The organism is Alkaliphilus metalliredigens QYMF (assembly GCF_000016985.1).
GTDB classification, from domain to species: domain Bacteria; phylum Bacillota; class Clostridia; order Peptostreptococcales; family Natronincolaceae; genus Alkaliphilus_A; species Alkaliphilus_A metalliredigens.
In genome coordinates, this window is the sequence record NC_009633.1 from 3916825 (window position 1) to 4032167 (window position 115343).

At 35.5% G+C, this 115343-nt stretch carries 124 protein-coding genes, 8 pseudogenes and 1 riboswitch (1 of these 133 running past the window's edge); of the genes and pseudogenes, 22 read left to right on the forward strand and 110 right to left on the reverse strand.

The features are described from left to right. Together AMET_RS18690 and AMET_RS18695 are read right to left on the reverse strand one after the other, a co-directional pair. A protein-coding gene (locus AMET_RS18690; RefSeq protein ID WP_012064879.1) for an aldose epimerase family protein crosses the window boundary here: on the reverse strand, nucleotides 1-472 show its 5' end (the start). 578 nt of this gene lie to the left of the window's left edge; 472 of the gene's 1050 nt are visible here — the first part of the coding sequence; the start codon lies at nucleotides 470-472; its stop codon lies off the left edge, out of view. Between the two features lie 146 nt (nucleotides 473-618). Beyond that, nucleotides 619-1176, reverse strand: coding sequence for a hypothetical protein (locus tag AMET_RS18695; RefSeq protein WP_049765303.1), 558 nt, complete (start codon nucleotides 1174-1176; stop codon nucleotides 619-621). Between AMET_RS18695 and AMET_RS27410 the strand changes: the two are divergent. After that, a pseudogene (locus tag AMET_RS27410) lies at nucleotides 1171-1338 on the forward strand (IS5/IS1182 family transposase); the annotation flags it as partial. The gene AMET_RS18695 and the pseudogene AMET_RS27410 overlap by 6 nt on opposite strands. A 193-nt stretch (nucleotides 1339-1531) precedes the next feature. Here the strand turns inward: AMET_RS27410 and AMET_RS26970 are convergent. From AMET_RS26970 to AMET_RS18775, 15 genes are all read right to left on the reverse strand, one after another. After that, nucleotides 1532-4471, reverse strand: a complete 2940-nt coding sequence (locus AMET_RS26970) for a stalk domain-containing protein (protein WP_012064881.1) — start codon at nucleotides 4469-4471, stop codon at nucleotides 1532-1534. A gap of 415 nt (nucleotides 4472-4886) precedes the next feature. Continuing rightward, nucleotides 4887-5993, reverse strand: a complete 1107-nt coding sequence (locus AMET_RS18705; RefSeq protein WP_012064882.1) for a response regulator — start codon at nucleotides 5991-5993, stop codon at nucleotides 4887-4889. Between the two features lie 35 nt (nucleotides 5994-6028). After that, a complete protein-coding gene (locus AMET_RS18710) occupies nucleotides 6029-7747 on the reverse strand; it encodes a sensor histidine kinase (RefSeq protein ID WP_012064883.1) in 1719 nt (572 codons plus the stop codon). Nucleotides 7748-7975: 228 nt separating this feature from the next. Next, entirely contained in the window at nucleotides 7976-9349 is a 1374-nt protein-coding gene (locus AMET_RS18715) for an MATE family efflux transporter (RefSeq protein WP_012064884.1), read from the reverse strand. A gap of 66 nt (nucleotides 9350-9415) precedes the next feature. Beyond that, nucleotides 9416-11167: an ABC transporter ATP-binding protein gene (locus AMET_RS18720; protein WP_012064885.1), complete on the reverse strand. Its 1752-nt coding sequence runs from the start codon at nucleotides 11165-11167 to the stop codon at nucleotides 9416-9418. Next, complete coding sequence (locus tag AMET_RS18725; RefSeq protein WP_012064886.1) at nucleotides 11160-12989, reverse strand: ABC transporter ATP-binding protein; 1830 nt, start codon at nucleotides 12987-12989, stop codon at nucleotides 11160-11162. Before AMET_RS18725 ends, AMET_RS18720 begins: the two co-directional genes overlap by 8 nt. A gap of 252 nt (nucleotides 12990-13241) precedes the next feature. Continuing rightward, a complete protein-coding gene (locus AMET_RS18730; RefSeq protein ID WP_012064887.1) occupies nucleotides 13242-14237 on the reverse strand; it encodes a helix-turn-helix transcriptional regulator in 996 nt (331 codons plus the stop codon). 610 nt (nucleotides 14238-14847) lie between these two features. Continuing rightward, a complete protein-coding gene (locus AMET_RS18740) occupies nucleotides 14848-15240 on the reverse strand; it encodes a zf-HC2 domain-containing protein (protein WP_012064889.1) in 393 nt (130 codons plus the stop codon). Continuing rightward, nucleotides 15237-15719 (reverse strand): RNA polymerase sigma factor, encoded by a 483-nt coding sequence (locus AMET_RS18745; protein ID WP_012064890.1) that lies wholly within the window; start codon nucleotides 15717-15719, stop codon nucleotides 15237-15239. The genes AMET_RS18740 and AMET_RS18745 overlap by 4 nt, the downstream gene beginning before the upstream one ends. A gap of 342 nt (nucleotides 15720-16061) precedes the next feature. Beyond that, nucleotides 16062-16304, reverse strand: coding sequence for a radical SAM family protein (locus AMET_RS18750; protein ID WP_012064891.1), 243 nt, complete (start codon nucleotides 16302-16304; stop codon nucleotides 16062-16064). Between the two features lie 4 nt (nucleotides 16305-16308). Next, nucleotides 16309-17055, reverse strand: coding sequence for a GNAT family N-acetyltransferase (locus tag AMET_RS18755; RefSeq protein WP_012064892.1), 747 nt, complete (start codon nucleotides 17053-17055; stop codon nucleotides 16309-16311). 61 nt (nucleotides 17056-17116) lie between these two features. Further along, complete coding sequence (locus tag AMET_RS18760; RefSeq protein ID WP_012064893.1) at nucleotides 17117-17383, reverse strand: zinc ribbon domain-containing protein; 267 nt, start codon at nucleotides 17381-17383, stop codon at nucleotides 17117-17119. A gap of 185 nt (nucleotides 17384-17568) precedes the next feature. Next, nucleotides 17569-18690, reverse strand: coding sequence for an RNA-guided endonuclease TnpB family protein (locus AMET_RS18765; protein ID WP_012064894.1), 1122 nt, complete (start codon nucleotides 18688-18690; stop codon nucleotides 17569-17571). Further along, entirely contained in the window at nucleotides 18687-19088 is a 402-nt protein-coding gene (gene tnpA / locus AMET_RS18770; protein WP_041720962.1) for an IS200/IS605 family transposase, read from the reverse strand. The genes AMET_RS18765 and tnpA overlap by 4 nt, the downstream gene beginning before the upstream one ends. 91 nt (nucleotides 19089-19179) lie before the next feature. After that, nucleotides 19180-19527, reverse strand: coding sequence for a helix-turn-helix transcriptional regulator (locus AMET_RS18775; RefSeq protein WP_012064895.1), 348 nt, complete (start codon nucleotides 19525-19527; stop codon nucleotides 19180-19182). 294 nt (nucleotides 19528-19821) lie between these two features. Here AMET_RS18775 and AMET_RS18780 point away from each other — a divergent pair, with 294 nt between their 5' ends. After that, nucleotides 19822-21681 carry an IS1634 family transposase gene (locus AMET_RS18780; RefSeq protein ID WP_041720256.1) on the forward strand — a complete coding sequence of 620 codons (1860 nt, stop codon included), beginning with the start codon at nucleotides 19822-19824 and terminating at the stop codon, nucleotides 21679-21681. Between the two features lie 408 nt (nucleotides 21682-22089). Here AMET_RS18780 and AMET_RS18785 read toward each other — a convergent pair whose 3' ends face one another. From AMET_RS18785 to AMET_RS18890, 22 genes and pseudogenes are all read right to left on the reverse strand, one after another. Next, on the reverse strand, nucleotides 22090-22299 hold the full coding sequence (locus tag AMET_RS18785) for an effector binding domain-containing protein (protein WP_157047296.1): 210 nt from the start codon (nucleotides 22297-22299) through the stop codon (nucleotides 22090-22092). Between the two features lies 1 nt (nucleotide 22300). Further along, on the reverse strand, nucleotides 22301-23050 hold the full coding sequence (locus AMET_RS18790; protein WP_242661499.1) for a transposase: 750 nt from the start codon (nucleotides 23048-23050) through the stop codon (nucleotides 22301-22303). 203 nt (nucleotides 23051-23253) lie between these two features. Further along, nucleotides 23254-23553 (reverse strand): ethanolamine utilization microcompartment protein EutM, encoded by a 300-nt coding sequence (gene eutM, locus AMET_RS18795; RefSeq protein WP_012064897.1) that lies wholly within the window; start codon nucleotides 23551-23553, stop codon nucleotides 23254-23256. Nucleotides 23554-23576: 23 nt separating this feature from the next. Then, nucleotides 23577-24233, reverse strand: coding sequence for a phosphate propanoyltransferase (locus AMET_RS18800; RefSeq protein WP_012064898.1), 657 nt, complete (start codon nucleotides 24231-24233; stop codon nucleotides 23577-23579). Then, nucleotides 24234-25760, reverse strand: a complete 1527-nt coding sequence (locus tag AMET_RS18805) for an acetaldehyde dehydrogenase (acetylating) (protein ID WP_012064899.1) — start codon at nucleotides 25758-25760, stop codon at nucleotides 24234-24236. It abuts the gene before it with no gap. Nucleotides 25761-26132: 372 nt separating this feature from the next. Further along, a pseudogene (locus AMET_RS27195) lies at nucleotides 26133-26402 on the reverse strand (BMC domain-containing protein); the annotation flags it as partial. A gap of 10 nt (nucleotides 26403-26412) precedes the next feature. Further along, nucleotides 26413-27093, reverse strand: a complete 681-nt coding sequence (locus tag AMET_RS18815) for a cupin domain-containing protein (protein WP_012064901.1) — start codon at nucleotides 27091-27093, stop codon at nucleotides 26413-26415. Nucleotides 27094-27138: 45 nt separating this feature from the next. Next, a complete protein-coding gene (locus tag AMET_RS18820; RefSeq protein ID WP_012064902.1) occupies nucleotides 27139-27687 on the reverse strand; it encodes a BMC domain-containing protein in 549 nt (182 codons plus the stop codon). Continuing rightward, nucleotides 27680-29017 carry a 4Fe-4S dicluster domain-containing protein gene (locus tag AMET_RS18825; protein WP_012064903.1) on the reverse strand — a complete coding sequence of 446 codons (1338 nt, stop codon included), beginning with the start codon at nucleotides 29015-29017 and terminating at the stop codon, nucleotides 27680-27682. Before AMET_RS18825 ends, AMET_RS18820 begins: the two co-directional genes overlap by 8 nt. 15 nt (nucleotides 29018-29032) lie before the next feature. Continuing rightward, a complete protein-coding gene (locus AMET_RS18830) occupies nucleotides 29033-29296 on the reverse strand; it encodes a EutN/CcmL family microcompartment protein (RefSeq protein WP_012064904.1) in 264 nt (87 codons plus the stop codon). Continuing rightward, the gene (locus AMET_RS18835) at nucleotides 29274-29594 is read right to left on the reverse strand and encodes a BMC domain-containing protein (protein WP_012064905.1); all 321 of its coding nucleotides are present in this window, start codon (nucleotides 29592-29594) and stop codon (nucleotides 29274-29276) included. Before AMET_RS18835 ends, AMET_RS18830 begins: the two co-directional genes overlap by 23 nt. A gap of 13 nt (nucleotides 29595-29607) precedes the next feature. Then, nucleotides 29608-30453 (reverse strand): ethanolamine utilization protein EutJ, encoded by an 846-nt coding sequence (eutJ, locus tag AMET_RS18840; protein WP_012064906.1) that lies wholly within the window; start codon nucleotides 30451-30453, stop codon nucleotides 29608-29610. Beyond that, nucleotides 30435-31073 carry a hypothetical protein gene (locus AMET_RS18845; protein WP_012064907.1) on the reverse strand — a complete coding sequence of 213 codons (639 nt, stop codon included), beginning with the start codon at nucleotides 31071-31073 and terminating at the stop codon, nucleotides 30435-30437. Before AMET_RS18845 ends, eutJ begins: the two co-directional genes overlap by 19 nt. Nucleotides 31074-31083: 10 nt before the next feature. Beyond that, nucleotides 31084-31533: a EutP/PduV family microcompartment system protein gene (locus AMET_RS18850; protein ID WP_012064908.1), complete on the reverse strand. Its 450-nt coding sequence runs from the start codon at nucleotides 31531-31533 to the stop codon at nucleotides 31084-31086. Then, complete coding sequence (locus AMET_RS18855; protein WP_012064909.1) at nucleotides 31530-31883, reverse strand: BMC domain-containing protein; 354 nt, start codon at nucleotides 31881-31883, stop codon at nucleotides 31530-31532. Before AMET_RS18855 ends, AMET_RS18850 begins: the two co-directional genes overlap by 4 nt. 41 nt (nucleotides 31884-31924) lie before the next feature. After that, a complete protein-coding gene (cutD, locus tag AMET_RS18860; RefSeq protein WP_012064910.1) occupies nucleotides 31925-32872 on the reverse strand; it encodes a choline TMA-lyase-activating enzyme in 948 nt (315 codons plus the stop codon). Nucleotides 32873-33002: 130 nt separating this feature from the next. Continuing rightward, entirely contained in the window at nucleotides 33003-35540 is a 2538-nt protein-coding gene (gene cutC, locus AMET_RS18865; protein ID WP_012064911.1) for a choline trimethylamine-lyase, read from the reverse strand. A gap of 34 nt (nucleotides 35541-35574) precedes the next feature. Then, nucleotides 35575-35877 (reverse strand): BMC domain-containing protein, encoded by a 303-nt coding sequence (locus AMET_RS18870; RefSeq protein ID WP_012064912.1) that lies wholly within the window; start codon nucleotides 35875-35877, stop codon nucleotides 35575-35577. A 24-nt stretch (nucleotides 35878-35901) separates the two neighbouring features. Continuing rightward, the gene (locus AMET_RS18875) at nucleotides 35902-36201 is read right to left on the reverse strand and encodes a BMC domain-containing protein (protein WP_012064913.1); all 300 of its coding nucleotides are present in this window, start codon (nucleotides 36199-36201) and stop codon (nucleotides 35902-35904) included. Nucleotides 36202-36234: 33 nt separating this feature from the next. After that, nucleotides 36235-36501, reverse strand: a complete 267-nt coding sequence (locus AMET_RS18880; protein WP_012064914.1) for a hypothetical protein — start codon at nucleotides 36499-36501, stop codon at nucleotides 36235-36237. Then, entirely contained in the window at nucleotides 36488-37621 is a 1134-nt protein-coding gene (locus tag AMET_RS18885; RefSeq protein WP_012064915.1) for a membrane protein, read from the reverse strand. The genes AMET_RS18880 and AMET_RS18885 overlap by 14 nt, the downstream gene beginning before the upstream one ends. A gap of 324 nt (nucleotides 37622-37945) precedes the next feature. After that, nucleotides 37946-38863: a choline kinase family protein gene (locus AMET_RS18890; protein WP_012064916.1), complete on the reverse strand. Its 918-nt coding sequence runs from the start codon at nucleotides 38861-38863 to the stop codon at nucleotides 37946-37948. A 369-nt stretch (nucleotides 38864-39232) separates the two neighbouring features. Between AMET_RS18890 and AMET_RS18895 the strand changes: the two genes are divergently transcribed. The 3 genes from AMET_RS18895 (at nucleotide 39233) to AMET_RS18905 (ending at nucleotide 42588) form a co-directional block, all read left to right on the forward strand. Then, the gene (locus tag AMET_RS18895) at nucleotides 39233-40387 is read left to right on the forward strand and encodes a 1-propanol dehydrogenase PduQ (RefSeq protein ID WP_012064917.1); all 1155 of its coding nucleotides are present in this window, start codon (nucleotides 39233-39235) and stop codon (nucleotides 40385-40387) included. A gap of 285 nt (nucleotides 40388-40672) precedes the next feature. Further along, nucleotides 40673-41845 (forward strand): histidine kinase, encoded by a 1173-nt coding sequence (locus tag AMET_RS18900; protein ID WP_242661328.1) that lies wholly within the window; start codon nucleotides 40673-40675, stop codon nucleotides 41843-41845. A 14-nt stretch (nucleotides 41846-41859) separates the two neighbouring features. Beyond that, entirely contained in the window at nucleotides 41860-42588 is a 729-nt protein-coding gene (locus AMET_RS18905) for a response regulator transcription factor (RefSeq protein ID WP_330368612.1), read from the forward strand. Nucleotides 42589-42920: 332 nt separating this feature from the next. Here AMET_RS18905 and AMET_RS18910 read toward each other — a convergent pair whose 3' ends face one another. The 19 genes and pseudogenes from AMET_RS18910 to AMET_RS24525 all read right to left on the reverse strand — a co-directional run bounded on the left by AMET_RS18910 (nucleotide 42921) and on the right by AMET_RS24525 (nucleotide 61098). After that, the gene (locus AMET_RS18910; protein WP_012064921.1) at nucleotides 42921-43796 is read right to left on the reverse strand and encodes an AraC family transcriptional regulator; all 876 of its coding nucleotides are present in this window, start codon (nucleotides 43794-43796) and stop codon (nucleotides 42921-42923) included. Continuing rightward, nucleotides 43793-46453: an ATP-binding cassette domain-containing protein gene (locus tag AMET_RS18915; RefSeq protein ID WP_049765304.1), complete on the reverse strand. Its 2661-nt coding sequence runs from the start codon at nucleotides 46451-46453 to the stop codon at nucleotides 43793-43795. The genes AMET_RS18910 and AMET_RS18915 overlap by 4 nt, the downstream gene beginning before the upstream one ends. Before the next feature lie 68 nt (nucleotides 46454-46521). Continuing rightward, on the reverse strand, nucleotides 46522-47169 hold the full coding sequence (locus tag AMET_RS18920) for a TrmO family methyltransferase domain-containing protein (protein ID WP_083761048.1): 648 nt from the start codon (nucleotides 47167-47169) through the stop codon (nucleotides 46522-46524). Between the two features lie 137 nt (nucleotides 47170-47306). After that, a pseudogene (locus tag AMET_RS25945) lies at nucleotides 47307-47525 on the reverse strand (ABC transporter ATP-binding protein); the annotation flags it as partial. A 198-nt stretch (nucleotides 47526-47723) separates the two neighbouring features. Beyond that, nucleotides 47724-48368 carry a VOC family protein gene (locus AMET_RS18925; RefSeq protein ID WP_012064923.1) on the reverse strand — a complete coding sequence of 215 codons (645 nt, stop codon included), beginning with the start codon at nucleotides 48366-48368 and terminating at the stop codon, nucleotides 47724-47726. Nucleotides 48369-48447: 79 nt separating this feature from the next. Next, the gene (locus tag AMET_RS18930) at nucleotides 48448-49077 is read right to left on the reverse strand and encodes a TetR/AcrR family transcriptional regulator (protein ID WP_012064924.1); all 630 of its coding nucleotides are present in this window, start codon (nucleotides 49075-49077) and stop codon (nucleotides 48448-48450) included. A 252-nt stretch (nucleotides 49078-49329) separates the two neighbouring features. After that, a complete protein-coding gene (locus AMET_RS26680) occupies nucleotides 49330-50805 on the reverse strand; it encodes an MBL fold metallo-hydrolase (protein WP_012064925.1) in 1476 nt (491 codons plus the stop codon). Nucleotides 50806-50857: 52 nt separating this feature from the next. Beyond that, on the reverse strand, nucleotides 50858-51046 hold the full coding sequence (locus AMET_RS18940; protein WP_041720379.1) for a hypothetical protein: 189 nt from the start codon (nucleotides 51044-51046) through the stop codon (nucleotides 50858-50860). Between the two features lie 24 nt (nucleotides 51047-51070). Continuing rightward, complete coding sequence (gene istB / locus AMET_RS18945) at nucleotides 51071-51814, reverse strand: IS21-like element helper ATPase IstB (protein WP_012062302.1); 744 nt, start codon at nucleotides 51812-51814, stop codon at nucleotides 51071-51073. Next, nucleotides 51802-53370 carry an IS21 family transposase gene (gene istA, locus AMET_RS18950; RefSeq protein WP_049765184.1) on the reverse strand — a complete coding sequence of 523 codons (1569 nt, stop codon included), beginning with the start codon at nucleotides 53368-53370 and terminating at the stop codon, nucleotides 51802-51804. Before istA ends, istB begins: the two co-directional genes overlap by 13 nt. A gap of 115 nt (nucleotides 53371-53485) precedes the next feature. Continuing rightward, nucleotides 53486-53932: a TMEM165/GDT1 family protein gene (locus AMET_RS18955; protein WP_012064926.1), complete on the reverse strand. Its 447-nt coding sequence runs from the start codon at nucleotides 53930-53932 to the stop codon at nucleotides 53486-53488. A gap of 337 nt (nucleotides 53933-54269) precedes the next feature. Further along, nucleotides 54270-54434 carry a hypothetical protein gene (locus tag AMET_RS25410; RefSeq protein WP_198135362.1) on the reverse strand — a complete coding sequence of 55 codons (165 nt, stop codon included), beginning with the start codon at nucleotides 54432-54434 and terminating at the stop codon, nucleotides 54270-54272. Between the two features lie 221 nt (nucleotides 54435-54655). Then, entirely contained in the window at nucleotides 54656-54883 is a 228-nt protein-coding gene (locus AMET_RS27200; RefSeq protein ID WP_334290556.1) for a zinc ribbon domain-containing protein, read from the reverse strand. 3 nt (nucleotides 54884-54886) lie between these two features. Further along, nucleotides 54887-55957: pseudogene (locus AMET_RS25190) on the reverse strand (IS630 family transposase). Between the two features lie 610 nt (nucleotides 55958-56567). After that, the gene (locus tag AMET_RS18970; protein WP_012064927.1) at nucleotides 56568-58832 is read right to left on the reverse strand and encodes an FAD-binding protein; all 2265 of its coding nucleotides are present in this window, start codon (nucleotides 58830-58832) and stop codon (nucleotides 56568-56570) included. Nucleotides 58833-58991: 159 nt separating this feature from the next. Then, a complete protein-coding gene (locus tag AMET_RS24520) occupies nucleotides 58992-59582 on the reverse strand; it encodes a TetR/AcrR family transcriptional regulator (protein ID WP_012064928.1) in 591 nt (196 codons plus the stop codon). Between the two features lie 203 nt (nucleotides 59583-59785). Further along, complete coding sequence (locus AMET_RS25950; protein WP_012064929.1) at nucleotides 59786-59923, reverse strand: hypothetical protein; 138 nt, start codon at nucleotides 59921-59923, stop codon at nucleotides 59786-59788. A 36-nt stretch (nucleotides 59924-59959) separates the two neighbouring features. Continuing rightward, nucleotides 59960-60199, reverse strand: a complete 240-nt coding sequence (locus tag AMET_RS18980) for a hypothetical protein (RefSeq protein WP_198135363.1) — start codon at nucleotides 60197-60199, stop codon at nucleotides 59960-59962. Between the two features lie 296 nt (nucleotides 60200-60495). Next, the gene (locus AMET_RS24525; RefSeq protein WP_012064930.1) at nucleotides 60496-61098 is read right to left on the reverse strand and encodes a TetR/AcrR family transcriptional regulator; all 603 of its coding nucleotides are present in this window, start codon (nucleotides 61096-61098) and stop codon (nucleotides 60496-60498) included. 292 nt (nucleotides 61099-61390) lie between these two features. Between AMET_RS24525 and AMET_RS18990 the strand changes: the two genes are divergently transcribed. Next, nucleotides 61391-62848 (forward strand): FAD-dependent oxidoreductase, encoded by a 1458-nt coding sequence (locus AMET_RS18990; RefSeq protein ID WP_012064931.1) that lies wholly within the window; start codon nucleotides 61391-61393, stop codon nucleotides 62846-62848. A 276-nt stretch (nucleotides 62849-63124) separates the two neighbouring features. On the opposite strand, the gene AMET_RS18995 is transcribed toward AMET_RS18990, so the two are convergent. The 6 genes and pseudogenes from AMET_RS18995 to AMET_RS19015 all read right to left on the reverse strand — a co-directional run. Continuing rightward, nucleotides 63125-63385 carry a hypothetical protein gene (locus AMET_RS18995; RefSeq protein WP_012064932.1) on the reverse strand — a complete coding sequence of 87 codons (261 nt, stop codon included), beginning with the start codon at nucleotides 63383-63385 and terminating at the stop codon, nucleotides 63125-63127. 164 nt (nucleotides 63386-63549) lie between these two features. Then, complete coding sequence (locus tag AMET_RS19000) at nucleotides 63550-64446, reverse strand: hypothetical protein (protein WP_012064933.1); 897 nt, start codon at nucleotides 64444-64446, stop codon at nucleotides 63550-63552. Nucleotides 64447-64884: 438 nt separating this feature from the next. Next, the gene (locus AMET_RS26685) at nucleotides 64885-65097 is read right to left on the reverse strand and encodes a hypothetical protein (RefSeq protein WP_012064934.1); all 213 of its coding nucleotides are present in this window, start codon (nucleotides 65095-65097) and stop codon (nucleotides 64885-64887) included. Between the two features lie 26 nt (nucleotides 65098-65123). Further along, nucleotides 65124-65633 (reverse strand): ABC transporter ATP-binding protein, encoded by a 510-nt coding sequence (locus AMET_RS19005; protein WP_012064935.1) that lies wholly within the window; start codon nucleotides 65631-65633, stop codon nucleotides 65124-65126. Beyond that, nucleotides 65630-66871 (reverse strand): HAMP domain-containing sensor histidine kinase, encoded by a 1242-nt coding sequence (locus AMET_RS27090; RefSeq protein ID WP_012064936.1) that lies wholly within the window; start codon nucleotides 66869-66871, stop codon nucleotides 65630-65632. The genes AMET_RS19005 and AMET_RS27090 overlap by 4 nt, the downstream gene beginning before the upstream one ends. A gap of 275 nt (nucleotides 66872-67146) precedes the next feature. Then, nucleotides 67147-67347, reverse strand: a pseudogene (locus AMET_RS19015) (ATP-binding cassette domain-containing protein); the annotation flags it as partial. A gap of 179 nt (nucleotides 67348-67526) precedes the next feature. On the opposite strand from AMET_RS19015, the gene AMET_RS19020 reads away from it, so the two are divergent. The 3 genes from AMET_RS19020 (at nucleotide 67527) to AMET_RS26695 (ending at nucleotide 68746) form a co-directional block, all read left to right on the forward strand. Beyond that, on the forward strand, nucleotides 67527-67907 hold the full coding sequence (locus tag AMET_RS19020; RefSeq protein WP_157047300.1) for a C45 family peptidase: 381 nt from the start codon (nucleotides 67527-67529) through the stop codon (nucleotides 67905-67907). Nucleotides 67908-67912: 5 nt separating this feature from the next. After that, a complete protein-coding gene (locus tag AMET_RS19025; protein WP_049765305.1) occupies nucleotides 67913-68131 on the forward strand; it encodes a GyrI-like domain-containing protein in 219 nt (72 codons plus the stop codon). 441 nt (nucleotides 68132-68572) lie between these two features. Next, entirely contained in the window at nucleotides 68573-68746 is a 174-nt protein-coding gene (locus AMET_RS26695; RefSeq protein WP_242661330.1) for a VOC family protein, read from the forward strand. 404 nt (nucleotides 68747-69150) lie between these two features. Here the strand turns inward: AMET_RS26695 and AMET_RS26700 are convergent, their stop codons facing one another. Beyond that, complete coding sequence (locus AMET_RS26700; RefSeq protein ID WP_049765306.1) at nucleotides 69151-69873, reverse strand: hypothetical protein; 723 nt, start codon at nucleotides 69871-69873, stop codon at nucleotides 69151-69153. Between the two features lie 5 nt (nucleotides 69874-69878). Beyond that, nucleotides 69879-70406 (reverse strand): hypothetical protein, encoded by a 528-nt coding sequence (locus AMET_RS24540; protein WP_157047301.1) that lies wholly within the window; start codon nucleotides 70404-70406, stop codon nucleotides 69879-69881. Between the two features lie 50 nt (nucleotides 70407-70456). On the opposite strand from AMET_RS24540, the gene AMET_RS19040 reads away from it, so the two are divergent. After that, a complete protein-coding gene (locus AMET_RS19040; protein WP_012064937.1) occupies nucleotides 70457-71386 on the forward strand; it encodes a LysR family transcriptional regulator in 930 nt (309 codons plus the stop codon). Nucleotides 71387-71520: 134 nt separating this feature from the next. After that, nucleotides 71521-72891 carry an MATE family efflux transporter gene (locus AMET_RS19045; protein ID WP_012064938.1) on the forward strand — a complete coding sequence of 457 codons (1371 nt, stop codon included), beginning with the start codon at nucleotides 71521-71523 and terminating at the stop codon, nucleotides 72889-72891. A gap of 21 nt (nucleotides 72892-72912) precedes the next feature. Here AMET_RS19045 and AMET_RS25955 read toward each other — a convergent pair whose 3' ends face one another. Continuing rightward, nucleotides 72913-73083, reverse strand: coding sequence for a hypothetical protein (locus AMET_RS25955; protein WP_157047302.1), 171 nt, complete (start codon nucleotides 73081-73083; stop codon nucleotides 72913-72915). 371 nt (nucleotides 73084-73454) lie between these two features. Between AMET_RS25955 and AMET_RS19050 the strand changes: the two genes are divergently transcribed. Further along, nucleotides 73455-73823: an ATP-binding cassette domain-containing protein gene (locus AMET_RS19050; protein ID WP_083761049.1), complete on the forward strand. Its 369-nt coding sequence runs from the start codon at nucleotides 73455-73457 to the stop codon at nucleotides 73821-73823. Here AMET_RS19050 and AMET_RS19055 read toward each other — a convergent pair. From AMET_RS19055 to AMET_RS19125, 15 genes and pseudogenes are all read right to left on the reverse strand, one after another. Continuing rightward, nucleotides 73789-73974: a hypothetical protein gene (locus tag AMET_RS19055; protein WP_041721088.1), complete on the reverse strand. Its 186-nt coding sequence runs from the start codon at nucleotides 73972-73974 to the stop codon at nucleotides 73789-73791. The two genes, AMET_RS19050 and AMET_RS19055, sit on opposite strands and share 35 nt — an antisense overlap. Before the next feature lie 3 nt (nucleotides 73975-73977). Continuing rightward, a complete protein-coding gene (locus tag AMET_RS19060; protein WP_157047303.1) occupies nucleotides 73978-74484 on the reverse strand; it encodes an FAD-binding protein in 507 nt (168 codons plus the stop codon). 163 nt (nucleotides 74485-74647) lie between these two features. Further along, nucleotides 74648-76645 carry a methyl-accepting chemotaxis protein gene (locus AMET_RS19065; RefSeq protein WP_012064939.1) on the reverse strand — a complete coding sequence of 666 codons (1998 nt, stop codon included), beginning with the start codon at nucleotides 76643-76645 and terminating at the stop codon, nucleotides 74648-74650. Between the two features lie 556 nt (nucleotides 76646-77201). Continuing rightward, nucleotides 77202-77531, reverse strand: a pseudogene (locus AMET_RS19070) (DUF4277 domain-containing protein); the annotation flags it as partial. Nucleotides 77532-78028: 497 nt separating this feature from the next. Then, nucleotides 78029-78946, reverse strand: a complete 918-nt coding sequence (locus AMET_RS19080) for a DUF4846 domain-containing protein (protein WP_012064942.1) — start codon at nucleotides 78944-78946, stop codon at nucleotides 78029-78031. Nucleotides 78947-79043: 97 nt separating this feature from the next. Then, a complete protein-coding gene (locus tag AMET_RS19085; protein ID WP_157047304.1) occupies nucleotides 79044-79232 on the reverse strand; it encodes a hypothetical protein in 189 nt (62 codons plus the stop codon). 264 nt (nucleotides 79233-79496) lie between these two features. Next, the gene (locus AMET_RS19090) at nucleotides 79497-80762 is read right to left on the reverse strand and encodes an L-lactate MFS transporter (RefSeq protein ID WP_012064943.1); all 1266 of its coding nucleotides are present in this window, start codon (nucleotides 80760-80762) and stop codon (nucleotides 79497-79499) included. A gap of 448 nt (nucleotides 80763-81210) precedes the next feature. Further along, nucleotides 81211-81897, reverse strand: a complete 687-nt coding sequence (locus AMET_RS19095; protein ID WP_242661503.1) for a transposase — start codon at nucleotides 81895-81897, stop codon at nucleotides 81211-81213. Nucleotides 81898-82008: 111 nt separating this feature from the next. Further along, a complete protein-coding gene (locus tag AMET_RS19100; RefSeq protein WP_012064944.1) occupies nucleotides 82009-82926 on the reverse strand; it encodes an amidohydrolase family protein in 918 nt (305 codons plus the stop codon). A 42-nt stretch (nucleotides 82927-82968) separates the two neighbouring features. Next, nucleotides 82969-83190 (reverse strand): hypothetical protein, encoded by a 222-nt coding sequence (locus AMET_RS25960; RefSeq protein ID WP_157047305.1) that lies wholly within the window; start codon nucleotides 83188-83190, stop codon nucleotides 82969-82971. Nucleotides 83191-83642: 452 nt separating this feature from the next. After that, nucleotides 83643-84926, reverse strand: coding sequence for an NPN-dependent 2-hydroxyacid racemase, LarAH10 family (gene larAH10, locus AMET_RS19105; protein ID WP_012064945.1), 1284 nt, complete (start codon nucleotides 84924-84926; stop codon nucleotides 83643-83645). A gap of 11 nt (nucleotides 84927-84937) precedes the next feature. Continuing rightward, nucleotides 84938-85744 (reverse strand): MetQ/NlpA family ABC transporter substrate-binding protein, encoded by an 807-nt coding sequence (locus AMET_RS19110; protein WP_012064946.1) that lies wholly within the window; start codon nucleotides 85742-85744, stop codon nucleotides 84938-84940. 51 nt (nucleotides 85745-85795) lie between these two features. Then, entirely contained in the window at nucleotides 85796-86473 is a 678-nt protein-coding gene (locus AMET_RS19115; RefSeq protein WP_012064947.1) for a methionine ABC transporter permease, read from the reverse strand. Further along, a complete protein-coding gene (locus AMET_RS19120) occupies nucleotides 86436-87500 on the reverse strand; it encodes a methionine ABC transporter ATP-binding protein (RefSeq protein WP_012064948.1) in 1065 nt (354 codons plus the stop codon). The genes AMET_RS19115 and AMET_RS19120 overlap by 38 nt, the downstream gene beginning before the upstream one ends. Nucleotides 87501-87623: 123 nt before the next feature. Next, nucleotides 87624-87725: riboswitch (SAM riboswitch) on the reverse strand. A 16-nt stretch (nucleotides 87726-87741) separates the two neighbouring features. Continuing rightward, nucleotides 87742-88293 carry a transposase gene (locus AMET_RS19125; protein WP_198135364.1) on the reverse strand — a complete coding sequence of 184 codons (552 nt, stop codon included), beginning with the start codon at nucleotides 88291-88293 and terminating at the stop codon, nucleotides 87742-87744. A gap of 294 nt (nucleotides 88294-88587) precedes the next feature. Between AMET_RS19125 and AMET_RS27415 the strand changes: the two genes are divergently transcribed. The 3 genes from AMET_RS27415 (at nucleotide 88588) to AMET_RS25200 (ending at nucleotide 90017) form a co-directional block, all read left to right on the forward strand. Then, on the forward strand, nucleotides 88588-89031 hold the full coding sequence (locus AMET_RS27415; protein ID WP_041721101.1) for a helix-turn-helix domain-containing protein: 444 nt from the start codon (nucleotides 88588-88590) through the stop codon (nucleotides 89029-89031). A 62-nt stretch (nucleotides 89032-89093) separates the two neighbouring features. After that, nucleotides 89094-89471: a hypothetical protein gene (locus AMET_RS27420; RefSeq protein WP_157047306.1), complete on the forward strand. Its 378-nt coding sequence runs from the start codon at nucleotides 89094-89096 to the stop codon at nucleotides 89469-89471. 45 nt (nucleotides 89472-89516) lie between these two features. Next, nucleotides 89517-90017, forward strand: coding sequence for a transposase (locus AMET_RS25200; RefSeq protein ID WP_278184258.1), 501 nt, complete (start codon nucleotides 89517-89519; stop codon nucleotides 90015-90017). A gap of 107 nt (nucleotides 90018-90124) precedes the next feature. On the opposite strand, the gene AMET_RS19145 is transcribed toward AMET_RS25200, so the two are convergent. From AMET_RS19145 to AMET_RS19195, 14 genes are all read right to left on the reverse strand, one after another. Then, nucleotides 90125-90979 carry a hypothetical protein gene (locus AMET_RS19145; protein WP_012064951.1) on the reverse strand — a complete coding sequence of 285 codons (855 nt, stop codon included), beginning with the start codon at nucleotides 90977-90979 and terminating at the stop codon, nucleotides 90125-90127. Nucleotides 90980-91086: 107 nt separating this feature from the next. Continuing rightward, nucleotides 91087-91902, reverse strand: a complete 816-nt coding sequence (locus AMET_RS19150) for a hypothetical protein (RefSeq protein WP_012064952.1) — start codon at nucleotides 91900-91902, stop codon at nucleotides 91087-91089. Between the two features lie 310 nt (nucleotides 91903-92212). Further along, a complete protein-coding gene (locus AMET_RS19155) occupies nucleotides 92213-93583 on the reverse strand; it encodes a M56 family metallopeptidase (protein ID WP_012064953.1) in 1371 nt (456 codons plus the stop codon). Between the two features lie 4 nt (nucleotides 93584-93587). Further along, on the reverse strand, nucleotides 93588-93953 hold the full coding sequence (locus AMET_RS19160; RefSeq protein ID WP_012064954.1) for a BlaI/MecI/CopY family transcriptional regulator: 366 nt from the start codon (nucleotides 93951-93953) through the stop codon (nucleotides 93588-93590). 458 nt (nucleotides 93954-94411) lie between these two features. Further along, a complete protein-coding gene (locus AMET_RS26715; protein WP_330368771.1) occupies nucleotides 94412-94732 on the reverse strand; it encodes a transposase in 321 nt (106 codons plus the stop codon). Nucleotides 94733-94778: 46 nt separating this feature from the next. Then, nucleotides 94779-94916 (reverse strand): hypothetical protein, encoded by a 138-nt coding sequence (locus AMET_RS25965; protein ID WP_157047307.1) that lies wholly within the window; start codon nucleotides 94914-94916, stop codon nucleotides 94779-94781. A gap of 141 nt (nucleotides 94917-95057) precedes the next feature. Next, on the reverse strand, nucleotides 95058-95876 hold the full coding sequence (locus AMET_RS19170) for an ABC transporter permease (protein ID WP_012064955.1): 819 nt from the start codon (nucleotides 95874-95876) through the stop codon (nucleotides 95058-95060). Then, entirely contained in the window at nucleotides 95873-96844 is a 972-nt protein-coding gene (locus AMET_RS19175) for a daunorubicin resistance protein DrrA family ABC transporter ATP-binding protein (RefSeq protein WP_012064956.1), read from the reverse strand. The genes AMET_RS19170 and AMET_RS19175 overlap by 4 nt, the downstream gene beginning before the upstream one ends. Then, nucleotides 96831-96953 (reverse strand): hypothetical protein, encoded by a 123-nt coding sequence (locus AMET_RS26980; protein ID WP_278184221.1) that lies wholly within the window; start codon nucleotides 96951-96953, stop codon nucleotides 96831-96833. The genes AMET_RS19175 and AMET_RS26980 overlap by 14 nt, the downstream gene beginning before the upstream one ends. A 112-nt stretch (nucleotides 96954-97065) precedes the next feature. Then, the gene (locus AMET_RS25970; RefSeq protein WP_012064957.1) at nucleotides 97066-97242 is read right to left on the reverse strand and encodes a hypothetical protein; all 177 of its coding nucleotides are present in this window, start codon (nucleotides 97240-97242) and stop codon (nucleotides 97066-97068) included. A gap of 41 nt (nucleotides 97243-97283) precedes the next feature. Next, the gene (locus tag AMET_RS19180) at nucleotides 97284-97556 is read right to left on the reverse strand and encodes a hypothetical protein (RefSeq protein WP_012064958.1); all 273 of its coding nucleotides are present in this window, start codon (nucleotides 97554-97556) and stop codon (nucleotides 97284-97286) included. Nucleotides 97557-97691: 135 nt separating this feature from the next. Then, nucleotides 97692-97964, reverse strand: coding sequence for an ATP-binding cassette domain-containing protein (locus tag AMET_RS19185; RefSeq protein WP_041721105.1), 273 nt, complete (start codon nucleotides 97962-97964; stop codon nucleotides 97692-97694). Between the two features lie 292 nt (nucleotides 97965-98256). Continuing rightward, nucleotides 98257-98745: a MarR family winged helix-turn-helix transcriptional regulator gene (locus AMET_RS19190; RefSeq protein ID WP_012064960.1), complete on the reverse strand. Its 489-nt coding sequence runs from the start codon at nucleotides 98743-98745 to the stop codon at nucleotides 98257-98259. Nucleotides 98746-99008: 263 nt separating this feature from the next. Then, a complete protein-coding gene (locus AMET_RS19195) occupies nucleotides 99009-99188 on the reverse strand; it encodes a hypothetical protein (RefSeq protein ID WP_012064961.1) in 180 nt (59 codons plus the stop codon). Between the two features lie 14 nt (nucleotides 99189-99202). Here AMET_RS19195 and AMET_RS19200 point away from each other — a divergent pair. Next, nucleotides 99203-99634 (forward strand): annotated as a pseudogene (locus AMET_RS19200) (ATP-binding protein); the annotation flags it as partial. 233 nt (nucleotides 99635-99867) lie between these two features. Here the strand turns inward: AMET_RS19200 and AMET_RS19205 are convergent. From AMET_RS19205 to AMET_RS19230, 6 genes are all read right to left on the reverse strand, one after another. Then, nucleotides 99868-100437, reverse strand: a complete 570-nt coding sequence (locus AMET_RS19205; protein ID WP_012064963.1) for a PadR family transcriptional regulator — start codon at nucleotides 100435-100437, stop codon at nucleotides 99868-99870. 60 nt (nucleotides 100438-100497) lie between these two features. Beyond that, nucleotides 100498-101346 (reverse strand): sialate O-acetylesterase, encoded by an 849-nt coding sequence (locus AMET_RS19210; protein ID WP_012064964.1) that lies wholly within the window; start codon nucleotides 101344-101346, stop codon nucleotides 100498-100500. An 870-nt stretch (nucleotides 101347-102216) separates the two neighbouring features. Next, entirely contained in the window at nucleotides 102217-102693 is a 477-nt protein-coding gene (locus AMET_RS19215) for a transposase (protein WP_083761055.1), read from the reverse strand. Further along, nucleotides 102615-103532 (reverse strand): transposase, encoded by a 918-nt coding sequence (locus AMET_RS19220; protein ID WP_049765309.1) that lies wholly within the window; start codon nucleotides 103530-103532, stop codon nucleotides 102615-102617. Before AMET_RS19220 ends, AMET_RS19215 begins: the two co-directional genes overlap by 79 nt. A 125-nt stretch (nucleotides 103533-103657) precedes the next feature. Beyond that, entirely contained in the window at nucleotides 103658-103924 is a 267-nt protein-coding gene (locus tag AMET_RS19225) for a hypothetical protein (RefSeq protein WP_041721111.1), read from the reverse strand. Beyond that, a complete protein-coding gene (locus AMET_RS19230) occupies nucleotides 103921-104646 on the reverse strand; it encodes a GyrI-like domain-containing protein (protein WP_012064966.1) in 726 nt (241 codons plus the stop codon). Before AMET_RS19230 ends, AMET_RS19225 begins: the two co-directional genes overlap by 4 nt. 413 nt (nucleotides 104647-105059) lie before the next feature. Here AMET_RS19230 and AMET_RS24545 point away from each other — a divergent pair, with 413 nt between their 5' ends. The 4 genes from AMET_RS24545 (at nucleotide 105060) to AMET_RS19250 (ending at nucleotide 108389) form a co-directional block, all read left to right on the forward strand. Beyond that, nucleotides 105060-105653, forward strand: a complete 594-nt coding sequence (locus AMET_RS24545; protein ID WP_012064967.1) for a PadR family transcriptional regulator — start codon at nucleotides 105060-105062, stop codon at nucleotides 105651-105653. Then, nucleotides 105643-105948, forward strand: a complete 306-nt coding sequence (locus tag AMET_RS19240; protein WP_012064968.1) for an acyl-CoA thioesterase/BAAT N-terminal domain-containing protein — start codon at nucleotides 105643-105645, stop codon at nucleotides 105946-105948. Before AMET_RS24545 ends, AMET_RS19240 begins: the two co-directional genes overlap by 11 nt. A 134-nt stretch (nucleotides 105949-106082) precedes the next feature. Beyond that, nucleotides 106083-107447 (forward strand): IS4-like element ISAme1 family transposase, encoded by a 1365-nt coding sequence (locus tag AMET_RS19245; RefSeq protein ID WP_012062613.1) that lies wholly within the window; start codon nucleotides 106083-106085, stop codon nucleotides 107445-107447. A gap of 15 nt (nucleotides 107448-107462) precedes the next feature. Then, entirely contained in the window at nucleotides 107463-108389 is a 927-nt protein-coding gene (locus AMET_RS19250) for an acyl-CoA thioester hydrolase/BAAT C-terminal domain-containing protein (RefSeq protein ID WP_012064969.1), read from the forward strand. A gap of 391 nt (nucleotides 108390-108780) precedes the next feature. Here the strand turns inward: AMET_RS19250 and AMET_RS19255 are convergent, their stop codons facing one another. The 3 genes from AMET_RS19255 to AMET_RS19265 form a co-directional block, all read right to left on the reverse strand. Then, nucleotides 108781-109602: a hypothetical protein gene (locus AMET_RS19255; protein WP_012064970.1), complete on the reverse strand. Its 822-nt coding sequence runs from the start codon at nucleotides 109600-109602 to the stop codon at nucleotides 108781-108783. Between the two features lie 193 nt (nucleotides 109603-109795). After that, nucleotides 109796-110491: a transglutaminase-like domain-containing protein gene (locus AMET_RS19260; RefSeq protein ID WP_012064971.1), complete on the reverse strand. Its 696-nt coding sequence runs from the start codon at nucleotides 110489-110491 to the stop codon at nucleotides 109796-109798. A 47-nt stretch (nucleotides 110492-110538) separates the two neighbouring features. Beyond that, a complete protein-coding gene (locus tag AMET_RS19265) occupies nucleotides 110539-111291 on the reverse strand; it encodes a helix-turn-helix domain-containing protein (RefSeq protein ID WP_012064972.1) in 753 nt (250 codons plus the stop codon). 789 nt (nucleotides 111292-112080) lie between these two features. Here AMET_RS19265 and AMET_RS25975 point away from each other — a divergent pair. Both AMET_RS25975 and AMET_RS24555 read left to right on the forward strand, forming a co-directional pair. Next, complete coding sequence (locus AMET_RS25975; protein ID WP_049765310.1) at nucleotides 112081-112518, forward strand: DUF4372 domain-containing protein; 438 nt, start codon at nucleotides 112081-112083, stop codon at nucleotides 112516-112518. A gap of 12 nt (nucleotides 112519-112530) precedes the next feature. Beyond that, nucleotides 112531-112857, forward strand: a pseudogene (locus tag AMET_RS24555) (transposase); the annotation flags it as partial. Here the strand turns inward: AMET_RS24555 and AMET_RS27095 are convergent. The 5 genes from AMET_RS27095 to AMET_RS19285 all read right to left on the reverse strand — a co-directional run bounded on the left by AMET_RS27095 (nucleotide 112800) and on the right by AMET_RS19285 (nucleotide 115074). Next, on the reverse strand, nucleotides 112800-113117 hold the full coding sequence (locus AMET_RS27095; protein WP_330368615.1) for a hypothetical protein: 318 nt from the start codon (nucleotides 113115-113117) through the stop codon (nucleotides 112800-112802). The pseudogene AMET_RS24555 and the gene AMET_RS27095 overlap by 58 nt on opposite strands. A 36-nt stretch (nucleotides 113118-113153) precedes the next feature. After that, nucleotides 113154-113333: an AraC family transcriptional regulator gene (locus tag AMET_RS27100; protein WP_330368616.1), complete on the reverse strand. Its 180-nt coding sequence runs from the start codon at nucleotides 113331-113333 to the stop codon at nucleotides 113154-113156. Between the two features lie 125 nt (nucleotides 113334-113458). Further along, a complete protein-coding gene (locus tag AMET_RS25980) occupies nucleotides 113459-113602 on the reverse strand; it encodes a hypothetical protein (RefSeq protein WP_157047309.1) in 144 nt (47 codons plus the stop codon). 528 nt (nucleotides 113603-114130) lie between these two features. Then, nucleotides 114131-114769, reverse strand: coding sequence for a Vat family streptogramin A O-acetyltransferase (locus AMET_RS19280; protein WP_012064973.1), 639 nt, complete (start codon nucleotides 114767-114769; stop codon nucleotides 114131-114133). A 56-nt stretch (nucleotides 114770-114825) separates the two neighbouring features. Further along, entirely contained in the window at nucleotides 114826-115074 is a 249-nt protein-coding gene (locus AMET_RS19285) for a hypothetical protein (RefSeq protein WP_012064974.1), read from the reverse strand. Nucleotides 115075-115343: the final 269 nt, after the last annotated feature.

Sequence of the window (115343 nt, forward strand, 5' to 3'; positions counted from 1 at the left end):
TATCAGAAGTAAGGCTATATGAAACCTTCACTTCGAGCTTCCCTGGATAATTTTCTTCCATATCCTCACTTGTATAACTTAAAACCAAGGATTTTTCTCCCTTACTTACTGCTTCATCACTCCAAAACACTTTATCAAAGCCCCGATAGCCTCCATGAAGGTGATTATTACCGTCGTTCCGTTCAAGCTTATACTCAATACCCCCAATTTCTATGACTCCCCCCTCAATTCTATTTGCATATCTTCCAATGATAGCTCCTAAGAATTGCGTATTATTATAATAATTCTCGATTTTTTCGAAGCCTAGTACAATATCCTGATATTTTCCTTTCCTATCAGGGGCAAATAGGGATATTATAGTAGCTCCAAGATTACAGATTTTCACCTTCATTCCTGCTTCATTTGTAAGCGTATAAATAACAAGAGTATTACCATCCAATGCTTCATTGCATTTTTCAATTAAAATATCCATGTTCTTTCATCCTCTTTTTTTCATTGTATTATTGAATACCTACGAAAAGTATTCTCTTAATAAATATACAACAGAAAATGCTAATTAAACAAGGGAAACACGCGAAGCACAGGGACGGTGTTGTTGCTTTGGTTCTGTGTAACATATTATAATTTCCAAATAGTATTCGCCGATACCCCAGTAACTCTTGCCAGCTGCCTTGTTGATATTCCTTCTATCTCTAAGGCTTTCTTTAACATCATTTCCTTCTTTTCTTTTGATTCATTTTGTAACGTCCATTCTTCTACCTTAAATTGATTTTTTATTATCCGTCTTAATTCATCATCTGATATATTCTTCTTTTTTTCCTCGATTTTTAAGCACTCATCATTATTATTCTCTTTGTTAAATTTAATAAATAATTCAATAGCTATATCATTGTCTTTAGCAAATATTTTAAGTACATATTCCTTATCTATTATTTTTGGTGTTACTGAATATTCCCTATAACTACTCCATCTATAGTCTTTTATGTTTCTTATAATTCTTATAATTCTTATAATTCTTATAATTCTTATAATTCCTGCTTTTATAGGATTTTGACGAATATATCTTATAACCGTCAAAAAATATGATTCCGTCTCTACTCGTTCACTTTTAAATCGATCCTGAATAAAGTTCCATCCGTTCATATTTTTTGTTATACCAATATACATAGCTTCCACAATAGAGCCTGCCAAGAATGGAAAAATGGCGAAATGAAAAATTTCAATGGATTAAATCGTGCCCGAGGGTACGGTTTAAGAAGTATGGCAACACAAGCAAAATTAACTACATTAGCAGTAAATCTAAAGAGGGTAGCAATCATCCTATCCTCTAGATTAACTATAAAATCACACTTTTGGGTTTCTAGATTTAAATTTAGTAGAAAAGCAATAATATACTAAGGAAACAGGACTTAAAAGAACCATTTTTTCAGTGGTCTCCCCTGTCCCTTTGTCTGCTTGTCTGAAAAAACTTAGGACCTCAGAAAATAGTTCTGAGGTCCTATGGGTCGAAGAATTCTTCTTAAAAGGTTGCTTATTTGATTATTGTAATCTCTCTCGTCACTTCATCATACTCCACTGTAGCACCTAGTATCTCACTGACAAATCGTAGTGGTACAAAGGTCCGTCCTGGAGACATAATCCTTGGTTCAGTTTCTATCAAGATAATCTCTCCATTGACCAGTACTTCCTTAGAACCAATGGTCAACAGGATTTCCGTTTCTCCTTCTATGATTAAGACCTGTTCCGTCTCCGACAGCCAGGTTACCTTTGCTCCTAGGGCTTCGCTGATGAATTTAATGGGGACTAGAGTTCTGTTGGATTCTCCCTCGATAAAGGGTATTGTGTCCAATAGATAGATTTCATCGTCTATCTGTGTTTCCAGCCTACCTAGGGTCAGTCTTATTTGTTTTTTCGGAGGATCTTCCTTCTCTAGTGGTTCTTTTTGGATTTCTTCTTCTACTTCTTCTCCAATAACTTGGGTGAAGCTATGTCTCACTACTCTGCCATTTTGATCTGTCACGGTAATGGTGTATTGGTAGGTTCCCGCCTTGGTGGGGGTACCGCTGATAACTCCATCCTTTGAAAGGGTTAAACCCTCTGGTAATGCTCCACTGGTGATTTTAAAGCTATAGCCTTTGCCTCCTCCAGTGGCTATAAAGCTATAGGAATAGGCGATACCTTCTATTGCCTCGGTGGGATTAGTTTTTACGATGGCTAAGTTTTGTGTACTGGAACCGTCCCTAGAAGAGCTGTTTATACTTCCTCCAGCGTTTGATGAAGCTCTGTTTACGATAATGGTATAGGTCTTGATACTTCCATTTTCAGCCGTTACTACAATAGTGATGGTATTATTTCCTGTATTCAAACTTATTGGTATGACACTTCCGCTAGCTACAGAGTTTCCGTTAATAGCTACTGTTGCATTACTGTCTTCTATGACGGTTGTTACATTCATGCTGGATATCCCACTGCCTACGTTAGCACTATAGGACACTATATCCTCACTAAAAGTAGGGTTCAATGTTCCCTGGCTTAATAGCAGTTCCATTAATTTGGCATTGCCAGAGGGAATATAACCTTCTACAGCGTTGACTGTCAGTGTTACTATATTATTGTCATCAAAAAAAATATTAAATTCTGCCCTATCTCCTTGTCTCAAGTTCAAAGCTTCTAGATAATCAGTATATATGGTGAGTTGATTTACATTAATTGTATAATCTGTATCTAACACTAGATTTTCACTTCCATACATTACATCTGTGACACTGACAGCATTTCCCCATGTGATTATAGTGAATACGTCAGCTGGGGTTGTCAGCTCATAGTTCATTGAAGCCGGATTGATGGTTGGGATAAGTGGGGTCACAATATCCACTGTAAATGTAGTGATTTTGTTTTCATAAGTGACGGTGATAACCTGATTGTCTTTTTCTACACTACTGTTAAATCCACTGATATTAGCTGCGGTGACGCTCAGTGATGCCGTAGAAGTATCGCTGTATTCACCCGTTACTACTAGACCAGTTAAATCCAAGGTCTCATTTACATAGTAGATAACCTTGTCGGGCTGACTGGTCACTCGTATTCTTTCTAGCGTTACCGGTTCGGTGACTATGATGTTACCTATGATAGCTAAAACAGAGCTAAAATACTTGTCACCTTCTTTGGTTACCGTAATCGTTGCTGTTCCTACCTGCACTGCAGTGACAATACTTTCATTCTCCACCGTCAACCCACTTCCAGTAACACTGTAGGTGATGGCACCTGTGGTACTTCCACCCGTCACTGAGCTGCTGAGATCAAAGGTTTCATTTACTGTCATGTTGGTGGGCACGCCAGTAATGATGAGGTGTGCCTGTTCTTTTCCCTCTGGACCATACACACCTGCGATATCTATGCCTTTCTTATCTTTTGCCCCTGCACCTTGTATGGTGCAGTTGGTATAGGGTTTTTCCACCCCTGTGGGTACCAGTGCATTGGTGCCGTATGTTGTAAATACCACAGTAGGATTGTCATTGCCGTCACCTGCTATTTTTAAGGTACCAGTGCCTGAACTGCCGCTTCCTGAGCCAATATCCCATCCATTTTGACGCCCCATTATTGGTCCACCGCCTGTTGCGGTAATCTGGGCATTCCCTGAAATATTGATTGTACCACTGCCACCGCTGGGACCGCCACCGATACCGGCACCACTGCTTCCGCCTACTGCAGTAACAGTTCCTCCTGAAATATTAATTATACCGCCACTGCCCTCAAAACCTCCACCGATGCCTGCTCCATAATCACCGCCTGTTGCAGTGACAATTCCTCCTGAAATATTGATTGCGCCACCATAGCCGCCGCTACTGACTCCACGACCACCACCACCAATGCCTGCTCCACTGTTTCCTCCCATGGCTGTTACCGTACCACCTAAAATGTTGATTGTACCTGCATCTTGACCCCAGCCACCGCCAATACCTGCACTAGAACTACCTATGACAACACTCTTGGCGGTTAATCTACCAGACCCGTTGATAGTTAAAACTGCTCCAGCGGGCACCTTTAACCCTGCTTGCATCAAGCCACTGCTTAAGGAATTGTTTCCTATTAAAGTGAGGTTAATAGTAGCACCGCTCATATCAAAAGCGCACTGATTAATGCTAGTTCTACTAATGTCTACATTGGACAAAGTAATATTTGCCGTTACTCCACTACTCACCAAAACCCTATTGGTTGTAGTGGTACCAGTGATAGTGATTGTATCATCTGCATAAACATGCTGTGTTACACTTCCATGTGTTACTGCAATCTTACCAGTATATTCTCCTGTTCCTGATGCTAAGGTTATATTCCCCCCACTTATGTCAAAGGTATAGTCAGTAGAACTAATGCTTGCAGCATCCGCATACATTGGCAGTCCTGCCGGGGCTATCACTGATAATACCAGTGTCAGAATTATAACCAGGGCTAACCTTTGTTTCTTTTTCATACTTCATCTCCTCCATTTTTATCTTGAAATCTTTAAACCCTTCTGTAGTGCTTTAGGTTAAAGTTTTTTATAGTATATCAAAGCCCTCTGACAGGATTCTTACAAAAGATGTCTATAAAATCACAAAATACTTGATACTTCCTTATAAATTTTATTTGTTAAGCTATCTACTTTATACTGACTTACTATATTTTACGTTAGTATATATCAGCATCCTTCCTTTTTTTCCTTCATAGGTCTATGCTTATTGTATTTTTCAAAAAAAATAGAGACCCCAGAAAATAGTTCTGAGGTCCTATAGGTTAACTAATACTTATTTTTCTATACTAATCTCCCTCGTCTCTTCATCATACTCAACTTTATCGCCCAGTAAGCACTAACCCCGTCCCCTTGCTTCGCTACTCCATTTTTCACCTTAAAATCTTAGACTACAAATCATTTCCTTCACCCTTTGCGAAGGAACTGTATCATACTCCTCCTGCAGGGTTTTTTCCAGCCATTGATAGTGGTTAAAGGCTGCTATATTGTTTTTTGTTTCTTGATATATTTCCATAAGCATGTAATTAAGGTTTTCGTCAAAGGGGACTAGCCTTGTGATGGCTTTTAAAAGTCTTATGGTTTCCTCTTTGTAACCTTTATTTCTATAGATCTTCATGATTTCTTTTAGGATTATCAACAGAGCTTCCCGCAGCTGTTGGTCTTTTTCCATGCTCCATAGATAGCCCTCTTCTGCTAAAAATCCTCCTCCAAACAATATACTGGCCTTCTCTACTGAGGCATAGGTAGAGGGATCATCTTTTTTATAGCTGGATAATGCCTCTGCCACCTGAAAATAATCGCATTCTCCTTCTGTTACTAGAAGACAGTAACCGTTGTTGCTATAATCTAGCTTCACTACATTTTTTAGTGGGGAAAAGAGGTTTCTTATCTTGCATATGGATGTTTGTAAGATCTGCAATGCTTTTTCCCGTTCATACTCTGGCCACAGATTTTCCATGATCTTTTCCTTATGGACATAACTGCCATGATGCATCAGAAGGTAGGCAAAAAGTTCCTTTGCCTTTGTTCTCTGCCATTTTACTGGAGTCTCTCCAAGGGTAACCATCAACTTATCAAAGACTTTGATTTTTACATTTTTTGATGTCTTTTGACTTTTGATACTTATTTCATTTTTTATTTTTTCCACCATACGGTTAAAGCGTTCACCCTTGATAGGCTTTAGAATATAGTCTATGGCGTTTAAATCAAATGCTTGGACTGCATATTGATTGTAGCTGGTGATAAAGACAATTATCATGGCAGAATTCACCTCTAATAGTTTTTCTGCTAGAGTAATCCCATCCATCTCTGGTAGCTCAATGTCAATAAATGCCACCTGAGGATTAGTAAGCTTGGCCTCCTCTAATGCCTTCAAAGGATTTTGATATCTTCCTGCAACATGAAAATACCCAGTTTTATCAATCAGTTCACTTGTTTCTTCTAGGTTATACCATTCATCGTCTATAACTATTGCTCTAATCATATATCCTCAACTCCATTAATAAGTATCATAATTTATTATAGCAAAGCCCTCTGACAGGATTCTGACAAATCAGTTGGTGGATTTTCTGTATGAAAAGGGATAGAAAATTTTACTGAGGTACCTTCTCCCTTTCTACTTTCTATCTTTAAGCCTTTTTTATAGTATTTTATGAGTCTTTTATGAATGTTTGTTATGCCTATTCCTTGATCTTCTTTTGCAGTTAATCTTAGAAGTTTTTCTTCTGCGATCCCCACACCGTCATCCTTTACCTCAAAAAATATCTTGTTGGCTCTACGGGTAATGGTTAGCCAGACATTACCTCCATCAGCTTTTCTTAATATACTATGGCGGATGGCGTTTTCTACTAGCGGCTGCAGAATCAGTCTTGGGATATGAAATTTGGGGAGATGACTACATACAATATGGAAATTCAGTCTATTTCCAAATCTTGTTTTTTCAATAGCTACATAGGTGTTTACTGCTTCAAGCTCTTCTTCTAACAGAACCATGGGGGAGGTATGGTCAAAGTAACAGCTATTTCTAAGGTATTCCCCTAGATTACCAATAAGCTCTCTAGCACCTTCAGGGTCCCTCTTAATCATAGCACCAATCACACTTAGGGTATTGTTTAAAAAATGAGGATTGATTTGAGCCTGTAAAAAGGAGATTTCATTGGTTTCTGCTTTATCCATGGCTGAGGATGCAATGTATTCCAAGGTTTTTTGATTTTCTACAAACAGGGTAATATCATTGATGGTAAGTATTTTGCCAATCTCTAGACTATCCTCCACTACGATTTTCGTGATGATGGCTGAATAAGATCTCTCATCCCCCTTCTGTAGCAATGTAAATTGAGGGATGGGATTATCTTCTGATATTTCCATTAATTCAGGATGAGCTTCTAAAAAAGAGGTAAAGGTATACTTGTGGGGCACCTCCTTTAGATCGGGATAGATCTTTAGAAGAGCATCATTTGCCTCAATGATATGGTCTGTCAAGTCAATCAAAATAATCCCTTCCTTTGATTGCTTAAATACGATTTCTGTTGCCATGGGGATGGTATTGAAAACTCTAAAATAGAAAATGCCGAATATGTAAAGTATGCCAGATAGGACAGATACAACGGGGAAATAATCTATGCCAAGAAAGCTTTTGTTCATAGCATTTAGATAAACTGTTACCCATGGAAACAGGGAGGCTATGATCATAATCAAGTAGCCCTGTCTATGAAAGCCTGAGGTTCTTAGTAAACCCCTTAGATAGAAAAATATGGATATGATACCTAAAAATGTACCAGAAGCAACCATCAAGAAAAACATGGGTCCTTTTGTTGAAAAAATGATAGAAAAATAGCCATTGCTTTCAAAGCTATAGGCAGAAATGTATAGATGATGAAGATGATTTGTAAAAAATATCAGGATATATAGGATGGGGTGATAGAGTCCTGTGTATTTGGCTAGCTGAAAATGTTTTTTAGAGACTCCAGAGTATTCCAAGCTCATCAGCATCCATAGATAATGCTGAATCGGTATGGGAATATGCTGAAGGTTAAACCAAAACATCGCAGTGGAAAAGTCATCGGCATTGATTTCTCCGATATATGCTGCACTATATACAATTGCTGAAATAAGTAGCATAATAAAATATTTTGCTGCTGGCATTTTTCTTCTTTTATAAGCGTAGGTGATCAGCAGCAGTGCACAAAGCATGGTGGCTGATAGTATTAAGGTAAATATTAATCTAATCCCGTTCATAGGATTCATCCTCCATTTTTGTCATTTTATGTGCTAATATTATCATATTTTGTAAAACTAATACAGTATTTTCAAAATGTCAATTCTTTAAAGAGAAAGCATTTTATTTAAAATTTTTTATAAGTTTTTAATTCTAGGAAAAAAATAAAGGATTGCCAATACTCAATAAAGTAGAGGCGCTCCCTTATCTTTTAAATTTATACAGAAGATCATCCTCTACTAAACAGATTAAATTCTTTCTTGATTTGATCTTAAAATATTGAACTCTTTTCTAATCAATATAAAAACCCAAATCGTTATAACAACATCAATTAAGAAAGCTCCATAATACACCCATTGGATACCATATATCTTTGGAAGTATCAACATCACAGGTAAATAAAAAATGAGTTGTCGAGCAATTCCTATGATCGCTGCCGGTTTTCCTTTATTGATGGCTGGATAGAATGTCATCATCATAAATATAACAGGCAAAATAGGTAATAGTGCCATGGCGGTTCTAAAGTAAAATAAGCTGCTACTATCAAATATTCTACTTGCAAATATTAAACCCAATACAGTTTCAGGTATAACCATTATAACTATCCAAAAGGGTAGCATTATCAAAGTACTAGCTATTGCAAATATCTTAAAGCTACTGATTACACGAAGGTTATTTTTGGCACCATAATTAATGCCTATAACAGGTTGTAATGCCCTCATCAATCCAAATATAGGCGTTAACAATAAAGTAAAGATTCTATATATGGCACCATAGAGTGCTAGATCATAGGTGGTTCCATATCTAGATAAAGCATTAAAAACGACCACCGCCTGTACAAGACTCATGACAGTCATAATCAATGATGGCACCCCCATTGAAAAGATATCCTTTATAATTTTTTTATCTCTAAAGAACTTAAATGGAGCTGCTTCAAAAGATGCTTTTCCTTTTCCAAAGTATAGAAGACCTACAATTGTATAGACAAACATACCAAGATTTGTTCCCCATGCTGCTCCCGCAGCCCCCATATCCATTACTACAATCAAAATATAGTTAGCTATAATATTCACTACAAGTCCAAGACCCATAATGACTGCAGCAGATTTCATCTTTCCCTCAGCACGTACGATCATATTTCCTGCTAAACCATAAATCCAGAATAATGAACCAAATACTGTTATTTGAAAATACGTTGTACCTATACTCAATATGTCACCTGTGCCACCCATCACTTTAACCAATGGTGTTGTCAATAGCAATGCAAGGATTACATAGATACTTGTTATGACAATAGTTAGATAATTTACATTTCCTAATATCCTTTTCTGCATCTCTTGATTTTTTGCCCCTATAGCAATACTAAGGGCAGATCCTGCTCCAACACCGATTAGCGAACCTAATCCAAGGGTTATCTGAGATAATGGATAGGCTATGGAAACCCCTGCTAATGCTGTTTCTCCAACAAATCTTCCTACAAAGATTGCATCAAATACTGAATTTAGGCCATATAATACCATGGCGATTACAGCAGGCCATGAAATTCTATACATTACTTTCCACAAATTCTCCGAAAGAATCATTTGTTTTTGTTTGTCTTTTTCATCTATTTTTGTTTCCAATATTATCACACTCCCATTAATTCTAGATTTTTCCCAATAATATCCCTACAATCATAGTATGCATCCTTAAATGCTCCATCCCAAATTTTCATTCTGAATACTGTAAAGTCTCTCATACAATCCTTTCTCCCTTAGCAACTCATCATGAGTTCCTTCCTCTAGAACCCTACCTTTGTCTAGAATAATAATTTTATCAGCGCTTACTACGGTTCTTAAACGATGGGCGATTACAATTACTGTTTTTCCTTCTATGAGCTTTGAAATAGCCTGCTGAATCAATACCTCATTTTCTGGATCCAATGAAGCCGTTGCTTCATCAAGTAAAACAATGGGGGCATTTTTAAGCAATGCACGGGCAATAGAAATCCGCTGCCTCTCACCTCCGGAAATGGTACTCCCATTTTCTCCAAGCTTAGTGTGATATCCGTCTGGCAGATTGTTGACAAATTCATGGCAGCAAGCCGCCTTAGCAGCTTCCATAATCTGTTCCTCAGTGGCATCCATATTACCGATGCGAATATTGTTATAAATGGTATCGTTAAACAATACCACATCCTGAAATACAAAGGACATATAATCCATCAAATACTCTGGATCCAATATTTTGATGTCAATACCCCCTATTTTTACTACGCCCTTATTTACATCCCAAAATCTTGCAATCAACTTTGATAGGGTGCTCTTTCCACTTCCCGATGGTCCCACCAATGCAGTAATACCATTGGCAGGAATGGATATACTTACATCTTTAATTACCGTTTCCTCCGGGGCAAGATTTCCCGTATAACTGAAGGATACATTTTCAAATTCTATATTGTAGTTCTTTATTTCCTTTTCTGTATCTCCCTCCATTATAGGTGTTGAAATAAGCCTTCTCATGCGCCTTGTGGAAGTCTGCATATAGAACAGTTCCGGAAGAAGCGTAAGCTCTGTCAGTATGGGCCCATATATTCTTACGACGATTAGAAAAAACATCAGTAATGGAATTAATTCAATTTTTCCTCCTGTCAATAGATATGTTCCTGCAAAAACCGTAAGCCCCACTCCCGCCTGTACCACGATCTGGGCTCCTGCAACAAAAACCCCGGTCCCAAACTCCAATTTTATGGCCATTTGCTTCATATACCGAAGCGCATTGTCTAAGGCAGAAAATTTAGAACCATCTAATCCACAAGATTTAATGACTTTGATGCCCTCTAAATATTCCTGCACCTGATCAGAGGCCTTTAGCTTGGCTTCCACATGCTTTTCACTTAATCTGTTTTGGATTTTTTTGCTTAAGACGATAATTAATAATGCAATGGGTACTGTACTAAAAACCGTCAGTGCCAATCTCCAATCAAAAGCTGCAAGACCAAGGCAAATCACAGTAATAGAAATAGCATTAGCCAAAAGCTGTGGGATAATATGACTTAGCACATGCTCGCTTGTTGAACAATCTCCCATTATGTTGGTAGTCAGTTCTGATACATCCTTGGCATTAAAAAAACTCATAGGAAGCTTTCTTATATGCTCTGCAATACGGGTTCTATTTGCTTCCGATTCCATATAGGAGGCTATATAGGTTTTTTTGTAATCATTTTTACTGGCCAGAAATACAAGAACTGCTGCTATAATACCAAGTCCGAAAAAAATCCACATCTTTGTCCAGGAGATTGTCTCCCCCATGAAGGGCTTCAACAGTTCAACAAATATTTGAATTGTAATACCAAAGGGTAACATCAAACTCAAGTTGGTAATGGTGCAAGCTATAATCGCTTTCTTCAAATCTGAGTGCCCTTTATGGGTCAACATGAGCCTTTCTCTTAAATTAAGCATTTTTCTCCATCTCCTTTCCGGTGTCCAATTTCCAATCAAGGGCTCTTGTATACATTTTCCACATTATGCTATATTTTCCCTTTTGCTGAATCAGTTGGTCATGTGTACCACATTCAACCGGCTGTCCTTTATCCATAACAATAATTTTATTTGCACTTCGTATGGTAGACAGTCGGTGGGCAATAATGATAACTGTTTTGTTCTGTATCAATTTTTCAAATGCCTTTTGTATTAATTGTTCATTTTGGGGATCTGCAAAGGCAGTAGCCTCATCAAGGACGATAATAGGGGCATCCTTTACAATAGCTCTGGCGATTGCAATGCGCTGGCGTTCACCTCCTGAGAGATGCACTCCCTTCGTGCCCACTACTGTGTGATAACCATTTGGCAGCTTCTCCACAAACTCATGGCACTGTGCAGCTTTTGCAGCAGCAATAACCTGTTCATCTGTAACCCTTTGATCTCCAATTCTAATATTATCCATAACACTCTGCTTGAATAAAAATACATCTTGAAATACAAAACTCACCTGTTCCATCAAGTAATCTAACTGCATATCTCGAATATCCACATCACCGATTTGAATGCTTCCCTCAGTCACATCAAAAAATCTCGGGATTAGATGAGCGATGGTGCTTTTGCCACTACCAGATGGACCTACTATGGCAGTAACCTCTCCTTGCTCTGCCCGAAAGGACACTTCCTTCAAAGCAGATATGTCTTTATCTTCATCATAGGAAAAGGATACGTTATCAAACTCAATATTGCGACCTTCACAGGTTTTAGGATTAACTGTCTCCGGCAGTGTTCTCTTGTGTAAAATATCATCCATACGCTCTATACCGCTTGAAATTTTCATTCCAGCACTAGACACGTACATAATTTTCATCATGATTGAAGAAATGGATGGCACAAACAAAATATAAAAAATAAAGGTCATGGCGTAGGTTTTATAGTCGTTCGTATTCATACCAATCAATATTCCCACTGGAATTAAAAGAAGATAAATATTGTTGATAATCATTGTAAAAGCCGACATGTAATTTTCCCAACTTAATGTAAATGGAATGACAAATCCAGTGTATGCTTTAATTGTCTCATGTAATCTTCTAAAGGAATATACCGTCTGTCTAAAGGCTTTAACAACAGAAATGCCCCGAATATATTCCACCGATGCATTATTCATTTCTTCCAATGTAGACTGATATTTGTCCATCATCGCCTTGGAACCCTCATTTCCATATGCCTTAACCTGCACAATAAAGGCTATGGCAATACCCACCAAGGCTGCCAAACCGAAGCGCCAGTCAACCACTAATAAAATGACAACCATGACTATGGGGGCCACTATTGATGCCACTATATCTGGAAGTTGATGTGCAATAAACCCTTCTATTTTTTCTATATTTTCATCTATAACTTTCCGAAGCTTACCACTTCCAAAGTTTAGATGAAATCCAAGGGGCAATCTAGAAATATGAGCAGCAAATCCTATCTTTAACTCATACAAAGTACTAAAAGCCGCCAAATGAGAACACATTAGGGCTGTGAAATAAAGTAGAACATTTCCAAGTATTCCGCCGAGAGCAATCCATCCAAAGCCCAAAGTTCTTTGCACATCAAGACTTGCAATATGTGGATAAACCCCAATGATTTCACCTATAATATAGTAAATTGCGATATAGGGCACAAAGGAAGCGATGGATGCCAGTGCTGCTAAAATCCCAGAGCATATTACCAAAGTCTTTTTTGTAGCGGCAAGTTCCATTAGCCTTGCCACTCCAGATTCTCGATTTGTGATTTTCAAGTTTTCATTCTCCATTTTTTAGCCTCTTTTCTTTATCAAGTATTGTTTTAATCATTGAGTTCCCCGATCCTAAGTTTTTAATACGCCTCACCGATCTCCCCATTAAACCTAATCAATTTAATTGATATCGATTTTCAAGATCATATGATAACACAATGATACCTTATTTTTATTTCTTTTTTCTACGCCAAAAGGGATAAAATTTATGCCAAAAAGTATTTTAGGAACAGAGAAGGTATTCCTTCACTGTTCCTAAAATAGATATTTTTATGAATTTTTTATGAATTCCGATGGATTAACCCCATATTTTCTTCTAAATTTTTCTGCAAAGTGGCTGGCATCACTGTATCCTATCAATATTGCTGTTTCTGTAACTCTTAGCTTTTTATTCTCCATTAAAAATCTTGCCATCTCCAACCTCTTATCAATAACATAAGCATGAATAGGCATTCCAAAGAACTCCTTAAAGCCTGTTTTAAGCTTGTATTCATTAAGGCATATCAATCTTGCAAGTTTCCCTATGGTAGGTGGTGTTACAATATTTTCATCAAGAATTCTCCTAGCTTTATGGAGAGCATTTATATCCGAGGCAGAAAGACTAATGGAGGAATGTAATCTACCATTTTCAAAAATGATTTCATCCATAAAAACAGCAATCAATTCCAATACTTTTCCTTCAAGATATATTTTTTTTACATAACCTTTGTAGCCACAATGTATCATATCATTTAAAATCACCTTAATAGTTGATGAAAATTTCCTTTTATAGAAATAACTATCTCCATGGGATAGTAAGGTAGCCGCATTCTGTTTTCCTATATGATGCATCATGTTTGTTACTAACGCAACATCTAACCCTATACTAATTCCCCAAAATCGTTGTTCTGGTTTATAGGTACATATAGATTTTTCTTGATTTACATTGAATATACAGCTTTCTCCACAATCTATCTCATATTCTTTTTTGTCCCCCTCCGCTCTCCACTGGAGAGCTTCCCCCAAACAAAAAGCAAAATAATACAGACCCTTGTCATGCCCTCCCCCCATGGTCAAACTTTCATGAAAAGTCATATCAGATATTGATATTTCCATTGAGGGCTTGACAATGATTCTTTGACAAAAGCCCTTTCCCATTTTTTCAGGTAGTTTCATCTCTGCTTCAAAGGAATCCTTCCTATAAATGCTATTATAGGCGGCACATACAGGGCAGTTTTGATCTTCAGGATTAAAAATCTCATTATTTTGAATTTGATTATCTATCATAGCAACAACCTCTCAATACTTATAATCTCTATGATCATATCCGTATCGTACAATTATACATTCGAACCATCAATTAACAAAGGATGCCATAGAACCGTGGGTGTGCGATGCAGCTAGTTGCATCATATGCTCATGATAACCCCCTGTATGAAGAAAAGAGCCTATCTTTTATGATTGACTCTTTTATAGGCCTTGCTATCACAGCTTTTTTTTCAAAAATCATTTCCAACTTTTGCAGTATGATGCCTAAATCTTAAAGTTTTTATTAACCCTCGATGAAGAGAAGCGATTATTAAAATAATGATGGGACAGATGTAATCATATACACTCTTTACTTTCCTCATGATAACCCCAAGTGAAACACCTAACTTTAAATCGATGTTGATAATCATTTTCATTTCCATCATATGTTATTCTTTAATAATTGTCAATGCAAAAAATGTGTCGATACAGAAATTAATCTATTCACATTCGCACTCTCATCGGTGTCGTATCCCAGGAACCGTTTAGTACTCATTGTTAAACTGTCCATTTTCAAACCTTCTTCTTGTCCCCCATGTGGAGTTTTCGCTGATAGATCTACTATCGTCCTCGATTATAATTAGTAAGGCTAAGGTAAAACCTTGAAACCCATAAAGACATAAAGCACAAGAAAAATGATTATGACAGCTAATATTGTGAAGAAAACTCCTTTTAGTAAAGATTTAAACATTCCTTTTTTCCATCTGATTGATAATTCTTGTACCGCTTCAGCTTCTTTCAAGTTCCGTTCTGCATAGTTAATAGGTAATTCATTATCCATAGCTTGTAATTCAGCTTTACAGTTATCACAACAAGTAAGGTGTTCCTCAACCATTGCTTTACTTTCATCGCTACAAACACCGTCATGATACAGTGGCAGCAGATCTTTTATGATTTCACAAGAAATTTTCATTTCATTGCTACAAACACCATCATGATCCAGTGGTAGCAAATCTTTTATGATTTCACTAGAATTTTTCATTTCATTTCCTCCTGTAATTGTTTTTTTGCTCTGTAAAAAATCAACCTTGCCCAACTGTCAGTTTTCTCGTACAACTCCCCAATTTGCGAAAATGACAGCTCTCCAAACACACGTAAAGTAAAAACTTCTTTATATGGCTCATTTAGATTATGGAGTAAAACGTGCAATCTCCGTGCAGCCTCTTTATCGAGATAGTCTGTTTCTAATTCTACATTTGATGTCCTATCTAAAAACTCTGTATCCATGCCCAAAACCGTACGTTTCTGTTTCTTGTAAAGTGTAAAATAAGTGTTTTTTGCAATTTGACAGAGCCATACATATAGTTTGCAGCTTCCGTTGAATTGATTTATGTTTTGCATTGCCTTAAAAAAGGTTTCCTGCGTAACTTCTTCCGCAATGGTTTCATCCCTACTCATGGATAACACATATTTATAAACATCAGAAAAGTATTCCACATATATTTCACCGAAATCTGTCACTTTCTCACCTCCTACTCATAAGACTTGGCTAAAACAAAAACGTTTCAATATTTTTTTATTTTTGTTGTTAAAACTAAATATATTTTCCCTTTGAAAATTTCTATATGAATCTCACAGAAAATATCTCCCTCAAACCCTTAAATAATCTGTGCTTAATAGTTTCTCAAAAGATATTTTCTTCTATACGCTTACGCTAAACACCTATCCTATTTGTTATAAGCTCTGAATTTAAGGTACTTCTTTGATTCAGTGTAAAAGTTAACCCCAAAGCAAAATTCCCCCAAACAATAGTCTGAGGTAATATAAAACATACTTTTCATTTTTCTTAAACTTCTACATCCCTTAATATGATTTACATTTTTTTGTCATACCAGTGGTAATCATACACTTATCACGCTTTTTGGATAATGCCTTTTCCAATAATTCCATGGCATTTGTTTTAACTTCTATATTTTCAAAAGTATAGGTCATCCCATATATCTCACTTCTTGAATCACAATATATGCAACCATGGGTACATCCACGATATATATTCATGTTATTCTTTTTTGACAGAATTGTTTTGTATTCTTTATAATTTATCATGTTCTTACACCAAAATCTTCTTTTTCAAATGCCCTTCATTCAGTAAATGTACAGTTTTAAACCTTCCTTTATTAAATACTGCATAATTATTAAATACACAGGGGACAGATTTAGCTTTTTCTAAAGAATTTACTTCAATCAGGTTTAACGGAATATTATTAGCTTGGCAAAATTTTTCAACCTGCTCTATACAGTTAGGAATATATGGACACTGCTTTGAGTAATAAATTGTAAGTTCTTTCGTATCGATTTCTTGCTTTCGTGCACTATCAGCGAAAGTAGGTTCTGCGCCATCAAATGATAACGCCAATAGTTCATAATCGGCAATTGTATCTACTACTTCAAATCCATGGTTTAGCATATATTTTTTGTCTGTAAGGAATGGTGTTTTTTTCTTTGAACTGATAACACAAATGCCTGATTTTCCATGACTCTTCGCATCTTCAATGCAATATTCTAATAATTTTTTTCCATGTCCCTTGCTTTTGAAACTACCTGAAACCCAAAAACAATATATATAAATATAGTTCTCGCCATTAACAGGAACCCAAGCCGTTTCCAATGGAGCGTATTCTATAAAAACCTTTCCTTTATCGTCAAGTTTTCTAAAAACATGACCTTCTAATATTCTTTCAGCTAACCAGGCTCGCTTCACATCAACCCCATGCTGGTGCTTCTTATCAGAAATGGCACAGCACAAATGCTCTTCAGCAATGTTATTCATTTCCAAGTTAATATAATTATTACACATCTCAATACCCTCCTTTTTCAAACCAAGAAGGCATAGAAATACATCTATGCCCACTCGGTAATTATCCTATCTTCCAGCGTTTTAATGTAGGGAAGAACTCTTTCATCATTTTTCTGGCTTCGTCCTCATTCATGGCAGAATTTGCAGAAACCATGTGTGGAACACAAACTTCAATCATTTTTTCCATAGAAATGTCTGATGTAAATGTCCCCTCCATGTAACAATACTTACAATAGTCTTCATTCTTGGTTCCATCTAAATTTGATCCATACATTTCATCCGTATCTCCCATTGGCATCGCACAAGATTGACAATACTTTTCTTCCATCGGTAATACCTCCTTATCGTTTATATCTAGATTATAGACTATTTAATATGACAACATAGTGTCATAGTGACATACTCCCACCGCCTACGTTAACACTTAAAGGTGGGGGCTTCTTGGGACGTATCAGCTCATGCTGATATAATTACCAAGCTAACCCCGTCTGCCCAACGGTTTCTTCATCTATTCTAGGCTACGCCTATTATTCTACATCCTTCATTCCTTATATTGATTGCAGCGTTTATATCTCTCTCGATTACTTCTCCACAGGAACAAGTCCAAACACGCTCCGAAAGAGTCAATTCTTTATTGACCCGATTGCAGAATCGACAAAGCTTACTAGAGGGATACCATTTGTCAATGACCACAAGTTGTTTTCCCTGTTCCTTGAGCTTGTACTCTAAAAATGTTTTTAGCATACCAAATCCATTATCATTAGTTGACTTAGCAAGCTTCAGTCCCTGTGCCATGCTTCGCATATTTAGATCTTCTATCACCACTACATCATAGGCATTGGCTATCTGCCTTGATTTCTTGTGTAAGAAGTCTTTTCTTTGATTTGCTACTTTTTCATGAAGTTTAGCTACTTTTTGACGTTGCTTTTCTCTATTTTGGCTACCTTTTTTACGTTTAGATAGCTTTCTTTGTTCTTTTTGAAGTTTTTCTTCCGCTTGGCGATAATATCTAGGATAGTTGCCTCTGTCTCCTTCATTATCTACATATAGTTCTTTTGAAGAGTAGTCTAATCCTAGGGTTGTTTCCTTAGTTGCCATGACTAAATCTGTTTGTATATCAAACTCCACAAGTATGGATATGTAATATTTTCCTGTGGCTGTCTGACTAATGGTAGCAGACTTAATCACTGAATTTTCAGGTAATTGTCTGTGCATCTTTATTTTTATGTCCTTTAATTTAGGCACCCGAATATGACTGTTATCCATCAGTCTAATGGTTCCTTTTTGATTATTGGTGGTATAGCTTTTTTTATCTCTATGTTTGCTCTTGAATTTTGGGAATCCAATTGAGTGATCTCTAAAGAAATTACCATAAGCTGTATTTAGATTGAGCTGAGCGTTTGCAAGTGCCAGGCTATCTACTTCCTTTAGCCATGGAAATTCACCCTTATAGTTGGCAGGGGTTAGATATTTTTCTTGTTTCAATGCTAGCTTGTCATGTTTATACTCTTCATATATTTCTTTTCGATTTGAAAGCATTTGATTATAGACAAATCGAACACATCCGAAGGTCTTTTTGATGAGTTCTTCTTGCTCTCTGTTTGGAATGATTCGATATTTATAGGCTTTATTCATGACTTTTCACCTTGGCTTTCGATATATGCTTTTATCACCTCTACCGATACGCCCCCAGTGGTCAGTAGGCAAAAACTCCTGGCCCAAAAATATTCCTTCCATAACTTTTCTCTTATGGCAGGAAACTCTTTTTTCACTAGTCTTGAACTTGCACTTTTATATGCATTGATGAATTTTGATAGTTGTGAATTAGGATGTGCCTTGAACAAAATATGTATATGATCTATGTCTCGGTTCCATTCCTGTAAGGTAATATTATAATTTGACGCAATTTTGACAAATATGGCTTTGAGTTCTTCAGAAATAGGGTGATCAATTACCCTGCGTCTGTACTTTACCACCAAAACAAGATGATAGTACATCAAGAATACCGAGTGATTATTATTATCTAATTCCATGAGTACACCTTCTTTATATGGGATATGACTGATTATGTATATTATACCATATATTAGGTCATTTCTCAAGGGACAACAATTCATCCCCCACCTATAGAGGATAGGGGACTTCTTGTTGTATTAAGTTAAAAGCAGCTGATAATTTTGTTAAAACCTGAGTCGTTTCCTTGGGTTTAACCGCTTCTAGCGCTTGTAGGGCAGAAATAATCTCTTCTTGTTCTTGTTCAGTTAAAAGAGATCTATTCAATGTAAATTCAGGGAGCAGACTAATGCCGCCTCTCCTCCCCTTCTCAGTATATACCGGAATCCCTGCAATGCTAAGCGACTCTAAATCTCTGTAAATAGTACGTTGTGATACTTCGAAACGCTCTGACAGTTCTTTCGCTGTAACCCTACCTTTACTCAATAGAATATATACAATTTCAAAAAGCCGTTTCATCTGCAATCCACTCACCTCCCTGATTTTAGACTCATTTTTTATTCAAAAATATACCCTCGATATGTTCCTATGAACGTATGCCGAGGGTTATAGATAAACTTTTATGACGTCATTCAAGCCATTGAAGGCAGCGGAGCTCTCCTGACTTCAGAACATAAATTCAGAACAAATGATGAGTAAATGTTTAAATTTGAACATTTCTCATTATTTTTTTGTTTATTTACGCCCACGACTTGTCGTGGTGAATAATATGATGTATAATGTAGTTAGAGGGATTTTATGGAGGGATTGTGCATGTATATTAGTAAATCTAAAAGACCAAATGGTAAGTATTTCATATCAATTGCTAAGGGGATTAGAGATCCTGAAACTAAGAAATCAAAAAAAATTCAGATTAAAGGTTTTGGTACTCATGATTTGGATTCTAAATCAGGTAAGAAAGCTCTTGTGCAAGCTGAAGCTGAGCTAAAAGAAATGATTAGACTAGATGAAGCTTCTCGAGGATTTGAAAACTTTGAAGATTTTATTGTATCCATGTCAAAAGATAAGCTTTCTCTTAAGCATAAAAATATTGGCTATCTACCATACTTAGAAATCTTTAACCAATTGAAATTACAAAGTTTCTTTTCTAAGATGGTCAAAGACTCTAAACTTGATTATTCTTTTAGCGATATGATGTTCTATCAAGTACTTGGTAGATTATTCAATCCTTCTAGTAAGCTTGAAGTAGCTACTAGAAAGGATGATTTCCTGTATGATTTTAATTTTGTAAATAACGATAATATTTATTCCTCTTTGGATGTTTTTTCTGGATTTAATAAACATAAATCTAAAGCGTTACAAGATGGCATTCAAGTCATAAACGATATGGAGATTCTCTTAGATACCGTTGATTCAGAGGCTAAAAAAATATTAGAAACTAACATAAACAATACCTCTCACGAATTAGAAGAACTAATAACGTCTTATGATAGTAATTTTGAAATGAATGAAAACAAACTTTTCAAACATCTCAATAAACATATGGAAAAGATTGTTCCAGAAAGAAATATATCTTTAGCCTTTTATGACTGCACAACCTATTACTTTGAGTCTTTTGATGAAGACGGTTTTAGAGAAAGAGGCATGAGTAAGGATAATAAAAGAAATGAAACACAAGTGGTTATGGGTTTATTAATAGACACAAATGGCATCCCTATTTCCTATAGGCTTTTCAAAGGCAACAAACATGAATTACATACCATGGAAGAGGTCATTGACGATATATTAAATAATTACACCATAAAAGAAATTATTATCGTTGCTGACAGAGGCTTAAATTCAAGGGCTAACTTAGAAATGATCCGTGGCAAAGGGCTTAACTACATTGTAGGTTCTAAGGGCAGTGCAGTGCCTAAAGATCTAAAAGAGAAGAAATTCAATTCATCTTGGAACATCACTTCTAAAGCCGAGGCTAAATATAAAAGCGGCTATATCACCAGTAAAAGAAAAGTGAGTCACAATGATGAAACCTATGATGAATTAATCATAAAAAAATATTCAGATGTCTACAAAGAACGGGAGATGTTTAAACAAGATAAAATGCTTGAAAGAGCGAAAAAAAATATAAAAGATTTTACAATTAATTCAACAACTAAATCTAAAAGCAAGTATTACAAAGCTGTTGATAATCCTAAAGAGAAAATAAACATTGAGATCGATGAAGAAAAAATTAAACAAGAACAAGAGAATTTCGGATATTTTTACATCGTTACCAATAAAGTAGAGATGAATCCAGCAGATATAATGGTGGCTTATAAATCCCTGTATAAAATTGAAGAGTCCTTCAGAATATTAAAAACAAATTTAAAAGCAAGACCTGTGTATCACTTTAAAGAACGAAGAATCCGGTCACATTTTTTAATTTGTTATTTGGCCTTAGTCATCCAGAGAGTATTAGAGTATAAATTAGAAGAGAAAAACGTTGAAATATCTACCCATGAAATAATCAATGGTCTAGAAGGGTTTGTTATAGATGAGATTGATTACAAAGTAGACAAATTATATATGATCTCAGACAAATTATTTAAGAGCAAAATAAACCAAGACATATTTAAAATTGAAAAGAATGTTCTACTGAGTAATGAAATCTCCAATATAATTAAAAAGATGTAGTGAGTGCAAAACAAAAATAAAAAGTACTGAAACCTCTGTAAACAGATGGCTTCAGCACTTTTTATTATGAATGATGTTCCGAAGTCAGGTTTTAGACTCATTTTTTATTCAAAAATATACCCTCGATATGTTCCTATGAACGTATGCCGAGGGTTATAGATAAACTTTTATGACGTCATTCAAGCCATTGAAGGCAGCGGAGCTCTTTTCGAATGATTAACCCCTCAATCCCTTGATTATATTGGCTATTTTTGCTCAAGCAGACAGACACACTCCACATGGTTTTTGGTAGAATGGTGATAATATTTCGCAGAAAAATCAGTACCCCCCTGGGGAATATTTTAATTTTTTCCCACTATAACCCAGTGCTCTTTCCACAATATGGGATTAACACTTGTTGAGCCACTCTCAAACAATCGGTATATAAATCTCTACTAGACGTTTGTCTCCCTGTTCTTCCACTTTAGGGTAATGTTCAAGAGAAAATCTGTCATCAGGTTTTTGACCACTTGTGGGAAGCCATTTGCCATACATATAATACAAGGCTTTGTCGTATTCACTTGGTTCTACCATAAAACTTCCAACAGCACAAAGTCTCGGGGACGCTTTGTTCGACACATTAAGCTTTTTGAATAATACTCCTCCCAATACCCAATACCCTCTCAAGTTGTCTAATACTGGCGCCGGTCTCTTGTTTGATTCTTTTTAATATTATGTCTCTTGTTTGATTCTCTATAAGATGCAAATTTTCCATCTCTACAATGCTTTTTATACATTCTTTTAATTCATCATCAGTATATCTTTTCCTCTCTTCGTAATCTAAACAATAATCAGTATTCTGTTGGCTATGAAATTTTATAAATTCATCTGTATCAATAAAATATCCCATGGCAATATCCCTGTCAACTATAGTGCTACGATGAAGATTCAGATAATCAGCATAACTGCTCCATTTATAATCACATATAGTCTTAATTATACCTGCTTTCACTGGATTTTGATGGATATATCGCAATACTACCAATAGATAATTATCATCATTCACTGCTTCACTCTGATATCTGTTTTGAAACAGATGGCCAGTTCTTCCATGTTTTCTATTATGATATTGTGCATACCCCACACTTATCCTTCTGATGGTATTCCCTATTTCTTCCTTACCCTCTTTTATAAGTAAATGAACATGGTTAGTCATAAAGCAATAAGCGACTAAAGAAATATCGCTTTTCCCCTTAGCTCTTTCAATATAATGCAAGAATTTATCATAATCATCCTCTGCTATGAAAATGTTCCTTTTATCTATACCCCGCATCATTACATGATATATTCCTGTTTGGCTTTTTTCTCTAGCATTTCTTGGCATTTTCATCACCCGTGATTATCTTATCATTATCAACTATACGTGTCAATCAAAGCGTCCCTTTGACTTATTTGACTTGACTTTGACTTCTTTGACTTTTACTAAAGCCCAAAGACATATCTTCTACATCTTTGAGCTCATTTTTTAATACTTAAACCTAAAAATACTTTGATTCATTTTTTTGAACGTTGCGCTAATCCCTCATTTTCTAATTATTTCATAACTTCTTTAGATGCCTTTTTCATAGGAAGAATTGTTTCTACTTCTCCATGAGGACGCGGAATTACGTGTACAGAAATCAACTCACCAACTCTTTTAGCCGCTGATGCACCTGCATCTGTTGCTGCCTTCACAGCACCTACATCGCCCCTCACCATAACAGTTACTAAACCTGCACCAATTTGCTCTTTTCCTACTAAACTCACATTTGCCGCCTTTACCATAGCGTCTGCCGCCTCAATTGATCCCACTAACCCTTTTGTTTCAATCATTCCTAATGCATCATACTTCATTTTTCATTCCTCCTAATTTTTTATTATTTTTTTATTTTAACTTTAGAAAAACCATTGATACCCATTGCATTTGCTTCTTCCATATCCACATGAAACTCTATTGCTGAGTTTTCTGTCGCTCTGATTTCAACATGATTGTAAACTCCACCTCGATTGCCACAAACTTCAACTGCAACCACTTGACCATCACTTACTCCAAAGGCTTTCGCCTCCTTGCAATGCATATGAATATGCCTTTTGGCAATAATTAATCCCTTACTCATCATCGAAGCTCCCCTAGGACCCACAAGTGTTATCCCATCAGTTCCCTCGAGGTCTCCAGATAAACGCACTTCAGGATGAACGCCTAACTTATAACTATCACTTGCTAAAACCTCCACTTGGGTACTCCTTCTAACTGGACCTAGAATTCGAACTTTTTCGATAGAGCCTTTAGGTCCACAGAGAATAAGTGTTTCTTTGCAAGCATATTGACCTGGTTGTGATAAATCTTTAGATTTTGTGAGCTGATAGCCTGTACCAAACAATTTATCTACATCGGATTGAGAGAGATGAGCATGTCGATTCGATACCCCTACAGGGATTTCTTCAGGGTCTTTAGGTACTGTAGAATCATTAGAAGAAGTGTTATTTTTTATTACTTCTAATAAAAGCGCTAATACTTCTTCATGAGCACTCATTTAATTAGCCCCTTTCATTGCTTCCACTAGCTCATATACCATTTTCACAAGCTTGTCATTGTCAATGTCTGTAGAATCGTTGTTTTGCATTGATTCTTCACAATTTTTGGGAATATCAAGATTATTCTTCTCAACATCAAAATAGTTAAAAGTTCTATCTCGTGATGCTAGCGTTGCGCAATCCGATAGTCCATAAGCGACGCGTTTAATATTGATTAAATCCATAGGTGAAACATTTTCAGAGGTTGAACTCCCTCCCCAGGTTCCACACCCAAGGGTAAATGATGGAAATAACCCTGTACTTGCACCAGTACCGCCTTGTGCTCCACCTGTATTTACAAGAATACGAGATGCTGGTTTTTTAGCGAACTTCATAACCATTTCTCGATCCTCCGTATGAAGACACATCGTATGTCCTATCCCATTTTGGAGTAAATCAATACTTAAGTTACATGCCTCTTCCCAATCTTTCACCTTATAAAAAGCAATTACTGTAGTTAGCTTTTCGTAAGATAGTGGAAACCCTGTTCCTACCCCTTTTTGTTCTCCTACTAATAACTTTGTCCCTTGAGGGATAACAATTCCTGCTGCATCGCCAATTACTTGAGGGGGTTTTCCAACAAAGTTTGCATTCATGGTATGTCCATCTTTAAATATTATTTTGCAAACTCGCTTTGTTTCCTCCTCCGTCATAAAATATGCACCTTGTTTTTTAAGTTCTTCTATCACTTCATCACTGTTGCTTTCCTCAACAATAATCGATTGTTCAGATGCACAAATGGTCCCATGATCAAAGGTTTTACTTGCAATAATATTGCTTATGGCCTTCGGTATATTTGCTGATTTTTCAATGTATGCAGGTGAATTCCCTGCCCCAACCCCTAAAGCTGGTTTCCCTGCGCTATAAGAGGCTTTTACCATTCCTGGCCCTCCTGTAGCAATAATTAAAGCAATATTCTTATGTTTCATTAACGCATTGGTAGCTTCTACACTAGGTGTCGTAATGCTACTGATAATATTTTCTGGCGCTCCCGCTTGAACGGCTGCATCATTCATTAATTGGATGGCTTTCACGGTACATTTCAATGATGCAGGATGAGGTGAAAACACAATCCCATTTCGGGACTTTATGGAGATAATCGATTTAAAAATTGCTGTTGAAGTTGGGTTAGTAGATGGAATAATCCCCATTAGCAAACCCATAGGTTCTGCTAAATCAATCACTTGTTTTTCTTGATCTTCATCGATTATACCAATGGTTTTCATGTCTTTAATTTCCTCATATAGCATTACAGAAGCCATATGATTTTTATAAGTTTTGTCTTTAACTGTACCAAAACCCGTCTCATCTACTGCCATTTCTGCAAGCATGACGGCATTTTCTTTTGCTACTTTAACCATATTGCAAATAATTTTTTCTATTTGCTCTTTACTATACTCTGAAATTTGATTAGATGCGATTTTCCCTTTTGTTGCCAAGACCCTTGCTTCTTGTATAGAGCGTAAATCTCGATCAAAATCTTCCAAAGCTCCTCCTCCTTTACTCAAATCTCTTAGGTTTTATTATTTCTTCTGATAATATTTCTGTAGCTCACTGAGCAATTTTTTCTTGTTTGCGCTTGAAATACCCCTACCTGTGATGCCAAAGTCTGTATACTGTCTCACTAAATCCCTTAATTCTACGACTTTCTTGCGGCTTAATTTTTCCATTATTTTCTTTAGACCAACTTCTACAACCATTGCATCGATAGATATCTTGTTATCTAAAGACTTTTCTTCTTTAGGAACAGTATCCACTACCACTACTTCTTCTTTCTCTTCTTTCTCTTGATCTATAAGCTGAACATCTTCTTTTTTTTCTTCTAACATGTTTTTTGATTCCTCTTGTTCCTTCGTAGCAATGATGTTCCTTAGTTCATGATCGGGTCTTGGAATTACATGTTTTGATATCAACGAATTTTCATCTACTCTCTGGGCGGCTACAGCACCTGCCTCTACAGAAGCGCTTACAGCTCCAACATCACCACTGACCACAATCGTAACTAAGCCTCCACCTACTTCAGTTTTCTCTAGTAACTTTACATTAGCAGCTTTCAGCATTGCATCTGCACTTTCTATTGCAGCGATAAGTCCTTTTGTTTCAATTAAACCCAAGGCCTCCATGGTCAACGCCTCCTCATTATGCCATCACTTTACTTTTAACATTTTGGCATATGGTATAAAACACTTTTGCTTTGTCCATTGATGCTCTGGTCACGCTAGAACCTGCCGGTATATGGACCACATCACCTTTATTTGCGTGGATTTTATGTCCATCGATGGAAATAGAGACGGATCCTTCTGTAATATAATTCATCTCTTCCCATTCCACTTTTTTATAAAAACTCGTGTGATCAATGATAAAAAATCCTGAATTCATAGTTCCTTCATCTTTACCCACTAATTCTTGGGATTTTAACTGATGATTTTCCACTCCCATATACGAAGGTTTGAACTTCACTGACTGACCACGTACAACTTTAATACCATTAGAAGCCTTCTCATAAGAATAGGGCTGCTCACCTAAAACAGAGTTAATGATGTTTTCTAGCAAACCTTGGTTTTTCAATACTAATAAAGCTTTGTAAATCATTTCACTGTCTAACTCAGTATTTTCCTTGTTTGAAATCTTTGGATCTTCAAATTCATTTTGGAACATCAAATCACTGCAATTTTCTTCTTGATAAACAAACTGAACTTCCATAGCCTTAGCAACATCTTTTGCGGATGGAGTGATGATGGTGTTCTCATCAACAAGGATTGTTTTTACCCCTTTGTCATGGGTTACTTCCACATCCCTTGCACAGATTAAGCTCTTCATTTTTTCACATCCTCTCTTTATATTTTGTGCATTGATTAAGATCGATTAAAGAATCGATGTCAATAAAGATTTCGAAGGTGATGGAATCATTTCCACATTTACAATGGGTCCATGTTCTTTTGCTACCCCTAGACCTGCTTGAATTCCTGTCTCAACAGCTGCTACATCTCCTGTGAAAACAAAAAATGACTTTCCTCCTAGACCATTTCCCAGACGCAATTCTATAGGTTCTAACTCTGCTGCTTTTAATATCGCATCTGCGGAAATTATCATGGTTGCTAAATCAAAAGATTCAAGTATTCCCAAGGCTTGAATCGATTCTGGCATGGTTGCGCCAACAATCGCTGAAAAGATTTGAGAATCAATATTGGGTATGACAATAGAGTCAATTACGTGTTCTGCTCCCTCATGGATTCCAACTGCCACAGCGTCTTCTACTGATGCCACATCACCATGGACAATAGCAATGTATTTTCCTGGACAGGTAGATCCCGCTGTGATAATCTCCACTTCTGAAGTTTTTAACATCTGATCCGCTACATAAATGCCTCGAGAAATGCTTAGAAGCTCCATCATTCCAATGGCCTTAGACATACTTTTCACCCCTTATAACAATGAAATCTTTCTCAACACTTGACACTTTTCCAGATATACTAGCATGAGTACTAGCACTTAAGCTTCCATCAGGAGCTCTCCCGATCATTTGACCTAGCTGTACTTCATCGTTAACTGATACAATCGGATTCGATGGTGCTCCTACATGCTGGCGCATTGATATAATCACTTCATCTACCCTTACTTCCTCTTTTATCAATGGTGCTTTTTCATCGAATTTGCTTAATCCTAAACGGGCTACCAGTCTTTTACTTGGAACCATTCTATATTCACGTATTTCATGGGGTTTATAAGATTTTTCTTGAGGTTGGTATTTCACTTTATGCTCTGCTAACTCCTCTTTAAAAAAAGTATTATTCCTTTGGGGATAAAGCCCAGATTTACATGCGAAAAGCTCACATAAATTGCACTGACAACAAAGTTGAACTCTTTTTAAATGATTCATATTTGGTGTTAAGTAATTGGATGCATTCATAATTTTATGAGGTTGTATGCTATGACCAATCAAAAAACGCGGACATAAGTCAGTACATAAGCGACATTGTTCACAGGCCGATCTGTTTATACGCCTACTTTGTTTCCAGGTTACAGTTTTTTTCTTGATTAAATAGTGATCTTTATGAAGAACAATGTATCCTTTGCTTTTCTTAGTTACTGATCCTTCTAAAGATTCCAGCACTCTTCCCATCATCGGGCCACCATCAATAACTCGATGGTTTTGAAAATCATTGATACCCGTCAATTTTAAAGCATCGATAATTTTCATTCCTACGGGTACTTTTGCCGTTAAGGGGTTGGGCACGTCACCTGAAACAGTGATATAACTGTGTGTAACTGGATCTTGATTGATGGCTCTGTGAATATTTAGTGCTGTTTCAGAATTGATCACGACACAACCTACATGAATGGGTATTCCAGCTTCAGGAACAACCCTCCCTGTAAGCTCATAAACTAAAACCTGTTCATCTCCAGCTGGATAAACGTCAGCCATTTTTTTAATTTCCACCGTTGATTCTACTTGTAATTCTTTAATTTTTCTTTCTAATTTGTCAATTACCTTGGTGTGTTTTTCCTTAATTCCGATCAATGCTTTTTTCCCTTTAACATGCTGTCTCGCTTTTTCTAAACCCTTAATGACTTCTTCTGGAAAATATTCCATCAGCTGTTGATCTACCCTTAGTAGGGGTTCACATTCTGCGCCATTCAAAAGAACGAATTCAGCTTTTGCATCGAGTTTCACATGGGTTGGAAAACCAGCACCACCAGCTCCAATGACACCTGCTTCTTTTATCTGATCCCGAAGATTCATCTTTAGCCTCCTGCATTATTTAAAGTTACAATCTTCATCAACAATCCCTACAACTGCTGCATCTACTGGCAACTCATCATTGCAAAGCATTTTTCTTGCTCCTGATCCTGTACAAACAATTACCACATCACCAATACCTGCACCAACGATATCTACAACGATAAATCTTCTCCCTTTGTTTGAACCTTGGATTTCTTCTGCTAACATGAATTTAAATCCATCGAGGGCATGGGCCTTTTTTGTTGCCCATACATTATTAATGAGTTTTCCAATTAGCATAGGTTTTCTCCTTTCCAAGTTCTCTTTTGATCTCATCGAATGCAGATTCAACCGAGGAAGTGTCTCCCCAGATTGCAATCATAATCATATTTTGAGGACAGCTTCCATTGATGTCGGAGACCATTACGCCTGCAGTTTTTTCAGCAATGTCTGAAGCATGGATCATATCAATCATTTTTCCTTGCATCAATCCCAAAGCATCTGCTTCTAAAATGTCTCCTTTGGCATTTAGTCCTAGTCTTTTATTCAATATATCTAGGGTTCCTTTTGTTGGCGATTTGATGATTTTTAGTTCCATTGCCCCTTCTCTCCTATTCTAATTCTTCTTGGGTGCAACTCAACGCAATACCTAACGGTGTGACAAACATAGGATTGCGAGGTTTATAGGTGGTAATCCCAGTTCTTTTCTCAATGATTTTTTCAATCCCCGTTAAACAAGATGTTCCACCAACCAAATGAATTTCCCTAACATCCCGGTGATCAGTATGTCTGCTAATAATAGATGAGATCTTCTCAATGACTGGCTTTAAAATTGGTAATATTTCCTTGTGATTTTTCTTTTCTCGCTTAAACACTTCTGCTTCTTCAAAGGGCCACCCATATGAACCCGAAAGTACTAAAGAAAAATGCGTGCCACCTGTGGCTTCATCGGCAATATAAACTACTTCCCCATCCTTTAAGATAGATATCCCAGTAGTACCGCCTCCTATATCTACCACTGCACCATTTTGGATATTTAGTACTTTGTTTGCAGCAGTTGGTTCGTCTAAAACATTTGTCAAAACAAACCCAGCTGCCTCCACTACATTTCTTACTACCCCAGAATCTAAAACATCGGTTCCAGGTGGAATTGCGGCTGCTCCATATATTAACTCTGTCTTTAGTTTCTCTTCGATTTCTTGTTTTAGTTCCCGTACAATTTTTATCGCTCCGATATAGTCTACTACCATGCCATCGCGAACCACATCCGCATATTTGTATGCTCCTGCCACGGGTTGATGATATTCATTAAGCACGGAGATCACAACACAGGCTGTTCCTAAATCAATTCCTGTATAATATACCTTTGATTTTTCTGTTTTGGGTTTTTCTATCACTTTTTCAAATTCTTTAACAAATAAATCACTGTTATGATGATTCAATGATTTTTGTGACATTTTTCACCTCCATAACCCATACAAATCATTTGTGATAAACGGTTCATGCATAGATACAATTTTTGTAAAATTTCTTGTGATAACGCTTCATTAGATTCTTTACTGTTACAATGTAGTTCCAACAAGATTCCTGCCTCAACCCCTCTTATTTTAGACCGCAGTCCATGGAGTAAAAGCATTTCTTTACCTTTGGGATTTTTTAGGTGTTCTTCAGAGATTTCAAAGCAATCATCTTGATTTAACCATCGCCCCTCAAACTTCATCCCATGACAATCAATAAATGAATGTTCTTCTATAGAAGAACATGCATTATCTTTTCCACTGAAATGCTTCTTGATTTTTATCAATTCCTCCACAACCTTAGGATCCTTTTCAAAAAGTTCTACGGCTACCAGTAAAATCTCAGATCCTAGCCATTTCAATTGTTTTTCAACCCAATTTTCAAAATAACTAGTCTTTTTTATTGTAGTTTCAGATACTTCCACGATATCGATCTTTTGATCTAGCAAATACTGTCTGGCACTAGGTGTTAATTTTTCTCCACTTTTCATTCTGTAAATCGTAAAAGGCTCTACATGTTTTTTGCTCCTCAGTTCTTCTTCTGTAATGAAATTCATCATTATTTCCCCTTTACCAGTGAACTTCACTTAATTTTAACCGACATTTGAGTAGTGAAATCCCTGTGTGCTCCTTCGTATTAAGATAATAATACGGCTCAGATACACCTGCCATTTTTAGGTATTTTTTGCACAAATCTTCATTTTCTATGTCCTTGTTTACCTTTGTGATCACACCGATGACCGGAGAATTGAATGATTTTGCGAAACCTGGCGGATACAAATTAATAGGACTTATCTGGTCCACTAAGATTAAAATGTGGGATGCATCTTGTGCTAAAGCAATGAGGTGTTTATACATCGATGGATTTTCTATAAAAGAACTGGGAATATCAATCGTGTTTTTATCATAGATGATGTCTTGAGACTTTTTCATCCTTTGATTGCTATGATTCAGTATCCTAGCCAATGAGGTTTTTCCACTTTGTTTCGGACCAATAATCATCACTCTTTTTTTTCTCATGTTCTGGTTACCTTAGGAATCGTGAAGTTTAAAAGTTCCTTTAGGGTTTCATTTACACTGTTTAATGCGGTTTCTACCGATTGTACATCCCCAGTGACAATTAAAGAACCTGTAAATCGATCTAAAAAACCAATCTCCACATCTGCACTTTTCGTTACAATATCAGCTGCAATAATCGAAGCTTCGTAAGGAGTAATCGTGAGTATTCCTATGGCTTCATTTTCTTCAATTCCTAATCTTTCATAAATCCCATTCATGGGCGATGCAATAATATGAGCAATCGTTACTTGTTTTCCTGGTACAGATTCTTGTATTACTCTTTGCATCGATTTTTCTCCAACATCTCCCATCATTCTCCTCATTCCTTCTTTTTTATGCTATCCACCTACGATTAATGAAGAATTACCGTAACGGGTAAATCGTATTTTTCTATCCAACTCTCGATCTTCTTTAAATCCTCTTTATTTAAACTAGGATCTCCCTCAATGGGGTAGGTTTTATCTAATAATCTATATTTGTTTACTCCGAGTTTATGATAAGGTAATAAATCAATTCCTTTAAAGTTTTCATAATTTTTATAGGGCTCAATAAATCTCATCAGCTTATCAATGTCTTCCTTTCGATCATTCACCCCTTTTAAAAGAGGCATTCTAATTTTAACATTATACTTCCTGTTGAGAAGCTCTTTTAAATTATCGAAAATTCTATCATTATACACACCTGTCCACTGATAATGCTTTTCAGAGTTAATATGCTTTAGATCATAAAGAAATAAATCTACATTTTCCGCTAATTTCAATAGATTTTCAGAATTCACATAACCACTTGTCTCAATAGCTGTATGAATCCATTCCTTCTTACATGCTTTTAAGAGCTGCCCTGCAAAATCAGATTGCATCAAGACTTCGCCTCCACCTAGAGTCACCCCTCCCCCTGATAAATCATAAAAGGGTGAATCTTCTTCAATAATCTCAAGAAGTTCCTCTACAGTTTTGTCTTCCCCCATAATGGATATTGCGTTCTTTTGACATTCTTCTTCACATTTCCGGCACCCAATGCAGGTTTTGCTGCGATCAATTAAGTGTTTTCCCCCTTGAGCACTATGAATCCCAACAGGACATACTGCAACACAAGTTTGACACCTACTGCATATCTTTTCATCAAAAAGAACTTCGAAGTCCTTTTCCAACCCCTCTGGATTTGAGCACCATTTACATCTTAATGGGCACCCTTTGAAAAACACTAGAGTTCTAACCCCTGGCCCATCATAGGTATTATACTTTTGGATGTTGAATATCCTTCCTGTATCTTTTATTGTATTTTTTGTACAATAGCTCATATTTAGAGTCTCCTATAATCTAGATTCCTTAGTCTTTCCCCTAAGAGACGCTGAACCTTTTTATGAATTTTATAGGTAAAGCATCCCTTGAAGGTGTGTTTTAAATAAGTTTTTTTCATTAAAAGTTTGTTTAAATTTTTGTTAACATGGTTCGACTTATGATCTCGTCTTGAACGTCTTTGCATAGTTCCACAAAGAAAGCACTATAACCAGCTACTCGTACGATCAAGTCCCGATATTGTTCAGGATTTTTCTGTGCTTTAATTAACGTTTCATTGTCTAGGTAATTAAACTGCATTTCTCCTACCCCTAGCATAGAAGCAGTTCGAAGTAATGTTACAATTCCTTCTTCCCCTTCAGGAGTATCTAGCAAGCCAGACATAAGTTTAAAATTGTGTACCATACCAATATTCATATTGTCACAAGCCATTTTTGAAACGGATTTAATGGTTGCAGTAGGTCCTTTGAAATCAGCTCCTTGAGTTGGACTTATTCCATCGGACAACGGTGCCCAGGCTTTCCTGCCATTAGCAGAGGCTCCAGTTAATTGCCCAAAAGGTGTATTATTTGAAATAGACAGTGTACCATGGCTTAATACTGAGTAAAGCGTTTTATACTTTCGATGCTCATTTTCTGTATAATTGACTAAATCCACAGCAATTAAGTCAGCATAGTCGTCATCGTTTCCGTATTTAGGCGCTTTTAAGCAATCATTTCTTAGCTCTTCGTGGCCCTCAAAATCTTTATTTAACGCTTCATTTAGCTGTTTAAATGTGTATTTCTTTTCATCAAATACTAGCTTTTTAATTGCCGCCATGGAATCTACATAAGTAGCTAGTCCACTCCAAACCACTCCTGGACCAAAGTTGTACATCGCTCCTCCTGAAGAAACATCTTTTCCTTTTTCCATACAACCTTCGTACATAATAGACATCAGAGGTTTTGGAGCTAATTCTCGGTGTACTCTTTGTGTAATTACTGTAGCAATACTACTTAATTTCGTAATGTAATTGATTTGCTCTTTTACGGCCTTTTCAAAATCTTCATAAGAGGCAAACCCATCTACATCCCCTGTGTCTGGACAAACTTTCTTTCCATACCAGAGAGGAATTCCTTTATTTAAAGCAAGCTCTATACAAATTGGCCACTGAGTATACGCCGTTGAAGTCCACTGATATAAACGCCCTGATTTTTGAGGTTCCACACAGCCCATTAAACAGTAATCTCTTGCATCTTCGATGGAAACCCCCTTTGCCAGCATCATTTTGATATGTACATCATCAAAATGACAAGCTGGGAACCCCATTCCAGATCGAACCACATCCACAATTTTCCTTAAGTATTTTTTAGGAGATTTACTGTGGATCCTTGTTGCTAATGAAGGTTGATAAATCTTCACATGTCGAACGGCATCCATCAATAGATAAGTCAGATCATTGGTTGCATCTAATCCTTCTCTTGTCACACCACCTACACACATATTAATGAATGGCTGATAACCCGCAAAGAACTTGGAACTACCTTCACTTGTTAACCACATCATTTCTGACATCTTAATTAACATGGAGCCCGCTAATTCAAAAGCTTCATACTCACTTAAGTTTCCATTTTTAAGATCTTGCTCAAAGAATGGGTGCATGTACTGATCTACTCTTCCAATGGACATCCCTGTTTGATTTTCCTCTACAACAAGTAAGGATTCTACTGTCCATACCGATTGAATTGCTTCCCAAAAGTTGTTTGGTTTATGCGCAGGAACTCTTTTGTTTACTTCCGCAATTTTCATCAGTTCCGCTTTACGGTTAGGATTGCTTTCTTTTTGGGCTAATTCCATAGCATATTCCGACAACCTTCTAGCGTAAACCATAACCCCTTCAGTTGTTTGGATTACAGACTTGTAAAAATATATTTTTTCTATATCCTCTGGATTTTCATAACTTAGCTCATTAAGCTTTTCCTTCGCTTCTTCTTGGATATCAAGCATTCCTTTTTTCATTAAAATCACATCATATCCTGGATTGGAGTCCCCACCACCATTTAGTGCATGATAGGAACAGTCGGATACAAAGGATTCTCCTGAAATTTCCCAAACACCCGCTTCCCTAAATTGATCCTCACTGTGCTCGTCCACAGATTTCCCTTTCCAATAAGGGAAGATCTCCTCTACCAATTCTTTTTTATCTTCTTCAGAGATATAAAAAGGATCTTGAGACCTATTGGCAATGGTATCTAACTCTTCCTCTAGCCATCTCCATGAAATATCCGGTGAAAATGCCCCCGCTCGCGGAGCACCACATGGAGCACCGACGATCAGTTCATGGTCTTGAATTACTAAGGGAGCCGTTTCACAACAATAACGGAAGCTTTTAGCTCTTAACAATATTTTTGGCATTCCAGGGTTTTCTTTTGCAATTTTTGTAATGGCTCGCGCTCGGTGAATGGAAATCGATGGCTTCCATTTTAAGTAGTTGTCTTTTAAGGTTTTTAATCGTTCTGTAATTCCCGTAGGAATTCCCTGATGATTTTCTCTATATAAAGAAATATCTGTGTCTTCTTTTGGAATTTCTTGTGTGATTCCTTGAAAAATTTTCTTCAAAGCATTTCGTTCTTCTTCTGACATATTTTTAGTGGCTTCTACGAATTTAATTGAGAATTCTCGAATATTCAAGCTTCATCCCTCCAATTTCCTTAATTTTCTCATTTTATGGATTAAGTGTTTCTAGGCTGTAACGGGAAATGATTTTTTCAATATCATGATGGGGACTAGGAATTACTAAAGAACTATAAACCTCAGACCCCATTTCTTTAACTGCTCTTATCCCACTTTCTACTGCAGCTTTACAAGCTCCTACATCCCCTCTAACCAGAACAGAAATATAACCCGACGCCACATTTTCAAATCCAATTAGATCCACATCTGCTGCTTTACACATGGCATCCGCTGCTTCTAGTACGAAAACAATCCCAAAGGTTTCGATTAAACCCAAGGCTTTGTAATTATTCATCGTTGTCTTCACCCCTAATCCTTTTTATTTATTATCAATGTCATAAATAGAAACAATGTGACCTATATTTTCTATGGGTCTAGGCATAACATGTTGCGCTGTTAACTTCCCTATAGTAGAAGCAGCAGTCGCCCCAGCTTCTACTGCAGCTTTTACTGCTGCTACATCCCCTTTGATCATCACTGTAACTAATGTTGAACCGATATTTTCATAGGCTACAATTTCTACATTCGAAGCCTTCAACATCTTATCTGCTGCTTCTACTGCAGGAACCATTCCAATTGTTTCTATAAGACCTAGTGCTTCCTCACCGTGATACCTCATTTTTTTCTTCATCCTTTCGAATGTAATCTTTATTTAGCTTTCAATAAAATTATTGATTACTTCTTCTCCTTCTGCATGGGCTCGAAAATAAATTCTTAGCTCCCCTTTGTTGTTTAACTCAAACCTGCTTTCTTCTAATAATCCATTGGCTTCAGCCGTCATTAGCGCGTTAATTACTTCCTCTTTGTTAAGAGCTTTGAATTTTCCATATTCTCCTCGAAGCGCATCAATTACATCTTCAGCTGAAGCTTCTTTCACCTTTGTAAAATGTTTTAAAATAGCGTAATTAAGCGGTTTCATCGATTATTTCCTCCTTGTCTTTATGGAATAAATCCATTGGATTCATAGCAATTACTAAGATTCCAAAAGCCATCATGATCGCTGCAAACCATTCTAATGCAGTTAAACTCCAACCTGGTTCTCCAATAATCACACCCAATAATATCCAGCAACAAAGTGGACCAAAGAATGAGTAAGTTCCATTAGTTGCCATTCCTAAAGCAGCTCCCGTCATACTATTTCCTTTGTACCACCACATAAATGAAATGAAGGCAAAGAACCCGGATACTGCAAACCAAATCATGGCTGAACCACTAGTAAATGCTTGTCCTGCAAGCTCAAAGGGAATAGAAATTCCTCCAGCAATGAACCCTAAAATCGGTAATAAGATGAAAATATTTGCTAATCCAGAAGTAACTTGTCTAACAGTGATACTAATTTCAGAATCCACCATAGCTGATCCATATCCAGCCAGCACTCCTTCAAATCCCCATCCTAAGGCTGCCACCAAAGCCACGATTAAACCTAATCCAACGCTATCAGCAGCATCTCCTCCAATACCAATACTTCCAATGATAATACTAGCCGTTACACAGATTAATACTCCCACGGACATCCTTTTATTTAATTCTTGCTTGTATAATACTCTTCCTAATATTGCTCCAATAGCAGGACAAAGGGCAGTGATGGGAATCGCAATGGAACCCGCTAATTGAATCGCAACAATATACGCTACATTGGCAATCGGTCCACCAAGCAATGCAGCAACCATAATCATTCTTCCTGGTTTTGTATTTATCGTTCTAAAAAAATCTCCTAATTTCCCTTTAATGCCGTTGTTTAATAATGCCCATATCGCACTACAAATGTCGTTCACTGCTGTTCCTAAAGCTCCCAAAATAAATACTACCGTAAAAGCTGAAAGCCCAGTACTGTTTGCCCCATACCAGTCTGCCCAGACCCCCCTAGACATCCCTAGAGTAATAAAAGCTGCGAACATCCCATAGGTTAACCCCGATAACAAGCCTATGGTAATTCCTTTTTTAAAAAATTTTGCTGACAATTCCTTTTTAGCTATCCGTGCTGATACATTTGAGTTTTTTACGTAAGACGGATTTGCCACATTTTCTGCTTGACTCATAACTCAAAACTCCCCCTCTTGTTCATTTTTTTATCCTTCTTTATTTAGTGCCTTTGCGATGATGCCACCCTTCAACAAATATTCTGAAAATAGCTTAAGCCCATTATAGCCCATCTAATTCTTCTGGCATTGCAGAAATCGTTTTTATTTACAGTATTATTTCTACATAGTTTTTAGATTAAATGGATTTTTGTCATCTTTGTATTTTATCGTTACATCTTTCATTTTTTATAGTGGGAATTCTCCCATAAATTCTTAGTCAAAAAAAACTTCCTTATATACAGGAAGTTTTAAAGTGTTATTTATTGTTTTTTTATCCTTGGGCTAATTATAATCAGCCATAGTTGCTATGGGGTATTCTGCTTCATTGTTCATTTCCCTTATGTTCTTTTTAAAGCGTTCATATCTCATATAGCAATATTGGAGAAAGTCATCTCCATTGTAATGTCGAATTAAAGCCCAAACCGTCCACAGTAGATCTTGAGCAAGAATATAACATTTGATATTCCCTAATTCTTTATCATTTGGCACTCTTTGATAATAGCTTTTATAAAGGTTTTCGACGCCTTCTTGGGTTAGTCTTGATTCTAGTATATATGCAGCAATATCCCAGTTTGGATCATTCATGCCAGAATACTCCCAGTCAACAAGATAAGCCACCCCATCTTTGTCCATAATAAAATTTTCAGGAACCGTATCATTATGACATGGTAGAAAGTTCATTTCAGTCAGATGATTTTCCATGTATTCAAATAATTGTTCTTTATGCTCCAAATAATCAAAGAAAAAGCTACCATTTAACTCTTCTACCAGTGATTCGTACTTATCTAACTCAGACTTAAAGTCGAATTCATTGGAAAAAGTGTATTTACTTTGATGAATTTTCCTCATAATTTCAGATACTGCTTCTATATTTTGGGGGGAGTTTGGGTTCAAGTTTGCAATATTTTCACTGTTTGGGATGTACTTACTAAACTTTGTTCCACTTTCTTCATCAAAATATACACATTCTGAATTAATTCCCATTTGAGAAGCAATACGATTATTTTCTTTTTCCACTTTTCGATCAATCATTTTATTCGTCATCCCTCCCGGTTGACGAATCACATACTCCGTTCCTTTAATTTGCATGATATAGTTGTAATTTGTTAATCCTCCAGCAAATCGTGATTTATCAAATTCGATTGAATCATCTTGGAAATAAGTTTGTAATTTTTTTTCTACTACAGCCTCTATGCTCATTTCCTATCCTCCATCCTTACAATCAACCTTTTACATTTACTCGCTCCATTATAGCAAAACGTATATATTATATCAACATGTTGTTTTATAAGCTTTACATAACTTAAAATATGATTATAACTTAATGATAGGCTTTTACGCAACCCTTCAACTAAGTTTATGGAATTTCGCCAACAACTTATAACATTTCTACAATAATCTAGACTTTATCCAACTTTATTTAAAAAACAGAATAAATAGTTATATAACCAGGTGACTATTTTCCAGTTTATCGTCACTTTTCTATGATACCATTATATATATCAATTTATTAATGAAGAAACTTGTCATTAGATTGAAGACTCATATTACATAGGAGGTCATGAAATAATGAATCAATTCAAAATAGATTCTATGATTTACTTTAATGATGACGAATCAGAATCATTAGAATTTCTAAAAGGTATTAAGGGAGAAAAAGCTTTCATTGTTGCAGATTCCATCATGGACAAGCTAGGCTACTTAGAAAAAACAATTTCACATCTTAAGCATGCTAAAATTACTTGCTCAGTTTTCACTGGAGTAAAACCCGATCCAGACACGAGTACAATTAGTAATGGAATTAAAGAGTACAAAAAAACAGATGCCGATATCATTATCGCATTGGGAGGAGGTTCTGCTATTGATACGGCAAAGGCAATTATTTATTATTCTGCTAAATTATCTGATAACCACTTGTCAAAACATAAGCCTCTTTTTATTGCAATTCCTTCTACCAGTGGAACCGGTTCAGAAGTTACTGATTTCTCTGTAATTACCTCCGATGGACAAAAGATTTGTATTATTGATGATCTTATCGTTCCTGATATTGCATTGCTTGATGCAACGTGCATTCAACATGTTCCAAAAAATGTTGTGGCTGATACAGGAATCGATGTTCTAGTTCACGCCATCGAAGCTTACATCTCTACAAAAGCAACAGACTTTACCGACGCCCTAGCTGAGAAATCCATTAAAATTATTTTTGAAGATTTAGAAACGGTATACTTAGATATTCATAATACAGCTGCAAGAAGACGAATTTTAAATGCTTCCTGTATTGCTGGTATGGCATTTTCTAATACAGGTCTTGGAATAAATCACAGTTTAGCCCATGCCTTGGGCTCAGCTTTCAACATCTCCCATGGAAGAGCAAACGCATTAGTTTTACAAGAAGTTATGAGATATAACGGTGATTTAGATGGTAAAGCTAACAATACTGCTGCTCATAAATTTTCTAATTTAGCCAAGCAACTATATCTTCCAGCAAGAACCGTTAGAGAAGGTGCTTATCATTTTATTGCTGCCGTAAAGGAGCTTCAATCTTCTATAAATATAGAAAGAGATCTCAAATCATTTGGTATTGATGAATTAGATTTAAATGCGCAAATCTCTTACTTAGCTGAAAATGCTCTGAATGATCGGTGCACACCAACGAATCCTAGAAAAGTCACAATTGAAGATTTAGTAAGGATTTATCGTAATTGCTATGAGTTATCGTTTTAACACACTCTTTCCTTTTTTTCTTTAATATTTGATTGTTTTCTGCTAACCTACTTATTTTTTAATTGTAACGACTGACAATTTTTGCTATTATGTTCATGATAAGACAATTTACTTTAAAAAAGTTTCATACTACAATTAAACAACAATCTCTGTTTTACAAACGTTATCAGAAACGTTAATTCTTCAACCATATTCATCATTTATTTACTGTTTTCCATAAGAATTGCTTTAAAATTGATTGATATAATGAGGTGCTAAATCACGATGATATCTGAAAATAATGCTATGAAAAAGATGATAGTTTCAAACTTTCATAACCGCTATAGCGGAATTCTCTCGTTATCCGATATTTCTCTTTTCTTGGTGGATCGAAATGGCGAAATTTTGCATGAGTTTATTTCCTCCCCTGATTTCTGCACGAATCTCTGTAAAGAAAGTAGTCAATCAGTTTGCTCTGACTATAGAAAACAAATAAAAAATCGTCATTATAATAATTTTTTTTGTAAATATGGTTTAAATAACATTATTCTTCCTATCGAAGTGGATAATGAAATCATGGGTTTTATCGGGGGCATGCAAGTATATTTAAAGGAGAATGAATACAAAAAATACATGGTTAATGCCCAGTCTTTTACAAAGGAAAACGATGTAAAGTTAGAATTCATTGCTAAAGCCATCGGCTCATTAAAAACCGTAGAAAGCAATAAAATTGTCGTCCATGAGCAACTCTGTCATCATATCGCTAAAAACATCGCATTAGACCTTAAGGATACCATCAATGAAAAAAAGCCTCATGTTTCTACCCTATCGATCGAAAAAGAAATGCTAGAAAAAAAGATCATCGACCTTGAAGTAAAAAATATGTCTTTGGTGGTCAATCCTCATTTTGTATTCAACACGTTAAATAGTATTGCAAGAATCGCCTACTTTGAAAAATCTCATACGATCGAAGAACTTATTTATTGTCTTTCAGATCTATTGCGCTACAATTTAAACCAAGGAGATCAACTTCATACGGTAGCAGCAGAAATTGACAATATTGAAAAATATTTGCATATTCAAAAAGTACGTTTTAGGAGCCGTCTCGATTACGTCATTGATGTGCCTGATCAAGTTCAGTCTATGAGAATACCAAACATGATCATACAACCAATTGTTGATAATGCTATTAATCATGGGATTACGGGCAATCGCGATGGAGGTATAGTAAAAATCTATGCAGAAAGTATGAAAAACACTTTGATAATTTTTGTTGCTGATAATGGGAACGGGTTTCCTCAAGAAGTCTATAACAAAATTCATCGTGGAGATTGTCCTTCTGGTTATGGTTTCTCAAGTACTGATAAACGTTTAAAGCAATATTATGGCAATGCCTATGGCTTGAAAATTGTCAAATCAGATTTTAGTGGTAGTACTGTTTCTATTACCATTCCTAAGAAACATCCTGGAGGTGTTTAATCATGAATGTCGTTATGATCGCTGAAGACGAAACCTTAGAACAAGAATTCCTTAAGTCCATTATCGCTGATGCATTACACCCAGAAGATTTTTTACTTACCTGCGAGAGTGGAGTGGAAGCTATAGAGTTATCTAAAAAGCACCGCCCTAACATCATCATCATGGATTTAATGTTGGCAGAATTAGATGGTTTAAGTGCTATTGAAGAAATAAGAAATTTTTTGCCTGAAAGCTGCATAGCTATCATTTCAGCCTATTCCGATTTTTCTTATGCCCAAAGAGCCATTCGTCTTAATGTCCATGAATATCTATTGAAGCCCATTAAACCCGCTAAAATTAAAAGTATTCTTAACAAAATGCTTGAAACTCCAAGAGATTGTGACTCCTTTGATAAACCCCCAGCAGTAAATAACGATGAATATAAGCATTTTATCAAAGATTCTATTGCCTATATTAATGAGCATTTTAAAGAAAAGCTCACGTTAGAAATGGTTGCATCAAAAATCTATATGAATCCCAAGTATTTTAGTCAAACCTTCAAAAAAGAAGTGAGGATTTCTTTTACTGAGTATGTGGTAAAACTAAGAATGGAATTTGCTTGCAAACTGTTAGCGACCACCAATTATCCAGTTTATCGTATTGCTACCGAATGTGGTTTTTCTGACCCTTCATATTTTAATCGAGTATTTTGTTCTCATATGGATATGACACCTAAGGCTTACCGCAAAAAAATGAATCAATAGTTTCAATTCCCTGCTCTTTGTTTCGATTTTATGACGTTCCCTTGCTTTCACGTAGTTATAATACGCGAAATAGTACAACCCCTCTAAAGGCAAAACTCCCCTAAACGCTCCTTTAGGGGAATATATAATGAATTTATATATTTAATCTTCTAAACCACTGATATCAACCTATTTCTTCTGTATCAACACCACACACTCCATGTTGGTTTTGATAGAAAGATGATGATTTTTCCCAAAATAAATAAAGAATCCTCCTGGGGAATATTCAAATTCTTTCCCACTATAATCCGTACTCTTTCCACAATATGGGATTAACACTTGTTGAGCCACTCTCAAACAATCGGTATATAAATCTCTACTAGACGTTTGTCTCCCTGTTCTTCCACTTTAGGGTAATGTTCAAGAGAAAATCTGTCATCAGGTTTATGACCACTTGTGGGAAGCCATTTGCCATACATATAATACCAGGCTTTGTCGTATTCACTTGGTTCTACCATAAAACTTCCAACAGCATACTGCCCTTCATGAAGATTTAGAATACCAATATCTCCACTTACTGCAAGGTTCCTATCGACAGACATACAGACACTAAGCCGTAACTGATCTTCATCTGTTTCGTTCCCAAAATCATGATAGATAACGAACCATCTTGAGGTTGATGAGATTAACCTCCTTTGATCTGCCCATTGATAAAGCTTCTGAAACAAATTAGAAAAAAGTTCACTGTCTCTCTTGTATGGTCCTGTATATCTGGTATAAATCAGCTTGATTGCCTTCTCTCTTCGTATCTCAATTTTCAGAGGATCTATTGTCATATCCTGATTATCTAAGTACTTATTAACAAAATCAGTCTCGCTTACAGTACCATTTGTTTTTCGGTAACTACTACTGCAGACTCCATACTTAGATTTGAAGGCTTTTGCAAAAGAGGTCTGATTAGAAAATCCTACACTCATGGCAATGTCTATAATAGGTCGGTCTTTATCAAACAAAAGTATATGGGCTGCCTTTTCCAATCGTATCCTCTTAATGAATCCATATAAACTTTCTCCTGTCATAGAACCATATATTCTTTGAAAATGATACTCGCTAAAATTGGCTCTTTGAGATAAACGTTTTACTGTAAGGGATTCATCTAGGTGGTTTTCTATATAATCTTGTACTTTATTGATTTGTTCAACATAAGTATTCTTATTGTTTGCATTCATATGAAGTCTCCTTCACGCTTTTGAAACCCCGCTTGAAGGATATGCCCCCCTTGAACACCACCAGGTCCAAGTTCAACAATGTAATCACATTTCTTTATCATTTTAAGGTTATGTTCTATAATAATGATTGTAGCACCTTTTTCTTTCAGTTCTTTTAAAACATCTATGACTTTTTCAACATCTTCTTCATGGAGACCAGTGGTTGGTTCATCCAAAATGTAAAGGATGTTTTTACACTCATTTTTATTTAACTCTTTAGCCAACTTTATTCTTTGTGCTTCACCGCCTGATAAAGTAGAAGCACTTTGACCAAGCTTAAGGTAACCTAAACCAACTTTATTAAGCATAGAAAGCTGCCTGACAATTTCCTTTTCCTCCTGAAAAACTTCTAGCAAATCATGAATTTCAATATCAAGGATATCTCCTATGGAACAGTCTTTTCTTGTAATTTTCAACACCTCTTTAGAATATCTTTTCCCATGGCATTTGTTACAAGGAACATATAAATTATCCATATAATGCATGTTCACTGCCACTTCTCCAAGACCACTGCATTCCGGGCATTGCCCTTTTTTAGAATTAAAGCTAAAGTATTCTTTTGACAGATTCTTCTTTTTCGCCTGCTGAGTATCTGCATAGCATTGTCTTATTAAATCAAACACACCTGTATAAGTTCCCGGATTCGATCTAGAATTACTACCAATTGCTTTCTGATTCACATAGCACACATCTTCAAAGGATTCTATACCGATTACCTTTTGAAAAGTCCCCTTCTCTTCAACCGTTCTTCCCAATGAACTCATAATGTAAGGATACAGAGTCTTTGAAATAAGAGTACTTTTTCCAGAACCACTAACACCTATAACTGCTGTCATCATCCCGATTGGTATTGCAACATCAATATTTTTCAAGTTATTGGTAGTAACTCCTTTTAGTTGAATATAGGTGTCCTTTATGGCTTTGTTGTTATCCAGGGAGACACTGTCAATAACTTTGATAGTGTCAAAGTCATCGCTACAGTCTTGTGATATAAGCTGATTTTCAATCTCTTTTCGATGATGTACAAAAACGAGTTCTCCACCATATCTCCCTGCTTTTGGCCCCATATGAAGATGCATGTCGGCAATGGTCAAAAAGCTTTTCTTATGTTCTACTAAAATAACGGTGTTACCATACTTCTTTAAATCCACAATGGCATCCATCAAAAATCGGTAATCCTTAGGATGTAATCCTTTTGAAGGCTCATCCATGATATAAAGAATATTAGAAAGCCCTGTACCAAACTGAGTTGCCAATTTTAAACGCTGTGCTTCTCCACCAGATAAGCTAGGTACACTTCTATTTAATGTTATATAGCCTAAACCTACACTTTGTATTTTTTTAAGTCTTTGATTAAGCTTTATAAAAATCATCCTTGTTTTATCCTGCTGTTCCTTGATAAGTTGCTCATAAATCCTATGGCACCATTTACGTAACTTATCGATACTTAAGCTTACAACTTCAGGATATCTATATCCTTGAATATTTACCAATCTACCTTCTTCAAGTAAACGTTCTCCTTGGCAACAACTGCAGGTCTTTTTAGACATAAATTGGTGTACTTGATCAGTACTTCTTGTAGCTTTAGTATCATGAGCTAGCCTCTGAATGAGATTTATAGCTCCTTCTACAGGTCTTCTGATCACCCCGCTTCTTCCCTTTGAATTTTCATAAGCCAAACTAACTTCACGTCCATTTGAACCATAGAAGAATTGTTGCTTAAATTCCTTAGGTAATCGGTAAAAAGGCAATTCCAGATCTACATTCATATCATCAGCTAAGGCTAAAATTTCGCCTCGCATCCAATTTGCATTAGGTTTCTTCCTATGTTTTCTTAAATCACCATATAATGATGAAGCACCGTCCAATAGCGATTTCTCCGGATGCTCAACAATCTTCTCCTCATCAATACGCATCTCCACTCCTAACCCCTTACAAAGGGGACACATATAATCGGGATGATTGTAACTGAATACTTGTGGCGTTCTGTCAAACAAAATAGCACCACAGTCTTTACAAACATTGCTGTCATCAACAACTTGATGGCACCACGGACATACTCGCTTACCTATTGTGGCAAATAAAAGTTTGAAAACATCTGCAATCTTTGTTACTGATCCTACTGTAGATCTGGGATTTACCCCCAAATTTCGTTGTTCAATGGCTATAGATGGCTGTAAACCCGTTATCTTATCGACATATACATCAGAAAACGTATTATTCAACATCTGATTTGAGAGTACCAAATCCATAAACTGCTTTTGACTCTCAGTAAAAATCGTATCAAAGGCTAAACTAGATTTACCACTTCCACTAACCCCGGTGATTAAGATGATGCTGTTTTTCAAAATAGATACGGATACATTTTTTAGATTATGAATACGAGCGTTGTGTACATGTATCTCTTGATTATCATATTCATCTTTTATATCAAGATTTGTCTCAAGCTCAGCACAAAAAACATCATTTTCTTCATTTGAAGTCATTTCCAGTTGACGTTTTTCAGGTGACACTACTACCTCTTTTGCTCTGTCAAAGTTTTTATATTTGGTCCAATGAGATACCCAAGAAGGAAGTATTGCCCCCTCAACTCTATCTATTGATGGCTGGTAGAACATAATCTGAAATACTTTTGTACCCTGAAACCCGTCAAATCCTTCGATATCAATGGTTCCATTATAATAATCTACCTGCTGTACTCGAACAACAGTCGAACCGGTGATCTTGTTGCAAATATCCCCGTTCTAGGAGCATTATTATATGGAGGATTGCACATACGAGTTCTGCGAAAGGAGTCTTTATCAAAACGGTGAAACCACCATAAAAGTCTGATGTAATCCCCTTTTTTTATGAATTCTCTGAGTTCCATGCTTGCTTCCATTTCAACCAAAACATCCTTATGAAGTTGAATCACAGATCTATTTCCATTCATGGTATACTCTCCGATTACATGATCAGTATAATTTAAACAAAACCTTTTCTTAGGTTCCCCTGCCTCCAATACAACCTCTTCAGCTGGAAAATAGGGTTTTATATCTACGAGTTGTCCTGAGACTTTTACCTTTTCCAATATTTCTAAATCCTCTGTCTTTTCTTGTGGGTGCTGTGTATTAGTTCCAGATATTTTAACTATGAGCTGTCCTGTCCTTTCACTTATTTCAAGAATTTTTGCCACATATACTTCAATCCTATCTTCCAGAAGGCAATAAAGCATGCAATGGGAAAACATATCCAGCTTATTCAGTGCTTTTTCATATCCTTCATGCAAATTTACAAGAAGTGCATTCTTCTTATCATCGACAGTTAACGTACCAATTTCCAACCACTTCATCATAATCCTCCTACTCTCCTTAATTATCTAGGTCCATTATATCAAATGGTGGTCAGGGATACTTTTCCATTCCTGCTATCCTTTATTTTAGAAATTTTTTATAATTATTCAAGAGTTTCTGTACCTACTCATTGCCTTCTTCATATTTGTGCTTCCCATAGAATCGAATAAAGTCCATTGTTCTTAATAAGTTCCTCGTGCTTACCCTTTTCAGCAATTGAACCATTCTGTAGTACGACGATTTGATCTGCATTTCTTGTGGTTCGCAGATGATGTGCGATTACTATTACCGTGCGATTTTTTGCCAAATTGCTTATTGCCTGCTGAATTCGGTGCTCATTAATGGGATCCACATTGCTTGGCTGAAGGCCTGATTCAAATGCATGCTTCGCATAATACTTTGAGACATGACAGGTGTAATCAAAACATACAAAACAGATTTAGAGCTGTTTACTAAAATAATACACATAATCAATTAATTCATGATATTGATATTCATTTTCATCCAATGGTCAAAAAAATATTATTTCCATAGCTAATATTTTTAAATTCGATTTTTAAATTTTTCTGTTTATTTCTGAATTACAAAATAACACCTCCTTTACAACACCCTTTTCTCCTGATATTTCAACCGTTACAGAAGAGTCATTGAGAAGTTGATTCAGAATATATGCGGACTCTTTATTTGTTGAAAAAACAACTTCTGAAACTTTGCTTATTCCATTAGGGTGAATAAAATCTTTGGGTTTGGGATCAATGTTGAAATAACTCATTAAAAAAGGTAATCCCAAATCGTTTGGGAAAAAAACTTTGCATCTTAAATCTCTTCCATGAACATCGACCCTTCCTCCATTTTTTAGATAAACGCCTTTTCTTTTATAATTTTTCAGAATTGAGATTTCATATTCTAAATCCTCTGAATCGTTTTCAATACAGAACCCGAGCCATCCTTCGCTTCCTAGATCCCATTCATCCAATCTTTGCACGAATTCCTTTTTTCCAGCAATCTTAAAAACACCTTTGACAAACTTAGGCATACCAGTAGATTCTAGCAGTTCAATATAAGGTCCTTCACTAAAATATATTAATGCATTTATTGGATTTTTCGGCTTTCCATATTCCACTACAAACCCTTTATTTTCCCATTCTTCCACAGCGTTTTTTAAATTGTTGACTTTATAGATTAAATGTCCTGCTCGCAATGTAATTTACTCCTCTCCGTATATAGTAGATTTTTTAATAGTTATAATTATTCTGATTATGATTAGATATTACTTTTAATTATTTTTTTTCATTGAACAACTCATTAAATACACTCTGCCACCCACCGGAATAAAATATTACTAAAAAATCCAAATTTTTAAGCGCTTCTTCATGACTCATATTGTGACGAACAGGCTCTAGTAGTGCATTAATATAACTTTCTGAAATAATATGTAGAGTTGAACAGTCTATTTCAACATATAGATTATTCTTTTTTTTCATCCTATCTAAATAAGCAAGAGTGTGTTTTACCTCATAATCAACAATTGTATGCACAAAATCAGATTTTGAAGAACCATCTGCCTCAACAACTAAGAGCCTAAAAACATCGAAATGTTTATAAATAAAATCATAGATTAAATAGAAATTATCTAGTGATTTTTGTATAGTAATATCACTAATTACCGTCTCCGTATCATAATAAGAAGAACTCAATGCATCAAATATCTCTTTTACTTGAATGCAAACAGGATCCACAATTGCTTCAAAGAGAGCATTTTTATCCTTGAAATAAGTATATATTGCACCCGTTGTCATCCCTGTAGCTGCAGCAATATTACGCAACGATGCATCCTTAAATCCATGATAGAGAAATTCTTGTTTGGCAAAATGCATAATTTTTTCTTTCACACTTAGTTCATTACTCAATCCAACTGCCTCCTCCTCCTAAGATAACAGTGTTATCTTACCTGTTTTTTATTATTTTGTCAAGAGATACCCGATACAGGTTAAATCTTTTGCTGCTTTTTCTTCATTTGTTTTTTGACAGCGACAGATACTATTACATATTTACAAAATACCATTCATAAGATTTATAACGACATCACCATTTTTCTCTTAAAAATGTCACTAATTATTATTTTCAATATAAAAATAACCATTTAGCAATACCATTTCCAACTACTTAAGTGAATGCAGATGTATTTTCTTGAGTTCACATTTATTTTCGACTAACTTTTGTTTTGCAAAAGGCTTCCCATGAGATGGGTAAACAGTTTTGAAATCTAGACTAATCATCTTCATCCATGAAGTTTCATAGTCTTTCAAACTTTCTATCCAAACTATTATATGATTACGGCTTGGTATGCCATTCATGGCTGCATCGCCACAAAAAAGTACGCTATTTTCAAACAATAAACCAATGGAATCTTTTGTATGTCCAGGTAACTCAATAATCTTTGCTGAAAGCATTTTCTCAATTTCTAGCTTGGTATCTTTTGTTACAATCACATATCGATTTGGAGAATCAACTGGTTGAAATCGATGATCTCCTTTACCAAATAGTTTCATCATCTGACAAAAGCTCCATGCTATCACACTGCTACATCCACCATCGAATGAGTTTTGTCCAGTTTTTAGTCTTTTTATCGATTCAGGGTGAAGAATTACTTTCGCTTTCGTCTTTTCAAGAATCTCATTTAGAAATCCAACATGGTCGTCATGTGCATGTGTAATAAAGACATATGCAATATCATCTAGTGATATATTTCTATTTTTCAATGCTTCCTTAAATTTTTTATAGTGCTCTTTGTAGCCTGTATCGATAAGCAAATACCCATCTTCCATTTCAATCATATAAATATTACTAATCCTATTTCCAATGTTTATTATTCGATCCTCAGCAGGTTTTCTCATCTTGTAGGCACTTTCAATTCTTATAGCCAACTCGTTGTTTTCTTTTTCAACTTCGTTAATATATGAAGGAATACCTTCTACGTTTCCGATTGCCCCACCAATGAGAATTGATTCCAATTGATTCCTAACCAAGTTTACATTCTTCACCCTCTTTTCATCCTTCACATTCTCGATTAGCCAAAGTGTATCTATCAAGCTATCTAAAATTTCTTCATTAATAAACGGTTTATCCCGATAGGAAAATTCTATTTTTCTAGATTCTCCTTGCCAATCCGGATTAACGAGAGACTCTCGAATGATATATTTTGCATGACCTATAGCACATTGATGACCTTGACAGGCATTGCAAAATTCTGGTCCCATACAGATGTTTTCAAGATCTTCTTGAAGGTGTTGATAGTAATCATGAATCAATTTCGATTTTGCTTTGAATTTAGATTGTATGCCCACGCTAACGCCTTGAATTAATTTCCTTGCCATTAAAGTTACAATTAATATTAAAACAAAGAAAAATGGAACAACAAATTTAGGATTTAAATATTGTTCGGGGACAGTTTGCCACAGCTTTTGGATACCAAAAATCATAAATATGGACGCCGCAAATAATTTAATTCCTAATTCCGGAACCTTATCACCCAATTTTATACCTACAAAAATGCCTAACGCTCCTGTGTAACTGGCAAGTGTTTTTGGAGAAATTTTGGCAAATAGTTTTCCATAGTAATTTCCAAATCTCTCCATACACTACTGCTTGTAATTTATCTTATAATCACTGAACTTTATTAAACGAATATTAGTTTTTATCTCTTATGACTTTTCTGATTTGCTCATAAATATCTTGCTCCGTATACTCGAAAATATGACCTTCATCATCTTCTACAGGAGATCCATACTCATTTAATAATTCCTGCTTTAAGCCATCAGAGATAGTTATCCTTCTGCTAAACAAATACTTTTTTAAATCTTTCTCTCTTAACAACATAATCACAATCGCCTCCTTCATCTATTAAAACAATGATTCTCGATGTTCTAATCTATAGCTCTTACCTGTCATATTAAATAGCTCACATCTGTAAGTGATTCTATCTAACACTGCCGTGGTTAAAGCGGGGTCCCCTAATAACTCGGTCCAATCTTCAAGCCCTTTGTTGGAGGTAATAATTAACGATGTTTGTTCATGAAGGGCTGATATTAATTGGAAAAACAAGTTCGCTTCTTCTCTTGATATGGGGAGGTAACCTAGCTCATCGATGATCAGAAGACTAGAAGATAAAACATTGTTGATTTTCCCTTTGCTTTTTCTTGATATCTCCTGTGTTTTTAAACAGTGCATCAGATTGTCCATGGTGGTGAAGCTAACCTTGTAGCCCATCTCTACAGCCTTGTACCCTAATGCAATACACAAGTGGCTTTTACCTACCCCTGGAGGGCCTAAAAGTATTAGATTATACATTCTATCTATCCAGTCCATCTCAATAAGACTATTGATTTGTCTTTGGGTAATCGATCTTTGAAAGGTTAGATCGAACTCTTCTATTGTCTTAAGTACCGGAAAGCCTGCAGCCTTAACTCTGCGTTCCTGGGCCTTTTTCTCTCTGAGATCGACTTCGTTTTCTAATATTGACAGTAAAAGATTCTGATATGAAATGTTGTTTATGTCAGCATTTTCAACGATGGAATCTGCATTGGTATTTAAGTAGTTCAATTTGAGTTTTTTAGCGTGATCCTTTATTGATTCTAATTTTTCCATTTTCTTTTATCCTCCTTCAGGGCACTCATGTATTCTCTAATATCTCGTACTTGAGGCTTTAAATCCTGATATTTTGAAGGAGTAGTTATGTCAGCTTTAAAGTACTTCTTATTTAGTTGTCTGTTTTCTTCAAGTTTTAAGTACTGTATGGCATCCTTCAAGAGCCCTGCGCTAAACAATTTCCTTTCAATACAGTAGCTTAATGCCCTTTGAACAATTGATTTGTCTTGGTTTTTTACTGTATTCATTATTAGGGCAAATTGATCTTTAAAGTGTCTTGGCTTCTCTATTTTTAATACATCAACAAATTCATTAGCCTTTTCAGTATGGTCTAAGCTTTTTAACACTTTGTTGTAGATTTCATGACTTGTACAGTGTTTACTCTCATTCCTATCATAGTGCTCTATTTTCACTAATTTTCCTTTATCCTGACTGATTTTATGTTCAATAATTAACTGTTCTGTATCTTGGTTCTTAATTTCCATGGTATCTTTCTTAATAATTAATTTAACCTCTTTCCCTGGAGAATAGGTTCCCGTAGGGACTTGGTATCTATTTTGCTTGTAAAAAACTGTATTGTTTTTTCTAACGAGATAGGTTAAACTATTTGTATTAGTTGTGTTTACAAATAGAGTGGGTATTGGCTTTAAGTGTTCCTTTTCCAGGGCAAACACTTCTGCCGGTACCTTCTTTGTTGTTTCATGGACTTTTTTATTACCTCTTCTTTCTAACCATTTCAGCGAATCATCATTAAATGAGTCAATATCTACAAATGTTCTATTCTTTGCAAAATTATACTTGGCATATTTCACTACGGCTTCAATTTTCCCTTTACTCTGTGGGTCATAACCCCTGCAAAGGTACACTTTAAACTTAAGGGAATTAATATAGTTTTGAAATCCTTCTGTGTATATGATATCTCCATGATTTTCTGATACCACTAGGACTCTGTCCTGGTCATAAACAACCTCCTTAGGCATTCCTCCAAAATATTCAAAGGCTTTATTATGGGCCTCAATGAATGTCTGGGTAGTAAAGGGCTTGTCTATCCAATAGATGTATTTATGTCTGGAATGGGATAAAACCATACCAAAGCAATATACTTTGATTCTTGTTTTGTCAGGTTTATCTAGCCATATTTGGCCCAGGTCAACCTGTGCTTGATATCCCATAGGAAGCTCATCCACCTCCTCAAATTGCCTTGCTGAAACTACTTTAGGGAGCTTATGTTCTTCCCTTAAGTGATTGACATATAGTCGTAAAGTTCTATCCTTAAAGTCCAGCACATGATATTTTTCCTCTAGCCAATCATATATTTGAGCACTTGATAAATCCCTATGTTCTCTAATCCATGCTAAGACTTCGTCCTTATATTTGTCCACCTTCCTTTCTCTAGATTCAGTTCTTTGTCTTAAGCTTGCAAATTCATCTGGTGTCATATCCCAATATTTATGTACTGTTTTATAGTCGATCTCCAGCCTCCTTGCTACCTGTGATTTATTCAGTCCTTTGGACTTGTATCCTTGGATTTCAGCAAACATATTCCACTCCTTCAATTTCATTCCTCCTCTGGTGTCACTAGCTAACTAATTCTACCAGAAGGGATATTATTATTGTAGTAAATTGGAAATTATTCTCCGTTTTTGTTTGCCAAAATCTCTCCCTTTTATTTTACCAGTTACATCCTGTAGCAATCATACCTGTAACGGTTCCCACTAATATCATAAATGGATAGGATGTATCTGCAGCCAACGTGATTGCTGTTAACTGTGTTTTATCACCAAGCTCACCTAAAAAGAAGGCTACAGCGACGGTAGCTATTGGTCCAAATTGAATTTTGGGTTCATCTTGGTCGTCATCAGACTTTAGTGTCCATAGTGCGAATCCTAAAAATGCAATTCCTGCTACCATCTGAATGGTGCTAATAGGAATCATTTGAGAAAGATAGCTTCCTATAAGCACTGCTAGACCGTGATTAAGAAAAGCTCCAATTCCGATTCCAATTAGAACCTTTCCAACGGAAAAACGCGTTGCAAAAGCCATTGCAAGAATTTGAGTCTTATCACCCATTTCTGCTATAAAAATCAACATAAATGCCTTTAGTATCTCTTGAATCATATCCTCACTCCTTTTCTTTATCACAACATACTAACTGAATAAACCGTACTACTTCCTCTGACCAGGATTTATATGCTTCCAACTGCTGTATACATAAAGACCTCCCAGATTAAATAAAAGAAGACTTTTAGATTATCAGACAATTCGCCCAATAATCTAAAAGTCTCGCTTCTTTAATATCATTAAAGCAGATAAGACCAGGATCACTCCGGTATGTTGATCTTATCTTGGTTTCCCATAGCTACTCCCTTTTAGAACTCATATTATTTTATCATTCCCCAATATAATTATCAATAGAGTATCAAATTTATAATGTACTTAACTTAGGATTAACTTGTTATAATATCACCCCACAATTTTTAATTAGACTTACAATCTTCATTATTTTCTTGTAGGCTTCCTTGGCAGTATTGGGGTAATCATTGAAATGAATAGTGGTGCGGATAGATAAAACATACTGCTCCGGTTGCTCTAATAAATTTATTTTAGATATTATTGACATTTCAACGCCTCCAGTTTATTTCTTTCTTTTACCTCTTCGTATATCGACACATAGTTTAACATCCGTTACATAAAATCTACTAAAATCTAACATTTAGAGATTTATTCCTTATTCAACGCAACCTGTTTCGTCATAAGACTACTTCAGTTTGATATGTTGCTCCAAAGGCTTAAATTCCTGCGTAACGAACAGTACATATCAGCATCATCTTGTTAGTGATGCTATGCTGATTTTCCATATCTTGAAAAATTTATTGACGCATTTTTGTCCCTATCAATCTCATTATTACATGATGGACAAATAAAAACTCTATCTTTAAGTTTTAAATCTTTCTTGATTTCGCCACAACATGAGCAAGTTTTACTTGAAGGATAAAACCTATCCGCTTTTACAAATTCAATGCTATTAAATTTACTTTTATATTCTAAAATATATAGTTTGTAATAAATATTTTACATTTGCACACAAAGACGATCTATAATCCTTGGAAGATCTTGATTAATAGAGCGGATAAATTTTCTTACAGCTATTTTTATTTTTCTAGTATCAGTATAGAAAACATTGTTTATTATCTCAGATTTTAACCATCCCCATAAGCCTTCAATAAGGTTAAGATTTGGGCTATAAGGTGGTAAGAATACTAATTCTAATTCTAATCTAGAGCGTTGTTCTTCTAGAAATGGTTGAATCAGCTTAGCATGATGTATTCTAGCATTGTCTAAAATCATTACAATTTTACCAGTAGGATATATCTCTAGAATGTTTTTTAAAAAGCCTAAAAATATTTCTGCATCATATTTTTCTTCTTCTTGACAATAAATATGGCCTGTTTCATAGTTGAGTACACCTAAAAGCTTCACACCCTCACGTTTACCGTATGTAGGGATGATTGCTGCTTACCTTTTAAAAACCATGTCTTTTGAATGGCTTGGTAATCACGAATCATAGATTCATCCTGAAATAGAATATGGTCAATTTTTCCGTCAACTAGGTTTTTTTTAACCTCAAATTCTTGCTTAAAGGCTTCTTGCTTTTGGACATCAGCTTTTTCCAGTGTAATAGGTTCGTCTAGTATAACTGAGATCTAATCGATATAGCACTTCTGCCATCCCTCTTGGACTGTACTTTACATCAAATGTATTAATAACCCATTGACGAATGAGGGCAATAGTCCAGTTTTTTCTAGGTTCAAAGCCAACTTCATCTGGAGTCTTTGTGGTTACCACTTCTACTAGTTCTTCTTCTTGCACACTCGTAAGCATACGAGGAGCGCCAGGGCTATATTTTAAGTTCAAACCCGAAATACCTTCTTTTTTATACTTTCTAATATAGGTACCCACAGTATGCTGACACAGATCAAGAGCATCTGCAATAGATTTATTACTAGAGCCTTTTAGGTGATGAAGAATTACTATATACCGCCGATACATGCGTTTATCTTTTGAATTTCTTATAGCGTGCTTGATCGCTTCAATCTCAGAAATTTTGCTTTCGGTACCAAGAACATCATCATTTTTAAGCATTTTAACCACCATCCTATTTAAAGTATTATAGTTTACATAATACCACGGAACAATTTGAATTAGCGGTGGTTATTTTTACCGTGTAATAAGTTTACTGCAAATTATATATTAGCAAATATAGTTTTCTTAAATTTAGATATGAATTCTGCGTCTATTGTTATTCTTCAAGCAATTTATATGACTAGTGGAGGTCTTTTGATAAATTATATAATCAACCATAGATCCTAAAATACGGACTCTAATTACAATCACCCTAAATTGCAAATTCCTGTTTGGTCAATTATTCTAGCTGTAATTTTAATTAGCGACGTTTATAAATTAAATTATTTTATAGATTTTTGTCGAAGACTCTCGGCAATACTCTCTCCCAATAATCCCGAAGCGGTCTTCAAGGTCTTTCGTTCCGTCGGCTTCTATACTTTGCCCTTTATCTTTATTTCGATAATGGCAGTATCATACACTGCAGCCAAGCTTGTTGCCATTAGGAGTACAGAAACATAAAAGGGGCTGTGGGGAAATAGCCCCAAACACAGAGGTACGGCAGGCTATTATTATGCAGCCTGCCGTACCTTTGTGTTTTCCTCCTTTGTGTTTTGTGTTTTTTTATTTGCTATTTTAATGCTGCTTTTCCAGCTTCTATTCCACCGATTCGACCTGAGTTAAATCCCCATCCTAGTGCTACACCATCTAATTTAGGATAAGCAACTCCATCTAGAACCGAACCTATAGACTCTACCCCGACTGCATATAATCCTGTGATTGGTCTTCCATCAGCTGTTAATGCCTGCATATTTTCGTCTACTCTTACACCACCTAAAGAACTATAGGCTAAAGGAACAGCCTTGATTGCATAATATGGTCCTTCATTACCAAGATGATTCATATATTGAACTGGCTTATTGAAGTAGCTATCTCTACCTTCCTCAGCCATTTTATTATATCTTTCAACATTTCTTACAAAGGTTGCAGGATCCATGCCTGTTACTTCTGCTAGTTCTTCAAGTGTATCCCCTTTATAAGCAATTTCGATCTCCTCTCCTGCTGCTAATACTGCTTCGATATTCTCCATCTTATAGTCAGGCTCAAGTGGTTGTAGAAAGAAGTTAGCTCCAGGAGGAACTGTATCCATACCTATTCCTGCTAAACCTTCTGCTTTTAATACTTCTACTTGTTGTTGAGATACTATTGTGAAGTTATGACTACCATTTGCTAAAACAAAGTTTGTGCTGGAGTTCATGGAGCCTGCCTTTGCATTTTCATCCATAAAGCGCTCTCCCCTTTGATTTACCTTTAAAAGACTAGGAGTGATAGAAAGTGTGTAAGGGATAGAAGTATCATAGATATCAAAACCGCCTACTCTTCTTCTGCCAGCAACATCTGTTAAGTGGGCAGCCACACCACCTACATTCCATTCAACTGCCCCTGCCTCCAATGCCATTTCGAAACCTTCTCCAATATTTTGAGCTAAGCCAAATATTTCATAGGAGTAACCATTATTGTATTGTTCCATCAAATCTTTATTTCCAAGCATTCCACCCGTTGCTATAATAACCGATTTAGCATTTACTGTAACCTTTGTCCCATCATATTTTTCAGCTATTACACCGACAACAGCACCATGGCTATCTACAATTAGTGACTTGCCTGTAGTTTCATAAAGCACCATATCTACATCCGATATAAGCTGTTCAAATGAATCTGCCACTCCCATACTACCTAAGGAATCATCTACATAATCTACTATCCAATGCTGCGACCATGGGCTTAACCCCCAGTTAAATCCGCCTCTTTCTGCTAACCAATCTACTGTACTACCAGTAGTTTGTAAGAATCTTCTAAGCGTTCCTCCATTTACATACCAATGATTTTGTGCCATCCATTCTTCAAAGAGTTCGTCTTCATCCATTATGTCTACATTATTTTCTAATTGAATGCTTGCACCTAAAGTCATTGGTTGACTTGATAGAGATCCAGTACCCCCAACACGACCTGATTTTTCTATTAATATTACACTTGCCCCTTCATCCTTTGCAGATGCAACTGCTGATGTACCTGATGTTCCGCCACCAATTATTACTACATCAGCTTCGTAAACCTCTTCTGCCGTGTTTTTTTCTATAGGACGATTAAGGGCGGCAGGGTTTCCTCCAGCCTGTACAATGGCATCCCTTACTGCCATCATAAAACCACTACTTGATACTGTGGCACCTGAAATAACATCCACAGCTAAAGATTGTGATTCCACAATTCTATCTGGCAATCGATCCGTAACCGTTTTTAATATTTGCGGTGTATCTCTTAACATAGCTACAGGATATTTAGCAGCCCAAAACTCTCTATCAATCATTTCATTTTCTTGCGGAATGTTATCTGTCAGCTCAATAGAAATGATTTCATTTTCAGACACCTCAACTGTTACTTCAAGTGTTCCAGCATAACCCTGTGCTTGTCCCACATATGTCCCAGGTGTCATCATCAGCTCTGGTAATTCTGCAGTCGCTTCACCTCTAGATTGTGCTATGGCAGATTGAGCCGCCTCTTTAATTGCTTTACTTGTCACTGTGGCACCTGAAATTGCTTCTACATCAGCTGAATTAGTTTCTAATATCGCTTCTGGAAGTTTTTCTAGTGCATTCGTACCTATTCCAGTTGTTTCATTATCTCCAATAGCAATAACTGAAATCATTTTATCTTCATCAAAGGTGATAGTTACTTCTACTTCTCCACCATATCCCCTAGCTACACCAGTGAAGGTAGCTTCTCTGGTAGATCCTGTTTCTTTCGACGTTCCTGTCTCTTGACTACATCCAACCAACATAGATACCATCATAATTGTAATCAAGAAGAATACCACTTGTTTTTGCATTTGTTTCATTCGTATTTTCCCCCTTATGTAATTCACCTGTTTTGGTGACTTCGGTTCAGTGACCTTCGGTCGTTAATAAAATATTAAACTGTAGTTAAGGTTTTGTCAATAATCTAAAGAAGTTTTTTACAAATAAAAAAGGACTCTCCTTTTTAGAGACTCCTGCTTTTATATCATTGTCTTTATTATGTGGGATAAAGCATTACATCCTTCCTTGGTGACATCATAATTATTGTCTTCAATAGCCCACATGGCTAGAACACCTAATACGGTGGCTTGCCATAGATTAAAAAACTCCTTATTATCTATATTTTTTGTAAATTCCCCACTATTCCTACCTCGATCTAGTAGATAAAATAGATATTCTTTTTGTATATTCAAACCTACTTTTTCCCCAGACATTGATTCAGATATTAACATCTGTAAATAATTTTTAGAAAAAGCATACCCATCCTCTTTGACAAGCTCCATATAAGAATAAACATATTGCAAGTAAAGTTCTTTTGCAGATTTAGTTTCATCATAGGAAAACATTGTTGATAGCTTCTCATTTAATTGTATAGCTAATCGATAAAGTATATCTGTTTTGCTATCAAAATAGTTATAAAAAGTCCCCTTTGCACATCCACAAGCATCACATATTTGGCTTATTGTCACTTTGTGATAACCATGCCTTTTCACCAACTCTAAGGACATGTCCAGAAGCTTATGATAGGTTTGCTCTGCTTGTATATCACGTTTTGTTTGTTTTTTACTCATTGCACTGACTCCTTTTATATTATTCCTGCTAATTTCCACCGTCTAAAATGCTATCCTGATTTTAACACAAAACCATAATATTTGAAAGATCAGATATCAAGTAGCAAGGGGACGTATATTAGTATTTAAAAATTTTAACAAAAACGATCCCCATGAGGTAAGCCTCTCAACCGTCATAAATTCCCTGTCAGTTACTTGTTTCCTTAGGGGATGGGGATATCCAAGTCATCCTCATAGTCTGAGTAATGCGTTAAGATTTTATCTGCAATCCCTTTGATTTCCGTATCATAGATAAGTTTCTCAATTGGATCCTGACCGTCATACTCATAATTTGGAAACATAATCTGCTGGCGGATGGACAGGGCATTGATATAATCCTATGGATTGGAAGAAGTCTTTGGCGACGACATAATGATAGCTAAATTACTTTCAACATCAAAACTGGTTTGGTCTTGCAGCAGCTTGTTTCCGCCATCTGTGAAGATAGTATCATTGCCGTTCTCATGCTCATTAAATATTATACTCTGATTATAGGAGTAGTTTGTTTCAACCATCGCCGCCATTTCCGAATAATCCTCTTTAGGAATTTTGTAATACCTGTATTCATCTTGATACAAAGTCATTACAAAGGTAGGCTCATATTTAAAACAGTAAGAAATAATTCACTCATTGCTACACCTCCTTGGTCTATGCGGTATAGACTTCACATTGTAAATCTATCCTTAATAGACCCAATTATCAATGAGTATTTATAAAAATTATAATTATTAATCGTAGAGTACAAAAACCGCCAACCAAGAGAATTCACCTCATGATTGACGGTCGGTTAGCACTGTTATTTTTCCACAGACACAGAGGAGACCTCTGAAAAAGTGGTCTGTCCCGTTGTCTGCTTTGTCTGCTTCATTAAACTTTAGTCGCAGTAATACTTTTCAATACCTGATAGTAGAACTCTAATGAGATTTTTAATTTCTCTTTCGCTATAATCCTTCAACATATTAACTTGTATCGCATTAAAAAGGCCAAAATAAACGAGATAAATTAAGTCTACTATCTGTTTTGGGTCAGTTGTCCTTCTGATTTCTCCCTTTTCAATTAAACGTATGACATAGTCCATCTTTTGCTGATAAATATCTTCAATCAGGTTGTTTTGGAGTTTTTTAATAGGAGATAATTCTTCTATTGTATCGATTCCAAAAAAGAAATTAAGGCCGTATTTGGTATGTCTTTTGCCACAGTCATAGATTACAGCTTCAATAAAACTGATGATATGCAAATCTTGTGCAATGATTTTTGCATGGGTTTGCCGTAAATCTATCTCGTAGTAATTAAAGGCTGCTTTATATAAACCAAACTTATCCTTAAAATGATAATAAATAGGACCACGCGAAATACCAAGGGCATTTGTTATGTCTGTAAGATTAGTGGCAGCATATCCCTTGATGGAAAATATCTCAAGGGATTTTTGAATTAAAATATTCTCCATATCTTTTTCTTTTGTATCTATTGGCATCATATATGAACCGTCCTTACATATGTTTTTTTCATTTTAGCATATTTAATTGGTTAACACAATTGATATCTTGTTAATAAAAAACAGAGAATTTATGCATCTATGCATGTTTAAGTATTTTATGATGCTAAAATAAATCTAAATGCTAAAACAATTACAAATACTAAATTACATTATAAATACGTTTGAAAAAAATTAGTTATTGTTAAAAAAATATCTTGTACTATCCTTTTTTAGGAGATATAATAAACTCGTATTATACATGAACGCATAATATTTTCAAGGGGGAATACAAATGTTAAGTAAAAAAAGATTTTTAGTCTTTGTTTCAGTTTTATTGATAGTAGGGCTTTTGGCGGGGTGTACAACTTCCAGTAACCCAACCGCAAAGGATGAGACAGATACAGAAGGCAAAGTAATTGAAAAGGATATATTGGTAATTGGTGGTGGAGCAGCGGGCCTGGCGGCAGCAATTGAAGCGGCAGATGAAGGAGCTTCTGTTATTTTAGTTGAAAAAATGTCTTATCTTGGAGGAAGCACCTTAATTTCAGCAGGAATTATGTACGGGGCTGAAACACCTATTCAAAAACAGCAAGGCATCACAGAAACTTGGGAAGACTTAGCTGCCTATTGGATTGATATGGCAGAAGGGAATGTGGATGTAGATCTAATTAACTATATTGCATCCCATTCAGGTGAAACCTTTGAATGGTTAGAGGAACAAGGGGTAGAATTCGCTGAAGGTTTATCACCTCAAGGAGTTAGTCCTGCCCTGAGAGGTCATACTCCAAAAGAAGGCAGAGGAATGGGATTAATTCAACCTTTAGAAAAAACTGCTAGAGAAAAAGGTGTTGAAATTCTTCCTAATGCACCAGCAACTAAGCTATTGGTAAATGATGAAAATGAAATAGTTGGGGCAGAAGTAGACGAAAAAGGTGAAAAGATCATCATCAATGCTAAAGCAGTAATTTTAGCCACAGGGGGATATGATCGGAACCCAGAGTTAATCGCAGAATATGCACCAGTTGCCAATAATTACACCTCCTATTCTGCAGTTGGTAACGTTGGAGACGGTTTAGTGATGGCAAGGGAAGTTGGAGCAGAAATCGTATCTAAAAATAGTGTCATTGGATTCAAAGGTATGGGGCCTGATTATCCTTATACAACTCCTTTAGGAGGATTAGTTTTCCTACCAGGACTATATGTTAATCCAAATGGAGAAAGATTTGTACAAGAAAATGAACATTATGCTGTTGTAGTTGACATTATGGCGAAAAATGGATATGACGCTTATTATGTTATTATTGATAAAAACACACCAACAGAAATCATTGAGTCAGGGATTGAAGACGGTTACGGATTTAAAGGAGAAACCATTGAAGACTTGGCTGAAGCTATTGGTCTGCCGGTAGAGAATTTAGTTGAAACTGTAGAACGTTATAACCAATTAGCTGGATTAGGAGTAGATGAAGACTTTGGAAAGGCTGGAGAATTAAATGTAATTGAAGAAGGACCTTACTATGCTGTAAAGGTGACACCAGCTATGATTGGATCCATTGGAGGCCCAAAAGTTACTTTAGAAGGTAGAGTTTTAAATCCTGAAGGAAATGCTGTTAAAGGTTTATTTGCAGCAGGTGAAGTAGCCAATGGTCAACTGTATAATGAAGTTTATCCTGCAAGTGGTACTTCAATAACAATGTCCTTTACATTGGGAAGAGTAGCAGGAAGAGAAGCTGCAAAGGAAGTAAAATAGATAATCATGCTCAAATAGGTTGTATAAAGAAATTGAACAGACATAGGAACATAATATGATATATTCCCGCAAACATTTTAAACAAAGCTTTCTCAACATTTATACTTCTAGCAAAATAGCCGAAATAAACACTCAATGTCTCGAAACCCTGTATTTATAACCTTTTTCTGTTTGCTATTCTTAAACCCTTGACATCAATACTACACACTCAACATGGCTTGAGAGGGTAGCATTGATGTCAGAGGTGATTTTTCACTCGAAGTACGCGAGAACATATCAACCGTTTTTTTGCTTTGTTTCTTCACTATCGTTTTCATTATCGCTTTTCTCTTCTGCAACCTCTTCCAGTTCGATATTGCAGCAACCACCTTTTTCTTTATTAGATACAAACAAGCCTCCAAATAAATTATGAAGAAAACCCCTCTTTACTCCATATTGCTTTTCGATTAATTTTATTAGCTCTTCATCAGAAAGTCTATGCCTTTCTTTATAATCTAAATTTCCTTTTCTGTCGCAAATAATTCTAATGTTTGACAACAGACAATTCCCTGTCCCTTTGTCTGACTCTGTCCCTTTGTCTGAGGCTGGATTGTGTATCTGCTATTTAAACCATAACATCGCCCTCAAAACCAATTTGAAATGCACAGCATACAAAAATAAATTTGTATACGAGATTTTCAACAAAACACAATGCTATATTTTCATATAAAAAATTTACTTATAATATTTTGTATGTACTCTTCATCTAAAGGGCTGGATTTATCTATAATACTTTGCACACGTCGCTCGTTTACATCGAAGTCTTTAACAATTTCTTCTCTCCACTTTTCAGCATTTTTATGCATTGCCTTAATAAAATCATCTAATTTGACACGGTCATTGAAAATCTCTTTGAGACTTGTATCTCCATATTTCTCTACAAAGGCACTTACACGAATATAACCATCAGGAGCAGTTGGGAATGTGTAAGACTTGAAAGGTTCCATATCTGAATTATCAAAAACCACATATCCCTTTTCACGCAATATGTCGTTTTCAGCATATTTGTTAACTACAGACAAGAAGTCATTTGCTTCATCAAGGTTATCAAAATAATTTTGTGCAATATACTTGGAAAGCTCTAAAGCAGTTTTCCTATTAACAGCACGATCTTCAATCGTGCCATTTGTATTGTTAACGGTGCCTCTAATTTTTTCGGCAATTTCACTTGCAATTAATGAAGTATTGTTTACTTTACCTTCTAGTTTTTCGTAAAGAAACGCTTCAAAGGTTCCTGCTTTAAATGTATATTCTACCCCAAGAATTTGAAATTCATTTTCCAAAGGATCGATGTTTTGTCGTTCTGAGATGCTCTTAGCAAAGTCTAATTTCCTTTGTTCAGAATAGTCTTTGTTTAGAAACTGTTCATCAAACTTTAAGGGACTGTTAGAATCATGCTCTTTGAGAGCTAGAAACATCTTTCTTGACTCATTACTTATGAAAACTTCATCGTTATGAACATTATTTGAACTGCTTTCCTTAACCTTATTAATCTTACTATTAGTAAGATTAGATACGGGGTAACTAGCTGTAGTAGTATAAAAAGTAACCCTGCTCAATTCAAATTCCCTCCATTTCTCCATATAGTTTATTTTTTTGGCTAATGTTTTGGCATATATGCCGTTTATTGCAATAAAGTATTTAGGATATTGTATTGCTCAACCTTTTTTAACATCCTCATTGTAATTTATATCGGATTTATTTGGAAAAAGTTTATATATCTTCCTTAATTAAATTACAAATAATACCCGTTAGAGCTGCTCAGAAAACACATTCCATCCAGAGGGAACAGCTCTACATATCCCCCTGCATGAAGGTGCGGTTTCTTATCTCAAGTATGCTTTGAAAAGAGCTTGTGGCTGGTAAGCATACCAATCACAGCGACAATGACTGAACCGATAATGATGATTACCCACATCCACAATGTAGCGTATTGACTTTAAAACGCAATATAGCCTTCGCTGAGCCCCAGCTCGGTTGCTCATTTCAAATAGCTGTCAGTAAACATGAACAAACGGAACTGCACGCCAATGGCATTCCAGCAGGAAAAACGATATAAGAGATAAGAGCCGCTTAAAATCCTTTGCCTGAAGTTTTTCTATGTTTATTTTTGTTTTCATATCAGTACATCCTTTCTTATTCCGCCACAGACCATTTTCAGCCTTTCGCTGTTCCTGTACCATACTCGCATACCAACCGCCTTTTTTCATCAGCGTTTCATGGTTGCCGCTTTCCTTTATTTGCCCTTTTCCAGAACAATGATGTTGTCTGCATTTATAATCGTGTTTAGCCGATGGGCGATGACGAACACGGTTTTTCCCTGCATCAAGCGCTTGAAAGCACGCTGGATTTCTCGTTCATTATCTGCATCCAGACTGGAGGTGGTTTCGTCCAGCAACACAATGGGGGCGTTTTTCAAAAGTGCCCTGGCTATGGAAACCCTTTGCCGTTCCCCGCCCGAAAGCGTTGAGCCTCCTTCTCCGATTACCGTATCATAGCCCTGTTCCATAGCGACTATCAAGTCGTGGCAGTGGGCAGCTTTTGCAGCCTCGATAATTTCATCCTCTGTGGCCTCAGGCTTACCGATTTTAATATTGTTACCCACGGTATCATGGAGCAGGTACACATCCTGAAACACCACCGCAATTTGAGAAGCCAGTGCGTCCGGCGAAACGTCCTTGATGTCCTGCTGGTTTATTGTGATACTGCCCTCCGTAACATCCCCAAAACGAGAGATCAGGCTCATGATTGTTGTCTTTCCGGCTCCGGAGCGGTGTTTGCAATATATAAACCTAATCCATGATGTCCAGTTTTTGTTCTACTTTCATTTTCCATAAAAAACTGCTCTTTTCCATACCTTAACATCTTTTTAGAAAAACCGTTGCCCTGATCTATTACTTGGATAGTTAGTTCACAATTATCCGCGGCACCATACATGGCAATAGTTGATCCGTTTGGAGAAAAGTCAAAAGCATTTATAATAATATTCATCATTGCACGTTCTAATTCATTTTCATTTCCTTTTATATATTGATTTTCTTCAATATCTATTTTCCAAACTAAGTTAATATTTTTTATTTTACTTAAAGCCTCGCTTTGACTTTTTAAAGAATTTAGCACTTTTATAACCTTGATATTTTCATTTGGATGTTCTTTATCAATTTCATTTTTTGTAAAAGTCAATAATTCTTGAATATATTCATGCATTTGTTCACTGCTTTCCTTTATATAATTGCAGTAGTTTTTTTGCTCCTTCGTCAATTCTGTTTCCTTAAGTAATTCGGTATTACCTTTAACTATAGTAAGAGGGTTTTTTATATCATGAGCCAAAGCTGAAACCTGTTCCCTCTTTTGCTTCTCTAATAACCATTGTTCCTCCAACGCAATCTTTAAAGAGTTTTTCATCTTTTCAATCCCTTTAAGGACCATACCTATCTCTTCTATATTACTATTGCCTACGTTAAAATCTAAGTTCTGTTCTTGTATTTTTTCCGTTGTTATTAGAAGGGCTTTTAATTCACTATTAACCCTTTTCGCAAATCTATTAGACCACAAGACAATTATTGTAATAAGTTGAAGAAAAAACAAAAATATAATAGCTACTTCTGCATTAGGTAAAACGCTCCTCAATTTTTCACTTCTAAAATGCATAGTTAATGGATAGTTAATAATCAATATATCCTTTTCTCTTGCAATACTAATAATATAATTTGATAAACCTATTGACTTATCCCCTTTACTATAACTATCCCAATTTATTTTTTTATTCTCTGAAGAAAAATTTCCATATAAAAAGTGTCCATCTTCTGAATAAACGCCAAAACTACTCATTGGTGTTAATAAATCCATTGTTACCTTAGGTGTATTCTTTAGTTCCTCATAATTCTTTTGAATCACTTTTTCAGAATAATTTGCTGGATACACCATTGAGGCTGAAGCAAATAGGGAATAATTAACTAACAATAAAATAATAATTAAAACCATATAGAACCTTTGTCTTTAGGATATAAAAATACTCCTTTATAGGATAAGATTTTCTCTCTTGTAATTACTTGAGCAGAAATAATAGCTAGCATTCCTGGAAGAAACATAGTATACCACCAGTTATATGCTCCACTTTGACCTCCACCCCATAAAACACATAATAAAAGTGTAAATAATGGTGCGATCACAACAAAATTATTCGTAGTTGTTCTTTTACTCTTTTGAAACTCTGCTTCATTCCCATAGAAAAATTTTTTACTTTCTTTTTACCTGAAATGATTTTCGAGTAATATTTCTCCGGAGGATGGTTTCATAATGCCTGTAATCATTTTTAATATAGTTGATTTTCCTGCACCATTTGGTCCGAGTAAACCATAGACAGAATTCTTCCTAATAGATAACGAAACATTATTTACAGCTATTTCATTCTTAAACTTTTTGGTTAAGCCCTTTACCTCTAAAATATAATCTGACATCTTAATTACCTCCTAATTTCATCTTGTATTTAATCCATAATTAAATTATAAAAGGTAATTATAAGGATTCTGTAAGGATTTATAATAAATATAGAATATTCAAGCTGTATAGTTTCATACAAATACATGAATGAGCAGAAAATATCAAATATTGTTCTATCCTTTCTTGTAAAATAAATATGAAAGGTAAGGTGATTATTTTGAAAACAACCACTGCTTATTATAAAAATTTTGAAGGAGACAGCTATCAGATTGGAGTATCGCTTGGAAAATGGGCGTTGTCCCAGCCTGAAATGCTCAAAGCCATGTTGCTTCCTGCAAATGCGTACCCTCAAAAAAAATTGCAGGAAATCACAGATCTACTGGATAAATATTGCAGAGGTGCCAATGAGGAAATACAGGGATTTGCTGATACTGTTGGCATTGAGCTCGGTCAAGCATTGTTTTACGCCATGACATATTTAGAGCGCGGATGCAGCTTGATGGCTGCATTACCTGCCAAAACTGAGGAGGGACATACTATCCTTGCGAGAAATTATGAGTTCTCCGATGAAATGTAGGAGAAATGTGTCAAAAACAGTTTACTGGAGGAAAATACGCACGGTTTACCCACACCGGCAAGGTAGATACATTGCTTCAATCCTATCAATATATCTGGGGAACATGGCTATTTGTCAGCAATGTAGAGTTGGAAGTACAGGATGATTTTGAATGCTATAATGAACGGTTTCTAGGCGCAGATAACCTTCAATCTCAGATTGATATTTATTTTCCGATTAAATAGTGGCTATAAAATGAGTCCTGAACGAACAGAGATGTATTGTCTGTTCTTGTATAAAAAACGGCACACAATGATAAAGCCGTTGCATCTTTAATACGATGCAACGGCTATTAACATTATAATGCGAGTATAGTCCAGTCCATACTCGCATAAAGGCAAAGGCAGTGGTCTAATTTGTTTCATATCGTATCTCCTTAGAATTTATATTTGCGTGGTGATATTTGGATTTTTGTATAGTATAATAAAATTAAAAATCAAGTCGCCTTTGGTGATAAGGCCGTCGCTCTTTATCAAAAAGCTTTTGATCCTGACATTCTCAGTAGTTACCCAAATAGTGATGGCACATTTTTTCATGCTGAACTTGATATTCAGGGAGAGATATGAGCAGTCGCAGAACGCAATTCAGCACATGCCATTGAGGGTGAAACCATTACAGGCAATGTCATGCAGTTTTGTTTGGATTATGGCGAAGGCAATGAGGGTATGGTAAGAAAAGCATATGAAGCACTTAAAACAGATGATAAAATCATCATCCCCCTTGCGCTACGTGAATATAGTCCCCTCATGGTAGACTTAATTGACAAATATGGCATCCGTTGGTGTCTTTTTGATTTCTAAAATTCAAGATCGAAAACTTGCCTTTATTGCAAAAGCTGGTTTCCCATTATAGGAGACCAGCTTTTGCAATCATTATCCATCTGTTTTTTTCTACTCATTTAAAAAACTCACGTGATTTACATTTAACTTTTGATAGATAATTACTAGAGGTATACAAACAACACGGTATGCTCATAATCTCCCTGAAATTCGAATTCACTATACACATTTTTCAAACATTGGTTCAATATACTCTCTAATCAGTTTTATTCTATCCTTAGCTCGTGGCATAGAAAGAGAAGCTATCGAAACTAGCATTTGATTTTTCTATTGACATAAATCACATTTCCACCATCTCCTAAAGCTGCATAGATATGTTCTTTATCATCAACAATCCACCACAGATAGCCATACGACAGCCTTCTTCAGCGACTATGTTCCTTTGTACTCTCATCTATCCACCATTCCGGTATAATTTGTTTCTCATTCCACATTCTGCCATTTAAGTACAATTGACCTATTTTTGCCATATCCATAGGGGTCAAAATAAGACCCCAGCCTGCTGTATTTATCCCTTGCGAGTCGACAACCCAACCGCTAACATTATTATCTTGGAAAAACGCAATATGTTCTTCTTTATTGCGTAACACCACATTGTGTTCAATGACAATCACCGAATTGCCACTGGCAACCAGCTGATCTAATAGCTTTAATAGCAATGCCGTATCATACAGGCTAAGTCCCGTCGTTGGTTCATCTAACACATAGAGCATATTGCCCTTTAACTGCCGTCCCAGCTCTTTGGCAAGCTTCACTCTCTGTGCCTCCCCACCACTTAAAGACGAAGATGGCTGACCAAGTGTTAAGTACCCCATTCCCATCTCCTCTAAGATACGCAGAGGTTTCACAATGCTATTTAGATCTACAAAGAAGAACAAAGCTTCGCCAATGCTCATCTCTAATACATGGATAATTGTTTTCCCTTTATAGTCTACCAAAAGACTTTCTTCATTAAATCGTTTGCCATGACACGTTTGGCAGAGCTTATCTACGGAAAAATCAGAGGTCAGAAAGATCCTTTCATAACCACTCCCCCCACAGTCTAGACATGCTCCTTTCGAATTAAAAGAAAAATGTCCGGCACTCATATTTCTTATTTTTCTTCCGGCTGTTCTGCAAAAAGTTCCCGGATTTTATCCCCGATACCAATATAAGAGACGGGTGTAGAACTGGTGCTTCTTCCAATGGGCTCTTGGGATATATTTACAAAACTACTAATCTGATCTATACCGGTTAGCCCAGTTGCATGACCATATTTCCTGGCACTGGCAAGACGTTTCAAAAGCGTCTCCTCAATCAGAGAACTCTTACCACTTTCGGATAATTCAGCAATACCAACCATGGCATGAAGTGGAAATACTACTGTTAAGTCTTTTAAATAATGGGTATTGCCATGTTCCAGGGTAAGACAGTCTTCCTTATCAAACGTATCCCTTCTGACCTTCCTCTCTGACATTGTACATTTTCCAAAAATATACTTGCTAAGCAGAGTATCTACTTTCTCATATCCTCCATAACCACCCTGGTAGACCACCGTTCCACCTTCTATTCCTGCTTTCGGACCAATCTCGATAATATGTTCGGCATAACAAATGAATTTTTTGTTTAAAAGATACACCATGCTATAATAAAAACAGAGCATCACAAATATCGCAAGGGCTGGTGAATATTATGGAATTAAAACAACTGCAGTATTTCCAGGTATGTGCAGAGCAAAATTCATTAACCAGAGCAGCGGAGATATTGTATACGACACAACCTAATGTCAGTATGGCAATCCGTGCATTGGAAAAAGATGTGGGGGCAAAGCTGTTTATTCGAAAATCTAAAGGTGTTGAATTAACAGAGTGTGGCAGAAGAATTTATGATTATGCTATGAACGTGCTCAAAAATGTAAATTTAATTTCGGAGACTGGACGCATGAGCGATCAGATGACCTTTAGCATTGCTACTAATCCCAGTAGCAATATGGCCGTTCTCTTTTCACAGTTTTACCAAAAAAACAACTCATCTGGAATCCATTTTCGCTATACAGAGTGCGGTGCTGAACAGATGATTGAGATGCTCCATGACAGAAAATATGAACTAGGATTTGTTTTTGTGGCCGAGAATAAACGAAGGGCGTTATCTCAAATTCTGGAGAGGAAGCATCTAGAATTCATTCCCTTAGTGATGACAGATATGGTTCTATATGTAGGAAAAGAGAATCCACTATATGGCAGGTCGTCTATCCTCCCCCAAGAACTCTTGAGTCTTCCCTTCGCTCAATTGGAGGAGGATTATTTTACCATAAATGATATGTTGGAAAGTTTGATGCCAAATCAAGTTAATGGGAATATGTTAGAGCGTGTCATGGTGACGAACAGCAATCATGTCATGATTCAAATGCTTAAACATACAAATTTATGTAATCTTGGTAGCTACTGGCTTAGAGACGTATATCGACAGTATGATTTTCAGCGCATTACTATCTCAGGATTTGAGGAAAAGGTTATGTTTGGATATCTGAAAGCCAGAATGGAGCCCCTAACTCCTATGGGAAAAGCTCTCCTTTCTTTTGTGGAGAAAGCTCTCAATGAGGAAAATGTAAATCTGACATAGCATATATAAAACATGATATAAGGATTTTTTATATCATAGGATATAAAAAACCTAATATACCAGATAAAATTTACGAATGATATAATGATTTTGAGATATTATAAAAGTTCCGTTGGATTTTTGGAGGTATATAGATGGGGAGTAAAATTTCTAGACAAACAGAACTATCCATGACGGAAGGCCCCATTGGCAAGATGCTCTTTATTTATACAATGCCCATACTTACTTCTCAGATATTGCAGCAGTTTTATAGTGTGGCAGACGCAGCACTTATAGGTCAATATGTAGGAGTAAATGCATTAGCCGCTGTAGGAATCTCAAGCTTGCTTTTATCCGTAATTATAAATTTTTTCATTGGGATTTCTACTGGAATCAGTGTATTGACTTCACAGCTATTTGGAGCAAAGGAGTATGATAAGCTTAGAGATAATATATCTACTTCTATACTTCTTTGTATAGTAGCAGGTATTGTGATGACCGTAGCAGGACTGGTAGGTACAGATTATTTCTTGGCATGGCTACAGACACCGGGTGAAATCTATCCCTTAGCTCAAATATTTCTACATATCTGTTTTTGGGGAATGGTACCACAGCTTTTATTCAATATCGGAGCAGCTATACTTCGATCATTAGGCAATACTCGTTCTTCTTTGTGGTATCTTGTTCTATCGTCCACGACAAATCTAATACTAAATTTCTGGTTAGTCGCAGGCTGGAATATGGGGATTACAGGTGCGGCACTGGCAACAGTTTTGTCACAGTGGTTATCCGCCCTACTGGTTGTTTCTAAACTATTCAGACTGGATAAAAGATATGCTCTATCCATATCACTGATGAGGTTACAACAAGATGTTTATAAAGAGTTATTATCCAAAGGACTTCCATCCGGTATGCAGGCTATATTTATGAGCATTTCTTCTTTAGTCATTCAGACTTCTATTAATTCCTTTGGCACAGTGGCTGTGGCAGGAATGATCCTATATGCACGTATAGAAGGATTTTTGTATTATCCACTTTTTTCCTTTGGGATGGCTGTCACAGGATTTGTGGGGCAGAACATGGGGGCGCATAAAGAAGATAGAATACATCGAGGAATGTTTCTTGCAATGATAACATCAGTTCTTTTTTCAATTGGTATGAGCATTTTGTTAATCTTCTGTTCGGAACCTGTGCTGAAAGTTTTTACAAGTAATCAAGCAGTAATAGAAAGCGGAAGACAGGCCATCCTATATATTTTTCCTTTTTATTTTTTATACGGAATAAATCAAGTTTACATCGGCGCTATTCGAGGACTTGGTGATACTTCGTACCCTATGATAACCTCGCTATTATTCTATTGCATCTTTCGGGTGACCTTTTGTACGGGAGTGTTGCCATTGTGGCATGATATGAGAGTGATCTATGCCGCATATGACATCAGTTGGATGCTTATAGTAATTCTACTATATTTTCGATTTGAAAAATTGAGTCATAAACTACTAAATGATATTATCATAACTACTTGATCACTAAACTTTAAGGAGCATTTAGTATGTTCCCATAAAGATCCCATCCATTAATTGGTAAATTCTAAAATAAGGTATCATCATAAAAAGACCACTGAAAAATGATAGTAACACCGATAAAATTAGCCAGTATTTGTCTTTACCTGCCCATGTAAGCAGGAGTAATACAGGATTTGTTTTTTTCTCCTTCACTTTGACCATCCTTTCTGCTTAAATTTCCTTTAGTCCAATTACTTTCGTTTTTTTAATATACATCTGATTATCCTCCAAATTTAGTATATATATTGGTATTCACCTTAAAAGATAAGTCACGTCTTTTGCCCGTGCTGCGTATGGCTGCGGCTGTAAATAAGATGGTGGATATCCCTAAATTTTCCCTTCAAAAGAGGAATTTGTCTACCTAATTATGTTATACAAAAGAAACATTGTTAAAGCGTCTTTTGAAAGTCTAATTAAAGATGGAAAAGCCAATAAGGAAACCTTTCGACAGTTTTTGTACAAAGTTTATTTATCCGACAATAACATCTTTGATTATTTGAAGGATGACGAAGTATCCATGCTAAATGCGCGTTGGCCCCCAAAATATTCGGCAGGAAATGCACCCCATGTCCCTATCAGGAGGTCAAAAGCAACGTGTTGCAATAGCCAGTGCCATAGCATCAGAAAGAGAGATAATTATATTTGACGAACCCACAAGTGGATTAGATTTACGACATATGATACAGGTGTCGAATAACCTGAAACAGCTTAAAAATATGGGTAAAACTATTGTAATTATAACCCATGACTTAGAACTCATCTTAAAAATATGTGATTATATTCTACATTTAAGAAATGGAAAGGTACATAAAGAATATTGGCTTGATGAAACAAAGGCCATTAATCTGATGACATTTTTCACGCAACAAGTAATACATAGTGAGATTGTGTAATCATTGAATTCACAATCTCATTTTCCTGCTTTAATCTTTCTTCTTGTTTTTGATACTGAGCAGCAATTTTCATGTGGTTATTTTCATTAATTAAATTTGCAGTTTCTTTAACAGAAAAACCATAGCTCCGATTTAAAACTACCTTTAACAATGACTATTTTGTTTTTGCAGCACTTTCTCCAGCTATTTTTCCAAAAACATTGATATCTAGAAATGCATTACCACCTAACCGATTTGCACCATGAATATGACCGGTTACTTCTCCAGCAGCATAGAAACCAAGAATAGGCTGATCTTCTGCTCCTAATACACGGGCATTCGTATCGATTTTCAGCCCTCCCATTGTATGATGCACCGTTGGGGCACGTTTAGCAGCATAATATGGCGCATTACCCATTTTTTTATCGTATGTTTTTAATCCAAACTCATCTGTCCCACCGTCAACAGTAGCGTTATAGGCATCAAGGGACTTTTGCAAATTACCAGCATCTACATCTATAAGAACCGCTAATTCCTCTAGTGTGTCTGCTTGGTATGTCTTCCCGGTTATCACATTATTTTTTATTGGCTGTTCATCGGGATTGTATCTTGTAGCATCAGCAATAATCCACATAGTACCACCCGGTTGAGCGTAAGTCGCGTCGCATAAGCGGTAAGTCATCACTGCACCAAAACCACCTGTTGCTATAACAATGCCATTTTTAGCAATGATAGCATTAATTATAGTAACCTATAAATGCAATACTTTTAAAACAACCCCGCACATTTGTTTATGGAAACAATGTGCGGGGTTGTATCTATTATAAAGGCTTGTATCATTATGATTAGATTTTGAAGTGGTTAACCTTCGTTAATAGGTCTTCTGCAAGTCGAGCTAATTGATCAGCACTGTGTGTAACTTCTTCCATCGAAGCAAGTAATTGTTCCGAGGAAGCAGCTGTTTGTTCAATACCAGCAGCTGACTCTTCAGAAACAGATGTAATTTCTACAAACGATTGGCTCATTGTTTCGCTATCCTTTGCAATTACAGCTAAATGACTCGATATACTTTGGAACATGGTTACCATAGTACTTACAGATTGATTAATTCCTGTAAACCTTTCACCAGTGATAGTTATTTGTTTAGAGCCTTCTTCCACCACTTCATAACCATTTTGAAGTGAATTCATTACATCATTTGATTCCTTCTGAATACCAGTGACAATTTTTGTAATATCACCAACCGAAGATGTAACCTCTTCAGCTAACTTACGAACTTCATTTGCAACTACTGCAAACCCTTTTCCATGTTCACCTGCTCGTGCAGCCTCAATAGCTGCGTTAAGTGCAAGTAAATTCGTTTGCCCTGCAATCCCTTGAATCACTTCTACTAGCTTTGAAATTTGGTTTGCCTGTTGATCAAGACTTCGTACTTTTTCAACTCCATCTTGTACTATCTGATGGACCATCTCCATTTGAATTATGGATTGTTCCATTGATTCTTGCCCTTTTTCAGTTTGCTCAATGATACCTTGTGACTCATTACGCATGTGTAGGGTACTATTACTAGCCTCAGTTACCTTTTCAACAAAGCCCTCCATTAGCTCAGATATTGTTCCTGAGCTAGTTGCTTGTGATTCTGCTCCTAAAGAAAGCTCCTGCATTGTTGTGGCAATTTGTTTGCTTCCTTCCGTCACCTCGCTTGCTGATTGAATCAAGTATTCACTATTGCTTGACAATTGATCGGTTGCATCAGAAACACTTTTAATTATATCAATTAATGAATCTTGCATTTTCTTTGTGGCATGTACTAGGTCACCGACCTCATCTTTCCTTTTGATAAGGTTTTCAGGCACTGCTTGAGTAAAATCGGCATTAGCAAGTATATTTAGGTGTTTAGATACCTCTGTAATCGGCTTAGCAAGCAGATTGGCTAAGAAAAATGCCGAGACTATGACGAGCAAAACAGCTACTAATATGAGCAACGCTGATGAACGAGCCATGACTTGAATTTCTGAATACACTTCGCTGGTAGGCGCCGTTACTACGATTTTCCATCCAGATTTAGCGACAGTGGAAAATGCTGCAATCTTCTCATCCCCATGGCCATCTGTGTAAGTCACGTAGCCCGTATCGTTGGATAATATTTCCTTCTCAAAAGCTTGCAATGTTTCCTCATTCATACCGACATTGCTATAATTCTCACCTATGATGTCCTGGTCGGGATGATAGATGAAATCGCCATTTGACGATAATAAAAAGCCGAAGCCGGTATCTGCAATTTCAATTTTTCCTACAGTATCAGAAAGTGCATCCAGTCTGACATAGCTGGCAATTAAACCATTAAAATTATTGTCTTGATCAAGTACGGGTACAGCCACAACGATTTGCTTGTTTCCCGTTTCCGCATTTATAATAATATCACTTACTGCGTATTCTTTAGTTTCAGCGACGGCCTTGAAATAATCCCTTTCCTTCAGATTAATACTAGCGACACCGATATTTCCATCCTTGTCCACAACGCTAGCAAGTTCTACATCCGAATCATTTACTTCCAAATGATGCAAAACAGACTGTATGTAATCTAAATCCATTTCTTTAAACTCAGGATAAGCATCGAGATTGTTTGAAAGTTGATCTGCCTTGCTATCAATCCAATCGCTCAGTGAATTCCTATTCAGCTCGGCCAGTGCCGTCTGCTGCTGTTCAATATTATTTTGTAAAAAAGAACTAAACTGACTTGATTGCAAAGCTGCTAAACATAGAAGTGGAATAAGTGCGATGCACAACATACTTAACATAATTTTGAACTTCATGGTCCCAAAAAACTTCATAATATTCATTGTTTCACTCCTCTGTGATGTCTGATTTTTTATATATGGAACATTTACCCCAAAACACCGATAGGTATTAGGGCAATATGTTTACCAAAGTCTTATGTAATGTAATAAACGAAGCACAGCTCTATTTATAATAGTAAAATGATGGAGTAATATGTATTTTTTTGTCGATTTATGTTCATTATATAATCTTACCATATATTTGTAAAGTACTAATAAACAACTTTAAGTCTAATATAATATTGTTCCTGTCACTTAATAATATCTGGAAGAATACAATCACGTAAACCGTCAATAAAAATGGACACGATTACTTATATGATCCATTTTTTGTTTTAGAAAAGTAATTTTCATAATCAGTTTATGAATATTTATGATTTATTTTCCTCCATCGCTCTGCGGATACGATCAGCATTGGATTTTGGCTGTATTTCTGAATAGTATCGATAGCCCTGGATGTTTTTAGCATCATCTTTTTGTGATGGTTTACCAGGTCTATGACGTTCTTGGCTTTTTACTTCAAAGGTGATGTCATAATACTTTACTTTCTTTAAATCCTTTAACTTGATTTTATCGGAGTGATTGCCTTTGCTAGGATTTTAGAGAATATATTCCGACTACCTGCTGCGTGAAAAAGGTCAAGAAAGCCTCCCAAACGATCATCGTTGATTTGCTCTAATGAAATAGGCTGATGGAAAAGTCCTTCAATGTCCTTGTCTTCATAGTATTCTTTAAGTCTATAGATAGGATGATGATCATCGCACATGTTTACAATCATCATCATGGCAAGAACACCATATGGAATTTCCTCGGGTCTACCCGTAGAGCTTGAAAGCGCAGTATTAATCAATGCCGGCACACCAAGTGCTTCACATAGAGTTACAATAAAACCTTCTTTACCAACGTTTTATGTTTCAACGATACTAGGATCAACCATCATGAGAACCTCCTTGAAATATATTCATATGACGGTATTTCGACGCAAAATTGAAAAATCCTTTTTGGAAATTCATTACATTTTAATTCCGTTTTTTCTAATTTAAGTTAAGCGGAATATAAGTTTTATAATTTTTTACGAAACAGAAAAAAACCGGTCAAGGTAAACTTTCACCCCAACTGGCTTGTCAAATTCATTTATTCAATTCTATAATCAATTTTTGTCCCATCAAGCAAATAAGCCTAAATCTTCTTTTTCTTCTTTCATAAGTATATGAATGTGGTTTCCCATCAAACAATAGGCATATATCTTATATTCACTTTTTTTCCTTCCTGTTCTTGGAATTTTTATCACCCTAAGTTATCTTATTATTTTATAAATTCTTCATCAACCGCAAGAACCGTTTCCTTGGTTGTGGTTATAACATGTAGGTTAAGTAAAAGTCATTTTTAAGGAAACCTTTTTAAGTCACTTCTTTTAAATGTCCATTCAGGAGTAGGGATGATCTCTCCCTCAAAGTTTAAAGAGTACCATGGACTCAAGTCCCTATCCATGGGATTTACTAATATCTGTGTTTCTTGAGCTGGCATGTAACTTTGGGCTAATAAAAATAATTTTTCCCCTGTAGGTTCATTGACTGCCATATCCACAACAACTACTGCGTGACCAGGACTACCGCCTTGGATGAATACATCTCCGATCTCCATTTCATTTAAATCAACTGAGATCAATTCATTCTCTAATGAAATGGTGCCGGCATAGATAAAAATAATATCCATGTAACGCCTAAAATCTTGATATGTATTAGAAGGTTCTGTTCTTTTCACCCAAAAACTTCGATTTCCTTCCACAACAATGCGATAGCCTTCCATCCATTTACTATAATCTACCCTAAATCCATTGGTAAAATTAAAGTGTATCTTCTCATAGGCACCCATTCCGTACAAATACTCTCCTCTAAGACGCATAATCGCATCCGCACACTGCTGTAAATCCCGATCACCTATTTCCATATCTACTACTGCCATGTAGATATTACTTTTATTTTTCTCAGCACCATTATAATAAAGTACTGGAGAGCCATGGGGCTTTAAGTGGAGAGTTCTTAAATATTCAGCATAGGAGCCATCTGCCACAGTAACCCGTTTAAAATCTATGGGTGTCAATATCCTTGTCTTAATGGTTGCTCCCTCTACCACAAGGGATTGCTTCGGCAATTGTGTTTCCGGGATTTTATCTACCTTTATTTCTTGATCTTCAGTATTGGGTACTTCCCCTTTAAGCTGAATATTTGTACAGGCTAGTAGTTGTGTAGACAGTATTGAAACCATCAAACACTTTAAAGTAATATTCAATATTTTTTTCATATTCCACCTCTTCATATTAGGGAGTTTTTTTTTATTAATAGATGTTCTTCACATAGCCCGCCTACCTGGCCATATTCTGCCCCACTTCTAATAGTATCTAATCGATTACTTTTCTGACTGAACTATCCTTTGGTTCATCATTTCTTATTATGTCTTTATCCGTAAGACTTTTTCTATCTTCATAATCTAAACAAATGTCCACACTGGTCATACTTTCTATTATATATACATAATTAGAGCATAATCTTTGCATTGTTAAAGACAATGACTCTGTTCCTTCTCTCATTAATAAATGTATATGGTTTCCCATCAAACAGTATCCATAAAGTCTAAATTCACTTTTTTCCGTGCTTGCCTAGCCATATCTACTCACCTAAGAAAAATCATATCAAAACTTTTCTTTTCAGACAAGCCCCCTATCCCCTTGGCTTGCTATAAACAAAGGATGCTTAGTCTTCAAGCACTAGGCATCCTCAGTTAATTTTCTTTAATCATCCAATTTACTTAATAAGCAATAACTCAATAGAATCTCAACATTTTTATAAAAATACTAGATTTTATCCGTTGCCAGTTCCATTGCTTTTACATTTTTAGCATTGCTTTTTTTAGCTTTCTGTACCATTATAAGGCCACATAGGATACCTACTACATTCATAGCACTTGCAATAATATAGGCTCTAGAATAACCCTCTCCACTTGCTTCAACAGCTACAGCAGCAATTCTTGGGCCTACCACAGCCGCCACCCCATAGGCTGTGAAAATAATTCCATAATTCATCCCTAGGCTTTTCGCTCCAAATTTATCTGCCGTAACAGAAGGCATAATACCTAAGAAACCACCAAAGCTTAGGGCAATTCCAAATGTTGATATAATAAATAATACAATATTATCTGCTATATTCAAGACAAGTAACATACTTGCACTTACAGCAAACATTAAAGCCATTGTATTGTATCTTCCAATTCTATCAGAAACAATCCCCCAAAATATTCGTCCAAAGGTATTGGCTAGGGCCAGTATACTTACACAAATAGCCGCTACGCTTGATGTAAGTCCGATCTGCCCCTGTGCAATTGGTGATGCATGTCCTATAATCATAAGCCCCGATACGGCTCCAATGATGTAGATAACCCACAGAATATAGAAGGTACCTGTTTTCATCATCTCCTCTGGTGATAGGTCTAGACCTGAATTAATAGATGTTTTTGACTTAGAATTAGCTGGTTCCCATCCTTTGGGCTTCCAACCAGGTTGAGGTGATTTTATGATTGAAGAGCATAGGGCAATTAATATAAAAAATATTATGCCCATTAATTTAAAGGTTGTTAAAACATCATACCTATTAATTAATCCCTCTGCCAAAGGTGCTAGAATAACTGCTCCTGACCCAAAGCCTGCTGCAACTAATCCACCAGCTAGTCCCCGTTTATCTGGGAACCACTTTACTGTATTGGCAACTGTACAGCCATATACTGCGCCAATCCCTAAACCACCTAACACGCCATAGGTTAAATAAAGCATCATTACAGAGTTTGTCAATCCGGTCAAGTAAATACCTGCACCAAATATGACGCTACCTAGTAACGTAATCATCCTAGGTCCCTTTTTATCCTGGAACCTTCCAAATATCATCATTGACACTGGCACTAAAGCTAAGCTTAATGTAAAAGCCAAAGATACTTCAGCTGTAGTTGAGCCTAGAAGCTCAACCAGAGGTGTCTGAAAAACACTCCAGGCATAAGCTGCTCCTATACATATATTCATGATAATACTTACAATTAATATCGTCCATCTATTTCCTCTTAACTCTGTCATTTTGTCACTTCCCTTTTATATTATTATCGATGTCTCCTTATTTATTGTTATTTTTTTAACAATCTTAGTCGCATAAATACCCTCCTCAATCCTTTCTTATGGCTTTTTAATAGTTTGAAACTAATTCATAAAACTATCTTACATCAAACTTTTAAAGATGGCTATAATTTTTAGCTTTCTATTTTTTTCTTAGGCTTTATTTACGTCTATTTCTTGTTGTAATAAATAAATAGATTTAAAAACTACAAACATTACTATAGTTTTGCACTTTTAAAATAATTAACAAAAACTGACTGACGTAATAATTCACAAAATAACTTTAGCACCCATAAGCCAACGAAAGAAGCAATTCAATCAAAGATTAAAGAGATGAAAGAGCGTAAAAGAAAATATCAGAAGCAAGGGGAAGCAAGGGGACGGGGTTATCGCTTTGGTCCTGTGTAACATATTATAATTTCCAAATAATATTCGCCGAGACTCCAGTAACTCTTGCCAGCTGCCTTGTTGATATTCCTTCTATCTCTAAGGCTTTCTTTAACATCATTTCCTTCTTTTCTTTTGATTCATTTTGTAACGTCCATGCTTCTACCTTAAATTCATTTTTTATTATCCGTCTTAATTCATCGTCTGATATATTCTTCTTTTTCCCCTCGATTTCTAAGCACTCATCACTATTATTCTCTTTGTTAAATTTAACAAATAATTCAATAGCTATATCATTGTCTTTAGCAAATATTTTAAGTACATATTCCTTATCTATTATTTTGGGGGTTACTGAATACTCCCGATAACTACTCCATCTATAGTCTTTTATGTTTCTTATCATTCCTGCTTTTATAGGATTCTGATGAATGTATCTTATAACCGTCAAAAAATATGATTCTGTCTCTACAGGTTCACTTTTAAATCGATCCTGAAATAAATTTCCTATCCGTTCATATTTCTTGTTATACCAATATACATAGCTTCCACTTATCCACCTCATTATTTGTTCTAGTGGTTCTTTTCCTTCTTTTAACAATAGATGTATGTGATTATCCATGAGACAGTATGCATATATACTATATTCACACTTTTCTTTATATCTTATTAAAGTTTGTAATAACTTTTCTCGATCTTCGTCATCCTCAAATATGCTCTGTCAGTTTATTCCCCTCAATATTATATGGTATGTTCTAGTTTGACTCTTCTTTCTGGCTGTTCTTGGCATAATTATCACCTCATGCTCATCTTACTATGATTTGCTTCACAAAGCAACACCCCCGTCCCTGCGCTTCTTTTGCAGAACACTTCTATCTAATTTTAAAGCCTTCGTTCCATTCTCCAGACACATTTTTTCGATCTCATATCTATTTAGACCTATTTTCTCAAAGTGTGCCATTTCATCAAATAAGCCTTTCCCATGATCAACCCCATAGGCTCCTGAATCACTTCCTAGTACCACATTGCATCCTAGCTCAACCGCTTTTCTAATATTTTCTATCTGTTCCTCATATACTCTACTTATTATTTCCCTTTCCATTTTGAATTTATTGCTATGGGTATTGAGAATATTCCCTAGGGGAGAAAGTGTGGGAGTCCACAGGATTTCCTTTTCAGCCATATAATAAACTTCTGCTTCAGAAATTAGATAACCATGTTCTATGGTATGAACACCTGCTGTGATTGCCTTTTGTACCCCATCTTTTCCATTAGCATGTACCATAACAGGGATGTTATGCTCCCTTGCTGTCTCAACCATATATTTTAATTCCTCTAGAGTAAAAGTCGTTTCTCCAACCTCACCATATTTCTTAAAATCTACTATGCCAGTTAAGATAATTTTCAAATGGTCTAACTTGTGATCTAAAAGAATCTTAAACGTTCTCGTGAAATCTTCTTTATCCGTTATTGACTCTCCTAAAAAATTGCCGTAATGCCCTTGTTTGTATAGGGCATATATAGGGGATTTGTAAATCACACCTTCTTCTTCAGCGATTTCCCTGGCTAATTTAGAGGCATAGATCCCATCTCCTCCATCCCGTAAAGCATAGATTCCAGCTTTTTTATATTCCTTCAATACCCTTCTGACCCACTCTATTTGGGTCTCTCTCCTGGCACTTTCCCATTCTTGCTTATTATACAAATGATTTAAGGCTATATGAATATGGGCGTCAATTAACATTGTATATCCACTCTCTTTACTAAATTATTTTATGTTTCTTAATTACGAATTTACACCTTCTGATAACCGTCTTTCAGTAATTGTGTCGTCCAAAACCAATATTTTGACACGCTTTGGCTTTGTTAGCTTTTGTAATCCTTCAGTAACTCGTATCGCCAGTAACGATAAAAATCGATAATATGTATTCTTAGAAAGCGCCTGATCCTTACGTTCAGATTCAAGAAAACGATAAAGGTTCTTGCTTTGAAAGACTAAAAGAATCAAAAACGGAAAACCTTAAAAACTGATGTACCTTGATTTTTGCGAATCCCAGCTTTTCTAAGCAGTTAGGCAATCTTTAATGTTTTCAAAGAGTGTAGTAAAGCATTTTTACTCTTTTCAGATGGGTCATAATGATGTATCATTGTGGTATGCATCTCTCTTATCTGGATTTTAAAGTGTTTTCTTCGTAGTTACATTTTATCAGATTGAGGTGTATTTTTGTGTCTATATACATATTATTTTCGTAGAAACATTAGATTTCACAGTACCTTAAGTCCCGTTTAAGGGTGGGAAAGTTGAGTAGATAAAAATACCTTTATCAATAAAATAGGATGACTAATTAAAGTAGAAACACCACACCCACTCCATGATGCAGTACCAAATATTCAAATATATGGATTTTCTATTAAGAGTTCCGAAAAAAAAAATCAACCAAAAGGTTGATTTTTTCAATGTCAATTAATTATTGGTAATGTATTTCCCCCATAGGGCATTAGAGTAATTTTAGGCTCTAGAGGACTTAATTTGCAGGCTAGATCTAAAGCTTCATCTAAGGAGTTAGCTGGTAGAAACCCTAATTTTTCCACATGATCCCTAGGAAGAGTTGAAATGAGAATTAACTTCCTGTAAACCCCTGTATAGGCAGCTTTATAGGCAGCATAGCCAGGAACAGTGAAATTCTTTTTTAGTGCCTTTTCCATTTCCTCTAGGGTCTTATATTGAAACCAATTCAAGAACTCTGAAGCTCCTAAACCATCGCTGCATTCAGATGCTAAAATAATCACACTATTTTCCTTTCCTCCATAAAGGCAGTTATCCATTGTCTTCACCGTTTGATATAGATTTATATCCTTTGGATACCCCCCGGCAGATGCAATAATAATATCTGACTTTTCCTTTAACTCAATTCCATATACTTCTCGTATTATTTCACAACCTTCAAGCCACGCTTCCTGAAAGTCACCAGCAACAAATTTCAGGAACCTACCATCAGCATCTAAGACTGCATTTATTAGGAAATCTGGGTTTATCATTCTGCATATTTCTGTGATGTCTTCTCGCATGGGATTTCCATCTATCTTGTTTGATGCAGCCTTGGGATTCAATCCGGTATTAATGCCTTCATTAAAGGTAAGCCTGTGATTATGCTGAATTGTCTCTAATCCTGCAACTCCGGGCACCATTCCCTTAGCTCCACCTCCGAAACCAGCAAAAAGGTGAAAGGCTATACCCCCTGTGAGAATCACTCTATCGGCCTTTACTATTCTTTTATTAATAAAGATTGGAGTATTGAAGCTTGATTCTCCAACATAATCTAATCCCTTTGAATCAAAACAATCATGATCATGTATTTTTATCCTATTATAAACTTCATTTCCCACAATAGCTTGCTTTTCCCCTTCATTTGAGGGTCTGTGGGTACCTAATGCAATTAATATATCAATATGACTATCTTCTACACCCATAGCATTTAGGTAATCTATTAGATGGATTAAAAATTGATCTGTTTTAATCCACAGTCTAGTGATATCACTAACTACTATTACAACGGTTTCTCCTTTTTTAATCACATTCTTTAAGGAAGCAGAAGCTGTAGGATTTTCAATGGCCCTTATTACTGCCTCCTTAACATCTATTATTGGGGCGGCTACCCTTGGTAAAAGTGTATTTAATATTAACTTTTCATTAATTTTACAGAGAAGCTCACCTCTCCCATATTTAAAGCTATAGTTTTTCAATAAAATCCCTCCTAGAATGCCGACACAACAGCTCCACCAAAGCTTTCCTCTATAAATTGTCTAATCTCACTGGAATGATATATTTCAACAAGCTTTTTAATTCTTACATCCTCCTCAAGCTCTGGTCTAGTAACAATATGGTTTACCCAGGGAGAATTCTTATCTTCAATAAATATTGAATCCTCTACAGGATTCATCCCTGCCTCAATGATAAAATTAGTATTAATTACAGCCACTGCCACATCCGGTAGAGCTCTAATAAGCATTGGTGCCTCCAGCTCAACTATTTTAATGTTTTTAGGATTTTCTACTATATCCCTAACTGTTACCGCAGTACCTGCACCTTCCCTGAGTTTAATAACTCCGGCTGTCTCCAATAGGATCAATGCCCTAGCTTGATTTGTCGAATCATTGGGAACTGCTACCTGTTGGCCTTCAACTAGTTCACTAGGTGAAGCGATTTTATCAGAATAGATACCCATTGGAAAGTTTACTGTTGGTGCGATGGTAATAAGATCCATGCTTCTATCTGTATTAAATTTAATTAAGTATGGTTCATGCTGAAAAATATTAGCATCCAATTCCTTATCAAATAGCTGTATATTGGGTTGAATATACTCATTGAAAACAACTAATTCTATATTTAAGCCCTTATCCTCAGCCAATTCTTTAACCTTTTTAGCAATTTCTTCATGGGGCCCACCTGTTACACCAATCTTTAATGTATCTTCATTACCAGCAGCGGTTTTAGCTCCACAGCCCGTTACAATTAATGCCAATAAAACAATAGTTATAGATATTAGTATGATTTTTTTCATTTTTTTCTCTCCTTCAGTCATTTTTTGTGTTTATTTTGCTTGTTGTTTAATTTAGTGACTTAATTTCTTTTGAAAATATTCCCCTGTACTTTGAACAACATTTACGATCAGCAGCAAAATTATTGTGCTTACAATCATGATGTCAGTTCTATAATATTGATAACCGTATCGTATAGCGAAATCCCCAAGACCTCCACCTCCCACCGTTCCAGCTATGGCAGAAAAACCGATTAAGCTAACGACGGTTATGGTTAAAGCATATATGATTCCAGGTAAGCCCTCCACAAGTAATACCCTATAGATTATTTCAAAGGGGCTAGATCCCATGGCCTGTGCTGCTTCAATAACTCCTGGATCTATATCTAACAGTGCTGACTCCACCTGCCGTGCCACAAAGGGAGCGGAGGCAAATATTAGAGGTATTATTGCACCCCTAAGACCTATTGTTGTGCCAGCTAAAAATCTTGTAATAGGTATAATGGCCGTTAACAAAATTACAAAAGGTAAAGATCTAAATATATTCACTACCTTTCCCAATATAAAATTTATCAATTTATTTTCCACCAGATTCCCTTTTCTTGTAATAACTAAGATTACACCTAAAGGAATTCCGATTATGGAGGCAATTAATCCAGATATAAAAACCATAATCAAGGTATCCATAAATGCTTTAACTAACTCAGGAAACAATTCAACTACATTGGGTAGCATTTGATTTACTAGCTCCATACTCTCTTAATACCTCCACTCGTATTTTATTGCTTTCAAGAAGTGCAATTGCTTCTTGAATCTTTCCTTCATTACCCGTAAGACTGACCACAAGACTTCCAAAGGGGATCCCCTGTAGGCTTTCTATGCTTCCAAAAAGTATGTTTACCATAATCCCATACTCTCTAGATATTCTAGAAATAAAAGGTTGCCCCGTTACCTGACCAACAAAGGTAACTTTTACAGTTAATTCATATTGACCTGGATCCCTGAGGAAATTCTGATTTATCAACTCATCTAGGCCTTCATAACCCATGGTCTTAGCAATAAATTCCCTGGTAATATCTGTTGCTGGATTAGAAAAGACATCTATGATGCTTCCCTCCTCTACTACCTCCCCAGCATCCATCACGGCCACCCTATTGCAAACTTCCTTTATAACCTCCATTTGATGGGTAATAATTACCACCGTTAAATTGAGCTTTTGATTAATCTCTTTCAACAGGTTTAAAATTGACCTTGTATTCTGAGGATCTAGGGCTGAGGTTGCCTCATCACATAATAATACCTCTGGATCATTGGCAAGGGCCCTTGCTATGCCCACCCTCTGTTTCTGACCTCCACTTAGCTGAGAGGGATAAGAATAAATCTTATCTTTAATTCCAACCAATTCTAAAAGTTTTACCACTTTTTCATTTATTTCAACCTTTGTTAAACCTTTACCCTTTAAGGGGTAAGCTATATTATCATACACAGTCCTCCTCTTCATTAAGTTAAAGTGTTGGAAAATCATTCCTATTTTTTCTCTTTGTTTCCTTAATTCCTTTGGCGATAGTTCTGTTAATTCTATGCCATTTATTGTGACTTTCCCAGAATCCATTTTTTCTAAAAGATTAATGCATCTTATCAAGGTGCTTTTACCAGCCCCACTATATCCAATTATTCCAAATATATCTCCTCTTTGTATTTTCAAGCTAACCTTTTTTAATGCCTTAACAGCTTCTTTGTTACTTCCATAGGTTTTGGTTAGTTCATGTAATATAATCAATTTTCAGCCTCCTTTCTTTACCATAGAAATAGCACATACTTTTTACCAAATAAAAAAACCTCTTCTCAAAGAGAGAAAAGGTTTATCTGCATAAAAATAACCCAAGAAGGGTTTCATTATCCATTCTCATCTCCCAGAACTATGTTCTGCTGGATTTAGCACCGTCACATATGTGTGGTTGCTGAAACATCATCGGGCCAGTCCCTCAGTTTCTCTTGATAAGTTATATTTAGTTTTTATATTAGATATGATTATATAGTGTATAAAATGTTTTGTCAACAATAAAATTAATTTCCTTCTTTTCTTTTGATTCATTTTGTAACGTCCATGCTTCTACCTTAAATTGATTTTTTATTATCTGCCTTAATTCATCATCTGATATATTCTTCTTTTTTTCCTTGATTTCTAAGCACTCATCATTATTATTCTTTTTGTTAAATTTAATAAATAATTCAATAGCTATATCATTGTCTTTAGCAAATATTTTAAGTACATATTCCTTATCTATTATTTTGGGGGTTACTGAATATTCCCTATAACTACTCCATCTATAGTCTTTTATATTTCTTATAATTCCTGCTTTTATAGGATTTTGATGAATGTATCTTATAACCGTCAAAAAATATGATTCTGTCTCTACGGGTTCACTTTTAAATCGATCTTGAAATAAAGTTCCTACCCGTTCATACTTCTTGTTATACCAATATACATAGCTTCCACTTATACGTCTCATTATTTGTTCTAATGGTTCTTTTCCTTCTTTTAACAATAGATGTATGTCACTAGTGTTCAATTAATGGATTTTAAATCCATTGACAATACTTCGTATCCAGTACTTTCATAATTTGACTTAAATTTAGACATGAAAATAGTCAGTAACCTTTGCTTTAATATAATTACACACTAACCATATTTGCAAGGGGGTACTGACTATTGGTTAATGATAATTATATCACTATTTTCGAAAAATTATTAGACATCATTGATTGGAAAAAATTGAAAGAATCTACTTATCTACTAGTGCTTAGTAACCTCCTTCTTTGGGGAAGATATGTGTAAACTAATCCCAAAGAAATGGAGGAACATCATGAAAAAGAAATATATCGTAAAACTGACCAATGAAGAACATCAAGAACTAACAGATATAATAAGTAAAGGTAAATCACCGGCATATAAAATCAAACATGCAAACATTCTTCTCAAGGCCAATACAGACGGACCAAACTGGATTGATAGACAAATTGCAGAAGCGTTTAATTGCCATAGCAATACGATAACAAATGTCAAAAAACGCTTCGTAGAAGAAGGTCTTGATAGTGCTCTTGACCGAAAAAAGAGAGATCCTTCTACTTTGCCTAGAAAATTTGATGGTGTAGATCAAGCTAAAATAATAGCTCTTGCCTGCAGCACACCACTGGCTGATCATTCTCACTGGACATTGAGGTTACTCGCTAATAAAGTTGTTGAATTAAATATAGTTGATTCTATTTCACATCAAACAGTTTCCAGGATTCTAAAAAAAATGACTTGAAGCCTCACCAAAGTAAGTATTGGATGATACCCCCTGAACAAGATGCTGCCTTCGTATGCGCTATGGAAGATGTCCTTGATTTATACCAGAGACCCTATGATAGTAATAAGCCTGTAGTTTGTATGGATGAACAGCCTATACAACTTATTAGGGAAACTCGTACCCCTCTCCCCTTAGAACCTGGGAAACCTGAACGACACGATTATGAATACGAAAGAAATGGTACAGCAAATGCTTTTATGTTTACAGAGCCTTTGGGTTGTAATCGTTCTGTTCATATCACAGAGACAAGTGCAAAGGAAATATTTGAAGTAGAAAAACTTAAAGCCCTAGCAGATAAAGGTTATTACAATGCACAGGATTTAAAAAAATGCGAAAAAGAAGGTATTACAACCTATGTTTCAAAACAAGTATTTCCCAATACTACAGGAGAGGAATAATATTATTTAGACAAATTTGAATATGATAAAGAGGAAAATATTTATATATGTCCTAAAGGAGAAAAACTTTATTGTAGAAGACAAAAACCTATAAATGAAAATACAAAAGAAATAGTATATCAAAATTTCAAAGCCTGTAGTAAATGTAATTTTAAAGATCAATGTACAAAAGATAAAAGAGGCAGACGAGTAAGAAGACCAATAGATCAAGATATCTTAGATAGAGTAGACCAGAGGATGATAGAAAACAAAGAACTCTATAAGCAAAGACAAATGATCGTAGAGCACCCCTTTGGAACGATAAAAAGAGGGCTAGGCATGACGTATTTTCTGACAAAAGGGATGCAATCAGCAAAAACGGAGATTTCTTTTGCCTTTTTAGCCTATAATATGAAACGAGCACTAAATATACTGGGAATAAAGGCAATAATGAGGAGACTAACAGACAAAAAAGCATTTGTTAGCCTCCGATTTTGTAAATATTATCGTATACTTAAAAACATTTGCCAATTTAACATGAAATCCATGAAAAGTGCAATGGAATAATAATGCAATTTAGCGCAGTCTTACGGTTCTTTGTGCTTGATCCTTTGTCCTTGACCTTGACTTCCCTACCGGCTACTACCCTAACATCCTTTTATAATAGATAAACATTAATAATATGATACTACATATTCTGATTTTAAGTTGTTTACAATGCTATTTTTTACACTTATATAATTTTGCGCAAAATATAAATTTTTAAAATGTTCAAGGTTATTATCTAAACTAAGAATATCGTTTATCAATATAACATGCATATCTCCGGAATCCATGACATGATAGACATCACCTACTGAATATGTATTAATATTATTAGTAGTATGCATATCTGTTATTTCGCTATAATCATGATCGGAATCTAAATTTGTATGCATGTGATTTATGATACTATCCATTGATGTTGTGTAACTAATAAAAAATTCTATGTTGAATTGATCTTCAACTTCATGTATCTCTTTACCCTCTTTAAGCATAGTTTCAACGTCAACGGCATGATGATGATCAGTTGTTTCATAGACATATATTTCATATAGTCTTATGTCAGGATCGCCATAGTGGTTCATCAAAAAACTTTGTATCTGTGAGACATTTATATCATCTTGTTTATAAATTTGATATACATTATATACCTCAATTAGTTTTTGTCTACCTATTTCACTATTTATAGTGTATCCTTCAAATGCAGGAAATAGTTCGCTTAATTCATGTAAATCCTCGTCAGTAGGTGCTTGAATATTTCGATTTTCGCTTTCCAATTGTATTAGATAATCGCCTACTTTCTGGTTAATGATTGCCACTTTGTAATTATCATTAAGAATACTGTTTAATTGGTTTTTCGTCAAAACAGTCTCATTTTCTACCTTAAATACTGGTTCATCTTTGACAACATTATAAATAAGAAAGGCATTTGTAAATAGACTTAGTGCCAATATGGCGTAAACAATTTTATCTAATATTTTTTTCATCCTAGTTCACCCTCCTCTGCCAATATTATTTCATTTTTAAAATATGTCCGTCTATCACTCCACTAAACATCGAATAATAGACGGACATAAATTATTGAGAGTATGATTTAATTTCCAGTATACGTTGTATGCATATGAAAACGACCATAATGTCCTATTAGCCCCGAACAACTGGCTTGTTTTGATTGAGGAGAAGCAGCACAGAATGGATTAGAAGTATAATCTGCTAGGCAGTTACTATAAGAACCCAGTGCCCAGTCGCAGTCGCTTGCAAAGAAATTCAAAATTGCACTTGGTGAAGCTTGGTTTGAATAGTAAGTACCATTACCTAAGTAGCCGTTAAATCTGTTGCAATGTAACCGATATCCATATACACCTTGCTCACCATTAGACCAATATGGATCCGTTGGACTGGCATTGATTGTAAAATCGGATTTTTCAAGATTTTCCATACTTTTATTGTCAACAGAGATCATATAACTGATATCAACATCAAATATTACTGTAGCCTCTGTGGTATCACCGCTGATAAGCTGTGCATAGCTTTCATTGGTCACAGGGTCATAAACTTTAACTTCTAGACTCTTATTTGTTTGAGTCAGTACTTTTGCTTGACCATGGCTGTCCAATTCAATATCGGCACCATCAATTGTTACCTCGATATCTGTATAAGTTACTAGACGTTCAAACCGCTGTTCAGCACTATTATAGAACCAGCCAGTAGCAACAGCAGCCTCAATGGCCTGTTCTAAAAGTTCACTATCATCACCATCTAATTCTGGCATTTCAATAATTTGTCTAAACTTAACGTCAAGAGTTTTTTCGTCTAGTGTCGGACTACCCGCATTTGCAACCAAAGCAAAACCAGTAATCATAAGAGTCATAGCAATAAATACGCTTAAGATTTTTTTAGACCTATTCATAAAATAAAACCTCCCATTTTTATAATTTTATCATTCTTTACCACCGAAATTAATTTTGCCTCCTTTTAACATTATTTCACGAAAATAGATATTGGTGGCTACAGTGAATCTATTATCACCCATGCAGGCTACTTATTATTGACAGAGGTAACCTGCTATGGGGTATCGTGATTTGAGTTTAATAATATATGTTTAAAGCACTAAGATGTGTTCTTTATCAGCAGATTGGTCTTATTATGAATACTACTTGTTGTGCTTTGACAATCTAGATACAATACAAATCTTTTTAGTAGTATTTTTATTGAGATAGCTATTGTATTTTTCTTAAAGTAATCCAAACAAATTGATTGTCATAATTACTATAGATAAATTCAGCAACAACTTCCATTTCACGATCATAGTATATATGCTTCATCAAACGTTGTTCACCATCTTCTGTCTTTTGTAAATAGGCATCACCCAGCAAGTTACTTACCTCATCTATCGTGGATATGCTTTGATTGTTATTTACATTTATTACTACCTCTGAATTAAAAGCAAAAATATAATTGACATAACCGTCCTCAATATCTAATACCAATTCACTAAAATAGTAAGTATAGTCACCTTCTCTATTTATAAAGCGATTACTCTCTTGATATATTGATAAGTCAATCTCTCCAATATTAGAGCCAATTCCTATCCTATCAACAGTAATATTGGACAAATCGGTTGTTTCAAGGCCTTCTATTTCCCATTCACTATGCTGATTTTCAACAAATCTAAATAGCGAATCGAAAGAAGGATTGAATATCAATAACAATATAATCGTAAAAAGAATTATGCTAATCACTACAATACCAATAGTAGTATTTTTCTTTTTATTTAACACATTTTTAACCCGCTTTCTCGTATTGCTTTCTCCAAGAGCAAGCATTGACCTTGTAATTTTTATTGGGGTTTTGCTAAAATTGTAAATAGTTTGAGCATATTCTTTTCGAACGCTGCTCCCTAAAGTCGCTACTACTTTTTCATCGCAGCTCATTTCAATATCATTACTCAAATATTTAAATGCCATCCAGACAAATGGATTAAACCAGTGAATTGCCAGTACAAAGTATGCAAAGAATTTGATCAGATAATCCTTTCTTTTAATATGAATTTGCTCATGGCAAAGTACATATTTAAATTCGTTTTTAGTTATGCCCAAGGGTACATATACTTTAGGATTGAGCAGTCCGAAAATGAGAGGAGTAGTAATCTGATCTGTTTCAAAAACATTATCTTGTATTTTTATGGCAGTCATCAGTCTTTTCCTGGCTTTATTGTATGCGATAGCCTCATTTAGCAGAATTCCAGCAAACCCTATAAACCAAACAACAAATAAAAATATCAACATAAACGTTAAAAATGGGTTGTTTACTGATAAAGTTTCGGCACCAGATAAACTCCTGCCAATGGAATAGGGAATATATTCTGGTCGGGTAAAAATATTGTTGATTCCATAACCTCTAAAAAAATTTAAAACACCTGTGAAGTTGATGGAAAAAGGAATAATAAGTTGAAACCATACAATCCCCCATAAAATATACGAATACTTTTTAGGAACAGTCCTTAAAAAGAATCTTCCAATTAAAGCTAAAATAATTAAATAGCTGCCTGCAATGCTCATATTTAAAATTGATATAAATATGTATTGCATTGCATCACTCCTCCTTGTATTCGTCAATCAAGTTTTTAATTTTATTGACTTCTTCTTTGGATAATTTTTTGTCTTTTAAAAATGCAGTAATAAAGCTAGGCAAAGATCCCCCAAAAGTTCGCTCAATCATGGAATTGCTCTCATATTGATAAACGTCTTCTTTGGTAACTAAAGTAGTCACAATAGAATTGTTATTTTGCATGATCCCTCTTTCACATAGCTTTCTTAAAACTGTGTAGGTCGTGGTTCTTTTCCACCCCAATTGCTGTTCACAAATATTCGCCAATTTTCTTGATTGAATCGGTTCGTTATCCCAAACAATACAGGTAAATCGATATTCTGCATCAAATAATTTTAAATTTTTGCTCATTATAGCCACTCCTTACTTCTGTTTATCGTGATAGACTACGGTCAGTCTATCACGATAAACAGATATTGTCAATATAGAAATTGATAAACTAAAGTAGGGGAATAAAAATTTCATTCCCCTCTTAGTCAAGTAACAGATGTCACTTCATAACCCAAGGGGACGGTTCCGGTTGACTCTTGCCCTACAAGAACTCTCTCGTTATATTCATACTTTTAAAACTATATTTCTACTTATCCCCGTAAGCCTTGCTATTTGTCTTGTTGATAGGCCCTGCTCTTTTATTGTTTTTAAATATTTATCCCGATTATCTTTTTCTAATTTTTGAATGTCTGTACAATGAATTATATTACATGTATTTTTAATGATCTCTACTGCTTCATTATCTTTAATTCGCCTTTTTTCACTAATATCTAAACATTCATTACTACTTTCTTCTTCATGGAATTTTTTAAATTCTTCTATGGCTTTTTCCTATCAGCATTAAATTCATCTAATATAAAATCAATGTCTACAATTTTTTCTTTTACTATATACTCAGTATAACTGCTCCAGTTATACCAATATACATAGCTTGCTCCTATACGTCTCATTGTTATGCCTAAATCTTCTTTTTCTTCTTTCATAAGTATATGAATGTGATTTCCCATCAAACAATAGGCATATATCTTATATTCACCTTTATCTTTATACTCTAACAGTGTATGTAAATACTTTTTACTATCTTCTTCATCCTCAAAAATTATTTGCTTATTGATCCCTCTTATAACAATACGATAAATTCCCGTTTCACTGTTCTTGACATTTTTATCACCCTAAATTATCTTATCATTTTATAAATTCTTCGTAAGCCTTATTTAGGTTATTTGATTGTAAAATCTGTTCCATCAGTTCGTCCGTCTGAAAACCTGTGATGATGTCATTGTTATTTGCCGCCACCTTCAGATTCACAGTCGCCTGCGACACCTTTGCCTTAAGCTATACACTTCCCACTACTAGGGTGTGCAGGACTTTCACCCGTTAGATTACGCCCATACTGGGCACACTGCAAAAGCGGCAGGATAGCTTTTTTTGCTATGCTGCCGCTCGGTTTTATGCTTTTGAAAATCATGTTCTTTTCATATATTTCCATACGGTCAACGGAATAAATATCGCAAGTATCACCATAGCGCCTAATATAGCGAACCAAAAGTCCGTACCGATTGTACCGTAAATCAACATCTCCCGAATCGCTGCTACCGCTTTTGTTAGAGGGTTGATTTTATCCACAAAAAATTGTAACCCGCTCGGCATGGTTTCTACCGGCACAAAGGCATTTGATAAAAAAATCAACGGAAACATGATTAATATACTTGTCGATGAAGCGGCGGCGGCTGTTTTCATAGATAGGCTAATATAAGTAAACAACCAACTTAAACACCATGCGAAAATAGTCATAAAAGCTATACAAGCTATAATAGCAAGTATTCCGGCTGCTGGTCTAAATCCGATGAAATGACCGACAGTAAAAACAACGCTTCCCGCTATAACGTAGCGAACTAAATCCGCAACCAAAATTCCTGCAATGGGTGCTATTCGGGCAATCGGCATGGATTTGAAACGGTTTGTCGTACTTTTGTCAATATCTTCGCGGGTTTGTACGCCAGCCGTTGCACAATTCATTATAAATGTTTGCATTAAAATTCCCGGTATGACGATAGGCAGATAGCTTGCCGTATCGCCGGAAATTGCCCCGCCGAAAATATAGGTAAACAATAATGTGAATGCAATCGGCATAAGGGTTATATCCATAAATGTTTCGGGATTGCGGAACGATTTTAACAATGCCCTGTATGCGAAAGTAAACATGTTCCTGATTACGAACCCTATACCGACACGGTTTTTTAATTTACGCTCGTTGGCGGGTATAATCGCTGTATTTGTCATATCAAAAACCCTCCTTTATTATGCCCCACTTTGCTTGTTAAGGCAAAGTATACCTCGTCAAGCGTTGGTTTAGTTACATTTATTTCTGTAAGCTGAATACTCGCTTCTTTCAGAGCCGCAAGAATGTCCGTTAATTTATCGGTGTTATCCATTGGCGCAGACAATTCTGTCGCTTCCGAAATCTGTACTTTAACCCCAAGCATTTGTTCAATGATACATGCCGCATTATGAGTATTATCAGCGTTTAGAACCTTTACTTGCAATGAAGTAGAAGCTATGGATTTTTTTAATCCATCCGGCGTGTCATTTGCGATTACGCGCCCCTTATCAATTACAACGATGTTGTCGGCAAGCTGGTCTGCTTCGTCTAAATATTGTGTTGTCAATAAAACGGTTGAACCATTTTTAACAAGAGTACGAATCGTTTGCCACATTTGCGTCCGTGTCCGTGGGTCGAGCCCCGTTGTCGGCTCGTCAAGGAAGATAAGCGGCGGTTGAGAAAGCAGACTTGCGGCAAGATCAAGGCGGCGGCGCATACCGCCGGAAAATTTTGATAATTCACGATTTGCCGCTTCCGTTAAAGAAAATTCCTCTAATAATTCTTCTGCTTTGTGTTTTGCTTCTTTTCGAGAAAAGCCAAGCAATCGTCCGAAGATTTTTAGATTTTCCATTGCGGTCATATTTTCATCAATAGAAGCGAATTGACCTGTCAAGCCAATAAGTTGCCTTACGATTTGCGTGTCTTTTTTAACATCGTAACCGAAAATTTTAGCATAGCCGGAATCGGGTTGTGAAAGCGTGGCAAGCATATTGATTGTTGTTGTTTTACCCGCACCATTTGGGCCGAGAACACCGCAAATTGTTCCTGTAGGAATCGAAAGGCTAACACCATCTACCGCTCTGTTATCACCAAATGTCTTTACTAAACTATGCGCTTCTACCGCTAATGTTTTATTATTTGTTGTCATTGTCATTACCCCCTTTTTTATTACGAGAACCAAATCCAGGAAAATCACCTTTGCCACGAGGAAAATCCCCCCTACTGCGTCCTAATAGTTTTTTAATAAATTTAAGCATGAGCTTACCTCCAAATTTTAATTAGTAGATTTCTACCTATATTCCTTCAAAAAAACAAACCTCCCTTGGGTCTGTATTGAAGAAAACCCTTTGTGCCTGTTTTAGCAAGGATTTACCACTTAGCATAAATAAGACTTAGCCCGAAAATAAAGGCAATAACTAGTAAATAAATTCCCATTCTTATTAATTCATTACTATATTGATCCAAAAACTTACTAATTTTATTATTTCTAATCATATCCATCACCTCCTCAGCAATATAATTGACAGAAGTTGTTTTTTTCGTCAACTCATTTTCCCCTTAACGAGTACGCTGTGGCATATCTAAATTTATGCAATCGTGCGGTACTTTTGTCCCCAATAGATGCCCATAACAGCTAAAGCGGCAATGACGCTCAAAACGATAACACTCATTACAGGGTAGCTTACACTCATGCCGAACACGCTATAGGCCTTGTAGCCACCAAAAATCTCTTTTATCAGCGTGACATTTGCCAACCCAAAATCAATAATGGGTTGTATTCTTTCGATTACGGCAGTTCCCATTGATGCAATCCCAATATTGATAAACAGAACGGCCAATCCAATTCCAACAGTTCCCATCTGGCTTTTCATCCTCGAAGAAATAAAGCAGATGATTAAGGTATAGACAGCACTGGTAAAGAATAACCACGCGGCGGCGATAATGGCAGCATGTATACAAGCCACACGCAGTTTTTAATCATTTTAATATATTCTTCATTCGTTTGTGAACGGTTGATCTCGCCGTACTCCATCATCATAATTTGTTTCGCGATATTCGTCGCCACAATCCTTATAGTCCTTCCCGTCAATCAAAATCCTTCCTTTACTGGGCGGCATGGTATCTGCCATAATCCGCATCATAGTGGTTTTGCCCGCTCCATTGGGGCCGAGCAGACCGTAAACGCCTCTATCCATTGTTACGGAAATGTCCTTTAGAACCTTCTTGTCTTTAAAACTCTTGGATACTTGTTCAAATTGTAATTTCATCTGCAAACCTCCATATGCTCAGGCGTTTAGCCATTTGAACTGGCTGGGATAGTTAGCTCACACGCAATCTGTAGAATGAGGAAAAACATTGCCGCCCAAACCGGGATTAGGAATAGTTTTTTTGAAAAATTGTACCATGTGTATCACCTCTGGTTTTATTTTTAGTAGAGTTCTACATAATTGACTAAAAAAACATGAATTCCCTTATCCATTATATATATATCGAATTCGACATATACGTAGGTTAGAAAAGCAAGCTGCGTTGCCATTCTTGAATTATCCTGCAGCTTGCTTATGTTTTTTGTTCATCGACTGTTGGCACGAGCCTAGAAGCCTTATCCTGCGAAACATTATCGTGTGCTCTTTGGAGCAGGGTCATAAATTGCTCCTGCTCTGCAAGAGTCATACATGAAAGAAGTTGCCGCTCTGTGCTTTCAAATACATTGCGTAACGCATCTAAAACCTGTTCGCCTTTTTCTGTTACCATTATATTCATCGCTCGGCCATCGTCTGCACTGCTACATCGGACGATAAAGCCTTTCTTCTTTAATCCATTTAATAAACTTGTTACCGAAGGTCCTTTGAGTTCCATTAAGTCTTCCAGAAACTTACGGCTGATGTTTACTCCTTCATAAAGACTTCTGTATATGCCACCCAAAAGTCGTGCCTGCTGATTCGTTATATCATGTTCCTCCAGCTTTCGATCGTTGAGATAGCGCAAAGATAATGCAATGCTTTGAATGTAAAAATCCGCGTTTGGTTTTCCGGTTGCCCTAATCATCTACTCACCTCCATGAAACTATGTAGAATTCTATTCATTATTATATGCGTAGAACTCTACTTTGTCAAGCCCTAATTTTTGATCCCTATAGGATTAAGGAATCAAAATCCTGAAATGCAAAAGTGTTTTTACTGCAAAAACAAGACAGATAAAAGCGCTATTTGAATTATCCTCTGCTGCAATTTACAGCCTTTCTGAGAATAATTATACACCACTAGCAACAAAACAGCCATGAAAAGATCTTTTTAACGCGAGAATGTCTTCTAATCCTTTATTGCCTTAAAAGGATTAGGTATATTATCTACATTCCAATCCTTTGGTATAGTGATTTGATTGACATCAATCTCAGCTAATGATCTCATATAATTCTTTATACTGGCACTGCTTCCCTTGATTTCTTTATTTGTGTTTTTTATCTTAGTCCCGACAACATACTGTTCCATCGCTAAAAGAGTTAAAATTAGCACAGATAGACTTAAGACTAGATGAATATATAATGAAGATCAATGAAGATAAAATAAGCCTAGTAGATGCTCTTTATGAGCTTACTGAAAAGGAGCTTGAAATAAAGAATTTTAATGCTACCAATGCAATGGTTAAAGTAGCAGGATTCCCTCACCTTAAAGAAATGAAAGACTTTGATTTTGAATTTCAACCTAAAATAAATAAACAACAATTCTTAGATTTCGAGAGTTTAAGATTTCTAGAAAACAATAGTAATATAGTATTAATTGGAAACAGTGGGGTTGGGAAAACCCACCTTGCTACCTCCATTGGGATAGCCGCAGCTAATAAAAGGGTTAGTACCTACTTCATAAAATGCCAGGATCTAATTGATCAATTAAAGAAAGCATATTTGGAAAATAAGTTAGATAGTAGGACAAGATAGTGTAGATCGTTTTGAAAGTATGATAAAGTGATTTGCCACCCATTTAGAAAAAGCGGTGGCAAATTTCAAGATATTCAAACTCTGAAACCCTTCTAAATTCTAGATAGTTTAGCGACAGTTTCCACATGGGTTTTGATAGAAAAATGATACTAATACGCGGAATTATTGTACTCATACCCCGGGGGCTTTTTAGGGAGTGGGGGTTGTGAGTTATACCCAATACGCAAAAAGATTTACAAGCTAGAACTTTTGAAATTGTCCATTTTACTAGGCTTTGTTGTTTCACTTTCATTCCTTATATCTTTTAACAGTCCTTCAAACCACTCTACATTTACTAAGTGATGAGAACGTGAATTTTCCAACATTTTTTTAAAATTAGCAGGGATAGTCTCATTATATTCAAGAGATTGTTCTAATAAAAAGATTTTCTGATTAGTTTGTTGGATTTGAATTTCTATTAGTTTTTTTAGTTCTTCGCTTTTATATTCATTAGCAAATAGCATTGCTGCATAAAAAGATAAATTTACATACTCAGTCTTGGAGCCATACTTATACATCAATTTTTCAAATTCTTTATCCCCTAGTTCAGTTAGGATATAATTACGGGTCTCTCTAGTATTATCTAATTGGTCAACTTTTTTTATATATTGTTTTTCTTCTAATTGTTGAAGATTATAATAGAATGATCCTTTAGTGAAATTCACTATATATTTATAGTGTCTCTCTTCCATTAAGGCTAATAATTTGTATCCGTAAGAACCTGGGTTTTGTTTTAATAAACCCAAAATTAGCAATGGTATCAAAAAAACATCTCCTTTATTTTCATAAAAATTACATTAATAGTTATTTAATAATTACAAGATTTAATCATTGTTGATTTGCATGACTTGAGATACGAATTCATCATATGATATTTTTCCAAATACAAAATCCATACTTTTTATATATATCTTTTCTGCTTTTGTATATGTTCTAGTATGATTAAGATTTATTAACTCATTTTCATCAATTAATGGCTCCAAAACATGCTTTCTATTAGAAAAGGCTTCAAAATATCTTAAACCAAATTTTCTTTGAGAAATTGCATCAATATGAATACCATCTGGGTTAGATGTTAAACCTGATGCCGTGACAAAGTAACAATTCTCTTGTTCAAAAGAAAATTTCTGTAACTCTTGATTAATAAAATTATATTCAGTACAGCTTATCCCAAAGCCTTCTTTGCCTAAAAAATCTCCTAAACCACCAATAATGAGAGGAATATCTGGAGCATTCAACTCCTTTCTAAGAGCCTCAATAATTAAAAATAATTTTTTGTAATAGACTTTGTAGTTACCATTCATACTATCACTTTCTCCTTGATGCCATAGAATTCCTGTTAACTCACTACTTTGAATAGCAAATTTAGCTTCAGTTATTGCGTGTTTAAAAAGCGCTTGATCTACAGCCCATTCATCAAGTGAGCTTCCACCTTCAGCACAAGGAATTAAGCCAATAGTATCTTCTTGATTTTGAAGACACCATGCATCTGCAAATGAAGCAGCCAGACTTATTCCTGAAACAGGACGGTCATAATTGATGGGCTCAGTCATCATTTGCCATCTACCATTACGCAACATTTGTATTCTTTCATTATAAATCGGGGTTACTTCATGAATAAACCCTCGTCCAGCCATATTCGACTGTCCTAACATAAAAAATGATTTAACCATTTTTTTCATCCTTTCTTTCTATTTATTATTTATGAAGAAATGTTTCCAGTTCTCAATAAATGTTAAGTATTACTTACTTATTTATTTAATCCATTGCTTCAGTAGATTTTCTAGATATCAAAAACTACCAAATTTATCATTAGTCTAATTAGACTAATTACACTTAAATATTATAGTCTAATTAGACTAATTGTCAACTATATTTTTTTCAGAAGTAAAGCCAAAATATATTTTAGACGATCCAGAGAAATATTCATTAATTCCCAAAATATTTTTCCTTATTTATATTAATTGATTGATTTTACATCCAAGCCTTCCAACTGCCTTCTGAGCTAATCAATAATAAAAATAGCCGACTAAGGTGAATACTTTTACTTCAACCCAGACGGCATAAATTTTTAGCACCATATAGTTTAATTTATTTCTTGGCATTTATACCCTTACGCAAAAAAACCTGTACACTCACCTAGTCCTCGCTATTTTTGCGTATTTATGCACCCCCCTGGGTAACAAATCCGTAAAACGCTTAGTCTATGGAAACATAAAACACACATGAAAAAAGGGTTAAATCTCTCTAACATTTTGATATCAGCCTATTTCCGCTCTATCCTAACAACTGTCTCCACATGCCTTGTTGCTGCAATTCTGATGACCACAGCACCTGGTACCCCCTTGGTGTCAGGGTATATTTCTTAAAATCTCTTCTACAACAGATTCCAATTGACTGCCAAACCAAGACAAATTATCGTACATACACATCAGAGTTGTACCTCATAGAAACCACGGGGACGGCAAAGCGCGCTAAATTAGATTATTATTCCATTGTACTTTTCATGGGTTTCATGCTAAATAAGCAAATATTTTTAAGTATTAAGTAATATTTACAAAATCTGAGGCTAAAAAAGCAAAAGAAATCTCCATTTTTGCTGACGGCATACCTTTTGTCAGAAAATACGTCATACCTAACCCCCTCTTTATTGTTCCAAAGGGATGTTCTACGATCATTTGTCTTTGTTTATAAAGCTCTTTGTTTTCTGCTGTTCTTTGGTCTACCCTATCTAAAAAATCTTGATCTATCGATCTCCTTACCCGTCTACCTCTTTTATCCTTTGTGCATTTATCCTTAAAGTCACATTTCCCACATGCAGCAAAGTTTTGGTATACTATTTTTTTTGTATTTTCATCAATCGGCTTTTGCCTTCTAAAATAAAGTTTTTCTCCTATAGGACATATGTACATATTCTCTTCTTTATCGTATTTAAATTTATCTAGATAAAAATCAGATTCTCCTGTAGCGTTTGAAAAGATTTGTTTGAAACATAGGTTGTAAGATCCTGTTCTTCGCATTTTTTAAAATCCTCGGCATTATAATAACCTTTATCTGCTAGGGCTTTAAGTTTTTCTACTTCAAATATTTCCTTTGCACTTGTAGTCATTTTACTTAACATCCCATGATCCGTTGGATTATTTATGACATCACAGTCTACGACTAATTTATACTTGCTGTCTACTATGGTTTGGACATTATAGCATACATCAATTCCGTTATTGTTTACAGCCATTAGCCTTGACTCCGGGTCTATTGTTGATATTTCTTTTGTATCGCCTTTTTCTATTTCTTTTTTATACGCTTCATATCTTGTTTTCCGCTCTTTGAGCTCTTTAATCTTTGATTGAATTTCTTCTTTCGTTGGCTTTGCGGTACTCAGTTCTGTGTTATCATTTTTTTCTATTTCTATCATATATTTTTCTATTTTCTCTTCTAGGTATTTAATTTTTCGATTTAAATTTTTTGTGCTAAAGTTATTTTTCTTAGAATTACAGGCCCTGAATTTAGAGCCATCTACCGCCACTATTTCTTTACCAAAAAGGTCCCACTCATTTAATAGACTGACAAAGTATTTGAATATTAGCTCTATATTTGTTTGCGTTGCTTTTTCTAACTTTCTTGATGAAGTAATTTTGTTCATATAGCCATAAATATACAGTTTAAGCAGGTATTTGGGGTTATATCCAGGCCTTCCTTTCTTTTGGGGCACTGCATTTTTAAATCCTAATTCAACTATATCTAGTGTGTCAACGAAAGCATCTATCATCCTTACAGGATTATCTTCCGTAATGTAGTCATCTATATATTCTGGAAAAACAATCTTGCTTTTTCTATGAATATCTTCTATATATCTCATAATATCACCCTCCATACTACTATTATGGGCGATTTTATGCATGCTATATCAAGATTGTCTTATCCAATTGTTGGATTTTTGGCGCGCTCTGACGGTTCTTATGGTTGGTTTATGTCTCTTACCACCTATAATTTCATAACTATACTTCTTCCTACACCTGTAAGCTTAGCTATTTGTCTTGTCGATAGACCTCTATTTTTTAGTTCTATTAAGTTCTTATCTCTAACATCTTTATCAGGGTTTTGAATGTCTATAGATTGATCTACATTACATAAATCCTTAATTATTGATATCGCTTCACTATCTCTAATTTTCCTTGTTTCATAAATATCTAAGAAATCTTCATTACTATATTCTTTGTGGTATCTTCTTGAGTTCCTAAGAATGCTCAAATTTCAGATTCCTCCATTGGAATGGGAATAACCCATATTTCCATATAAGCGACGTCCGGTGTAACCTTATAATATTTTTCCGCTAAAAAAGGTCGTGTTGTCAGTTTTCGATTTGCCAGCCACGTTCCAAAGAGGTAATTTATAGCTTTACCTAGCGCAGAAGTGGTAAGCTCGTCAAAGCTCTTTGCTTCAAAACAGCATACCACATACTCGGATGCAGGCAGCTCCCATGTAATGAACTCCTCATTGATTGATGTGTTCGGCTTCGCAGCACCACCAACAAAATAAGTAAATGTTCCGTCTACTGCCTCTCCCATTATAGACGCACCTAACTCTATACCGTCTCGCAGTAAGCAAAGAATATCCGATTTACGGCTGTGGAATGAATCCCATAACTGGCCGGGCACGTCGATGCCAGTCACCTCGCCAACGGGCACTTGAGATATAGGGACTTGAGCCGAAAGACCGACATAGGATTCAACCGTATCCAGTTTCCTGCGCGTGATTTCCAGAACTATGCTGTCGCTAATCAGTGGTACATCTTCATCAATCATCGTGTAATTTAGCAGTAACTCCGGCTTCAAATTCTGGTTAAGGCGAACGGGATCAGTACGGAATTTTTCCGGCGTTATCCCATACGCATCTTTAAATGCGCGGGTAAAAGTTTCGTGTGAGGAAAACCCAAAGTCCAAAGCAGCGTCAATAATCCGCTTGACCTCCAATGCCCTTTTTATTAGAAACCTTAGTTATCTTCTCATAGCAATCAATATGCTCGATCATTAAATTCACTTTTTCTGGTTACGATAAGACTATACACTTTATATCCCTAATAGCTCATCTACTCGTTCTCCATCAACAAATCAACTTATGAAAGTAAAGATATGTGCTATATTTCTTGATTTCCTACTGGAGTTTGCCAGCCTGAGAAACCAACTTTTATCTCATCAAGTTTAGTATCAATATCATCCGTGGCTCTGTGTTATCATGTTTGAATTAATGTTGCATTTGATTTTCTAATTTAAGAAAATATTGTATCGAATCAGTAAATAAAGTTGACATTTGATATTAATCATGTTACTGTGTATTCAAATTTGAATATACAAATTTGAATACATTTGTTAAAGGAGGAACTAACTTGATACAATTAATGTTACTAGGTTTATTACAACAAAGAGATTTAACTGGTTATGAAATAGTACAATATTTAAATTTGAGTCAAGCAGAAAGCTGGTCAGGCATTAAAGTAGGCTCAATCTATTATGCTCTCAAAACAATGGAAGAAAAGAAACTAGTAAAAGTTAAATCTATTGAAAATGTTGGAAATCGCTCACGAACAATTTATTCAATTACTCAAAAAGGAGATCACTATTTTAAAATAAAACTAGAAGATACTCTCAGTGAAGTTGATCTTAATTTTCCTAATTCTTTATATACTGCTGTAACTTTTTTGGGAGAACTACCCTACGAAAAAGCAATAAAAGCTATTGATGCTCACATTAGCCATCTGGAAAAAGAGTTGAGAAATTGGAAAACTGCTGAGAAAGCAAAAGAAAAAGTGCAACCCAAAACATTACCAAATTATATGAAGGCTCTACTTAAAAATGGATGTGCCCATATAGAAGCAAACATAGAATTTTTAAAAGAGGTGAGGGAGTTATTGTCTAAAGAATCATTTGAAGTTCATTTACCTCCATTAAATAAAAAAGGAGAAATTAGTGATGAATCCTAAAATAGTTTTATCGTCAACTAGTCAACTAATTGACCAAAGTTTAAAACTTCAAATTACTGGATTAAAATCTAACCAACAGGTAACGATACAAGCAGAAATGCAAGACGATGTAAAAAGAACATGGCATTCCTTTGCAAGCTTCATAGCTAATCACGAAGGAAAGATTGATTTAGATAAAACAGCACCTAAAGAAGGCTCTTTCACTAACTGTGATCCTAATGGTCTGCTATGGTCTATGCAGATAAAGGACAGTAACACTCATTTTCCTCCTTGTAAAAATGAACCATCAATCTAATAAGATGAGGTTTTACTTGTTAATCATAGGCGTTAACTTAACCCATGTTATTCCAAGGTAAAAATTACATTTGAAAAAAAGCATGAAAAATGGGAATCTCAAAGTGACCATCACATCACAAAGGAGAGATTCCCATGAAGATATCTTCATCACTTATTATACAATTTATTCGGTTGTTTGATAACAATAAAATTATGGAAATTGCCATAGGCACAGGTTTATTGAAGCGTCAAAAGGGCATGTTGCCTGATACAATTCTTAAGGTTTTCACATTCGGGTTGCTAAATATAGCAAACCCCTCATTAAACCAAATTGCATCTAAATGCCAAGCATTTCAACCAGGCTTAACAATCTCCAAAGAAGCAGTGTATAAAAGACTGAAAAAATCTTCTTTATTTTTACAGGAAACATTTAAACATATGATGCAAAAATCTATGAATAGTGTAATCCCTGTAAAAACTGCCGCTATTCTTGAGCAGTTTAAGGATGTAAAGATATGTGATAGTACCAAAATTACTTTGCCGGATAAGCTGGTGGCTCTGTACCCCGGATTAGGTGGACGCAATGCTAAATCTTCTTTAAAAGTCCAAGGCATTTATAGTTTGATTCCTGCTAGATTTTCAAGCCTTGAAATAACAAAGGCTCCTGGCGCTGATACTACCTATAACGATAAGTTACTTGCCATGGTTAATCCAGGTGAATTGCTAATAACAGACCTAGGATATTTTAGCAAAGCATTTTTTGAAAAACTATCAACAAAAGGTAGTTACTATCTCACTAGAATCAAGAAAAACTCTATTGTTTACGTAGAAAAGTCAGGACAACTAACTAAGGTGGATTTGACTGATTTACTAAAGGGTACTGTGGTTGATACAGAAGTTTTTCTGGGAATAGCCCATAAAAAACAACTTAAATGTCGTTTTGTAGCCATTCGCCTGCCAGAAAAAGTGGTGAATCAACGTAGACGCAAGGCTAACCAACAGGCTAAAGCCCAAGGCAAACAACTTAGTGCGAAAGAAACTGAATTGCTGGCATGGAATATTATTGTTACAAATGTTACAAAAGATAAGTTATCTCCTGAAGCTGCTTGTGATTTATATAGAGCAAGATGGCAAATTGAACTCGTATTTAAATCATTAAAAAGCTATTTAAATATTGATAAAATAGGCTCTTGTGGTAAATACCAGCTAGAGTGTTTGATATATGGGCGCTTAATAGCAGTAGTTGCCATGTTTTCTTTATACAATGTTCTATATATACCAGCAAATCAACATTTCACAAGAAGTTTAAGTATGTTGCGATTTGTAAGTATTTTTGCAATTCATGCTAATGAGATAGCCCTAAAGCTTCAATTAACAATACCAAATATTCATTTTCTTGAAAGACTTTTCAAGAAAATGAGTAAAAAAAGTTTGCATGATAAGCGTCAGAGAAAAACAACGTTTGAAATACTACAGGAATACTTTTTTCTCGAAATTAATTTCCAAAATATTGCTTAGGTTAACGCCTATGACTTGTTAATAGAAGATGAAGTAAAGGATACAAAAGAAATACAGATTAACTTTACTAACTCTGATACTGAACAAATCATTGTTGAAAATCCAATAGTAGGAAAACTCTTTAAACCTAAAGAAAAAAATAATCTACCAGCTATAATCATTGTTGGAGGCTCTACCGGAGGACTCTTTTGGACAGAACAAATGGCTGCTCTACTTAGTACAAAAGGATATGCAACTCTTGCCTTAAATTACTTTGATGTACAAAATCACAATCTACCAAGTGAGCTTATTGAAATTCAAATAGAATACTTTAAAAAGGCACTTGACTGGCTTAAAGCCAAACCTGGAGTTGACAAGAATAATATAAGTATGATAGGAATTTCTAAAGGTAGTGAACTATCATTATTATTCGGTTCATATTTTCCCAAAAGTTTAACTTCCATAATTACTTATGTTCCTTCTTCCCACGTGTTTGAAGGAATTTCAATGAGAGAACATCAAGTAAAGTCCTCGTGGACTTATAAAAACCACCCAATAGACTTCATACAATACCCAATAGATTCAAAATTTTCAAAGGATATGAATCCAATCGACATACGTAAAATTCATGATACGGCATTAAATACAGCTACTTCTAAGCAATTAGAGAGTGCTCGTATCCCGATTGAAAATATAAAATGTCCTATTCTTATGATCTCTGGAGAAAAAGATTCTACTTGGCCATCCTCAAAAATGTGTAAAGATATGATGCAAACCTTAAAAGAACAAAATAATCATTATCAATCAAAACACCTTGATTTTAACAATATGGGGCACGCTTTTTTTCTCCCTAATCTACCACCTATGATAGATCATCCCTCAATTTCAGCGTATAATGCTGCAAATGCTAACAAAAACGCTTGGGAGGCAACACTGAATTTTTTGGCTGAACATTTCAATTAAATAGTTCATCACCTACCTTATTGAAATCCCCACTAAACTAAGAACAACCCTTAAAAAATACTGAAAATTCAATATTCTCAAGGGTTTTGTTCTTTTTATTTCTCTTGTAGTACAACTGTCTCGGCAATCGATTCTTCTCCAATCAATCTCGGTTTTTTTGAAAATCTTTCATGAAACGTACATCTACTTACTTTATAAGCACTGTTACGACTTCCACATGTGTTTCGATAGAATGATGATATTATCTTGCTAAGTAAGAAAGGGGTCCCCCTGTGTCAATTTACACAAAGGAATCCCATAATACATATACAGGTGACCGTGATCTTCCAGACTCCAGATGTGTTTTACTATTTCACTATATTTACTTTTCATGGCAACCTACCTTTCTTCGTTATAATCCTTTAATCAAAAGCCTGGTTTGATTAAATTCCTTATAGCCATTCTTTTCATAAAAGCTAAACAAATCATTGTTTTTATATTTTTCAGGATAACTTGGAGTATTTTTTTCGCTCTCAATCATTTCATTGATTCCTTCTTTGCTATAATTTCTTGGCAAAGATATTATTTTGTTTTTACTCATTTGAAAAGCAGCACTTTCACCACCATAATATTCGTTCATTTTATAAGCTGTTTGTTTCATCAAAGCTTCTTCATATGGCGTAAGTATCTTTTCACTACAGCGTGTTGGAACAGGATAATATGCAATGTCATCAATTTCTATTCCCTTATGATAATTTAACAAGCAAGGGAGCTCTTGTAATACTTTACTGCCGAACCCATTATTTCGATACTGCTCATCAATTTCCAACTCATCAATATAAAACAAAGAAGCAGAGAACATCATCGATTCATTTTCTTCATAATAGTCTTGTATAATTGAGGCTACAAATTCCAAATCTGCTGATGCAGCATCACATACATCAACAGGATCCTCTCCTTCTTCTAAAATTTCTTCAAATGGAATATAATATCCCGTTAGCCTTCCGATATTGTTGAATTTTGAGGTATCTCCCCCGTGATATGCTTCTTCTAAAGCCTCATCTAAAATAACTGGCACGCCATATATATTAAGATAAACAAAATGTAAAAATCTAGAATCAGGTTCCATTTCGTCAAGCCAATCAGCAATATCAGAATTCATTTCAAGATTATACACATTTTTCTGCTCAATAAACTCTATCATAAGTTTGTCAAAGATTAATTTCTTCTTCACTGTTGCTACCTCCTCTTGAAATTGGTCAACACCGGGCAAATGTAACCGATATATCTGTTACCAACCGGTCAGACTTGAATTATCCCCTTGTTCCTTCCCATCTTTTTATTACTTCAGTCATTATAATCACAGGGACGGTTCCTGAATTAGGATCAAAAAAGAGGTACAGTCTATTGACATCGATTGTCTTAAGTTAGATACGTATTCTTTCTACATTACGATTCATAAGTTTACGTCCAATGTTCCTATAAATCCATTTTTTAAGCGGTGACAATTGTTGTTGATATTTTTCAAAGAACTCATCAGGTGAATTGAATACACCGAAATCATCATTGATTCCCTCTTTTTGGATATAAGTATCGTTCCCATTCCAGTCTATTTGTGGATTTTGAAAATTGTCAGTAGCAGCACCATATCCACAAAAACTGGCTTTACAATCAGAGAATTTTTCTTGGAGCTTTTTTAAATATTGGTTGTCTAAAATGAAACCCTCTATGTTATACCAATTCCCCTTATATTGAATTTCAACCCAACTGTGAATAATATTTTGGGGCGCAAGATAATAAATTAGCCCTGTCATAGCTCCTTTTTGCAATTTCTTGTCAATAGTAAAACCATGAATTCTGCAAGATATTCCAACTGCCCGCAGGAGTGCCATAAATAAAGTTCCCTTTGTATTACACTGCCCGTACCCATCCTTTAATACTTCCGAGGCTGAAATCGTATCATCTGTGTTATAACCGAATATGATTTCGTCACGTACAAAATTATAGATTTTTTCAATCTTTACAAAATCATCTTCAGTTTCCCACTGTCTTTCCTTTACAAGTCTCTGTATTAAACTATGATTAAAGTTCAACATTTTAGTTTCTTGCAAATACTGATTCATAGTGTAATCCTCCTTTTCTATTTGATTACACTTTACCAGATTACAAGTCAGAAAACTTTCAAAAACTCGCTATCTCTAATTATATTCGTTGCGTTCATCCCAGTCATCAATTTATTAGTGTATGCAAAATGTGATGGACTATCAAATCCAGCATTTAGGGCTGCAGTAGTGATATTTTCACCATTGAAAATTGAATCGTACGTTTTCTGCAGTTTGTGTAAGACAATATAACTTTTAAGAGGAATACCAGTTTCTTCTTTAAACACATGTGCAAGACGGCTTTCAGATAGACCTATTTTTTTAGAAAAATATTTTATTTGATGAACTCCATCCTCATGTGCACAGTCTTTCAAAAGCCTCAACACTTTAATAACCCGGTCATCAAAACTTTTCGTAAGCTCATTAGAAAAATTGTACATCAGCCTCTGAACAAAAGAAAGATAAGCATCATAACTTTCTTGTGCTAGTGCATTATTAAAAGCTTGTTGCATGACGTCAGTTTTATCATGTGGTAAAACATAAAAGGGCTGATCTACTAACAAAACTTTAAGCATTCGCCCAAGCTCTGTCGTAGGATCAACTAGCATAGTGAAATTGGATTCACCATCTGATTTAAACGTATGCATTATATTTGTATTTACAATAATGGCACTGCATGGGATTAACTGGTTATTAACTTCAATACTTAATTCTTTTTGACTGCTGAGAAACATTTGCAACAGCCAGTGTCTATGGCAATCTGCTTCTATACGATCTGAAATTGCCATAAAATTTCTACCGTATTTAATGATATAGTTCATTACATCACCTACGTTTATAAAATATATATACTTGAACAAGTCTTCTGGATGACAGTTCATCCTACATCTATCTTAGCACAATCCTCCCTCGAAAATAAAAAAAGCCATTCTTACGGGTTTTACAGTATTAGCCACAGCAAATCACAGGGACGGCAGACCGCGTAAAAAGTCCTTCCAAACCAATTGAGCATACATTATATGGGTAAATCCAAATATAGATACACCACAACTAGAGTCGGCTCCAAGTGAATTCGCTTATTTGGGTTCGATATCATAAATTTATAAATTTTGAATAGGCTTTACAAGAGTAGATTTTTGAAGTTAGAATATTTTATTGAATTTTCAGACATAAGGTATAAAGAAGCTATAGTTCAACTTTTACAAAATAATGGGATAACCATGATAATTTTGAATATGTTGGAAACTGTGATTCAGGGTGCCCGCGATGTGGTAATGGACTACCTATATTGAGTATACATAAAGGATACTTCGCATATGAATACAGTCTTTGCAACTGAATCAATGATGAAAGTCAAGCCAGTCTGGGTCAAGAGCCTAGCTGGCTTATTTTTATGCCAACAAAACAATTTAATGCCAGAAAGGTTCCTTCAATTAATTATTTCAATATAGAGCATCACTAGTGTTCAATTAATGGATTTAAAATCCATTGACAATACTTAGTTTCCATTAACTTCATCATTTGCCTTAAATTTAGACATGAAAATAGTCAGTAACCTTTGCTTTAATATAATTACACCACTAACCATATTTGCAAGGGGGTACTGACTATTGGTTAATGATAATTATATCACTATTTTCGAAAAATTATTAGACATCATTGATTGGAAAAAATTGAAAGAATCTACTTATCTACTAGATACTGACTATTACATTGCTCAAAATCACTTAAAAGCGCTGATATACTTTCATGTAGCTCAGCTCGGTAGCTTAAGAGATATTCATGATTTCATGGGATCCGATTCAGACTTAAAGGAATTGATCAATGGTGTTAGCATCGGTTCTTTGTCAAACTACAACAATAATATAAGCTTTGAGGTGTATATCCCTTTAATGAATCAAATTATTGCTACAGCCATGAATACACTACCTATAAATAATAAAGTTGAAAAATTTAAACCTGTAAAACTTATCGATTCTTCGACGGTAAGTATGGCCCTGTCTTACTTTAAGTGGGCTGAGTTTAGAACTACAAAAGCAGGGATTTAACTTCATACAAAGTATGACTTACGAAAAGGCATCCCTGAACTGGTGATTGTTTCAAATGCTAAAGTCCACGATAAAAAGAAAATGGAAGAACTAATGACCGAAAAAAACTGTATATATGTACTGGATAAAGCCTATGTGGACTATAAAAAGTTTGACAAATTCACCAGTGATGAAAAATATTTTATTACAAGATTAAAAGACAATGCAATAGTACAAGAAGTTGAAACTCTTGATATTACTTACTCCCAAATCAAGCTACTAGATGAAGGGGCAAGTATTGTCTATGATAAAGTGGTATACCTTGGTACGGAATATATCAACAAAACCAAAGAGAAATGAGGTACTATTTCAAAGTTTTTCTCTATCTCTGTTTCTAATGGCTCTGAAATCCCCACAATTCTAAATGCTTCTTTCTTTTCAATTCTGTAATTCATCTCACTATCTCCTTTTATTGTTATTTTGAAGCTGATAGGAGGAAATGCTTTTAATATTGTGCCTTCTTCTCTTGCCTGGGATGGTGCTATTCCATGTACACTTTTAAAAGCTCGATTAAATGCCGTTGGTGAATCGTATCCATACTTTAGTGAAATATCTATCACTTTCTCACAGCCATTTTGTAAATCTACAGCTGCTAATTACATTCTCCTACGACGTATGTACTCCGATAATGTTACATCCGCTATATAGCCAAACATCCTTTGAAAATGATATGTTGAACAACATGCAATCTTTGATACTTCTTCCAAATTAATAGGTTCTTTTATATTCTCTTCGATATAATTAACCGCACAATTCAATCGTTCTATCCATTCCATATCCGCAGCCTCCTGACAATAGAATACTCTATTTTAGATAATCCTACCTCTCTTTTTCTGCCTAATAAAGAGAGTTTTATTAATTTATTCTTTTACATAGCAAGTCTTCATTCTTTCCTCATTTATCATAGGCCTGTTCCCCGGTCATATACTGGAACTTCATACCTCACATTCATTAGATCATTCAAGAAATATACAGAACCATCCTGGCTAATTTTTATTTGTAATCCTGCTTTGATACCAGCGATGTAACTACTACCGTTCATCATAATATTACAAGGAACGGTTAATTCCCATAGTGTCCAGTTTTTCTAAAAGCCATATCATTTTCTTATTTGATATTCTGTAAAAAGTCTGAAACACCTCTTTATTTCCCTGTTTCTTAATCCAACTAAATCTTCCTAAAAACAAAAACCAGTCAAGACAATCTTCCTCAACTGGTATATTTATAGCTTATTCAATTTTATATTCTACAGATTTGCGCTTTAGTAAGCCCCCCCCGTGGTCATATATTCATTAAAAATATGTTTCCCTATACCACCAAAGCACACTTACCATTAAAAATTCAAGGCCTAAAGTCTCTCTATCAAGACCACACACTCCACATGGCTCGAGTTGATGGCATAAATGTCAGAGTGCGCTTTTGATTTTCGAACCCGACGTATGAGGAAACATATCAATCGTTTTTTTTGCTATTTTCGAGAAACCATCGTGTGTGAAAATATATCACTAAATAACCGATAAGGGTTTTAAAGTAAACCTCTTTACCTTTAGCTTGTACGATTATACTCTATAGTTTATAAACGTTCCGTTAATTTTTCTAAACCCAATTTTGATGTTAGCATTTCAAGATTATCAAATATCTTTTCTTCATCCCAGTTCCACCATTGAAGCTTTAGCAATAACTCAATTTGTTCATCGTTAAAGCGTTTCTTTATAAATTTTGCTGGATTCCCACCATATATTGCGTAAGGTTCAACATCTTTTACTACTGTTGAATTAGCAGCAATAATCGCACCATCACCAATTTTAATGCCCGGCATAATTGTTACATATTGACCTATCCATACATCATTTCCAATCACTGTATCACCCTTAAATGGTAAGTCTTCTACTGTTGGAGTGACTTTTTCCCAACCACCGCCAAATATATTAAAGGGATAAGTTGTAATCCCATCCATTCTATGGTTTGCACCATTCATAATAAAGTTAACACCCTCTGCAATTGCACAGAACTTGCCTATAATGAGTTTATCTCCCAAGAATTCATAGTGGTGCTCTATGTTATCATAAAATTTCTCTGGACACTTTTTATTATCACTATAGTAAGTATAATCTCCGATCTCAACATTTGCCCGTTTAGGCAAATTACTTATATAACAAACTGTTTTTATGTTTTCATTTGGATATAGCTTTTTCTTATCTGGTCCTATCATAAGATATAGACCCCCTCTTATCTTTAATATGTTTCTAATAAATTCATATTTTGAATTTACTTATTCATATAAATGTTTTGAATCATAACAATCAATTCATCAACAACTTGTTCTACCGGTCGGTTATTTACGAAATACTTATTTCCAATTTTTTTAAAAATCCTTCTCACATACACAGTATCTTCATGTATATCTTGGAGATAATAATCTCTATGCTGTTCTTTATAAAATTCATCGTGAAAAATATTATCTTCCTCGTCGGAAAAAACTAATCTTTCAAATATATGTTCCTTAGAATCCTGCAATTCAATGGCAATTACCTGTTCTAAAGCTAATAGTGAGTTAAAAATAGCGCGTTTGCACAGAAAATTCTTAATATTGCATCGAATTTATTAATAGGGATAAATATTGAAATTTCTTTATCTGAAAAGGGTATTTTAAACGTTTCAAAAATTATCCCCCAAACAAGAAGTCCCCAAACTCATGTCTAGGAGGATTTCTTGGTTTGGCTTTAGGCTTTAGGCTTTAGGCTTTAGGCTTTAGGCTTTAGGCTTTAAAGCATTGTATTTACTCT

What these genes read in the sequence shown, in the direction of transcription:
- AMET_RS18825 (WP_012064903.1), bottom strand. Translation starts at nt 29,017, where the DNA reads ATGAATCTTCGGGATCAGATAAAAGAAGCAGGTGTCATTGGAGCTGGT.
- istB (WP_012062302.1), bottom strand. Translation starts at nt 51,814, where the DNA reads ATGGAAAAATTAGAATCAATAAAGGATCACGCTAAAAAACTCAAATTG.
- AMET_RS18875 (WP_012064913.1), bottom strand. Translation starts at nt 36,201, where the DNA reads ATGAGGTATCACGGTGAGGAAGCACTAGGTCTTATAGAAACAATTGGA.
- AMET_RS18920 (WP_083761048.1), bottom strand. Translation starts at nt 47,169, where the DNA reads ATGATGAAGTGGTTGGAAATTGGTACGTTAACTGTCGATGATAAGAAG.
- AMET_RS18790 (WP_242661499.1), bottom strand. Translation starts at nt 23,050, where the DNA reads ATGAAAATGCCAAGAAATGCTAGAGAAAAAAGCCAAACAGGAATATAT.
- AMET_RS19175 (WP_012064956.1), bottom strand. Translation starts at nt 96,844, where the DNA reads ATGACAACAAATAATAAAACATTAGCGGTAGAAGCGCATAGTTTAGTA.
- AMET_RS19265 (WP_012064972.1), bottom strand. Translation starts at nt 111,291, where the DNA reads ATGAACTATATCATTAAATACGGTAGAAATTTTATGGCAATTTCAGAT.
- AMET_RS18900 (WP_242661328.1), top strand. Translation starts at nt 40,673, where the DNA reads ATGAAAAAGATGATAGTTTCAAACTTTCATAACCGCTATAGCGGAATT.
- AMET_RS24520 (WP_012064928.1), bottom strand. Translation starts at nt 59,582, where the DNA reads ATGAGTAAAAAACAAACAAAACGTGATATACAAGCAGAGCAAACCTAT.
- AMET_RS27415 (WP_041721101.1), top strand. Translation starts at nt 88,588, where the DNA reads ATGAAAAAGAAATATATCGTAAAACTGACCAATGAAGAACATCAAGAA.
- AMET_RS19045 (WP_012064938.1), top strand. Translation starts at nt 71,521, where the DNA reads ATGGGGAGTAAAATTTCTAGACAAACAGAACTATCCATGACGGAAGGC.
- AMET_RS19115 (WP_012064947.1), bottom strand. Translation starts at nt 86,473, where the DNA reads ATGGAGCTAGTAAATCAAATGCTACCCAATGTAGTTGAATTGTTTCCT.
- AMET_RS19110 (WP_012064946.1), bottom strand. Translation starts at nt 85,744, where the DNA reads ATGAAAAAAATCATACTAATATCTATAACTATTGTTTTATTGGCATTA.
- AMET_RS19050 (WP_083761049.1), top strand. Translation starts at nt 73,455, where the DNA reads ATGCGCGTTGGCCCCCAAAATATTCGGCAGGAAATGCACCCCATGTCC.
- AMET_RS18855 (WP_012064909.1), bottom strand. Translation starts at nt 31,883, where the DNA reads ATGGGAGATGTTGGAGAAAAATCGATGCAAAGAGTAATACAAGAATCT.
- AMET_RS19160 (WP_012064954.1), bottom strand. Translation starts at nt 93,953, where the DNA reads ATGAGCAAAAATTTAAAATTATTTGATGCAGAATATCGATTTACCTGT.
- AMET_RS18955 (WP_012064926.1), bottom strand. Translation starts at nt 53,932, where the DNA reads ATGATTCAAGAGATACTAAAGGCATTTATGTTGATTTTTATAGCAGAA.
- AMET_RS18730 (WP_012064887.1), bottom strand. Translation starts at nt 14,237, where the DNA reads ATGATAGATAATCAAATTCAAAATAATGAGATTTTTAATCCTGAAGAT.
- AMET_RS26980 (WP_278184221.1), bottom strand. Translation starts at nt 96,953, where the DNA reads ATGCTTAAATTTATTAAAAAACTATTAGGACGCAGTAGGGGGGATTTT.
- AMET_RS18760 (WP_012064893.1), bottom strand. Translation starts at nt 17,383, where the DNA reads ATGGAAGAAAAGTATTGTCAATCTTGTGCGATGCCAATGGGAGATACG.
- AMET_RS19090 (WP_012064943.1), bottom strand. Translation starts at nt 80,762, where the DNA reads ATGACAGAGTTAAGAGGAAATAGATGGACGATATTAATTGTAAGTATT.
- eutM (WP_012064897.1), bottom strand. Translation starts at nt 23,553, where the DNA reads ATGAAGTATGATGCATTAGGAATGATTGAAACAAAAGGGTTAGTGGGA.
- AMET_RS19040 (WP_012064937.1), top strand. Translation starts at nt 70,457, where the DNA reads ATGGAATTAAAACAACTGCAGTATTTCCAGGTATGTGCAGAGCAAAAT.
- AMET_RS18850 (WP_012064908.1), bottom strand. Translation starts at nt 31,533, where the DNA reads ATGAGAAAAAAAAGAGTGATGATTATTGGTCCGAAACAAAGTGGAAAA.
- AMET_RS25980 (WP_157047309.1), bottom strand. Translation starts at nt 113,602, where the DNA reads ATGATGAACGGTAGTAGTTACATCGCTGGTATCAAAGCAGGATTACAA.
- AMET_RS18970 (WP_012064927.1), bottom strand. Translation starts at nt 58,832, where the DNA reads ATGAAACAAATGCAAAAACAAGTGGTATTCTTCTTGATTACAATTATG.
- AMET_RS27090 (WP_012064936.1), bottom strand. Translation starts at nt 66,871, where the DNA reads ATGGTTTTAATTATTATTTTATTGTTAGTTAATTATTCCCTATTTGCT.
- AMET_RS18775 (WP_012064895.1), bottom strand. Translation starts at nt 19,527, where the DNA reads ATGAAACGGCTTTTTGAAATTGTATATATTCTATTGAGTAAAGGTAGG.
- AMET_RS18800 (WP_012064898.1), bottom strand. Translation starts at nt 24,233, where the DNA reads ATGAGTGCTCATGAAGAAGTATTAGCGCTTTTATTAGAAGTAATAAAA.
- AMET_RS26685 (WP_012064934.1), bottom strand. Translation starts at nt 65,097, where the DNA reads ATGAAAAAAGGCGGTTGGTATGCGAGTATGGTACAGGAACAGCGAAAG.
- AMET_RS18705 (WP_012064882.1), bottom strand. Translation starts at nt 5,993, where the DNA reads ATGATTAGAGCAATAGTTATAGACGATGAATGGTATAACCTAGAAGAA.
- AMET_RS18710 (WP_012064883.1), bottom strand. Translation starts at nt 7,747, where the DNA reads ATGAACGGGATTAGATTAATATTTACCTTAATACTATCAGCCACCATG.
- AMET_RS19080 (WP_012064942.1), bottom strand. Translation starts at nt 78,946, where the DNA reads ATGAAAAAAATATTGAATATTACTTTAAAGTGTTTGATGGTTTCAATA.
- AMET_RS18885 (WP_012064915.1), bottom strand. Translation starts at nt 37,621, where the DNA reads ATGAGTCAAGCAGAAAATGTGGCAAATCCGTCTTACGTAAAAAACTCA.
- AMET_RS26680 (WP_012064925.1), bottom strand. Translation starts at nt 50,805, where the DNA reads ATGGAGAGATTTGGAAATTACTATGGAAAACTATTTGCCAAAATTTCT.
- AMET_RS19150 (WP_012064952.1), bottom strand. Translation starts at nt 91,902, where the DNA reads ATGAATAGGTCTAAAAAAATCTTAAGCGTATTTATTGCTATGACTCTT.
- cutD (WP_012064910.1), bottom strand. Translation starts at nt 32,872, where the DNA reads ATGAGCTATTGTACAAAAAATACAATAAAAGATACAGGAAGGATATTC.
- AMET_RS19065 (WP_012064939.1), bottom strand. Translation starts at nt 76,645, where the DNA reads ATGAATATTATGAAGTTTTTTGGGACCATGAAGTTCAAAATTATGTTA.
- AMET_RS18940 (WP_041720379.1), bottom strand. Translation starts at nt 51,046, where the DNA reads ATGTTGTTAAGAGAGAAAGATTTAAAAAAGTATTTGTTTAGCAGAAGG.
- AMET_RS19210 (WP_012064964.1), bottom strand. Translation starts at nt 101,346, where the DNA reads ATGGTTAAATCATTTTTTATGTTAGGACAGTCGAATATGGCTGGACGA.
- AMET_RS18835 (WP_012064905.1), bottom strand. Translation starts at nt 29,594, where the DNA reads ATGGAACTAAAAATCATCAAATCGCCAACAAAAGGAACCCTAGATATA.
- AMET_RS26970 (WP_012064881.1), bottom strand. Translation starts at nt 4,471, where the DNA reads ATGAAAAAGAAACAAAGGTTAGCCCTGGTTATAATTCTGACACTGGTA.
- AMET_RS27420 (WP_157047306.1), top strand. Translation starts at nt 89,094, where the DNA reads ATGGAAGATGTCCTTGATTTATACCAGAGACCCTATGATAGTAATAAG.
- AMET_RS18895 (WP_012064917.1), top strand. Translation starts at nt 39,233, where the DNA reads ATGAATCAATTCAAAATAGATTCTATGATTTACTTTAATGATGACGAA.
- AMET_RS19100 (WP_012064944.1), bottom strand. Translation starts at nt 82,926, where the DNA reads ATGTTAATTGACGCCCATATTCATATAGCCTTAAATCATTTGTATAAT.
- AMET_RS18765 (WP_012064894.1), bottom strand. Translation starts at nt 18,690, where the DNA reads ATGAATAAAGCCTATAAATATCGAATCATTCCAAACAGAGAGCAAGAA.
- AMET_RS18740 (WP_012064889.1), bottom strand. Translation starts at nt 15,240, where the DNA reads ATGAAAAATTCTAGTGAAATCATAAAAGATTTGCTACCACTGGATCAT.
- AMET_RS18830 (WP_012064904.1), bottom strand. Translation starts at nt 29,296, where the DNA reads ATGCTAATTGGAAAACTCATTAATAATGTATGGGCAACAAAAAAGGCC.
- AMET_RS24525 (WP_012064930.1), bottom strand. Translation starts at nt 61,098, where the DNA reads ATGATGCCAATAGATACAAAAGAAAAAGATATGGAGAATATTTTAATT.
- AMET_RS19280 (WP_012064973.1), bottom strand. Translation starts at nt 114,769, where the DNA reads ATGATAGGACCAGATAAGAAAAAGCTATATCCAAATGAAAACATAAAA.
- AMET_RS18905 (WP_330368612.1), top strand. Translation starts at nt 41,860, where the DNA reads ATGATCGCTGAAGACGAAACCTTAGAACAAGAATTCCTTAAGTCCATT.
- AMET_RS19185 (WP_041721105.1), bottom strand. Translation starts at nt 97,964, where the DNA reads ATGAAATTACAATTTGAACAAGTATCCAAGAGTTTTAAAGACAAGAAG.
- AMET_RS19260 (WP_012064971.1), bottom strand. Translation starts at nt 110,491, where the DNA reads ATGAATCAGTATTTGCAAGAAACTAAAATGTTGAACTTTAATCATAGT.
- AMET_RS18755 (WP_012064892.1), bottom strand. Translation starts at nt 17,055, where the DNA reads ATGTGTAATAATTATATTAACTTGGAAATGAATAACATTGCTGAAGAG.
- AMET_RS19155 (WP_012064953.1), bottom strand. Translation starts at nt 93,583, where the DNA reads ATGCAATACATATTTATATCAATTTTAAATATGAGCATTGCAGGCAGC.
- AMET_RS19195 (WP_012064961.1), bottom strand. Translation starts at nt 99,188, where the DNA reads ATGGAACAGTATGTTGTCGGGACTAAGATAAAAAACACAAATAAAGAA.
- AMET_RS18880 (WP_012064914.1), bottom strand. Translation starts at nt 36,501, where the DNA reads ATGAAACCGCTTAATTACGCTATTTTAAAACATTTTACAAAGGTGAAA.
- AMET_RS18725 (WP_012064886.1), bottom strand. Translation starts at nt 12,989, where the DNA reads ATGGAGAATGAAAACTTGAAAATCACAAATCGAGAATCTGGAGTGGCA.
- AMET_RS19005 (WP_012064935.1), bottom strand. Translation starts at nt 65,633, where the DNA reads ATGAGCCTGATCTCTCGTTTTGGGGATGTTACGGAGGGCAGTATCACA.
- AMET_RS18780 (WP_041720256.1), top strand. Translation starts at nt 19,822, where the DNA reads ATGTATATTAGTAAATCTAAAAGACCAAATGGTAAGTATTTCATATCA.
- AMET_RS18720 (WP_012064885.1), bottom strand. Translation starts at nt 11,167, where the DNA reads ATGCTTAATTTAAGAGAAAGGCTCATGTTGACCCATAAAGGGCACTCA.
- AMET_RS19240 (WP_012064968.1), top strand. Translation starts at nt 105,643, where the DNA reads ATGAATCCTAAAATAGTTTTATCGTCAACTAGTCAACTAATTGACCAA.
- AMET_RS27100 (WP_330368616.1), bottom strand. Translation starts at nt 113,333, where the DNA reads ATGGAATGGATAGAACGATTGAATTGTGCGGTTAATTATATCGAAGAG.
- AMET_RS18870 (WP_012064912.1), bottom strand. Translation starts at nt 35,877, where the DNA reads ATGAATAATTACAAAGCCTTGGGTTTAATCGAAACCTTTGGGATTGTT.
- AMET_RS18890 (WP_012064916.1), bottom strand. Translation starts at nt 38,863, where the DNA reads ATGAGCATAGAGGCTGTAGTAGAAAAAAAATTACAAACTTATTTCCAA.
- AMET_RS18815 (WP_012064901.1), bottom strand. Translation starts at nt 27,093, where the DNA reads ATGAAGAGCTTAATCTGTGCAAGGGATGTGGAAGTAACCCATGACAAA.
- AMET_RS18910 (WP_012064921.1), bottom strand. Translation starts at nt 43,796, where the DNA reads ATGAATGCAAACAATAAGAATACTTATGTTGAACAAATCAATAAAGTA.
- AMET_RS19190 (WP_012064960.1), bottom strand. Translation starts at nt 98,745, where the DNA reads ATGATTAGGGCAACCGGAAAACCAAACGCGGATTTTTACATTCAAAGC.
- AMET_RS19145 (WP_012064951.1), bottom strand. Translation starts at nt 90,979, where the DNA reads ATGAAAAAAATATTAGATAAAATTGTTTACGCCATATTGGCACTAAGT.
- AMET_RS18820 (WP_012064902.1), bottom strand. Translation starts at nt 27,687, where the DNA reads ATGTCTAAGGCCATTGGAATGATGGAGCTTCTAAGCATTTCTCGAGGC.
- AMET_RS18845 (WP_012064907.1), bottom strand. Translation starts at nt 31,073, where the DNA reads ATGATGAATTTCATTACAGAAGAAGAACTGAGGAGCAAAAAACATGTA.
- eutJ (WP_012064906.1), bottom strand. Translation starts at nt 30,453, where the DNA reads ATGTCACAAAAATCATTGAATCATCATAACAGTGATTTATTTGTTAAA.
- tnpA (WP_041720962.1), bottom strand. Translation starts at nt 19,088, where the DNA reads ATGGAATTAGATAATAATAATCACTCGGTATTCTTGATGTACTATCAT.
- AMET_RS19060 (WP_157047303.1), bottom strand. Translation starts at nt 74,484, where the DNA reads ATGACTTACCGCTTATGCGACGCGACTTACGCTCAACCGGGTGGTACT.
- AMET_RS25410 (WP_198135362.1), bottom strand. Translation starts at nt 54,434, where the DNA reads ATGTCAATAATATCTAAAATAAATTTATTAGAGCAACCGGAGCAGTAT.
- AMET_RS19215 (WP_083761055.1), bottom strand. Translation starts at nt 102,693, where the DNA reads ATGCGAAGAACAGGATCTTACAACCTATGTTTCAAACAAATCTTTTCA.
- AMET_RS25950 (WP_012064929.1), bottom strand. Translation starts at nt 59,923, where the DNA reads ATGTTTCCAAATTATGAGTATGACGGTCAGGATCCAATTGAGAAACTT.
- AMET_RS19245 (WP_012062613.1), top strand. Translation starts at nt 106,083, where the DNA reads ATGAAGATATCTTCATCACTTATTATACAATTTATTCGGTTGTTTGAT.
- AMET_RS18750 (WP_012064891.1), bottom strand. Translation starts at nt 16,304, where the DNA reads ATGATAAATTATAAAGAATACAAAACAATTCTGTCAAAAAAGAATAAC.
- AMET_RS19020 (WP_157047300.1), top strand. Translation starts at nt 67,527, where the DNA reads ATGAAAGGTAAGGTGATTATTTTGAAAACAACCACTGCTTATTATAAA.
- AMET_RS26700 (WP_049765306.1), bottom strand. Translation starts at nt 69,873, where the DNA reads ATGAGTGCCGGACATTTTTCTTTTAATTCGAAAGGAGCATGTCTAGAC.
- AMET_RS18990 (WP_012064931.1), top strand. Translation starts at nt 61,391, where the DNA reads ATGTTAAGTAAAAAAAGATTTTTAGTCTTTGTTTCAGTTTTATTGATA.
- AMET_RS19025 (WP_049765305.1), top strand. Translation starts at nt 67,913, where the DNA reads ATGTGTCAAAAACAGTTTACTGGAGGAAAATACGCACGGTTTACCCAC.
- AMET_RS19170 (WP_012064955.1), bottom strand. Translation starts at nt 95,876, where the DNA reads ATGACAAATACAGCGATTATACCCGCCAACGAGCGTAAATTAAAAAAC.
- AMET_RS19180 (WP_012064958.1), bottom strand. Translation starts at nt 97,556, where the DNA reads ATGGGAACTGTTGGAATTGGATTGGCCGTTCTGTTTATCAATATTGGG.
- AMET_RS26695 (WP_242661330.1), top strand. Translation starts at nt 68,573, where the DNA reads ATGCAGTTTTGTTTGGATTATGGCGAAGGCAATGAGGGTATGGTAAGA.
- AMET_RS19220 (WP_049765309.1), bottom strand. Translation starts at nt 103,532, where the DNA reads ATGAGATATATAGAAGATATTCATAGAAAAAGCAAGATTGTTTTTCCA.
- AMET_RS24540 (WP_157047301.1), bottom strand. Translation starts at nt 70,406, where the DNA reads ATGGTGTATCTTTTAAACAAAAAATTCATTTGTTATGCCGAACATATT.
- AMET_RS18915 (WP_049765304.1), bottom strand. Translation starts at nt 46,453, where the DNA reads ATGTTCTACCAGCCATCAATAGATAGAGTTGAGGGGGCAATACTTCCT.
- AMET_RS19085 (WP_157047304.1), bottom strand. Translation starts at nt 79,232, where the DNA reads ATGAGAGAAGGAACAGAGTCATTGTCTTTAACAATGCAAAGATTATGC.